This is a genomic window from Proteus sp. G2618, from assembly GCF_009915995.1.
Classification (GTDB): domain Bacteria; phylum Pseudomonadota; class Gammaproteobacteria; order Enterobacterales; family Enterobacteriaceae; genus Proteus; species Proteus terrae.
On the sequence record NZ_JAABNI010000023.1, the window covers coordinates 403,699 to 493,185 of the forward strand.

At 38.1% G+C, this 89,487-nt stretch carries 75 protein-coding genes, 1 tRNA gene and 1 pseudogene (1 of these 77 only partly in view); 34 read left to right on the top strand and 43 right to left on the bottom strand.

Annotation, left to right across the window (positions count from 1 at the left end; translation table 11 throughout):
• Together GWJ01_RS13865 and GWJ01_RS13870 are read left to right on the top strand one after the other, a co-directional pair.
• Positions 1 to 57, top strand: partial view of an MFS transporter gene (locus GWJ01_RS13865; protein ID WP_109393286.1) — the 3' portion only. 1,176 nt of this gene lie to the left of the window's left edge; only the last 57 of its 1,233 coding nucleotides appear in the window; the start codon falls outside the window, past its left edge; the stop codon is at positions 55 to 57.
• An 86-nt stretch (positions 58 to 143) separates the two neighbouring features.
• Positions 144 to 326, top strand: coding sequence for a DUF2526 family protein (locus tag GWJ01_RS13870; protein WP_161711209.1), 183 nt, complete (start codon positions 144 to 146; stop codon positions 324 to 326).
• A gap of 100 nt (positions 327 to 426) precedes the next feature.
• Here GWJ01_RS13870 and htpX read toward each other — a convergent pair whose 3' ends face one another.
• From htpX to GWJ01_RS13895, 5 genes are all read right to left on the bottom strand, one after another.
• Positions 427 to 1,392: a zinc metalloprotease HtpX gene (gene htpX, locus GWJ01_RS13875; protein ID WP_109401280.1), complete on the bottom strand. Its 966-nt coding sequence runs from the start codon at positions 1,390 to 1,392 to the stop codon at positions 427 to 429.
• A 76-nt stretch (positions 1,393 to 1,468) separates the two neighbouring features.
• Positions 1,469 to 2,029, bottom strand: coding sequence for a LemA family protein (locus GWJ01_RS13880; protein ID WP_109393288.1), 561 nt, complete (start codon positions 2,027 to 2,029; stop codon positions 1,469 to 1,471).
• Between the two features lie 287 nt (positions 2,030 to 2,316).
• A complete protein-coding gene (locus tag GWJ01_RS13885; RefSeq protein WP_161711210.1) occupies positions 2,317 to 3,135 on the bottom strand; it encodes a dimethyl sulfoxide reductase anchor subunit family protein in 819 nt (272 codons plus the stop codon).
• Between the two features lie 2 nt (positions 3,136 to 3,137).
• On the bottom strand, positions 3,138 to 3,689 hold the full coding sequence (locus tag GWJ01_RS13890; RefSeq protein WP_072070981.1) for a 4Fe-4S dicluster domain-containing protein: 552 nt from the start codon (positions 3,687 to 3,689) through the stop codon (positions 3,138 to 3,140).
• A gap of 2 nt (positions 3,690 to 3,691) precedes the next feature.
• Positions 3,692 to 6,028, bottom strand: coding sequence for a molybdopterin-containing oxidoreductase family protein (locus tag GWJ01_RS13895; RefSeq protein WP_161711211.1), 2,337 nt, complete (start codon positions 6,026 to 6,028; stop codon positions 3,692 to 3,694).
• Positions 6,029 to 6,259: 231 nt separating this feature from the next.
• Between GWJ01_RS13895 and GWJ01_RS13900 the strand changes: the two genes are divergently transcribed.
• A complete protein-coding gene (locus GWJ01_RS13900; protein WP_161711212.1) occupies positions 6,260 to 6,949 on the top strand; it encodes a helix-turn-helix domain-containing protein in 690 nt (229 codons plus the stop codon).
• A gap of 64 nt (positions 6,950 to 7,013) precedes the next feature.
• On the opposite strand, the gene efeB is transcribed toward GWJ01_RS13900, so the two are convergent.
• The 6 genes from efeB to GWJ01_RS13930 all read right to left on the bottom strand — a co-directional run bounded on the left by efeB (position 7,014) and on the right by GWJ01_RS13930 (position 11,585).
• Positions 7,014 to 8,279 (bottom strand): iron uptake transporter deferrochelatase/peroxidase subunit, encoded by a 1,266-nt coding sequence (efeB, locus tag GWJ01_RS13905; RefSeq protein WP_109401276.1) that lies wholly within the window; start codon positions 8,277 to 8,279, stop codon positions 7,014 to 7,016.
• Positions 8,269 to 9,192: an EfeM/EfeO family lipoprotein gene (locus tag GWJ01_RS13910; protein WP_109401275.1), complete on the bottom strand. Its 924-nt coding sequence runs from the start codon at positions 9,190 to 9,192 to the stop codon at positions 8,269 to 8,271. The genes efeB and GWJ01_RS13910 overlap by 11 nt, the downstream gene beginning before the upstream one ends.
• Positions 9,182 to 10,018, bottom strand: a complete 837-nt coding sequence (locus GWJ01_RS13915) for an FTR1 family iron permease (RefSeq protein ID WP_109401274.1) — start codon at positions 10,016 to 10,018, stop codon at positions 9,182 to 9,184. Before GWJ01_RS13915 ends, GWJ01_RS13910 begins: the two co-directional genes overlap by 11 nt.
• A gap of 2 nt (positions 10,019 to 10,020) precedes the next feature.
• On the bottom strand, positions 10,021 to 10,368 hold the full coding sequence (locus tag GWJ01_RS13920; RefSeq protein WP_088493623.1) for a cupredoxin domain-containing protein: 348 nt from the start codon (positions 10,366 to 10,368) through the stop codon (positions 10,021 to 10,023).
• Positions 10,369 to 10,436: 68 nt separating this feature from the next.
• Entirely contained in the window at positions 10,437 to 10,994 is a 558-nt protein-coding gene (locus GWJ01_RS13925; RefSeq protein WP_161711213.1) for an iron transporter, read from the bottom strand.
• A 303-nt stretch (positions 10,995 to 11,297) separates the two neighbouring features.
• Entirely contained in the window at positions 11,298 to 11,585 is a 288-nt protein-coding gene (locus GWJ01_RS13930) for a helix-turn-helix domain-containing protein (protein WP_072063612.1), read from the bottom strand.
• 602 nt (positions 11,586 to 12,187) lie between these two features.
• Between GWJ01_RS13930 and gss the strand changes: the two genes are divergently transcribed.
• Both gss and GWJ01_RS13940 read left to right on the top strand, forming a co-directional pair.
• Complete coding sequence (gss, locus tag GWJ01_RS13935; RefSeq protein ID WP_161711214.1) at positions 12,188 to 14,065, top strand: bifunctional glutathionylspermidine amidase/synthase; 1,878 nt, start codon at positions 12,188 to 12,190, stop codon at positions 14,063 to 14,065.
• 89 nt (positions 14,066 to 14,154) lie between these two features.
• Positions 14,155 to 14,508, top strand: a complete 354-nt coding sequence (locus GWJ01_RS13940; RefSeq protein ID WP_109393298.1) for a hypothetical protein — start codon at positions 14,155 to 14,157, stop codon at positions 14,506 to 14,508.
• Positions 14,509 to 14,581: 73 nt separating this feature from the next.
• On the opposite strand, the gene GWJ01_RS13945 is transcribed toward GWJ01_RS13940, so the two are convergent.
• Positions 14,582 to 15,238, bottom strand: a complete 657-nt coding sequence (locus GWJ01_RS13945; RefSeq protein WP_161711215.1) for a hypothetical protein — start codon at positions 15,236 to 15,238, stop codon at positions 14,582 to 14,584.
• A gap of 18 nt (positions 15,239 to 15,256) precedes the next feature.
• Positions 15,257 to 16,201, bottom strand: a complete 945-nt coding sequence (dsdC, locus tag GWJ01_RS13950; protein ID WP_109393300.1) for a DNA-binding transcriptional regulator DsdC — start codon at positions 16,199 to 16,201, stop codon at positions 15,257 to 15,259.
• 223 nt (positions 16,202 to 16,424) lie between these two features.
• Here dsdC and dsdX point away from each other — a divergent pair, with 223 nt between their 5' ends.
• Positions 16,425 to 17,762 (top strand): D-serine transporter DsdX, encoded by a 1,338-nt coding sequence (gene dsdX, locus GWJ01_RS13955; RefSeq protein ID WP_109393301.1) that lies wholly within the window; start codon positions 16,425 to 16,427, stop codon positions 17,760 to 17,762.
• Between the two features lie 12 nt (positions 17,763 to 17,774).
• Positions 17,775 to 19,103, top strand: coding sequence for a D-serine ammonia-lyase (locus GWJ01_RS13960; RefSeq protein WP_109401270.1), 1,329 nt, complete (start codon positions 17,775 to 17,777; stop codon positions 19,101 to 19,103).
• A 240-nt stretch (positions 19,104 to 19,343) separates the two neighbouring features.
• Here GWJ01_RS13960 and GWJ01_RS13965 read toward each other — a convergent pair whose 3' ends face one another.
• From GWJ01_RS13965 to sfsA, 16 genes are all read right to left on the bottom strand, one after another.
• Positions 19,344 to 21,713 (bottom strand): TonB-dependent receptor domain-containing protein, encoded by a 2,370-nt coding sequence (locus GWJ01_RS13965; RefSeq protein ID WP_161711216.1) that lies wholly within the window; start codon positions 21,711 to 21,713, stop codon positions 19,344 to 19,346.
• A 10-nt stretch (positions 21,714 to 21,723) separates the two neighbouring features.
• A complete protein-coding gene (locus GWJ01_RS13970) occupies positions 21,724 to 23,799 on the bottom strand; it encodes a TonB-dependent receptor (RefSeq protein WP_161711217.1) in 2,076 nt (691 codons plus the stop codon).
• A gap of 224 nt (positions 23,800 to 24,023) precedes the next feature.
• The gene (gene fbpC, locus GWJ01_RS13975; RefSeq protein WP_075673470.1) at positions 24,024 to 25,064 is read right to left on the bottom strand and encodes a ferric ABC transporter ATP-binding protein; all 1,041 of its coding nucleotides are present in this window, start codon (positions 25,062 to 25,064) and stop codon (positions 24,024 to 24,026) included.
• A gap of 15 nt (positions 25,065 to 25,079) precedes the next feature.
• Positions 25,080 to 27,158, bottom strand: a complete 2,079-nt coding sequence (locus tag GWJ01_RS13980; RefSeq protein WP_109393306.1) for an ABC transporter permease — start codon at positions 27,156 to 27,158, stop codon at positions 25,080 to 25,082.
• Positions 27,159 to 27,232: 74 nt separating this feature from the next.
• Entirely contained in the window at positions 27,233 to 28,264 is a 1,032-nt protein-coding gene (locus tag GWJ01_RS13985) for an ABC transporter substrate-binding protein (protein WP_069368510.1), read from the bottom strand.
• Between the two features lie 2 nt (positions 28,265 to 28,266).
• On the bottom strand, positions 28,267 to 29,619 hold the full coding sequence (gene uhpC, locus GWJ01_RS13990) for an MFS transporter family glucose-6-phosphate receptor UhpC (protein ID WP_083629108.1): 1,353 nt from the start codon (positions 29,617 to 29,619) through the stop codon (positions 28,267 to 28,269).
• 67 nt (positions 29,620 to 29,686) lie between these two features.
• Positions 29,687 to 31,243, bottom strand: a complete 1,557-nt coding sequence (locus tag GWJ01_RS13995; protein ID WP_109401266.1) for an MASE1 domain-containing sensor histidine kinase — start codon at positions 31,241 to 31,243, stop codon at positions 29,687 to 29,689.
• Position 31,244: 1 nt separating this feature from the next.
• Positions 31,245 to 31,877: a response regulator transcription factor gene (locus tag GWJ01_RS14000; protein ID WP_023580792.1), complete on the bottom strand. Its 633-nt coding sequence runs from the start codon at positions 31,875 to 31,877 to the stop codon at positions 31,245 to 31,247.
• Positions 31,878 to 32,109: 232 nt separating this feature from the next.
• Positions 32,110 to 32,490 (bottom strand): aspartate 1-decarboxylase, encoded by a 381-nt coding sequence (gene panD / locus GWJ01_RS14005; protein WP_064719124.1) that lies wholly within the window; start codon positions 32,488 to 32,490, stop codon positions 32,110 to 32,112.
• 25 nt (positions 32,491 to 32,515) lie between these two features.
• Complete coding sequence (gene panC / locus GWJ01_RS14010; RefSeq protein WP_109393310.1) at positions 32,516 to 33,370, bottom strand: pantoate--beta-alanine ligase; 855 nt, start codon at positions 33,368 to 33,370, stop codon at positions 32,516 to 32,518.
• Positions 33,371 to 33,412: 42 nt separating this feature from the next.
• Positions 33,413 to 34,204: a 3-methyl-2-oxobutanoate hydroxymethyltransferase gene (gene panB / locus GWJ01_RS14015; RefSeq protein ID WP_109401265.1), complete on the bottom strand. Its 792-nt coding sequence runs from the start codon at positions 34,202 to 34,204 to the stop codon at positions 33,413 to 33,415.
• Between the two features lie 360 nt (positions 34,205 to 34,564).
• Positions 34,565 to 35,059, bottom strand: a complete 495-nt coding sequence (gene folK / locus GWJ01_RS14020; protein ID WP_161711218.1) for a 2-amino-4-hydroxy-6-hydroxymethyldihydropteridine diphosphokinase — start codon at positions 35,057 to 35,059, stop codon at positions 34,565 to 34,567.
• Positions 35,052 to 36,605, bottom strand: coding sequence for a polynucleotide adenylyltransferase PcnB (gene pcnB, locus GWJ01_RS14025; RefSeq protein WP_411909536.1), 1,554 nt, complete (start codon positions 36,603 to 36,605; stop codon positions 35,052 to 35,054). Before pcnB ends, folK begins: the two co-directional genes overlap by 8 nt.
• 91 nt (positions 36,606 to 36,696) lie before the next feature.
• Entirely contained in the window at positions 36,697 to 37,608 is a 912-nt protein-coding gene (gene gluQRS / locus GWJ01_RS14030) for a tRNA glutamyl-Q(34) synthetase GluQRS (RefSeq protein ID WP_109401262.1), read from the bottom strand.
• Positions 37,609 to 37,661: 53 nt separating this feature from the next.
• Positions 37,662 to 38,117 carry an RNA polymerase-binding protein DksA gene (gene dksA / locus GWJ01_RS14035; RefSeq protein WP_023580786.1) on the bottom strand — a complete coding sequence of 152 codons (456 nt, stop codon included), beginning with the start codon at positions 38,115 to 38,117 and terminating at the stop codon, positions 37,662 to 37,664.
• Between the two features lie 196 nt (positions 38,118 to 38,313).
• A complete protein-coding gene (gene sfsA, locus GWJ01_RS14040; RefSeq protein WP_109393315.1) occupies positions 38,314 to 39,024 on the bottom strand; it encodes a DNA/RNA nuclease SfsA in 711 nt (236 codons plus the stop codon).
• A gap of 85 nt (positions 39,025 to 39,109) precedes the next feature.
• On the opposite strand from sfsA, the gene hrpB reads away from it, so the two are divergent.
• Positions 39,110 to 41,542, top strand: coding sequence for an ATP-dependent helicase HrpB (hrpB, locus tag GWJ01_RS14045; protein WP_161711227.1), 2,433 nt, complete (start codon positions 39,110 to 39,112; stop codon positions 41,540 to 41,542).
• A gap of 128 nt (positions 41,543 to 41,670) precedes the next feature.
• Positions 41,671 to 43,977, top strand: a pseudogene (mrcB, locus tag GWJ01_RS14050) (bifunctional glycosyl transferase/transpeptidase); the annotation flags it as partial.
• Between the two features lie 92 nt (positions 43,978 to 44,069).
• On the opposite strand, the gene hemL reads toward mrcB, so the two are convergent.
• Complete coding sequence (gene hemL, locus GWJ01_RS14055; protein ID WP_109401260.1) at positions 44,070 to 45,356, bottom strand: glutamate-1-semialdehyde 2,1-aminomutase; 1,287 nt, start codon at positions 45,354 to 45,356, stop codon at positions 44,070 to 44,072.
• A 275-nt stretch (positions 45,357 to 45,631) separates the two neighbouring features.
• Here hemL and erpA point away from each other — a divergent pair, with 275 nt between their 5' ends.
• Positions 45,632 to 45,976, top strand: a complete 345-nt coding sequence (erpA, locus tag GWJ01_RS14060; protein WP_006534944.1) for an iron-sulfur cluster insertion protein ErpA — start codon at positions 45,632 to 45,634, stop codon at positions 45,974 to 45,976.
• A gap of 216 nt (positions 45,977 to 46,192) precedes the next feature.
• Here the strand turns inward: erpA and btuF are convergent, their stop codons facing one another.
• Positions 46,193 to 47,020, bottom strand: coding sequence for a vitamin B12 ABC transporter substrate-binding protein BtuF (gene btuF / locus GWJ01_RS14065; protein ID WP_161711219.1), 828 nt, complete (start codon positions 47,018 to 47,020; stop codon positions 46,193 to 46,195).
• A 104-nt stretch (positions 47,021 to 47,124) separates the two neighbouring features.
• Entirely contained in the window at positions 47,125 to 47,820 is a 696-nt protein-coding gene (gene mtnN, locus GWJ01_RS14070) for a 5'-methylthioadenosine/S-adenosylhomocysteine nucleosidase (RefSeq protein ID WP_109393319.1), read from the bottom strand.
• Positions 47,821 to 47,947: 127 nt separating this feature from the next.
• Between mtnN and dgt the strand changes: the two genes are divergently transcribed.
• The 4 genes from dgt to GWJ01_RS14090 all read left to right on the top strand — a co-directional run bounded on the left by dgt (position 47,948) and on the right by GWJ01_RS14090 (position 53,974).
• Positions 47,948 to 49,456: a dGTPase gene (dgt, locus tag GWJ01_RS14075; protein ID WP_109393320.1), complete on the top strand. Its 1,509-nt coding sequence runs from the start codon at positions 47,948 to 47,950 to the stop codon at positions 49,454 to 49,456.
• A 389-nt stretch (positions 49,457 to 49,845) separates the two neighbouring features.
• Entirely contained in the window at positions 49,846 to 51,171 is a 1,326-nt protein-coding gene (rlmD, locus tag GWJ01_RS14080) for a 23S rRNA (uracil(1939)-C(5))-methyltransferase RlmD (RefSeq protein ID WP_109393321.1), read from the top strand.
• A 71-nt stretch (positions 51,172 to 51,242) separates the two neighbouring features.
• Complete coding sequence (gene relA, locus GWJ01_RS14085) at positions 51,243 to 53,480, top strand: GTP diphosphokinase (protein ID WP_098940995.1); 2,238 nt, start codon at positions 51,243 to 51,245, stop codon at positions 53,478 to 53,480.
• A gap of 182 nt (positions 53,481 to 53,662) precedes the next feature.
• Positions 53,663 to 53,974 (top strand): colicin E1 immunity protein, encoded by a 312-nt coding sequence (locus GWJ01_RS14090; RefSeq protein ID WP_227003104.1) that lies wholly within the window; start codon positions 53,663 to 53,665, stop codon positions 53,972 to 53,974.
• A gap of 17 nt (positions 53,975 to 53,991) precedes the next feature.
• On the opposite strand, the gene GWJ01_RS14095 is transcribed toward GWJ01_RS14090, so the two are convergent.
• The gene (locus tag GWJ01_RS14095) at positions 53,992 to 55,266 is read right to left on the bottom strand and encodes a colicin-like pore-forming protein (RefSeq protein ID WP_234566165.1); all 1,275 of its coding nucleotides are present in this window, start codon (positions 55,264 to 55,266) and stop codon (positions 53,992 to 53,994) included.
• A gap of 244 nt (positions 55,267 to 55,510) precedes the next feature.
• Here GWJ01_RS14095 and mazG point away from each other — a divergent pair, with 244 nt between their 5' ends.
• From mazG to GWJ01_RS14115, 4 genes are all read left to right on the top strand, one after another.
• Positions 55,511 to 56,308, top strand: a complete 798-nt coding sequence (gene mazG / locus GWJ01_RS14100; protein WP_161711220.1) for a nucleoside triphosphate pyrophosphohydrolase — start codon at positions 55,511 to 55,513, stop codon at positions 56,306 to 56,308.
• A gap of 511 nt (positions 56,309 to 56,819) precedes the next feature.
• On the top strand, positions 56,820 to 58,457 hold the full coding sequence (gene pyrG / locus GWJ01_RS14105) for a glutamine hydrolyzing CTP synthase (protein WP_109393325.1): 1,638 nt from the start codon (positions 56,820 to 56,822) through the stop codon (positions 58,455 to 58,457).
• Between the two features lie 62 nt (positions 58,458 to 58,519).
• On the top strand, positions 58,520 to 59,821 hold the full coding sequence (gene eno / locus GWJ01_RS14110; protein ID WP_075673392.1) for a phosphopyruvate hydratase: 1,302 nt from the start codon (positions 58,520 to 58,522) through the stop codon (positions 59,819 to 59,821).
• A 322-nt stretch (positions 59,822 to 60,143) separates the two neighbouring features.
• Positions 60,144 to 61,526, top strand: a complete 1,383-nt coding sequence (locus tag GWJ01_RS14115; protein ID WP_109393326.1) for an SLC13 family permease — start codon at positions 60,144 to 60,146, stop codon at positions 61,524 to 61,526.
• 259 nt (positions 61,527 to 61,785) lie between these two features.
• Here GWJ01_RS14115 and mltD read toward each other — a convergent pair whose 3' ends face one another.
• Positions 61,786 to 63,120, bottom strand: a complete 1,335-nt coding sequence (gene mltD / locus GWJ01_RS14120) for a murein transglycosylase D (RefSeq protein WP_109401257.1) — start codon at positions 63,118 to 63,120, stop codon at positions 61,786 to 61,788.
• Positions 63,121 to 63,195: 75 nt separating this feature from the next.
• Positions 63,196 to 63,951: a hydroxyacylglutathione hydrolase gene (gene gloB, locus GWJ01_RS14125; protein ID WP_109401256.1), complete on the bottom strand. Its 756-nt coding sequence runs from the start codon at positions 63,949 to 63,951 to the stop codon at positions 63,196 to 63,198.
• Positions 63,952 to 63,989: 38 nt separating this feature from the next.
• Between gloB and GWJ01_RS14130 the strand changes: the two genes are divergently transcribed.
• On the top strand, positions 63,990 to 64,706 hold the full coding sequence (locus tag GWJ01_RS14130; RefSeq protein ID WP_109393329.1) for a methyltransferase domain-containing protein: 717 nt from the start codon (positions 63,990 to 63,992) through the stop codon (positions 64,704 to 64,706).
• 4 nt (positions 64,707 to 64,710) lie between these two features.
• Here GWJ01_RS14130 and rnhA read toward each other — a convergent pair whose 3' ends face one another.
• Entirely contained in the window at positions 64,711 to 65,199 is a 489-nt protein-coding gene (gene rnhA / locus GWJ01_RS14135; RefSeq protein WP_075673396.1) for a ribonuclease HI, read from the bottom strand.
• 65 nt (positions 65,200 to 65,264) lie between these two features.
• Between rnhA and dnaQ the strand changes: the two genes are divergently transcribed.
• From dnaQ to fbaA, 11 genes are all read left to right on the top strand, one after another.
• Positions 65,265 to 66,017 (top strand): DNA polymerase III subunit epsilon, encoded by a 753-nt coding sequence (gene dnaQ, locus GWJ01_RS14140; protein WP_075673397.1) that lies wholly within the window; start codon positions 65,265 to 65,267, stop codon positions 66,015 to 66,017.
• 123 nt (positions 66,018 to 66,140) lie between these two features.
• Positions 66,141 to 66,217, top strand: a tRNA-Asp gene (locus GWJ01_RS14145).
• Positions 66,218 to 66,351: 134 nt separating this feature from the next.
• Positions 66,352 to 66,897: a nuclease gene (locus GWJ01_RS14150; RefSeq protein WP_109393332.1), complete on the top strand. Its 546-nt coding sequence runs from the start codon at positions 66,352 to 66,354 to the stop codon at positions 66,895 to 66,897.
• Position 66,898: 1 nt separating this feature from the next.
• The gene (locus tag GWJ01_RS14155; RefSeq protein WP_161711221.1) at positions 66,899 to 67,252 is read left to right on the top strand and encodes a hypothetical protein; all 354 of its coding nucleotides are present in this window, start codon (positions 66,899 to 66,901) and stop codon (positions 67,250 to 67,252) included.
• A gap of 136 nt (positions 67,253 to 67,388) precedes the next feature.
• Positions 67,389 to 67,577, top strand: coding sequence for a hypothetical protein (locus GWJ01_RS14160; RefSeq protein WP_161711222.1), 189 nt, complete (start codon positions 67,389 to 67,391; stop codon positions 67,575 to 67,577).
• Between the two features lie 14 nt (positions 67,578 to 67,591).
• On the top strand, positions 67,592 to 67,942 hold the full coding sequence (locus GWJ01_RS14165; RefSeq protein WP_109393335.1) for a hypothetical protein: 351 nt from the start codon (positions 67,592 to 67,594) through the stop codon (positions 67,940 to 67,942).
• Between the two features lie 222 nt (positions 67,943 to 68,164).
• Positions 68,165 to 68,557, top strand: a complete 393-nt coding sequence (locus tag GWJ01_RS14170) for a hypothetical protein (protein WP_231135781.1) — start codon at positions 68,165 to 68,167, stop codon at positions 68,555 to 68,557.
• 556 nt (positions 68,558 to 69,113) lie between these two features.
• Positions 69,114 to 71,108 carry a transketolase gene (gene tkt, locus GWJ01_RS14175; RefSeq protein ID WP_109393337.1) on the top strand — a complete coding sequence of 665 codons (1,995 nt, stop codon included), beginning with the start codon at positions 69,114 to 69,116 and terminating at the stop codon, positions 71,106 to 71,108.
• Between the two features lie 257 nt (positions 71,109 to 71,365).
• Complete coding sequence (epd, locus tag GWJ01_RS14180) at positions 71,366 to 72,385, top strand: erythrose-4-phosphate dehydrogenase (protein ID WP_075673402.1); 1,020 nt, start codon at positions 71,366 to 71,368, stop codon at positions 72,383 to 72,385.
• Between the two features lie 87 nt (positions 72,386 to 72,472).
• Positions 72,473 to 73,636, top strand: a complete 1,164-nt coding sequence (pgk, locus tag GWJ01_RS14185) for a phosphoglycerate kinase (protein ID WP_109393338.1) — start codon at positions 72,473 to 72,475, stop codon at positions 73,634 to 73,636.
• A gap of 63 nt (positions 73,637 to 73,699) precedes the next feature.
• The gene (gene fbaA, locus GWJ01_RS14190; RefSeq protein ID WP_109393339.1) at positions 73,700 to 74,779 is read left to right on the top strand and encodes a class II fructose-bisphosphate aldolase; all 1,080 of its coding nucleotides are present in this window, start codon (positions 73,700 to 73,702) and stop codon (positions 74,777 to 74,779) included.
• 251 nt (positions 74,780 to 75,030) lie between these two features.
• On the opposite strand, the gene dtpB is transcribed toward fbaA, so the two are convergent.
• A complete protein-coding gene (gene dtpB / locus GWJ01_RS14195; RefSeq protein ID WP_109393340.1) occupies positions 75,031 to 76,518 on the bottom strand; it encodes a dipeptide/tripeptide permease DtpB in 1,488 nt (495 codons plus the stop codon).
• A 597-nt stretch (positions 76,519 to 77,115) separates the two neighbouring features.
• Positions 77,116 to 77,634 (bottom strand): 4-hydroxyphenylacetate 3-monooxygenase, reductase component, encoded by a 519-nt coding sequence (gene hpaC, locus GWJ01_RS14200; protein ID WP_109401253.1) that lies wholly within the window; start codon positions 77,632 to 77,634, stop codon positions 77,116 to 77,118.
• A gap of 591 nt (positions 77,635 to 78,225) precedes the next feature.
• On the opposite strand from hpaC, the gene hpaR reads away from it, so the two are divergent.
• Positions 78,226 to 78,663 (top strand): homoprotocatechuate degradation operon regulator HpaR, encoded by a 438-nt coding sequence (hpaR, locus tag GWJ01_RS14205; RefSeq protein ID WP_098940981.1) that lies wholly within the window; start codon positions 78,226 to 78,228, stop codon positions 78,661 to 78,663.
• 67 nt (positions 78,664 to 78,730) lie between these two features.
• Here hpaR and betT read toward each other — a convergent pair whose 3' ends face one another.
• Positions 78,731 to 80,734 carry a choline BCCT transporter BetT gene (gene betT, locus GWJ01_RS14210; RefSeq protein ID WP_109393343.1) on the bottom strand — a complete coding sequence of 668 codons (2,004 nt, stop codon included), beginning with the start codon at positions 80,732 to 80,734 and terminating at the stop codon, positions 78,731 to 78,733.
• A 366-nt stretch (positions 80,735 to 81,100) separates the two neighbouring features.
• Positions 81,101 to 81,736 carry a hypothetical protein gene (locus GWJ01_RS14215; RefSeq protein WP_109401251.1) on the bottom strand — a complete coding sequence of 212 codons (636 nt, stop codon included), beginning with the start codon at positions 81,734 to 81,736 and terminating at the stop codon, positions 81,101 to 81,103.
• A gap of 265 nt (positions 81,737 to 82,001) precedes the next feature.
• On the opposite strand from GWJ01_RS14215, the gene GWJ01_RS14220 reads away from it, so the two are divergent.
• A complete protein-coding gene (locus tag GWJ01_RS14220; protein ID WP_109401250.1) occupies positions 82,002 to 82,664 on the top strand; it encodes a DUF421 domain-containing protein in 663 nt (220 codons plus the stop codon).
• Between the two features lie 89 nt (positions 82,665 to 82,753).
• Here the strand turns inward: GWJ01_RS14220 and rnz are convergent, their stop codons facing one another.
• Together rnz and rtcR are read right to left on the bottom strand one after the other, a co-directional pair.
• Positions 82,754 to 83,671 carry a ribonuclease Z gene (rnz, locus tag GWJ01_RS14225; protein WP_161711223.1) on the bottom strand — a complete coding sequence of 306 codons (918 nt, stop codon included), beginning with the start codon at positions 83,669 to 83,671 and terminating at the stop codon, positions 82,754 to 82,756.
• A gap of 9 nt (positions 83,672 to 83,680) precedes the next feature.
• Complete coding sequence (gene rtcR, locus GWJ01_RS14230) at positions 83,681 to 85,273, bottom strand: RNA repair transcriptional activator RtcR (protein ID WP_161711224.1); 1,593 nt, start codon at positions 85,271 to 85,273, stop codon at positions 83,681 to 83,683.
• Positions 85,274 to 85,833: 560 nt separating this feature from the next.
• Here rtcR and GWJ01_RS14235 point away from each other — a divergent pair.
• Complete coding sequence (locus GWJ01_RS14235) at positions 85,834 to 86,973, top strand: slipin family protein (RefSeq protein WP_161711229.1); 1,140 nt, start codon at positions 85,834 to 85,836, stop codon at positions 86,971 to 86,973.
• On the top strand, positions 86,970 to 88,193 hold the full coding sequence (locus GWJ01_RS14240; RefSeq protein WP_109401247.1) for an RtcB family protein: 1,224 nt from the start codon (positions 86,970 to 86,972) through the stop codon (positions 88,191 to 88,193). Before GWJ01_RS14235 ends, GWJ01_RS14240 begins: the two co-directional genes overlap by 4 nt.
• A gap of 437 nt (positions 88,194 to 88,630) precedes the next feature.
• Here the strand turns inward: GWJ01_RS14240 and mrpI are convergent, their stop codons facing one another.
• Positions 88,631 to 89,191 carry a phase variation DNA invertase MrpI gene (gene mrpI, locus GWJ01_RS14245; protein WP_161711225.1) on the bottom strand — a complete coding sequence of 187 codons (561 nt, stop codon included), beginning with the start codon at positions 89,189 to 89,191 and terminating at the stop codon, positions 88,631 to 88,633.
• Positions 89,192 to 89,487: the final 296 nt, after the last annotated feature.

Below are 89,487 nucleotides of genomic sequence, written 5' to 3' on the forward strand. Positions count from 1 at the left end.
TTAGCGGTGATGTTATTGGGACAAGAGACAAAAAATAAGCCGCTTAACTCAATTTAATCCTGCTTTGTGCGACTAAAAATATAGAATTTCTCTTTCTTGTAATATGATAGCAGTTAAGATTTTTATGAGAAAAGGAGATCACGATGTCTCATTATGATGAAATGGTGAAACAGGTTGATGATGCGATTACCACAACCAGTATTCAAACCATGAATGAACTTTTAGTGGAGTTAGGTAAAGATAAAACGATTGAATTTCCACTGCGTTATGAGCAACAAGAGCGTTTACGTACCGCTATTTTCCATCACGGTGAAAAACAGCGTTAATCGGATTGTTGCTAAGAAATAAGAATTAAAAAAGCGTTTGAACCATATTGATAAACAGGGGAAAACGCTTTTTTCTTTTGACTGCTTTGTATGATACGAATTAAAACGTCTTTCGACCTTCTAGCACTGCGATCCTATTTTCAATGGAAGGGTGTGTTGAAAAAAATGAGTCCCCTTTATTAAAAATAAAAGCAGCTTTACGATAAGCTCGTCCCGTCGAACCATCTTCAAAGTTTTCAGTGTCATGCTGTGCTGAAATTTTCTTTAATGCATTAATCATCGCTTGATTATCTTGGGTTAAATCAACCGCCACAGCGTCTGCCATATATTCGCGAGTTCGGGATAAATAGAAATAGAGTACCTGTGTAATGATCGGCAAAACAAAGTTTAGAATAATTAAAATTAGTCGAGCTTTACTTGCTGCGTCATTACTTTTACCACCTCGATTACCTGAGGCAATATATAAACGACTGCCAAAGATATTTGTTACCGTCAAAATAACGTTGGCTAATATGCCAACATATAATGTCAGTCGTGAATCACCATGAATAATATGTCCTGTTTCATGAGCTAATACAGCCTGTACTTCTTGGCGATTAAGACGACTTAATAAACCCGTTGTTACACCAATAAAGGCATTTTTCTCAGACCAACCGGCAGCAAAAGCATTGGCTTCAGGTGTATCAAGAAGATAGAGTTTAGGAATGTAGCCCAGAGTTGCACTTAAACTAAGCTCTTCAACAATATTGAGTAATTGGCGCTCTTGTGCATTTAAGGTGTCATCAGGGCTAATTAATCGAGCATTCATTCCTGTAAGCATGATTTTATGCCCTTTAAAATGAATAAAGATAAGCAATAAAATCGAAACAGCGAGAATAATTAATGTGGCAATGGGTAGAGATTGAAACGTCAGAAATGCCCACATATTATCGGTCAGATCTAAATAGGGATTTGCGCCAATAGCCGTATCCACCAGCAAACCGATCATAAGCATTAAGAGTAAATATGTTGCTATAACAAAACGAGTTCGAATAGCATTTTTTCGTAGAACATTTCTGAAATCCATTAGTGACTCCAAACAGCACCGTTAAGTACTGTTTTTATCAATTTAGAAGTAATAACTATCTCTTATTACTATAAAATTAATCGAAATTAATGCGACGCGCTTCTTCCGTTTTAATGGTTCCTTCATCAAGACGCCAGTACTCTTTATCAATAACAAGGCTTGGGAAAATCTTCACGATAAATACCGCAGGGATAGAAGCGATGAAAGCACGATATTGTTCTAAAGTGCGGTTGTAGCCACGTTTAGCAAAAGAGAGTTTATTTTCTGTTGAAACAATCTCTTCTTGTAAATTTGCCATGATGGTGTCGGATTTTAATTCAGGGTAATTTTCAACCGCAACATTAATGGCACCACTTGAGACGATTTTTGATAATTCATCTTCAGCCGCTTTGGCTTCTTTGGTATTTGCGCTTTGGGATTGTGTTCTTAATTCAGTGATTTTAGTAAAGACTTCAGACTCATGGCTGAGGTATTTTTTTACGGTGGCCAATAAGCTGTCAAACACTTTTCCACGACGATCTAATTGTACTGAAATTTCAGTTTCACTTGAGATAACCGCTTCACGCATAGAGATAATACGGTTGTAATAATAAAAAATAAGACCCAATAACGCGATGGTAATAATTAATCCAGTCATGAGAAGCGTTCTCTTTTCTAATAGTAAACAGGAAATTGTATTAAATCATTAAGATTAATTTTGCCTATTATTGATAAAGATAGCTAGATGATTATTTCATCAAAGATAAAAAGGGTGCCGATAAAGCCAAAGCAATAATATTGGGCGAGATAAAAAAATACCCCGAATAAATTCGGGGCAAAATTAAAGGTAATGTTAAGGTAAATAAAATTATCAAGTGAAACATCTGGGATGAAAACTAGGTTAAATAAACAAACGAAGCCATTTAACCTAGAGAAATAACAAATTTAGAACCAAGGTGCTTGCGCCATTACATTGCCATAAAACAGCATTCTTCCTGTGATTTCACCGCTAAAAAGCATCAAAATAGCGATAACAGAGAGCGATGTTTTGGTAAATGAAGCACTGTGAGATAACGTAATAATGCAAATACCCACAATCAAACTAGCAATGACTTGCCACCATAATAATAGACTTGCTACATCAGCACCGGGTACTTGCGCTCTCATAACTAATCCCACAAGTACAAATAATGCGCCGATAAACGCCCCTATTTTTAATGAATTGCTAATGACTTTACCTTGTAAACGTAACCAAGGGATCATCGAGCCAAAACCAAGTAGCAACGCTGTACCAATAAAGCTAATTTGTGTTGCAGGTGTATGCCATAACGGGTGTGTTTGCATTTGGTAATAGATTTGCGCTGTAACCAAGATAATAGGTAAACCAATTACACCACAAAACAATCCAATCAAACTATTACGGCGAATAGCATTAGGCTGTACCCAACTTGCTAATGCCCATAATGAAATCAATCCATTAAGCATAACGAAAGCAATTGCTTCACGACTTAACCAAGAGTGAGCAATACCTAAAACAGAACGATAAGCACCAAGTGGATCACCTAAATGTCCCATTGACATTGATGAGCCCACAACCTCAATCAGCCAAATCAGCGCAATGGTTGTTCGTAATGCTTTGTTACTTAGCATTGCAACGTTTTGCGTCTGGTTTTGCCATTGATACAGTGAAAGCGCTAATACCGCACCAATGCCCCATTGACTCATTACCGTAAACAGGACTAACGGCAGTTGGTAATCATGCATGATTAATCCTCCATACCAATAATGACAATATTAGGGTTGCTGATGGTGTGATCAGGAACACCATAGCGTTTTTCTAATAAAGCCCAATTTGTCGTATGTTTTTTACGTAAATCTTCAATTTCACCAAATTCAATGGCACCCGTAGGGCAAGATTCAACGCAACGTGGTTTCAAACCTTCATCCAGTCTATCTGCACACATATTGCACTTACTGGTTTTGCCTTCAACCGGATCATAAACTGGAGCGTTATAAGGGCATGCCATGATGCACATTTGACAACCGATACATTTGTCATGATCTTGCACGACAATACCGTCTTCACGTTTGGTATAAGTATCAGCAGGGCAAACTTTCAGGCATTGTGGATCATCACAATGGTTACAAGACATTGTTATAAATGCTTGTGCATTAGGTTGGTCTTCGTTGAATTCACGAACACGACGCCATAGCACACCGGGAGGTGTTACGTTTTCAGATTTACATGCCATAGAGCAGGTACGGCAACCGTAGCAATCTTTGGTATTTATCAGAAAACCATACTGTTTCTTCGCCATGATCATGCCTCCCGTCTTACGTTAACTAAGGTGCTATTACAGCAATGGCCATTACCTAAAGGCTCTACGTGATCACTGGTGACATGGCTACTACTTCCGCCTTGTTGCTCCCACCATCCATTATCCAATGAGATAACACCTTGCTTAATATGAGTGGTCACAACGGCAATAGCGCGGTGTTCACCTCGATCATTAAACGCGATAGCCCATTCACCATCTTTAATACCGCGAGCTAAGGCGTCATTAGGATGGATAAGAATATTAGGCTGATTACGCTGTACTTCTAAGATCCACTCATTCATACCGTGACTAGAGTGAACACTACGGGCGAGTTTGCGTTGTACTGCCATCAGAGGATACTTTTTGGCAAGTTCAGGTGAGCCTTTTGTCGATTCTTTTACTGGGTAATAGGTGACAATAGGGGAAAAATTTTTGCCCTGCCACTCTTCAATAAAGAAGTGCGCTTTTTTCGTTGAAGTACGGAAAATACCATCTTTAAATGGGATCCAATCACCTTCAACTGGGCGTACTGGGCCTTTTTCAAGCATTTCACGCGTAATGCCAGAACCTTTGAGACATGCATCAATATAATGTTCAATCGGCTGATTAAAGACTTCACCGAAGCCAAAACGTTCAGCAAGACGAGCAAATATCCAGTAATCAGGTTTTGCTTCTCCCGGTGGCTCAACGGCTTTTTCCATTAATTGTACATATTGGCTACGAACTCCGGCCATTAAGCTGGTATCTTCAAAAATAGTGGTAACTGGAAGTACGAGATCAGCATAAAGAGCGGTGGATGACATCAAGTTATCAGCGACAACAACAAAAGGAACTTTTTTCAGTGCATTACGCACCATATTAGTGTTAGGAAGTTGCGTCATTACACCCATAGTCATGATCCACCAAAAGTTAATTGGGTGTGGTCTTTCATTGACAATCCAATCACCGACTTTTGCAACAGGGATAGGTTTGATGGGTTTTGCATTCGGTGCTGGTGGAATAATTGGGCTAAATTTCGCCATTTGACGAGCACCACCTGCATCACAAATTCCAGCGCCTTTTTTACCGATATTGCCGGTTAATAAAGCGAGATAAAACTGGCTTGCAGCAACATAAGCACCGAACTCTGTTCGTTGAGCACCAGACATATTTTGTACAATCATTGCCGGTTTGGTGGTGGCATAATCGCGTGCTAAACGAATAATCGTTTCTTTGGGAATATCGGTTTCTTGGCTCGTTTTTTCGATAGTCCAAGGCTGGGCTTGTTGATAAATTTGCTCAAAGACAGTCACGTAATCAGCATTAGCTGGCAGTTCATCATGAGTTAACGCAGGAACAATATTGGGTGTTTCATGGTGAACAAGTTGCTGGCTCAGAGTATCAAAAACCAGATAGCTATCTTGGTCATTATCAGATTGGCGTAATAGTTTTTGCTGGGCGTTAACAAGATAAACAGCACCCGTATGTGCACGTAAAAAAGGTTTATCAGTGAGATTTTCTTCAATGATAATTTTGATCATACCTAATGCAAGAGCAGTATCTGTACCGGGTACAATTGGGATCCATTCATCGGCTTTAGCCGCAGTTTCATTAAAGCGAGGATCAATAACTACCATTCTGGCGCCGTTTCGACGAGCTTGATTGTAGTTTTTAAAATATGCTTGCATGGTGACAGCAGGGTTATTGCCCCAGCAAAGAATATAACGACTATCTTTTACAGTATCACGAGTATCGGCATAGCGCAGGCCTACCATGGGGATCATTGCTGCTGTTACAGCGGAGCAGCATAAAGAGCCTGCTTGTTTTGTTGAACCTCCCAAGTAATCGAAAAATGCTTTACCCATATCATTTTTAATCGAGTCCATATTGCCCGCATGAGTAGAGATAAATAGCCCCTCATTGCCAAACTTATCAATGGTTTCTCTGATATTTTTTTCAATAAGATCAAGCGCTTCATCCCAACTGATCGGTTTAAATTCTGCTTTCCCTTTTTCGCCAACACGTAATAAAGGTGTGGTGAGACGATCTTTATGATATACCCACTTAGTTCGGCTCATTCCACGCAAACAGCATTTCACATTAAAGCCTTCAGAGGCTTCAACTTTGATCAATTTCCCCTTATGTGTAAAAGCTGTTAGGTTACAGTGTAAACATTCCATCGCACAGGTTGAACGAAAGGTTTTATACTCGGATAATTTGATCCGTGGTTTCTGGTTAAATATGGGTTTATTTTCATTAACTAGACTGAACGCGTTAGGAGAAAGAGCTGCCACACCAATGGCACTCATTCCTTTTAACAACGTTCTTCTATTTAATTCCCATTTTTGATTTTTAGACATAGACATTCTCACGCACAAGAAAAGTTAACTATATATAAACCCAATTCATATATAGTTAACCTTGAGTTAGATCATCTAAAAATAGACAAAGAAAATAATCGATAGAAAATGATTAAAAAGCCCTATTTAAAATAAGGTTTCAGTGAAATAAACTAGTAAAAATGACAAAAAAAGAATAATGGGATATCGTCATAAAGCAAAGTAAATAACGAATAGGTGTGAAAAAAATAAATGCAGAATTCTCAAGGAGTTAACTCGGTTGATATCGCTATTACCATTCTTGAATTTATTGCTTCGAATGGAGGTATTGCCCGATCGTCAGATATTGCAAAAGCCTGTTCGCTTTCAAAAAGTCGCTTACATAAGTATTTAGTTTCACTTTGTCGCTCTGAAATGTTGTATCAAGAGAGTGAAGGAAGCCAGTATTGTTTGGGCAGTAAAATTCTTTTTTTAGCACAGGCAACGCCAAAGCCACAATCCTTTGTGGATGAGATTAATCAGTTATTATGTGAGTTTAGAGACGAAAATAATATGTCTACAGGACTGGTGGTTTCTCAAGGTAATCAACTGTTTTTAACTCGTTACAATCGTAGCTTTAAACATGTTGATATCGATTTTTTACCAGATACTCCTGTTCCTCATAAAATTAGTGCAGCGGGTGCTGTTTTTGCCACTTTTAGTGATTTAAAAATTGAAGCCGATTTATCACAAAAGCAACAAAATACTATTCGCCAACAAGGTTTTGCTATTCGTCATGAGCCGGCAGAAGGCATTCCAGGCGCACAATCTATTTCATGCCCTGTACTTAATAAAAAAGGGGAAATGGTGGCGGCAGTATTGACGATGGGATTTATTGAACCTGAAAAGCAAATAGAACTGGGCAATGCATTAAAAGCAAAAATGGCACATTTCTCCCGCTAATTTGCTAAAGGCGTTATTTAGGCACTTTTGCAGAAAAAGCTAAGTGCCTAAAATCGTGCATTGATTAATCAAATAGCCCTTTTGCCAGAATATCACCCTCTTGAGATATACCAGGTAACACGAAGTAATACCCGCCACCGAAAGGTTTGATATAACGCTCTAAAGGTTCACCATCTAAACGTTTTTGCGTATCAATAAAGCCCTTTTTAAGGTTATTTTGAAACGAGATAAAAATCAGCCCCATATCTAGTTGACCTGAAGGCGTTAATCCTAATGAGTAGCTATAACTACGTCGGCGTAGTTTGGCACTATAGCGTTCGGGATTTCTTGGTTCAGCTCGTCGCATATGAGAATCAAATAGCACTCTGTCACCATGAGGATCTTTTTCAAATTGAGGATCGTCCATCTCTTGCTTCATACCTATTGGCGCACCAGTTGAGCGATGGCGACCAAAGTTATTTTCTTGATCTTCAAGAGGCGTTCTATCCCAAAATTCCAAAGCAAAACGAATAAGGCGAACCGCTTGATAACTCCCACCTAGACACCACTGTGGCTCTTTTTGTTTTTCAGTGATCCATACAAGAGAGTCCATCAAACTATTATCTGAAGAAGGTGCGTTACCAGAGCCATCTTTAAAGCCAAAAAGATTAATCGGCGTTTGTCGATTATCGATATCACGAGCAGGAAGAAAACCATCGATTTTCCATACAGCATAAACCTTCCCGGACAGGTGTTTTAAAATATCCCTTAACGCATAAATCACGCTTTCTTGGCTATTCGCACAAAGTTGCAGTAATAGATCGCCACCGCACCATTTAGGATCGAGTCGGTCATTAGGAAAGGGTTTCATTGGCTCTAAGCGTTTAGGTTTTTTAGCTTGAAAACCAAAACGACTATCAAAAAAACTATCGCCTAAAGCGACGGTGACGGTTAATTCATCAGGGTGTAGTTGTGTGCCTAAAATACCAGACTCAGCAGGAGGAAGGTGTGGATTAGCCCTTTGTTGTAGTTCTCTTGGTTGAGTTAAAAACGCAATTCGTTGTGTCAGTATTGTGAATATTTTTTTCACATCATCGGCGCTTGTTACTGTCAGATTAAGTGCAATAAATGAGGCATTTTTTTGTTCTGGTGTAATAACGCCCGCTTGATGTTGACCTAAATAAGCAATAGCGCGTTGATAACGCGAGGTAGATGAAGTTTCTTGTTTTTCTATTGCTTTAGCTCCCATACTGGCGAGTAATAAGCTTCCTCCTAGCCACTTTAACGTTGTACGTTTATTGAGGTTAACAGGATTTTTTGATAGCGATTTAAAGAGAGTTTTATTTTTCATCACTTGCTTCTTTATAGTGATAGTAAACATCAATATTGAGCGTGCTACGTAAGTTTGCGACTTGCTCTGCTAATTGTGTCACTTGAGAAAAAAGCCAACTTTTTTCTGTTTCAGGAAGCGCCGTTAAAGGCTGGAATAGACCTTCATCGCGCTGATATTTTAAAAGTAGAGCACCAATATCGTCATATTGTTTGATAAGAGATTGATATTCAGCTGTTGGAATATGATGAGATAAGATCTCTACGATTAGGCGCGATCCAGATAAATTGGCATAGCTATCTCCCAGATCGCTGTTTGAATATTGATTTTCAATACCAGCGAGTTTGTCAGTCAAAATAAACTCTAGGTTATCACCCGCAGATTGAACCAATTTAGGAATAGGAATATCTTCAATTGCGACACGTTTTTTTAAGTCACTAATGTCTCTTAAAAGGGCTTTTGCCGACTCTGTCGCTTTTTGAGGATCTCTTAATTTAAACAGTTGATATTCAACTAAATGAAATCCTGAAAAACGAGGTGAATTTTCTCTTTCAAGAAAGAAATCAGCCCGATTATTTAATAAACGTTCGCTTGACCCAAAAAGAGCGATAATAGGGCGAATAACCTCATAATAATAATGCGCTTGTTGATAAGCATTTTGTGCATTAATAAGCTGATTTTTTTCACTATTCTTGATTAATTTATTGAGCGACTTTTCAACTAACGTTAATTGCCCAACCGCTTTTTCTCGATAATTTAAAATATCAGTTTCGAACTTTTTAGGAGTCGGGATATCCCCTTTGGCAATAACGATGTTTTCACTATCTTGAATAATGCCCTGAATAATTTTTTCGGCATAAACAGGAAAAGAAAATAATAAGATAAATAGAAAAGCGGTGAGCTTTTTACTTTTCGATTTTGCATTATTTAGCATGGCGAGAACCTCGCTTAAATAACAGTGCGACAACCGCCCAATAGGCAATAAATGTCACCACGCTTAAGCCAATAGGTTGAGAGCGATACGCAAAAAACGAAACTAAAAAATTACCAAAAATACTGGAATCATCAAGAATATGGCTAATATCCCAAAGTGGATAAATAAAGAAATCGGGTAATTCAAAATCCATTTCAATCAGTAGATTTGCAATTTCTTCTACGGCTTTTAATAACAGAGAAACGGCAAGGAATAGTAATAAAAAACCAGTTACGGTAAAGAAATAGCGCCATGAAATCACTTTTGAAGTCAGCAGAAATAGCCACAGTGTGAATACTGCGACAACTAGGCCAATAAAGACTTCAATAAAGAAAGGCAGTACTGTTTGTGTATTGAGGGCCATTATATGGCTAGAAAGGAATACCACCACTTCACTGCCTTCTCTAGCAATCGCAATGGCTACAATCAATAAAATACCCCACGCACTTTGTTGCTGTGTTTTTTGGGTGAGTTCATTTTCTATATTTGCTTTTAATGATTTTCCTTGTCCATTCATCCAATAGACCATCTGTACAATAAGCACACAGGCGAGAATTTCCATTGTGATCATAAATAGAGATTGCCACATGTCTTCTAGCGAGCTAAATACACCATAAATACTCAGCGCTAGAATAACGGCAAGAAATAGCCCAAATATCACACCACCCCACAAGTATTTCATACCTTGTTGTGGTGTTGGTGAACGTTTTATCCACGCATAAATAATACCTACTACTAATAGCGCTTCAAAACTTTCTCGCCAAACAACAAACAGAACTTGTCCCATATTTACTCTGCCTTTTCAGTTGCAACTATTTCACCTTGAGGATGAGAAAGGTGAAAATCATCAAAGAAGGTGTAACGGCCCGGTTTTAGTGGTGCGATTACAACGACAGAATTTGCGCCCGGCGCTAATACTTTTTCTTTTCGTAGCTGTGTACTTTCAAATTCAACAGGGCTAGTACCTGTATTACGAATTTTTATTCTAATGGGTGTTTTTGCTGGCACTTCAAGTACTTGTGGAATCAGTTCACCATCTTTCATTTCTAATTCAACAGTGTATTTCTCTGCTGCAAAAACAGAGGATGTCACCATGAGTAGTAGCAATAATGTGTATTTAGAGAGAGTTTTGATCATCAGCGTTTCACTTAAAAAAGAGAAAAAGGACAAATCCAAATGATTGGATTTATCCGTTATCAAGCTAATTAATAACTACCTTTACGGCCTGTACCGCTATAGGTGAAATCCCACGATACTTCAAAGGGTTCAAACCAAGGTGCAACGCCAGTTTCTTTATCGATATGCCGGCCAAAAGCGATATCTTTGTTGTATGAAGGTGGGTAAATCTTATAGGTCACGTTATATTGACCGTTTCCATCCAGCTTTAGGTTTTCACCATAGTGAGGGCCATCATTGGCAACCATTGCCATAAATGTGCCTTGCTGTTTTTTCGCTGGTGCATCAGATTTTGTTACGGTGTATTCAATGGTTAGGTAGGGGATCCAATCGCCTTCAGCAAATCCATTCGGATTATCTTCTGTGGCATGAATATCTGCTTCTAAATGGATATCTGCTTTATCAGCAGCTAAGTGATTCATCGCATGATGACCTTCTTCAGTATCCATGGTGATAGGTTGGAGATAAACCCCTTGAATTTCCATACCATTTTTAAGAATAGGGTGACCAACTGGATACTCAACAGCTAATGCAGATGCAGAAAGAAATGAGAGAGCAGTGAGAGAGAGCGCATAGCGATATTTCATGTTTAACCCTTATTGTTGAATGATAATTGTTATTATTCTTAATAAGGTTAACATGATTTGTATTAGAAATAGGAGATAATCTATACGAAAAATATCGCTTAAGTTGACAGGAAAATCAGTGAAAATAGCGCTAACATTTTATTTTATAAAAGAAAAAAATTTGTTGTCCAAAAAGAAATATATGAAGAGAATTAATAATTTCAGATGATAATGTCCAATAAAATCATCTAATTAAGAATGGTATATGGAAATCTTATTTATCTTAATGAAAAGATAAAACAGAAGATTTCCATACCAAGAATATTAAATTTGACTTTGAGCACTCCAAAACTGTTTGGATTGTGTCAATGCTACAGCAGAAACTTGTTCTTCATTTGGCGGTAGGAAAAATGCAGGAGTGACTTTTAGCTCTTGTGCAATATGAAAGAGCATATCAACATCAATCTTACATAGCCCATTCTCATAACGTGAAAATTGTTGCTGGCTAATACCGACTCGTTCAGCGACAACCTTTGCTGACAAGCGAAGTTGCTGGCGTTGTTTACGAATTTTATGCCCAATAATTTGAGAAATGGGATAAATCTTTGACATTAGTGACCTCATTCTTCCTATCAACCACCAATAATATCCAATAAATTGAATATCAAGTTTCCGTGATGGATCTTCAAAATAAACAAGCACTCCGGCTTGAATGAGTAAAATCCATACTAATGTGTTATCGGTTAATTGGATGAATTATTTATACCCGTCATGTTATAAGATGATATTAATTTTCATTAAACTATTTTGATATCCTTCTTTTTTCTAGCAGGATAGTCGAGAATTTTTTGATAAACAGTGCTATATATTGCCCAAACGCCATTTTATCTGTTATTTGTGCTAGCATTTATGATTAATAAAGAGTAAATAATGAAGCTATAACAAAAAAGATAAAGCCCTCTTTGACTGTGTTTATACTCGAAAATACCTTTTATGCCTTTTTATAATGGGTTATTTTTGAGTTTTTTTTTATATCGTCGAGATTTCCTTTCTTAAACCCATGTTAAATTCAAACAACGATCCTCACTTTATTGAAATTTATAAAATTACATTCACATCTAATAGGCTACGGCGTTAAGATTGTTAACTATAATACTTAGGTAAGATTATAAGTGTTGTAGGGTAATTATTTATTTATCGTCAAGGTCGAGATTATGAATGTAAAAGATATCATTCGTCATGAACCATTTGGAACATTGTTAGGCTATGCGCCTGGTGGTGTCGCGATTTACTCTTCAGATTACAGCAGTATTGATAAAGAAGACTATGCCGCTAATGATTCATTCCGTAGTTATATTGGTAATGAATATATGGGGCACAAGTGGCAGTGTGTTGAATTCGCTCGCCGTTTTCTCTATTTGCATTATGGGGCTGTATTTACTGATGTGGGAATGGCTTATGAGATCTTCTCACTGCGTTTTCTACGTAAAACCATAGATGACGATATATTGCCATTACAAGCCTTCGCGAATGGTAGCAAACAACCCCCAGCAGTGGGTGCTTTGCTGATTTGGCAAGAGGGTGGTGAGTTTAAAGTAACTGGACATGTCGCTGTTATTACTGAAGTGCTTGAAGATAAAATTCGTATTGCAGAACAAAATGTTATCCACACTCGGTTACCAGCAGGGCAACAGTGGACAAGAGAGTTACCTCTTAAAGTGACGGATAACGGCTACTTTATTCAAGATACTTTTGATAATACCACGCTATTAGGTTGGATGATCCAAACAGAGCCTAATGCTTATAGCCTTCCTCAACCTAAAATTGCGCCAGAGTTATTAAATATCCATGCCGAAAAGCTTGATAATAAAGGTCAATTAGATGGCAAGTGGTTAGATGAAAGTTCGCCTCTAGAAAAAGCCTATGTCCTTGCACAACACGGCCATATTATTAATCAAGATAGCTATGAATATTTCACCATCTCAGAAAGTGCAGAGCAGGAACTTATTCGCGCAAGTAATGAAATGCACTTGATGTATCTGCATGCAACAGAAAAAGTGTTAAAAGACGATAAGTTATTACGTTTATTCGATATCCCTGAAGTGTTGTGGCCTCGTATCCGTTTGTCATGGCAAAATAGGCGCCATCAAATGATCACGGGACGATTAGATTTTTGCATGGATGAACGCGGTGTCAAAGTTTATGAATATAATGCTGACTCTGCCTCTTGCCATACAGAAGCGGGTTTAATTATCGAGAAATGGGCACAGAAAGGTGGAATTAAAGACGGTTTTAACCCTGGTGAACGTTTACTTGATGCATTAGCCGATGCTTGGAAACACTGCGATGCGAAACCTTTTGTGCATATTCTTCAAGATGATGATAGCGAAGAAGATTATCATGCTCTCTTTATGCAACAATCGCTGACTCAAGCTGGTTATAGCAGTAAAATTCTACGAGGGTTAGATGAGCTTCATTGGAATAGTCGTGGTCAATTAATTGATGCAGACAAACGTGTCGTTGAATGTGTCTGGAAAACATGGGCTTGGGAAACGGCGTTAGACCAATTAAGAGAAGAGAGTGAGCAACAAGCACTGATCCCTATTCGTACAGGACATGCTGAAGATGAAGTACGTTTAGTTGATGTGCTTTTACGTCCTGAAATTACAGTTTTTGAGCCTCTTTGGACATTAATTCCTAGTAATAAAGCCATCTTACCGGTTTTATGGCAATTGTTCCCCGATAACCCTTATTTATTAGATACTGATTTCACGGTGACACCTCGTCTTGCACAAAGTGGTTATGCAATTAAACCTATTGCGGGACGTTGTGGTAGTAACATTGGTTTAGTGGATCATAAAGAGAATGTCTTAGATGAAACCAATGGTCAATTTGATCATCAAGAAAATATTTACCAAGAACTATGGTGCTTACCAAAAGTGGCAAATCGTTATATCCAAGTTTGCACCTTTACTGTTGGCGGACATTATGGTGGTTGTTGCTTACGTTCAGACCCAACTCTGGTGATTAAGAAAGAGAGTGATATTGAGCCTTTAATAGTGATTGAAGATAAACACTTTTTAGCTAAATAAGATCATAGACGTTTAGAATTAAGAAATAATAGACCCGCCTAATTGGCGGGTTTATTGTAAAAATAACTAGATCCTTAGTGAGAAATAGAATGATACAAAAATTTGAAACGCTTAGTGAGTTATTAGCATCGCTTTCAACACTTGAATCTAATGAGTGGATTTATACGGAAATTGCAAATTGGGATCGTGATCCTAATAAGGCGATTTTTTATTACATTCCTTGGGATTATCTTCAAGAATTACCTGATGATGAAATTTACCTTGATGATGAAGGTCTAGAAATGCCAAAAGTTGTTGAAGATAAAAACTTACGGGGCTGGATGGTCGTTTGTGATTTAGTGTTATTTTATCAAACCCAACAAGCTCAACAAAAAAACTTGCAGTGGGTCATTGAAGAAATTAACTATTATCGTGAGTATGATGCCTTTCGATGTTTGAGTTAGATTTTATTCGTAGTAATAAAATATCAAATCATTAACTGTAATAATTTGATAATTAATGCTTTTATTTGTTTTTTTAGTAAAGAATATTTTCAATATTAGGCCAATCATCGGCATAATGATCTGTCATTAATAAAAAACATTCAGCAATAGCACGGTTGAGTGATTTATGTTCAACAGTGTCTTTTTCTACTGAAGTGACAGACCATACTTTGTTTTCTTGATGATAAGAGCATGTCATTTCACAATCTTCTAATAAAGAAAGTGCATCATTGGCATTTTTGAGTAAATCGAATGACGCACCATCAGGATCTAAAGAGCTCCAAACTTTTTCGGTTTCTGCATCAAATTCGATTTCATAACCATAACGACGATAGATAGCGGTTAGGTTTATTTGAAAATCTGTATAGTGGCTATAACGATGAATGGAAGGTTGGTAAGTATCAGGCTCTTGAGTTTTTCGATTATTTTTATAGTCTTGAATTTGTGTCTCGCGAGCTTGTGCGCGTTGATAGCCCTTGTCGTCAAATTCTAAAATACGTGCTTTGCGATGAATGTTACTAAAATCCAGCACCGCAGCCCCGTAATAAAGTCCTTCTTCTGTTTTTACATCCAGTAAATCAACGAGGATATAGCGTTTATTTTCTGTGATATTTTTTTTATTCGTGATCGTTAGCCCTGCATATTCTGCAATAGCAATAATTTGTTGTGTTGAAAAGGTCATCTCTTTCATCGGATTTTCCTTAAAAAATTACATGCTTTCCTTGATTTGTTTTTTCAGCCATTGAATGAAAAGTTGTACTTTAGCATTATTTTTTTCATTTCGAGTGACAAGGTAATAACGCTGAGCACAAAAAAGCTCACTATTATCAAAAGGAATAATTAATTCTTTATTAGCCAATTGTTTTTGCACTAAACGCTTCCTTCCCATTGCCACCCCTGAATGGTTCACAGCAGCGATAACAGCAAGATCAGAACGGTCAAAACAGATATTGCTGCGATTAGGAAAAAGTGAAAGCCCCATATATTCACTCCAAGCTCGCCATTCATCAAAATCAGAGTTATTGCTCCACGCTTGTCTATCATGTAGCAAAGTGCAATTAGAAAGATGATGAATATTGCCGGCAAGCTCATGTCTTTTCGCGTATTCGGGACTGCATACAGGAATAATAGATTCTGAAATTAAATCTTCACAATAAAGGTTTTGTAGTTGCTTATCATCGAAATAGATTGCGAGATCAATACCATAACCTCGAAAGTTAATATCATCATTTCCTGTGAGTAGATTTAACTCAATGGATGGATAACGTTCAGTAAAATCTGAAATACGAGGGACTAACCAACATTGAGCAATAGAAGGGCGAGAATAAACAGTGAGAACACCGGAGACTTCTTGATTATGAATATCTAAAATCTCTTGGTTAATATCTTCTAGTGTTTTTTTAAGTGCCCAATAAATACGCTCTCCTTCTTCTGTTAACTCAATTCGGCGATGAAAGCGGTTAAATAGCTTAATTCCTAGCTCTTCTTCCAATGTATTAATACGGTGGCTAATGGCACTGGGGGTTAATGATAGCTCTTCTGCCGCTAAAGCGAATGAAAGATGACGACCTGTTGCTTCAAAAGTGTGAAGTCTTGCTAATTGATAACTGGATAATCGTTTATTTCTTAAAATCACGTTAGAAGATTCAAACATTCTTTTATTCTCGTTTTGTTATTAATAGTAACGTAAGTTAACAATCAAGGTAATGTTAAGATGAAATACCATGCTACCACTCGTCACAATGTGATTATTTGTGCTTTTGATCACTTATTTGAGTTAATTGAGTTCATCTTAGTGTAAGTTTTCATCATTTGTAAGTACCGAATGATTAATATTCAATATGATTAACAATAAATAAAATATTTGGGATGGATATATGGATTCAACGTTATGGGTGCTAGGTACTCTGATAATTAGTATCTTGCTCATTGTTTTTACTATAATAAAACTTAAGTTTCACCCGTTTTTAGCCTTACTATTGGCAAGCTTCTTTGTGGGTACTGCAATGAAGATGAATCCTTTAGAAATGGTAAATGCGATTGAAAATGGTATTGGTGGTACGTTAGGATTTTTAGCAGCAATTATCGGTTTAGGCACTATTCTTGGTAAGATGATGGAAATATCAGGTGCCGCAGAACGCATCGGTATTACATTACAAAAATGCCGTTGGTTATCTCCAGACGTTATTATGGTATTGGTTGGTCTTATTTGTGGTATTACACTTTTTGTTGAAGTGGGTGTGGTATTACTTATTCCTCTTGCTTTCTCAATTGCGAAAAAAACAAATACATCATTATTAAAATTAGCTATCCCATTATGTACAGCATTAATGGCTGTTCACTGCATTGTTCCTCCTCATCCAGCTGCTCTATTCGTAACAAATGAATTAGGAGCAGATATGGGAACCGTTATTGTTGCAGGTCTTGCGGTAGGCTTAGCTGCATCTTTAGTCGGTGGTCCTTTATTCTTAAAAATATTAGGTGAGCGCTTACCATTTAAAACCGTACCTGAAGAATTTTCTGATATGGAAATTCGTGAAGAAAAAGATTTGCCTTCATTAGGTGCCACTCTGTTTACTGTCTTATTACCTATTGTTCTGATGCTGATAAAAACAGCAGCCGAATTAAATATGACTAAAGGTACATCGATTTATACCGCATTAGAGTTTATTGGTAACCCAATTACTGCGATGTTTATTGCTGCCTTTGTTGCTTATTATGTGTTAGGTATTCGCCGTAATATGGGCATGAATACTTTATTAAAGAAAACAGAAGATAGCTTTAGCTCCATTGCCAACATCTTATTAATTATTGGTGCGGGGGGGGCTTTTAACGGCATTTTAAAAGGTAGTGGTTTAAGTGAATCTTTAGCGTTAATTCTTTCTAACTTGGATATGCATCCAATTTTATTGGCTTGGTTAGTCGCCATTATCCTTCATGCAGCTGTTGGCTCTGCAACTGTTGCAATGATGGGAGCTACTGCAATTGTTGCACCATTAATGCCTTTATACCCAGACATTAGCCCTGAAATTATTACATTAGCAATTGGTTCAGGTGCTATTGGTTGTACCATCGTCACAGACTCACTGTTTTGGTTAGTGAAACAGTATTGTAATGCAACTTTAAGTGAAACTTTTCGTTTTTACAGTGTCGCGACCTTTATTGCCTCCTTTGTCGCATTAGGCGGTACATTTATGCTTTCTTTTGTCATATAAAAGAGAACGACTATGAGCCATATAGATATAAATAAATTAAAAAGTAATTTTCCACTAGTTAATGACTTAGTGGACTTAAAAGAAGTGGTTTGGTTTAACCCAAAAGTGACCTCCACTGACCAGGGACTTCCATATGTTGGTTTAACGCAAGATGACGTAATTGACGCACAAGCGCGGTTACAACGTTTTGCACCTTATTTAGCTAAAGCATTTCCAGAAACAGCGGTTACTAAAGGGATCATCGAATCAGAAGTGGTTGATATTCCTAAGATGAAAGTTGCTCTTGAAAAGCGTTATAACACCTCTATTAGCGGTCAATTGCGTTTGAAAAAGGACAGTCACCTGCCTATTTCAGGTTCAATTAAAGCACGCGGTGGGATTTATGAAGTACTGACTCATGCTGAGAAATTGGCGATCAATGCGGGATTATTAAGTACAGATGATAATTATGAAAAGTTATTTTCTGATAAATTCCGTGAGTTTTTTAGCCAATATAGTATCGCGGTAGGTTCAACAGGCAACTTAGGTATGTCTATTGGGATCATGAGTGCGAAATTAGGCTTTAGTGTGAGTGTTCATATGTCTGCTGATGCACGTCAGTGGAAGAAAGATAAATTACGCTCTCATGGCGTGAATGTTGTTGAATATGAACAAGATTATAGTATTGCGGTAGAAGAGGGGCGTAAAGAAGCAGAGAAGGATCCTAACTGTTTCTTTATCGATGACGAAAACTCAAAAACATTATTCTTGGGTTATGCGGTAGCGGGATTACGTTTAAAACGCCAATTTGAAGAACAAGGTGTTCGTGTTGATAGTGAGCATCCTCTGTTTGTTTATCTGCCTTGTGGTGTTGGTGGTGGCCCTGGTGGTGTTGCTTTTGGGCTGAAATTGGCATTTGGTGATGCAGTACACTGCTTATTTGCCGAGCCAACGCACTCACCTTGTATGTTATTGGGCGTTTATACCCAATTACATGAAGGCATCTCAGTACAAGAGATTGGTATCGATAACGTCACTGCTGCTGATGGTCTTGCCGTTGGTCGTGCATCAGGCTTCGTAGGTCGTGCAATGGAGCGCTTAATTGATGGTTATTACACTATTGATGATCAAGAGCTTTATGATTTACTCAGTTTATTAAATAAAGAAGAAGGAATTAAGTTAGAACCTTCGGCTTTAGCTGGAATGGCTGGTGCTATACATGTCACTCAAGCTAGAGATTATCTGCAAGGCTTATCACTGGACAGTCAAAAAATGCAAAATGCAACGCATTTAGTGTGGGCGACTGGCGGTGGTATGGTTCCTGCGGATGAAATGCAAAAATATCTCGCTCAAGGAAAATAGAGTGTAGAACGGGTGCTATCAGCTTTTGTTCTGATAGCATCTTAAAAAATAAAGGGAGTAGTACAAGTATCTCTAATCATTATTTAAAACAATAATAGCGTAGCAATGTGTTACACCAAGTGTTACATCAAACATTCACACCAGGATGTCACACCAGGGGAAAATGTCGTAGTATTATTATAAAAAAGAGGCACCCATTGGGTGCCTCGCTTACTTTATATCTTGTTAAATCTGAATATATTAAAAATCAATTTTGACATTTACTCCATAATTTCGACCCGGTAATGGCGCTAAGTATTTCAATTGAGAAGATGCCGGTCTTGCTTCAGTATTGGTGAGATTATTAATAATAAAATCAACTGAAACGTCTAACTTATCAAGATGATATTTTTTACCAATACCCGCATCGACTAAAGTATAAGAAGGGAAAGTAATATCTCCACCATACATTAATCCACCACTTTCTTTCTGTTTTTTATTGTAAGTGGCGCTACTAAATGCCATTAATTCTCCATGCTGATAATTAATGCTAATACCATGTTTTTCATTAGGTAAGTTTGGCAAATAATTACCTGCAATAAATAGCTTTCTTTTGCTTTTATTTTCGACAAAATCCCCAAATAGTGTAAATGTGAGATTGTGCTCGTGAGGTAACTCGTATAAATACTTAAATTCGTATTCTAATCCTTTTGTTTCAAGATCTGTTTCATCCCATTCCATAACGGTAACGCCACCACGGCTAACTCCTGTTAATCTCCTAAATTTAAAGTCACTATAGTCTGTTTTATACAGATTAAGTTTATTAGAGAAATTACCAACCTCGATAACAGATGATAATTCAATACTTTTACTTTTCTCTGTATTAAATTTACTATTTCCTTGTTCCTCAATTAGATAAGCATAATGAGGACCATGTGTATAAAGTTCATTAATTTCTGGTGCCCGATAGGAAATATTTTGTTGTAGCTTTAATGTCCATTCATCAATTGGTGTAAAAGATAAGGCTAGTGTATTTGCACTTGTATCAAAATGACGGTTTTGTAAATTAGAACCTTGTCCTCTACCGCTATTATAATTAGCTGGAATATTGAGGTGATGTTGAGTGTAGCCTTTACGGTATCCAGCGGTAATTTCAAAAGGAGATAAATTGAGTGACTCAACCCAATATATCCCATACTCTTTGGTTAATACACTTGGTAAATAAGCATCATAACCAGACGTTTTCAGATCACGATAATTACCATTAACGCCAACAGCACCATTTAACCGATTAAATAGTGGAGCATGTGCAGTTTCTAATGCAAATTGGTGATTTTTTGTCTCAAATACTGATGATGCAATTTGTCCCACCAATTCTTCATCTTTAGATTCAGAATAAGAGTAATAAAAAGCACTGTCCCTTAAAAAAGGTGTTAAGTGATAATGTTTTCCCTGTATATCTATCCGCCGATTATGGTTTGAAACTGAAACCGGTTTATACATTTCTCGGCTTGTTTTTGTGGTGAGATAGGCATATCCTGGCACACCGTAAGAAGTCTGAAAATCAGTAACAGATAAACCTATATAGCCTTTATCTCTAATATAAGAAAGAGATGCATTGCCACTTTGGCTTTTTAAAAAGCTATTCGGGATCTCTTTATTGTTATTTTCAACATAATGTTTAGGTGGAGTTACATGTTCAATAGATGGAGGACTACCGGGTTTATATAGTGAATTTGGTTCGTTATTTACATAGCCAATGCCTGAAAAATAATCTTTATCTTTAAAGGTGTATTTATCACTTTCACTTAACTCATATTCAATCTGATACTTTTTCCAGAATTCACTAATATAAGGATAAGCTTCAGGATTACGACTGGTAAAAACTTTCATATCCACTTGGCATTGATCACGTAATGCAAAGTGCTCTTTAAGTTGCTGAAAGCTGTAGCAAGGACCTGCTTTAGAATTCGTAGGAATTTTATATCTAGAGACACGCTTCGTTGCTCCAGAAAGATTAAAAATCCAATTTTCTTCATCGCTGAGTTTAATATTTGCAGAGCCACCATTACCGTTATTGGTACTTCCATTAAAAGTCACTGCACCTGAAATGGCTTTTTCAGGTAATTGTGTCATTATCCTATCATCCCATAAATGAATGGCACCACCGCTTGTACTACCACCATAAAAGAGTGCTTCAGAATTCTTACTGATCGATATTTCATTAATTCGGTTCATATCAATGGGAATAGGCATATTTCCACTAATAAATGAAACATCATTAATTGGCAGATTATTGACTAAAATACCGACACGATTTCCTGATAAACTTCGAATAACAGGTCTTGCAGCATTAGGTCCAAAACCTTCGGCTTGTACACCCGCAACTTTTGCAACGGTATTACCAATAGTATTCGTTTTTATTTGTTCAAGTTGTTTATCTTTTATCTCTTCTCGGTTATTAAGTAATAAAGAGGAAAACGTCTCTTTATTTTTTATTAGTGTACCTTTAACTGTTATTGCATCGTTTTGATTTTCTTTTTCTTTGCCTTTATCATCATTACTCTCTTTTCCATATAAAGGAGATGACAAAAGCATAAGCAAAATAATAGAGAGTTTACTTTTTTTCATGATATTTATATTAGAATGTAAGAGTAGCGCCTAAGATAATATTACGACCTGGTAAATACATTTCATCTTTAATATAAGAGGTACTATCTTTCCCTTTTGCATCAAAAATATTATTAATCTTGGCATATAAGGTATAATCGGAGTTGTCTAAATAACCAATATATTCACTACCTAAACTAACCGTGTTATAAGAATCCGTAGGTGTTTCATACTCGGTTGTTTTATTCTGTTTCCCAAAATGATCAACACGGATTTGTCCAGTTAAGTTTTCTGCCAAACTATGTTTAATATAAGCACTTAATCGATAAGCCGGTATTCTTGGTATATTTCCCTTATTATTTAGTAAATTTGCTCTGATATAATCACCAGAAATACCAATTAAGTTATCTTGGTTATAGTAATAATCAATATTTCCTTCTACACCTTTAAATTGTGCATCATGTTGAACATATTGTAATGAACGATAACCATTATTTAATTCAGCACCAGTAAACTTGCCGTAAATATAATTATTGATACGATTGTAATAGGCACTCATATTAAATTGAATATCGCCTGTTACTTTAGTTACTCCAATATCAATATTATTTGCGGTTTCTGCAGTTAAATTAGGATCGCCTTTTTCAATGGTTCTACTTGCGGCATGAACACCATTCGCATAGAGCTCTTCTGCGACAGGTAATCTTTTTGTGTGTGATAGTGATAAATTTAAAAAATAGTCTTGTGTAAAATTCCACGCTAATCCAGTAGAAATAGAAGATGCACTCTGTTTATTAGTTTTTTGAGTTTCTCTATTTAACAGCGATTGCCACTCTTGGCGAAATCCTAATTCATAGCGAAAATCACCTAATTGGTATTCTTCTAATAAAAAGAGTGAGTGATTTTTTGTTTTTGTTGAAGGAACATAAGCCTCCTCTCCATAGGCACTAAAATCACGTTGATTAAATTGTCCGCCAATAACGCCATGCCAGCCTAAAATGGGTTGATGTGTGAAAGAAAATCTTAATTCATCTCCTTTGTTTTTAAATTGGGTACTGACTTCATGACCTTCTTTTTCGTCATGATGATAATTGGTTCTGGCTGCACTGAAACGTACAGATTCAATACCGACAAAAGGGTTACTTTTTTCACCACGAAGATCCCATCGTTTACTCTCCATAACAATATAAGGAATGCCATGTTCATGTTTTTCATCAGGGTATTCATGATTGTGATCATGATGATGACCAGCTAAAGGAGGGCTAATAGGGGTGTGGTGGTGGCCCTCATCATGATCGTGAAAATGAGTATGACTAGGCAATCCATATCGGCGATGCTGTTCACCATAGCCAATACCAATATAGCCATCATCAAAGATCCAAGATGTACCAATATTTGCAGATTGGTTATCTTGATAAGAGCCTGCTAAACGGCTAGGTTCTCCTTGATGCAAAGGCGCAGGTTGTTTGTAATCGCTTTGATAACGCTTAGTGCCTTCAATACGCAGAGCTAAATTATCTTGCCCTAATGTTAATCCGGCTGATCCTGTATTTCCCTTAGAAACGGAATCGTATTGATACTGTAATTCACCCTCGTAGCCTTTTTCAGGTACTGACATAGGAATTTTGCTATCAATAACATTTATTGCTCCACCTATCGTGCCTCCTCCATAAAGTAATGTTGCTGGTCCTTTTAATACTTCAATACGCTGGCTTAAAAAAGGTTCACTGGTGATGGCGTGATCAGCACCAATAGATGAAACATCCATAAGATCACTACCACTGTGCAATACCTTGACTCGATTTCCTGACATTCCCCGAATAACAGGGTGTACCGAACCCCCCCCAAAAAAGCTGGCATGAAAACCTGGCAAAGATGTCAATGTTTCTGCAATAGATGCACTACGATTAGTGCGTAGATCTTCTTGTATTAAAACTGCAACGGGTATTGCCATTTTCTCTTGTGACGTATGTAAAGGTGTTGAATAGACTTTTAATACCTCATTATTCTGATTTTCTTTTGACTTTATTGCAGGGATTGCATTTGCAAATAAAGAATAACTTATTGAAATAAAAAGTGTTGTATAGCTAAAAATAGATTTTTTCATATCACTTACCCTCCTTTGTTTATTATGTTATAACATAACATTTTGTAAATATTGTAAGTAAATATAATTATTATTAGCAAGTGATCATTTTTAAAAATAATAAAAATATTATAATTAATTGTAATTTAAGGATAAAAAATAAATTAAGAGTATCAAAAGTAAAGAGGCAAAAAAGGCGCCATAATGACGCCTTGAAGATAAATGATAAAATAGGGTGAAAATGTTTATTCTAAAATAAACATGCCATAAGGATGGATTTGTAGATAGTAGCTATCGCCTACATTAGGTTGAAGCTGTGTGGCATTGACTTGTAATAGCAAGGTTTGATTTTGCCATTCCACTGTCACTTCATATTGAGGCCCCATATAAGCGACATGGACAATTTTGCATTGCTGACAAGCATCACCTTGTTGAGATAAGGTGATCGCTTCAGGTCTAACGCCCACTCTCACTTCTGTTTTAGTCGTATTAAACGTATCTGGTTTTGGTAAACGATATTGGAAGATATCAACATAATCAGCGCCCAATGTCGCTGGGAATAAGTTGGCATCCCCCATAAAGCTTGCCATAAATTCAGAAGCGGGTTGGCGATAAAGAGTTTGCGGTGAACCTAATTGCATTATCTTGCCTTTATTCATCACCAATACCATATCAGAAACCGCAAATGCTTCACTTTGGTCATGAGTTACGTAAAGAGAGGTGATATTAAACTGTTGTTGTAATTCACGAATTTTCTCTCTCATACTACGGCGTAAGTTCGCATCAAGGTTACTCAGTGGTTCATCAAAAAGTAACACTTTAGGCTTTAAAATTAACGCACGCGCTAAGGCGACACGTTGCTGTTGTCCACCCGATATTTGGTCAACAAAGCGGTCTTCAAAACCGGCTAAATCCACCAGCTCTAAAGCTTCAGAGACACGTTGTTTAATTTCAGCTTTAGGTCGTCCTAGCATTTTTAAGCCATAGCCAATGTTTTCCCCCAAAGACATATGAGGGAAAAGGGCGTAAGACTGAAACACCATACAAATATCACGTTGCTGGATTGAGCGGTCAGTAACATCCTCACCATCAATAAAAATCTTACCTTCTGTCGGTTTTTCTAACCCTGCAACTAAACGTAACACCGTTGTTTTACCACAACCTGAAGGCCCCAATAATGAAACCATTTTGCCTTGTGGAATAGACAAACTGAGATCTTCAATTACCGTGTTAGAGCCAAAACGCTTAATTACATTTTTCAGTTCAACGAAATGTTGTTGTGTCATGATTTATACTCCGTATTACTGTGCATTTTTGGCTTTAGAGCGTGAAACACGGGCTTCGCCAATCAAATAGTCAAATAAGAAAATAATTGCCAACATCACAACGATTAAAATCGAGCCGTAGGCAATTGCGACGCCGTATTCACCATCTTCAACACGATTTAAAATATAAGCGGTGGCAACGCGTGTATCTGGTGTAACAAGGAAAACAATGGCACTGACTGTGGTAATGGCACGCACAAAGCTATAAATCAGCGCAGATAAAATAGCAGGGCGTAATAACGGTAATAGCACATAGAAAATGGTTCTCATTGAGTTCGCTCTTAAACTTAGAGAGGCTTCATCAAGAGATTTATCAATTTGTCCTAACCCCGCAATACCTGCACGTATTCCCACTGGTACGTTACGCATTGTCATAGAGATAATGACAATGGCAGCTGTTCCCGTTAAATAGAAAGGCGAGTCGTTAAACGCAAGAATATAAGAGACACCTGCAACGGTTCCCGGTACAGCGAAACAAAGCATTGTAGTGAACTCGATACTTTTCTTACCTTTAAAGTCTTGGCGTACTACGATATAGGCAATTAATAGTCCGAGAATGGCTGTAATCGGCGCCGCAATACCTGCATATAACAAGGTATCTAACAACGAAGGCCATGCACCGTCACTCATTCCTTGACCAAATAGTTTGATAAAGTTATCGAATGTTAAGGTGTAATCAACCCCCCAGTTAACAGTGAAACTGCCATAGAAAATACTGCCATAGAGCAGGATATTAAAGACAACCCAAATACCTAAAACGGTAGTCACAAAAGCAATCAGTGAAGACGGAAGAGGTTGAACATCACCGCGATAAGATTTACCTGATACCGTGACGTAAGAGCGTTTACCAATCCACATATACTGCACACAGAACACTAATAGTGAGAAAACTAGCAGTGATGCACCTAATGTACTGGCTGATTGATAATCCAGCTGAGAGCCTGTGATATAGAAGTAAATTTGTGTGGCGATAACGTCAAAGTTGCCCCCTAAAACCAGAGGGTTACTAAAGTCGGCCAGAGATTGCACAATCACAATTAAAAACGCATTGGCTAACGCGGGCTTAAGTAACGGCATAAAGACGTTAAAGAAGGTTTGATAGCGGTTAGCTCTTAAGGTGTAAGACGCTTCTTCCAATGAAGGATGAATGGTTTTTATAGCACCATCTAAAATCATAAATGACATTGGGGTAAAGGCGAGTACTTGAGCTAACCAAATCCCTGTAAAACCGTATAACCAGTTGGTATTTTCCAGTCCTGCGTAAGTCGCGAGAAACTCTGTCACATAGCCAGAGCGGCCCATCATTAATGTCACGCCTAAACCGACAACAAAAGGAGGTGTAACAATAGGTAAGATAGAAAATACACGACCAATAATGGCAGAACGTACCGCAATACGAGACGTATAAATTGCCAAAATTAAACCAAAGAAAGTACAACCGATACCCACTGCGATAGAGAGCACAATAGAGTTGAGCATCACTTGCACAATATGAGCTTGGCTTAAAATAGCGATAAACTCAAAAGGTGCAAAATTGCCCGCGCTATCTTTAAACATCGGAATAAAAATAGCGATACTTGGGAAGATGATAAAGGCGCCAATCAGCGCAACAACGGCGATTAAAGAGCCAATAACAAAACTGTCACCACCCAGCCATTCAAGGCGTGTTAAGGCGGTTTTCATGATCATTCCCAAAGAAATAAAGAGGATGATCGCAGAATAACCTAAGCCACGCCCTTCAAGAGTTGCACTAACGATTGCAATAAATGCACAAAATAGCGCAAAACTAGCATCAAAATAGTGGCGAGAGCGATTTTCACGCTTAGGAGCAGTTAATGGACGAAATAACAGTAAACTAGGTAATAAAAACCAGAGCCAACTGATATTGACGCTACTCCAGCCGTAAGAGGTGAGCAATTCATCTGCTGTAGAATCTAAAAGACCGTAATCAAGGCTCCATGACGGCAGTAAAGCAAATGCCATCCATGCAATTAGGATCCATAAAAATATGGGATCCCGCCTCTTTTTTTCAGGTAAAGCGAGTGTGTGAGACATAAATCCCCCGAGAGTAAATGTATTTATTATTATGAGAAAAAGAGAGCGAGAGGTTATCTCGCTCTATTAATGAGCTATTTACCCATTTTTACTTCGGTAACCCACTTATTAATCAGCTCTTTACGCACTTCGCTATCGCCATATTTATCCATGTCGTAGTTAATGAGTTTTAAGTCTGATAATTTCAGTGCCATTGGTGAAGATTCAGCCGAAGTATTAGTTAGAATTTGGTAAGATTTGCCTTCTTTCCAACTAATTTCCTGAGCTTCTTTTGAGAGTGTCCAATCTACGAATAATTTTGCGTTATCCATATTGCGGGCATTTTTAATGATACTCACACCACCGATTTCATAGCCTGTACCTTCACAAGGTGAAATCAATTCAAGTGGAGCGCCATTTTCAACTTCTAATGAGTAGTCATGTAAGAAACCAATACCAATGGCGGCTTCGCCACGCGCTGCATTTCGTGCCGGAGCAATACCTGATTTGGTATATTGAGAGATGTTTGTGTTGATTTTTTTCAGATAATCAAAGGCTTGTTCAGTGCCCCACAATTGGTCAAAGGTTGCCAGTGCAGTGTAAGCTGTACCTGAGCTTTGTGGATCAGCGATTTGAATTTCACCTTTATATTCAGGTTTAATTAAATCTTTCCAGCAAGTTGGGATCGCAATGCCTTTTTCTTTTAAGCGATCTTTATTCACGCCAAAACCTAAAATGCCGACATAAACCGCAGAAGAGTAGTTGCCTTTACGTTTAGCCGGATCACGAAACTGTGGCATTATCTGATCGAGGTTAGGTGAAACATAAGGCTCTAGTAGATCCATTTCACCAGCTTGTGAGTGAGGGTCCATTGTACCGCCATACCAAACGTCAGCTTGTGGATTACGTTTTTCAGCTTCAATTTTAGCTAAAGTACTTCCTGAACCATTACGAACGAAGGTTGTTTTAACATCATACTTTTCGGCAAAGGCTTTTGTTTCAGCTTCACACATGGCATTTGTCGCACTACAGTAAACCACTAAGCGACCAGCCGCATTTGTTGATAAGCTAACTGCAGAAAGAGCCAGACCAGCAGCAACGAGTGTAGAGAGGGTTTTCAATTTCATGTTCAGAACCTTTTAAATGTGTCGTCATCGGAAAATGAAAGAGGGCCAACTAAATGCTCTTGTTTGCTAACATCAGCAATCAACAATGGCATTAGTAAGAGTCCCATTAAGGCCGCAGCACTGGTTAATAATGCAAACATCCCAGTCCAACCATAATGCGCCATGACCTGACTTAATGGCCAACCTGCCATTGCCGCCCCTAAATAGGCAAACAATCCCAAGTAGCCAGTTACCGTGCCTGCTGCGTTTTTATGGCAATATTCTGTTGCAGCAAGCCCGATTAACATCTGTGGCCCGAACACAAAAAAACCGATACTAAAAAAACAGGCTGCGAGCAAAGCATAATGATGAATTGGAATTAACCAAAGTGCTGTTACTGCGGTAAAAAGTCCGAGTGAAAACAGCAATATCATTGGTGCTCGTTGACCGCGGAATAATAAATCCGAGCCCCAGCCTGAACATAACGCGCCGAGTAAGCCACCCACTTCAAATAAAGAGAGAATGGCATTAGCACTCAATAAGTTGGCGCCATGTGTTTCTGATAACCAGATATTTCCCCAATCGTTAATCGCCATACGTATGAGATAAACCAAAATATAGGAAAAACCCAGTAACCAAATCATTCGGTTAAATAAAATGCTCTCTTTCAAAATAGTTAGCATAGGTTTAGGGGGTGATGCCTGCTCTTGACGTAATTCAAAAACATCGCGCCGCCACACACCCACGGTAGGAAGCCCTTCCTCTGCAGGAGTACCTTTTAACCGTACACACAACCACAACCCGATGATGATACCGATAATACCGGGAACAAGCAGTGCGACTTGCCAACTATAATGCGTCGCTAGCCACGCAGTTAAAATGGGAAGACTCATCCCGCCAAGGTTGATTGAGATATTCCATAATCCCCACCAGAAACCGCGTTCATTACGTGAATACCAGTGTGTTAACAACCTTGCACAAGGAGGCCATCCAAAGCCTTGAAAGAAACCATTTAGTGCCCAGACCAAAAGCAGCGCGGGAAACGAAAGACAATAGGCAAAAATAATATTCATAATGCCTGTCATGACTAGTCCCACACCCATAAACCAGCGGTATCCCCATTTGTCATGGAAAATACCGGAAACAAATTTAGATAAACCATAAGTGAGATAAAAAAGGCTGGCTATCCAACCGATATCCCCTTTATCTAAATTCAATTCAACCTGCATAACGGGCATTACAAAGTTGACGCTTTTACGAGTGAGATAGAAAGTGGCATAACCGATAATCATCGACAGCATTAAATTTTTGCGCCAAAAGTTATAGGTCTTATTAATTGATGCCGAATTTTTACCTGACATAACATCCTCTTTGATGTTGCAAATGTAAAAAAAATGTCGCGAAAAAGAATGAGATAAGGTTGTAGATGACTAAGACTTATTCCTAGTTTTCACTGTTTTCTTTTGAATTTGTGGGTAAGTTAACAATTATTTTCGTACCGTGACGGTTAATCACTTCCCATTCTCCGCCTAAAGCGCGAATGCGTTCTTCTATTCCTCGTAATCCAAAGCCACTACTTTGCTGTGCTGATAATGATGTCGGTAACATACCAACGCCATTATCACTAATAATTAGCCGTAAACGGTTTTGATTTTGAGTCAGTGAGATTTGGATGTAGGTTGCGTTAGCATGTTTACTAATGTTGTTTAACAGCTCTTGCACCAAACGGTAGAGAGTAAAAATAATGGTTTCGTTTTCAGGCTCTTTATCTAATGAGTAATTAAAATTACAGGTAATGCCGTTGTCATCAAAAGCAAACTCATTGATTAAATGATGAAGGGCTTTTTCAAGCGACATCTCTTCTAAAACAGGAGGGCGTAATTGTCGGAGTAGTTGACGTGTAGATTGATGAATTTGTAGGGCGAGCCGTTCAATTTGCTCTCCGGTTTGGCGTGTTTTGTCGTTATCCGCCGTTCTTTTGATTAGCATTGATTGAATTTGGATAGCCGTAATATTCTGCCCAATTTCATCATGTAATTCGCGAGCAATGGCTTTTTTAACATCTTCTTCGGTATGAACCAGTTTTTCCATTAGATCGCGACGAGCTTGTAACTCTTGTTCTAGGCGTAAACGGTAATGACGTAAATTATGAGCAAGTTGCTGTTGGCGACTAATCGCAATCCCTAAGCCAATACCGATAATGGCTTGTGTGGTTAAGAACATTTCTAACTCACGCAAATCATTAAAAGCGCCATTGACTTGGCGAGCAAAAGTGATAATCAAACTACCTAACAGTGCGGATAAAACGCCACCTTGCCAGCCATAACGGTAAGCCATAAAAACATTAGGAATAAATACAAGGATAACTAATAAACGCTCTATCTCGGGTGTTAAAAAAAACTGAGCACTTAACCCGATAAGGCAAAATAGAAATCCCCACATCAGCAAGGAAGTTCTTAGAGGAGGATCGGGAGTACCATCAGAGACTAAGGCGCGACTTTGTAATTCACGAAGATATTCATAAAGTAAAAAGACAAAAGGCGCGAGCAATATACCCCCAGTTACTGATGTGAGGAAAATATCGCTGGTGGTATTAATAATAAACCCGAGAATAAAGGCTTGTAGCAGGCTATTAAAGCCCACAGCGCCAATTAATAGGGTTAAGCGTTGCCAATAAAGCGGATATCGCCACCAAATACGCTGAACTTCTAGTGCGACAACGAGGCTTAGTATCGGAGAAAGATAAATAATGGTGTGGGTAATTAATTGCTCTTGCGCTAACCAGTAATAAAGCCCCCATTCGGCAAATAGCATCGGAAGCCAAAAGCGACGCCAGAGTAAAATTATCAGGGCTAATCGTAGACCTTGGGGTAAGAAAAGGGCGGCTTGTTGCCCATTTTTACTTAAATAGAAGCCAATCACCCAAAGTGATAGCCAAAGTAAAGAGTAGGTAAGCAATAAAAAAAGGGATTGAAGAAGAAAACGCAGTCCCCTTTTCATATTACAGCGAGCCTGTGATCAACTGATTCTTTAAGGCGAAATGAACTAAATCGATGGTGGTTTCACAGCCTAATTTACCCAGTACATTGGCTCGATGAACGTGTACGGTCTTATGGCTAAGATTAAGTTGTACAGCAATGGTTTTGACATTAACACCTTGAACTAACAGATTAAAAATCTCTCTTTCACGAGGAGTTAAAGTGTGGAGTGCATCTTCTTTTTCAGGTGTTTGTCGCAATGCTTTCATTGCATCAGAACAGAGATAACAACCACCTTGATGTACAGCACGTACTGCTTGTACTAACTCTTCAGGACCACAACGTTTTGTTAAATAACCGCGAGCACCAGAGTCTAGTGCACTCTGAACAAAGGCAGGGGTGTCATAGATACTTAAAATAATAGTTCGAAAATCAGGGCGCTTTTGTTTTAAACGGCTTTGGAGTTGTAGACCACTTTCGCCAGGCATAGAGAGATCCATAACGGCAACATCAATATCGTCATGAGCTAAATAAGGCCATGCTTCTTGCCCATTAGAATACTCACCCACGATGTGAATATCGGGTTCTAGCATTAGGAGTTGTGCAAAACCAGAACGCACAACAATGTGATCATCTACTAAAGCAACTTTTATCATAATTTTTTATTAGTCAGAGAGTAGTCAGACAATACTTATATGATTTATAACAAGCTACAGAAAGATAAGCGAGGAAAAACGGAGAAGAAAACTGGTTTTGAACCTTATATCTCGTTTTTATCAAGGTGAATCGTGACAAGCAAATAATAATAATGGGTTATTTATTGGTCTTGTTATTATTTCCCATAAGCAGGGAACCTCTGCCTATGGGAAGTGAGCAATATTTTATGAATTAGGCAACTTGAACGGGCACAGCTTTAGCAATGCGCTTCATTTCATTGTTGTCTTCAAAATATGCAATGTTTGGCTTATGGCTACGCGCATCGCTATCAGGAATTTGTACATAAGAGCAAATAATTAAGCGATCGCCAACAGCGGCACGACGAGCGGCGGCACCATTGACAGAAATAATTCGTGAACCTCTTTCTGCACAAATGGCGTAAGTTGAAAAACGTTCGCCATTATCAACGTTATAAATATCGATCGCTTCATTTTCAAGAATACCTGCGGCATCCATAAAATCCTGATCAATCGCGCAAGAGCCTTCATAATGCAGATCGGCTTGTGTCACTTTTACGCGATGAAGTTTGCCTTGTAACATAGTGCGTAGCATTGTTGTGTTTCCTATATTCTAATAATTAATCTACAAGATTAACTTGCTGGTTATCGATAAGGCGAGTATTACCCAGCCATGCAGCCATTAAAATAACAGCTCGACGGCTCTCTTCATTTAATGGTGTGAGTGTATCTGCATCACAAATAAAACACTCATCTGTACGAAAACCTTGTTGCTCTAAGGTGTTTTTTGCATTTTGTAGTAACTGATTAACATCACGATCCCCAGACTTTAATTGCTCTGCGATTTCTTGCATCGCTTGATAAAGTGCGGGAGCTTGTTGTTTTTCGTTATCAGATAATAGGCGATTACGCGAACTGAGCGCTAAACCATTTTTGTCACGGACGATAGCAACAGGAACGATACTGATATCCATACATAAATCACTTACCATCTTTTTGATAATTTGCAGTTGTTGAAAATCTTTTTCACCAAACATTGCAACATCAGGTTGTACAAGATTAAAAAGCTTACTGACAACGGTTGTGACACCACGGAAATGACCAGGGCGACTTGCTCCTTCTAATACGCTAGATAATACCGGTACATCAACGGTAGTTTGGTTTTCCATACCGTGTGGATACATCTCTTTCGCTGAAGGAGCAAAGATAATATCAACATGTTTATCACGCAGTAACTCGCAGTCTTCTTGCAAAGTTCGAGGGTAGTTTGCTAAATCCGCCTCTCTATCAAATTGAAGTGGATTCACAAATATAGAAGCTATCACGACATCTGCGTGAATGCGGGCTTCTTCAATTAATTTTAGGTGACCTTCATGAAGATTACCCATGGTTGGAACCAATGCAATGCGTTTACCTTCTTGCTTTAATCGCTTGATTTCTCTGCGTAAGATAAGCGTAGTTTCAATAATTAGCATGGCGTGACTCCTTTAAACGATATTGATAATTAAGATAATAAATCAGTTAAATGAATGTTTTTCTTCGGGAAACAGACCTTGTTCAACTTGTTGAACATAAAGGCTGACAGCACCTTTTAATGATCCTGCTTCTTGTAAAAAATCTTTTGAGAACTTAGGTGCTTGAGGGGTTAAGCCTAATAAGTCATGCATCACAAGAATTTGCCCATCAGTGACATTACCAGCACCAATACCAATAACAGGCATCGTTAACGCGTCTGTAATTGCTTTAGCTAGAGTAACAGGAACACATTCCAATACCGCTAATTGAGCACCTGCATCTTCAAGGACGATAGCATCTTGCTTTAATTGCTCTGCTTCATCTTGTTCTCTACCTTGGACTTTGTAACCCCCGAAAACATTGACTGACTGTGGTGTTAATCCTAAATGGATACAGACAGGAACTGCACGCTCAGCCAGCATTTTAACGGTAGGAATTAACCAACTTCCACCTTCAATCTTCACCATGTTGGCACCTGCTTGCATCAAAATGCCGGCGTTAAGGCAAGCCTGTTCAGGTGTTGAATAAGACATAAAGGGCATATCAGCAATTAAGAAGGCATTAGGAGCGCCAGCTCTTACACAGCGGGTGTGATAGGCAATTTGCTCAACAGTAACGGGGAGCGTGCTGTTATGGCCTTGTAATGTCATTCCTAGTGAATCACCAATCAGCATGGCTTGAATACCTTCTTGTGCAAAAAGGCGGGCAAAACTTGAATCATAAGCGGTGATTGTGGCGAATTTTTTCTTTTCTTGCTTATAGCGATTTAACGTAGAAAGCGTAGTGGGTTTCATTGTAACAAACTCCATCATTGTCGTTTTTTTGTGTGTAGATAAAATTAATTACTTCACATAATTGTTTGTTTATTAAGGAAAATATTGAATTGTCAAAATAAAGCCGCTTTCGATTGTAGCATTTAAGGACTAAAAACGAAGAAAAAGTAACTAAATGAGTAATAAAAAATAACAAATGATAATTTTTATTTATATTCATCAATTGGTTATATGTGAAAAATAAATACAAAAGAGTTTAAAGATTGAGGCGATGAGGGGAGTTTGAAAAATTGAGGGAAAGCAAAGGAGAGGAGATAGGCTGATACTGTTTATGTTTTTTACAGTATCAACCTTTAGCATTAAGGGCGTATTAGTGTGAAGTTACCACTTTTCCATGCCATTTTCAGGCACTAACGCCAATCTGTCTGCTAATAATTCACCATCAGGAAAGCGAAGATCTGGTGCTAATTCAGCTAATGGATAAAGCATAAATTCACGTACTTTAAGCCCGTAATGAGGTACGGTTAATCGTTCTGTTTGGATTACGTCATTACCAAATAACATAATATCAAGATCAAGCGTTCTTGGCCCCCAACGATTACCTTCTTTTCTAACACGACCTTGCGCCAATTCAATAGCTTGAGTGTTATCAAGTAACTCTTCTGGTGCTAATGTTGTATCAACCGCAACAGCGACATTTAGGTAATCAGGTTGATCTTGAGGCCCCATTGGACGTGTACGATACCAAGATGACTGTGCAATCAATGTTGTTTGTGGGATCTCACTGATTGCCTTAATCGCTGAATTCACCTGATCGTCAGGTGAATTCAAGTTACTTCCCAGAATGATATAAACACGTTTTTTCTGTTTACTCATTGGTACTCTCTTGTCTAGATGCAGGCTTTGCACTTGGATGACGAGGGCGTTTACGTGGACGTGGACGTCTGCGAACCGGTGCTTGACCTAATTCAGATACCATTGAGCGCTGTTGCGTATTATTAGACGCTTGGAAATCAGCCCACCAACTTGCTAACGCTTCAAGCTCTGGGTTGCGTTGTACATTGGCACGTAATTCCAGTAAATCAAACGCTGCTCGGAATTTAGGGTGTTCAAGTAATTTATTTGCACGACGGCCTTGGCGTTTAGGTAAACGCTGCTGTAATTGCCAGATATCACGCATTGTTGTGGTAATACGTTTTGGTATCGCAATAGTACGGCATTGCTCATCTAAAATATCGTTCATTGCCATAGAGAAAGAGTCATAGTAAGAAAGACCACTTTCTTGGACTAGTTTTTCAGCATGTTCAATTAATGGATACCATAACATTGCTGCAAATAAGAACGCCGGATTGACTCGCATCTCTTTATTAATGCGATAGTCTGTATTTTTGAGAACTTGATCTAACATTCTCTCCATCGGCGTATCATGTTGCTCTGTCATTTTAGAAGCAATCAATGGAAACAGTGGCTCAAGTAATTGATGGCGACACATTAATTTGTAAGTTTTGTAGCCTTGCCCTGTTTGTAATAATTTTAGTGACTCTTCAAAAAGGCGAGCAGATGGAATATTACGTAATAAAGGGGCGAGTCTGCTAATTGGCTCTGCGGTTTCAGGCGCAATTTGCATATCCAATTTGCTGGCAAAGCGAATGGCTCTAAGCATTCTGACGGGATCTTCGCGATAACGCGTTTCAGGATCGCCAATTAAGCGAATAATACCTGCTTTTAGATCCGCTAAACCGCCAACGTAATCACGTACAGCAAAATCATCAACACCGTAATAAAGACTGTTTAATGTAAAGTCACGACGAATGGCATCTTCTTCAATTGAGCCGAAAATATTATCGCGTAGTAACATGCCGCTTTGTGCTTGCTGAGATTGGTTATTGTCTGAAACCTCATGATCTTCATGAGAACCGCGGAAAGTCGCAACCTCAATCACTTCAGGGCCAAACATAATATGAGCAAGACGGAAACGACGACCGACTAAACGGCTGTTGCGGAATAATCGACGTACATCTTCAGGTGTTGCATTAGTGGCAATATCAAAATCTTTTGGTTTTTTTCCCAGTAATAAGTCACGGACACCACCACCAACTAAATAAGCCTGAAAGCCTGAGTTGTTAAGGCGATAAAGCACTTTTAATGCATTATCGCTGATATCTTTACGTGAAATTGGGTGTTGATCTCTTGGGATCACAGTCATTGGCAAATCACTCCCGTTCGCCTTTTCTTTATTACTCTTTTTTTTACGGGGACGGTCTGCGGATATAGCAGGACGCCGACGCACAGGTTTCTGTGTTTCTTGTATTGGTCGGTCAGATGCAGTGACTGGCCTTTCACTTGCTACCGGTTGTGTGTCTGATGACGTTGTTTGTCGCCCTAGCAGATTACGGCAGAAATGTGCTACTCGATTAAAAATATGACACCTCGAATAATAAATTCTAATAATTAAAAAAATTAAGCGGCTAATCATAGCCTACTGAACATTTTTTGAGAATGCTTTGTGTGGTTTATTCATACCCTTGTTGCTGATGATTTTGTTTTAAAATCTCAGAAGGTGACCACTGCGCAGTCGCAATCTCTAATAATGATGCTAATGAATAATCTTGCCAACCCTCAATAATAGGCTGATTAAGAAACCGCAAAGCATCGATAATGACGGGTCTTGGATCAGTATCTGGCAACGCATGCGCGTGATTTTGTTTTGATAATTTATTACCGTCATGATTTATTGCTAAAGGTAAATGAGCATAACGCGGAATAGGTAAATTCAGTTGTTTATGTAAACTGATTTGTCGCAATGTGGGATCAAGTAGATCGGCACCTCTAACAACTTCGGTTACACCCTGATAATTATCATCAATCACCGTCACTAGATTATACGCAAATAAGTTATCTTTTCTGTGAATAATCATATCTTCTAACACGATAGATGTACTCTTTGCATAATATGTACCTTGAATGACATCTTCAAAATGATAAACAGGATGCTGTTGGATCAACCTCCATGCACTCTCTTTATCAAAAGGTATCACATTATCTGTGAGTGACTCTCGGTGACGACAGTGGTTATCATACACGCCCCCTAAGTCATGTAAACGATGACGGCTACAATGACAGTGGTAGCAAACACCCTCTTTCCAAAGAGTGTGTAAAGTTTCACGGTAAGCATCATGGCGTTGCGATTGATAGAGGATCTCTTCATCCCAGAACAAACCATAATGTTCTAATGTGCGAATAATTTGGGATGCAGTGCCGGGAGGTTCTCTAAGAGGGTCTATATCATCGATGCGCAGAAGCCAACGCCCATGGTGTGCGCGAGCTTGAAGATAACTGCCAAGTGCAGTAACCAATGAGCCAAAATGAAGTTGACCCGTTGGCGATGGCGCAAAGCGCCCAATATAGTCTGTAATCTCGTGCATCGAAAGATTCAGATTAACGCCTCAACGTATTAGGTTGAGGCGTTTGCTCATTATTAGCCAGCCATCTGCTTTTCACGGATTTCAGCTAATGTCTTACAGTCGATACATAAATCAGCTGTAGGGCGAGCTTCTAAACGGCGAATACCGATTTCCACTCCACAAGATTCACAGAAACCAAAGTCATCATCTTCGACTTTTTTCAGTGTTTTCTCGATTTTCTTAATGAGTTTACGTTCACGATCACGGTTACGCAGCTCAAGACTGAATTCTTCTTCTTGTGCAGCACGGTCAACGGGATCGGGGAAGTTTGCCGCCTCATCTTGCATATGAGTAACGGTGCGGTTGACTTCATCCCTGAGCTGATTGCGCCAAGATTCAAGTATTAGCTTAAAATGCGCTAATTGGGCTTCGTTCATGTACTCTTCGCCCGCTTTTTCCTGATATGGCTCAACGCCAGCAATAGCGAGAATGCTCATGGACGATGTTTTACGCTTTTGCCCTTCTTGCATAATGCTTCTCCTACATACGCATTTCTGAATAATCCCCACCTTCAAAATAGGAAGGGGAAAAAATAGGGCGCTATAAATAGCAGATGCCCGCGAGGATAGCAATTATTCCTTCAATAAGTTTTCTCATGGTGTGAAGGCACGCAAGTAAATGTCCTTTTTTAGTTAAAAAATGCTTAACTAACACCATAAGAATCAATTAACCATTTGAAATAAAAGGTAATTGCTGTCCAATTGTTAAATTGTATTCACTAATATTGATGCGATAACACAAGATTTCAACCCCTGCATCACTCGCTTCTTTTAGCAGTGAAGCATAGGCAGGGTCAATCTCTTTAGCAACAGTCACTTCCGTAATCCCAGTATGGGGAACTGCGTAGAATAAGACAGCCCTTAAGCCCAATTTTGCGATAGCCGTCAACTCTCGAAGATGTTTCTGCCCACGTTCTGTCTTTGCATCAGGGAAATAGCCCATACTGTTGTCTAGCAAGGTGACTGACTTCACTTCAATATAACAGTCAACTTTATGATTTGATTTAAGTAAAATGTCAATACGGCTGTTCTCACTGCCGTATTTCACCTCTCGTTTTATCTCGTCATACTCAGATAATTCTGGAATGTTACCCGCCTCAATAGCATCAGCAATAATTCCATTTGCTCTTAAGGTATTTACACAAATCCAATCATCGGTTTGAGTTTGAGTTAGTTCCCAGCTATGCGGATATTTTCTTTTTGCATTTGAAGAGGTGGAGTACCAAACGGTATCACCGGGGGTTGCACATCCCGTCATTGCACCGGTGTTGGCGCAATGGAGCGTGAATTCTTCCCCATTAGGGGTAACAACGTCTGCTAAAAAACGTTTATATCGTTTTAGTAAAGTGGCAGATTTTAGTGGTTGCTCAAATTTCATGACAACTCCGATGAAAATACGACCTTTAATAAAGCGCTAATGCTACAATGCCTAGCCAAGAAAGTTAATGAGCCATGGAGCCTGTGTGCATTTATTGCCAATCTTTGATGTAACAGAAAAAATTGTTACTGCCTTAAAACAATCCCCACAAGTTTTGCTTCATGCACCTACTGGTGCTGGTAAATCCACGGCGCTTCCTCTCTATTTGCTGGAACAAAATTACTTTGATGGCAAAATCATTTTATTAGAGCCAAGACGAATAGCGGCTAAAAGCATTGCTTATCGCTTAGCCAGCCAGCTAAATGAAGAAGTTGGAAATACGGTAGGTTATCGTATGAAGGCGGAAAGCAATGTCAGCTCACAAACTCGGCTTGAAGTGGTAACAGAAGGGGTATTAAACCGGATGTTACAGCAAGATCCAGAGTTGACAGGCGTGAGCCTAGTGATTTTAGATGAATTTCATGAACGCAGTTTACAGGCAGATTTAGCACTGGCTCTATTGCTTGATGTGCAGATGGGGTTACGTGATGATTTACGTGTTTTGATTATGTCCGCAACCTTAGATAATCAAAAACTCACCTCTCTATTACCAGATGCTCCCATGATTAGTGCACAAGGGCGCAGTTACCCCGTCGAAAGAGTGTATTCTCCTATCAATACGCATCAACCCTTTGAACAAGAAATTGCCACAATGGCGTTGCGATTATTGGCACAAGAAACTGGTTCTATGCTGATATTCTTGCCAGGTAGTGCAGAGATAGTGCGTGTTGTAGATATTCTAAAAGATAAAGTGGATGGCAATATTTTGCTATTTCCACTTTATGGTGCGCTTTCATTAGCAGACCAACAAAAAGCGATTGAGCCAACTAAAAAAGGTTATCGAAAAGTCGTACTTGCCACCAATATTGCAGAAACCAGTCTGACAATTGAAGGTATTCGCTTGGTTCTTGATAGCACTATTGAAAAACGCGCTCAATTTGATTTGAAAAGCGGTGTGACTAGCTTACTGCGTCAAAGAATTAGTCAATCATCACAGACCCAAAGAGCAGGGCGAGCAGGACGTCTTGAAGTGGGTATTTGCTGGCATTTAATCAGCCAAGAACAGGCAGAGCGTGTTGCTTCTCATCATACACCTGAAATTTTAAGTAGTGACTTATCGTCGTTATGGCTTTCTGTCTTGCAGTGGGGCTGTCGTGACATTAATCAGTTGAATTGGTTAGATACGCCAACACCTCAAGCATTACATTCCGCAAAAGATTTATTGTATCGTTTAGGTGCAATAGATAAACAAGGTGGATTAACCGCACGAGGCTCACGCATGGCTCGATGGGGCATAGAGCCTCGATTAGCAGCAATCTTAGATTATGCGAGTGAGCAAAGTGACAATCATCTTGCGACGGCAGCACGCTTATGTGCAATCTTAGAAGAGCCACCCCGAGGACAAGAAATTAATTTAGAGTGGATTGCTCAACAAAAAAACACCTTCTGGACACGACGTGAAAAACAGCTTTCTCAACATCGGAAAGGGATGTTTTGTCCTGAATTGTTAGGTTTATTATTAGCGGTTGGATTTCCTGATAGGATTGCTAAAAATCGTGATAATCAAGGTCGTTTTCGCCTGGCAAATGGGCAAGGTGCTATGATGGAGCACTCGCACTCAATAAGTGATTCAGCGTGGATCTTAGCACCATTATTACTACAAAATGCGCATTATGCTGATGTCCGCATTTTATTAGCGCTACCGATTGATATCGATGAAATATCAGCAACTTTTCCAGAGCTTATTGAAAATAATACAACTGTTGAATGGGATGAAAAACGCGGTACGTTGGTTGCATGGCAACAACGCCAATTAGGGCGATTAACCTTAAGCCAGCGCCAATTAGACAAACCCAATAAACAGCAAATGCAACAAGCATTATTGAATTGGTTGAGAGATAACGGTTTAAATACTCTCGCGCTTAGTGAAGAGACTCAACAATTGTTTATACGCCTTTCTTTGGCGAAAAAATGGTGCCCAGAAGTTTTATTACCTGATTTAGAAGAAACCATGTTGCTTGAAACGTTAGAAACATGGCTATTGCCTGAGCTGGGAGATGTTCAGACATTAAAGGCATTACAACAAATTGATATCAATACGATTATTAAAAATCAATTAACATGGCATGAAAATCAGTTGCTTCAAAGCTTATTTCCGACGCATTATTTGGCGCCAACAGGCACAAAAGTGATTATCAACTATGATTTGGAGTTACCTCCTGTGATCGCGATCCGCATTCAAGAGGTTTATGGCGAACAGCAAAGTCCTATTGTAGCGAATGGTCAATTACCCGTTGTGATGGAATTATTATCACCTGCTCATCGACCTATTCAGAAAACACAAGATTTAGCGACATTTTGGGCAGGAAGTTATAAAGAGGTGCAAAAAGAGATGAAAGGGCGTTATCCCAAGCATTTATGGCCTGATTCACCCGCAGATACCGCACCCACACGACGAGTAAAAAAATATAGCCAATAAATGAATATCAGTTTTACCCTAGTTTTATTCGTATTTGAGAGCTTTCTTGTGGGATCACACAGAAAAATAGCGACAATGTTAGGCTTCTTTATCCCGTGATAAAGGGGTTTTAATGAGAGATACAGTTCATGAGTAGAAAGAAAAGACCAGTGAAACAAACCAAAAGAGGTCGTTCTTGGTTTTGGTTATTTGTCAAAATCGCCATTGTGGTTGCGGTTTTAATGGGCATTTATGGTGTTTATTTACATTCTCAAATTAAAGAGCGTCTTGATGGCAATGTTTGGGAATTACCAGCCGCGGTTTACGGACGTACCGTTAACTTAGAACCGGGCATGAATTATAGCCAAAAAGAGATGGTGAGCTTACTTGAGGGGATGCAATACCGCAATGTTAACAAAATCACTCGTCCTGGCGAATTTGTGGTAAGAGGCAACACGATTGAAATGTTGCGCCGACCTTTCGATTTTCCTGATGGTCGTGAAGAACAAATTTTAGCTAAATTAGCCTTTGAGCAGAATTCCTTGGTTAGTATTACTAACATGGATAATCAGCGGCAGTTTGGTTTTTTCCGTCTTGATCCTAAATTAATTACCATGATGCAATCTGCAAATGGTGAACAACGCTTATTCTTAGCAAGAGATAAATTCCCACAATTATTAGTGGATACATTAATTGCAACAGAAGATCGACGCTTCTATGAACACGACGGGATCAGCTTTTATTCTATTGGTCGTGCTGTATTAGCGAATTTTACTGCGGGCAAAGCAGTTCAAGGCGGGAGTACCTTAACGCAACAGTTAGTAAAAAACCTGTTTTTAACTAACGAAAGAACATTAAAAAGAAAGCTTAATGAAGCCTATATGGCGATCATTATGGATGCGAGTTATAGCAAAGATCGCATTTTAGAGTTGTATCTTAATGAGGTTTTTTTAGGGCAAAGTGGCGATGAACAAATTCGAGGCTTCCCTTTAGCTAGCCTTTACTACTTTGGTCGTCCTGTTGATGAATTAAGCCTTGATCAGCAAGCGCTTTTAGTGGGTATGGTTAAAGGTGCCTCTGCTTATAATCCTTGGCGTAACCCTAAAGCGGCGTTAGAACGTCGTAATATAGTATTAAAACTACTGCAAACCCAAGAGATAATCGACCAAGAGCTTTATAATGTGCTTAGTGCGCGTCCTTTAGGTGTGAAGCCACGTAGCGAAGCGTTAACGCCTCAACCTGCGTTTATGCAACTGGTTCGTCAAGAGTTACAAACAACCTTGGGCGATAAAGTTAAAGATTTATCGGGTACGAAAATTTTCACCACATTAGATCCTGTCTCACAAGATGCGGCTGAAAAAGCGGTTGAGGTGGGGGTCGCAGATATCCGTAAAGTTCGTAAAATTGACGATCTTGAAGGAGCGATGGTTGTTGTGGATCGCTTAAGTGGTGAAGTGAGAGCCTTAGTGGGGGGATCTCAACCACAATATGCAGGTTTTAACCGTGCATTATCGGCTCGTCGCTCTATTGGCTCTTTAGCAAAACCAGCGACCTATTTAACCGCATTAAGTGAACCTGATCGTTTTCGTTTAAATACATGGCTTGCTGATGAACCGATTTCTGTACCTATTCCCGGGGGGAAACCTTGGCAACCTCGTAACTACGATCGTGGTTATAAAGGTAAATTAATGCTGGTGGATGCGTTAGCAACATCACGTAACATACCTACAGTAAATCTTGGTTTAGAAGTGGGATTAGACCAAGTGATCAAAACATGGATTAACTTAGGCGCACCAGCGGAAAATCTGGAAAAAGTGCCCGCGATGTTATTAGGTGCATTAAACTTAACACCGATGGAAGTGGCTCAAACCTTCCAAACAATTGGTAGTTTAGGCAATCGCGCAAAATTATCATCATTGCGTTCTGTTATTGCCCAAGATGGTACAGTGCTTTACCAAAGTTATCCTCAAGCTGAAACGACTGTTTCACCTCAAGCGGCTTATATGACGCTATTTGGTATGCAACAAGTGGTGAATTCGGGAACAGCATGGCGCGTATTAAAACCAAAATTTGGCAATTACAACCTTGCGGGTAAAACTGGTACAACTAACGATCTTCGTGATAGTTGGTTTGCGGGAATAGATGGCAAGGAAGTGACGGTTTCATGGATGGGACGCGATAATAATGGTCCAACGAACTTAACGGGTTCAACAGGGGCATTGTTGCTATATCGCAACTATTTAGAAAATCAAGCACCGCTGAAATTAAATCCACCAGTACCAGAAGATATCGCAGAAATGTCTGTCGATGCTCAAGGTAACTTTGCTTGTTATGGCGGAGGTGTTCGTACTCTACCTGTATGGACAGCAAATCCAGATGGATTGTGCACACCTATTCAGCAAGATACTGATGAAAGTGGCGCACCAAAATGGTTACAAGATCTATTTTCTGAGTAGGTAATCACGTAGATTAGCTAAAATAAAAACGGCACATAAGTGCCGTTTTTTGTTTATTTATATCTTATTTTTATCAAAAAACTAATCGGTTCTTAGCCTTTCATCTGAGCAAAAGCATATTCCGCTGCATCAATAGTGCGTTGAATATCTTCTTTGGTATGAGCGATAGACATAAAGCCAGCTTCAAATGCAGAAGGTGCAAGGTAAACGCGTTTTTCTAGCATTAAATGGAAGAACTGTTTGAAGCGTTCAACATCGCAGTTCATCACATCTTGGTAGCAAGTGACTTCTTTTGCATCCGTAAAGAATAGACCAAACATACCGCCAACATGGTTGATAACCATTGGAATACCCGCTTGTTGTGCTTTTTCAAGTAAACCATCAGCCAGCATTGTTGTTAGTTCATTTAATGTTTGATGAACACCCGGTTGTGATACTTCGTGTAAACAGGCGAGACCTGCTGCCATTGCAATGGGGTTGCCTGATAAAGTACCCGCTTGATAAACAGGACCAATTGGTGCGAGTTTAGACATCACTTCCATATGTCCACCAAATGCCCCCACTGGCATACCGCCACCAATGATTTTACCTAAGCATGTTAAGTCAGGATCAACATCGTAGTAAGCTTGTGCGCCACCTAATGCCACGCGAAAGCCGGTCATAACTTCATCAATAATCAGCAATGCACCAAACTCATCACATAATGCACGCAAGCCCGGTAAGAAGTCTGCTTTTGGTGGTACACAGTTCATATTGCCTGCGACAGGTTCAACAATGATACAAGCGACTTCTTCAGGGTAGTTTTCAAATGCTTGGCGTACAGAATTCAAATCATTGTAAGTACAGGTTAAGGTGTGTTTTACAAAATCAGCCGGTACACCCGGTGAATTTGGCTGCCCCATAGTTAATGCGCCAGAGCCCGCTTTTACTAATAGGCAATCGGCATGACCGTGGTAGCAACCTTCAAACTTAATGATTTTGTCACGACCAGTGTAACCTCGAGCAAGGCGAATAGCGCTCATTGTCGCTTCTGTCCCTGAGTTCACCATGCGAACCATGTCCATGGAAGGTACAAGTTCAGTGACTAGATTTGCCATTTCAACTTCAGCAGCTGTTGGTGCACCAAAGCTTAGACCTTTTTGTACAGCGTCAGCAACAGCATGACGAATGGAAGGGTGGTTGTGACCTAAAACCATCGGTCCCCATGAGCCGACATAGTCAAGGTAAGCTCGTCCATCAACATCATAAATATACGCACCATTAGCACGTTCAATAAAAAGAGGGGTTCCACCTACACCGTTAAATGCTCTAACAGGTGAGTTGACACCGCCGGGGATCACTTGTTGTGCGAGATTATAAAGCGTTTCAGACTTGCTCATGTCAGACTCCTAATGATGGGTGAGCGTAAGATTAAGGCGTATTCTAAAGCACCATGCAGATGAAGCCAAATATACGACAACAACATTTTGATTTATCACTGTTATTGTGGGTATGTGGTTTATCGTAAAAAGTGATAGGTAGCAAAAAGTGTATTTTGTCCACAACAAACTTGAAGGTTATGAGCAGGTATTAGATAATCATCACATTATATCAGCAAGAATATTAAATTTTTGCTGGCTGTTTTTTTGCTGGAATACCCAGTCTGGAGTGAACAATGAGTGATGATATGGCTCTGCCGTTACAATTTACTGACGCGGCTGCAAATAAAGTAAAAGATTTGATTGCGGATGAAGAAAATCCAAATCTGCGTTTACGTGTTTATATCACGGGTGGCGGTTGTAGCGGATTCCAGTATGGTTTTACCTTTGATGATGCAATGAATGAAGGTGATATGACCATAGAAAAACAAGGCGTTGCCTTAGTGGTTGATCCGATGAGCTTGCAGTATTTAGTGGGCGGTTGTGTGGATTATACCGAGGGATTGGAGGGGTCGCGTTTTATTGTGACGAATCCTAATGCTAAGAGCACGTGTGGTTGCGGTTCCTCCTTTAGTATTTGATCCTTCTTTGGCGTCGTGGCTGTGCAGTAGTGCCACGGCGTTAGGGCTGCGCTCGTAATGCTCACATACTAATGTATGCTCCGCTTACTGTGCTATCTCTGCCTTGTTGCACTACTTGCTCGCTCACGACTTTTGTCTGCGGTTACTCTTCTCTTCGTTATTTTTGGTTGTTTAAAAGGCTGTGTATTAATGGCTATTGAATAACTGATTATTTTACTAATGGTTCGTTGCTATTGCCTTACAAACTTGCTGTGCTGCGTTAATAATACGCGGTGCAGGTCGGCTAAAACTATCTTCATCAATAGCAATAACCGGTACAGTAAGCTGAGGTTGCCAAAATGCTTGTACTGTAGGTATTTGATCTGCTTTACCACTGAATATAATTAAATCGGGTTGCCTTGTAAGTACTTGCTCACGGCTTACTTGAGGCCATGACACTGAGCTATTAGCGAAGATATTTTCACCGCCACAAAGTTCAGTAATATGGCTTTGTAATGAGCTATTTGATGTAGTAAATAACGGCTGCATCCCAAATTGAATAAACACTTTTTTCTTGGAGTGATTCGATATAGTTGATGCGTATTGCTGCTGCAACGCTTGATATTGCTGGCGTAATTGTTGGGCATTTTTTAATGCAATATCAGGATGATGGCTATAATTGGAAAGAGTAATGAGATCGTCTGCGATTTCTTCAATACTTTGTGGATCAGAATAGATGATAGAAATACCCAAAGCTTTTAACTGATCTAACGAACGTTGTGGATTACCGCCTTGCCATGCAATCACTAAATCAGGTTTTAATAATAGAATGCGTTCGATATTAATACCCTGCCAATTGGCAACTTGTTCAATACTTTTAGCTTCCGCTGGATAATCAGAGTAAGCACTAACTCCTACTATATTATCACCCATACCCGCGGCGTAAGCTATTTCAGTGGCTGATGGCGATAGCGTAATAATACGATCAGCAGGCGTGATAGCAATGGCAAAGCTTAGCCAAAATAATGAACAGAATAATAATCCAAAATTGATAAATAAACGCATTACTTTTCCAATAATAAAAAATACCCACCTATTTTTTATCTTAGAATAAATAAGAAATAAAGGTGGGGTATTGATAAAACGATATTAGGATTATCTCGGCTTAATTAGTCTTTTAATTTATCCAACATCGCTGTCACCATTAAACTTGATTGTTCTGCTGCTACAGATAAAAATTCATCAAAGCTTAAATGCGATTCTTTATCAGCCACATCAGAAATAGCGCGAACCACAACAAATGGTGTGTTGAATTGATGGCAAACATGACCAATCGCGGTGGATTCCATTTCTACGGCAGCAACATCTGGGAATGTACGACGAATGCGCGCTAAAGGCTCTGCACCATTAATAAAGGCATCACCGCTACAAATTAAACCACGAACAGCATTTAATTTTAGCGATTCAATACACTCTTCTGCGATGCTAACAAGTTTAGGATCTGCAATAAAAGCAGGAGGGCATTGTGCCATTTGACCAGGTTCATAACCAAACGCAGTAACATCTGCATCGTGATAGCGAACTTCTGTTGAAACAACGATATCACCGACATTTAATCTTGAGTCTAAGCCACCCGCAGAACCAGTATTGATAACAACATCAGGGCGAAAATGCTCAAGCAATAAGGTTGTGCCAATTGCAGCCGCAACTTTACCAATACCTGATTTCAATAATGCAACATCAACACCGTTGATTGTGCCTGTATAGATTTCACAACCGCCACGAGATAAGATTTGGCAATCTTCAATTTTCTCACGCAGAAGTGTGATTTCTTGCTCCATTGCACCTATTACGCCAACTCTCATTGTGTCATACTCACTTGTAGGTTAATAATAAATAGAAATTTAAATAGAGTTTAACATCTATCGGAAAAACACGATATAACACAAAGAATAGAGAATTCGTTTCATCGAAACCAGAATGAGGACAGAAATGATCGATTTTAAGCTGAAGTTAAATTATCAACGCAAATATAACAGCAGTGATATCGATATTAACGATGAAATACAGGTGTCTCGTCAATTTGAAAGTGATCGTGGCCGTATTATTAACTCAGCAGCCATTCGACGTTTACAACAAAAAACACAAGTCTTTCCTTTAGAGCAAAATTCTGCAGTACGTAGCCGTCTTACACATTCTCTTGAAGTTCAGCAAATTGGTCGTTATATCGCTAAACAAATTATCGGTGAATTAAAAAAACAAAATAAGCTTGAAGCTTATGGCTTAATTGATCGCATCGATAGTCTTGAAAGTTTAATTGAGATGGCGTGTTTAATGCACGATATTGGCAATCCACCTTTTGGTCATTTTGGTGAGGCCGCGATTAAGCATTGGTTTCAAAAAGTATTATCACCAGAGGCGACCGCCGAATTCGATAGTTGCCCGTTTATGCCTATGCAGTATTCAGCTAAAGTGCAATTAAATGAATTGCGGCAAACTTTACGCCAAGATTTATGCCAATTTGAAGGCAATGCTCAAGCTATTCGAATGGCGCATCATCTTCTTAAATTGAATTTAACCTATGCTCAAATTGGCTGTGTATTAAAATATACCCGTCCTGCTTATTGGCAAGGTGAAATCCCCAAAGAATATAGCTATTTAATGAAGAAACCGGGGTATTACTGGTCTGAATTAGCATTCGTAAAAGAAGTACAAGAAAAATTAGATATGGGGGAATTTTGTCGCTTTCCTCTCACATATATTATGGAAGCTGCCGACGATATCTCGTATTGCATTGCGGATTTAGATGATGCGGTAGAAAAGGGGATTTTTGATATCAACCGCCTTGTTCAACTTTTACGAGATGCATGGCGTGAAAATGGTGATGTGACCGAAGGTGATTTATTCGATATTACTGTGAATCGGGCTTATAAAAAAGTTGATCAAAATGAAGCCAAACGTAGTATGCAAGATCAGTTTTTTATGTATTTACGAGTTTATATTACAGGAAAATTAGTCCCTTATACGGCGTACCGTTTTATAAAAAATCTCCCCCAAGTTTATGAAGGGAGTTTTAATCACGCCTTATTGGAGGGGAATAGTGCTGAGCATCGTTTATTAACAACATTAAAAAGTGTCGCTAAAAAATGGGTGTTTAGCCATCCTGAAGTTGAAGAACTTGAAATGAAAGGATATCGCGTGATCAGTGGATTACTGGATATCTATAAGCCCTTGCTTTTATTATCAACTGAAGATTTTTTAAGATTGCATAAATATAACGAACATCCTAAATATGTAATTGAGACGCGTTTATATCATAAGCTTTCTGTTAAACATAAACTGGCTTATAACGAAATGTTAGAAAAGCTAAATGATATAAATACTGAAAGAGGAAAAATTTTAGAGTTTTATTATCGTACCAGATTAATTCAAGATTATATCAGTGGAATGACTGATCATTATGCTTATGAAGAATATAGAAAATTAATGGTTTGTGATTAATTTGTAATCATTAAGAGAAATGCTATCTAATTGATTGGTGATAATTTTTAGACTTTTCTTAGTGATAATAAATGTTTATTAAAATAACAGAAAATAGATGTTATTAATTGTAAATATATTCAATATAAAAGTTATATATAATATTTGTTAGTTATAGAACAATATAAAATTCATAAAGCGAGTGCCTTAGGTTGTTATCATTAAAAGTTTTCTCAATTTAACAAAAATATTGCTTATATCAGTTAAGTAAATAACTTGTTCGATGTTATACTCTTCCCATGTTTTCTTCTGAAATGCATAGTCATTCATGTAACGCTGAAAAACATACAGCGTATTCTAAAACGATGTCATTTCACTGTTAATCCGTCATTGATACTTAATTTAATACTATGGTGCAGTTTTATTCTCCTAAAAAACGTCCTGTGAAAAAACAGGCGACAATTCTGGAAGTGACCGCCAGTGCATTGGATGCAAATGGTCAAGGTATTGCTCATGCTGAGGGCAAAACGATTTTTGTAAAAGGATTACTCCCACAAGAAACTGCTCGTATTCGTTTAACAGAAGAAAAGCGCCAGTTTGCTAAAGGCGAGGTTATTAAACGTTTAACTACCAGTGAGCAGCGTATAACGCCTCATTGTGAATATTATGAGCGTTGTGGTGGTTGTCAGCAGCAACATGTGCCGATTGCGTTACAACGTACAACAAAAGCGGGTGTGTTATCACATCTTATTAAACGTGAAACGGGAGTGGTGATTTCAGCGGAACCTGTTATTGCCGGCGCTGAATATGGTTATCGTCGTAGAGCAAGATTGGGATTGCGTTATCAACCTGAAAAAGGGTTGGTGATGGGATTTCGCCAAGAGCGCTCTAATGATTTGGTCATGATAAAAAAATGCCCAGTATTAAAACCACAGTTAAATGATTTATTGTCTCCTCTTTGGGCATGTCTTAAACAATTAACATCAGTACGTGATTTAGGGCATGTTGAAATGGTGCTCGCCGATAATGGGCCGTTGGTGATTTTACGTCATTTATCACCATTACCTGAGAGTGATAAACAGAGTTTGCGTGATTTCTCTCAAACTCATCAAGTTACGATGTATCTTGCAGGTGATAATAGCGAGATAGCTCGATTAACTTCAATTGAGAAGGAACCCTTCTATCAAATAGAAGGTCTAAATTTACGTTTTGCACCTACTGATTTTATTCAAGTAAACGATGAAATAAATCCTAAGATGGTTGCTCAAGCTATTGAATGGCTTGATTTATCGCCAGAAGATCGCGTGTTAGATCTGTTTTGTGGTATGGGAAACTTTACTTTACCTATCGCAAAACGTGTTAGTGAAGTGGTGGGGATCGAAGGTGTACCTGCGCTGGTTGAAATGGCGAAAAAGAATGCAGAACTAAACCAACTGGGTAATGCGCATTTTTGGCATGCAGATTTATCAGCTGATTTCTCTGCGATGTCGTGGTCGAAAGAAGGATTTAATAAAGTGTTGTTAGATCCCGCAAGAGCAGGCGCTTCGGAGGTAATGTCACATATTGTGAAGTTATCCGCAGAAAAAATCGTGTATGTCTCCTGTAATCCGACCACGTTAGCCAGAGATAGTAAGATATTATTAGATTCTGGATATCAGTTAACCGGTTTAAAAATGTTGGATATGTTTCCACAAACGGGTCATCTGGAATCAATGGCACTGTTTAGTCGAAAGTAAATTTACTTGAAAATAAACAGTTAGCCAGTAAATAAGTCGCAAATAAGATTTATACCGTGTAGGGAGAGAATATGGTTGCAGTAAGAAGTGCTCACTTAACACCTGCAGGAGAGTTTGCTGTTGATAAATGGGTCAATAGCTTGAACTTAACCCATGTCAATGCGGGTAGTGAAATCATGCAAACCTGGGAATACTGCCATCGTACTGTTCAAGGGCGTGAAGATGCCGAACTGTTATTGTGGCGTGGTGTTGAAATGGTTGAGCTTCTTTCGACACTAAGCATGGATAAAGACAGCATGAGGGCAGCGCTTCTTTTCCCTCTTGCTGAAGAAAATCTTATTGATCAGGAAATTGTTACTGAACACTTTGGTGATGCTATTTGGAGCTTAGTGCGCGGTGTTATGGAAATGGATGCCATACGCCAATTAAAAGCGACACACACTAATGAAACAAGTTCGGTTCAGGTAGATAACGTGCGCCGCATGCTGTTATCTATGGTGGAAGATTTCCGTTGTGTGGTCATTAAACTTTCAGAACGTATTGCCCATTTACGTGAAGTGAAAGATGCCACAGAAGATGAGCGCGTACTGGCTGCTAAAGAGTGTTTTAATATTTATGCACCATTAGCCAACCGATTGGGTATTGGTCAATTAAAATGGGAATTAGAAGATTTTTGTTTCCGCTATCTTCATCCTGATGAATACAAAAAAATAGCAAGTTTGCTTCATGAGCGTCGTATCGATCGCGAACAGTACATTGATAATTTTGTCAGTACAGTACGTGGTTATATGAAAGAAGAAAATGTCGATGTAGATATCTATGGACGTCCCAAACACATCTATAGTATTTGGCGCAAAATGAAGAAAAAAAATCTCGCATTCGATGAGTTATTTGATGTGAGAGCGGTACGTATTGTTGTTGAACGCCTTCAAGATTGCTATGCGGCATTAGGGATTGTGCATACTCATTTCCGTCATTTACCTGATGAATTCGATGATTATGTCGCAAATCCAAAACCGAATGGCTATCAATCTATTCATACAGTTGTATTAGGGCCCGAAGGCAAAACGGTTGAGATCCAAATTCGTACTCGCCAAATGCATGAAGATGCAGAATTGGGTGTGGCAGCGCACTGGAAATATAAAGAAGGGGCAACTGGAGCTGCAACGAAAGGCGGTACAGGCAGTTATGAAAACCGCATTGCATGGTTACGTAAACTGATTGCATGGCAAGAAGAGATGGCGGATTCTGGCGAAATGCTGGATGAAGTCCGTAGCCAAGTCTTTGATGATCGAGTTTATGTCTTTACACCAAAAGGTGATGTGGTTGATTTACCAGCGGGATCAACACCACTTGATTTTGCTTATCATATTCATAGTGATGTGGGACACCGCTGTATTGGGGCGAAAATTGGCGGGCGTATTGTACCGTTTAGCTATCAATTACAGATGGGTGACCAAATTGAAATTATCACGCAAAAACATCCTAATCCAAGTCGTGATTGGTTAAATCCTAACTTAGGTTATGTCACCACAAGTCGTGGGCGTGCGAAAATTCATAACTGGTTCCGTAAGCAAGATCGCGATAAAAATATTCTTGCTGGGCGCCAGATTTTAGATAACGAATTGGCGCATATGGATATCAACATGAAAGAAGCAGAAAAACTGCTGATTGCACGTTATAACGTGCATAGTGTTGATGAAGTATTAGCAGGTATTGGTGTTGGCGATATTCGAATCAACCAGTTGGTGAATTTTATTCAAAGTAGATTGAATAAAGCCACTGCGGAAGATGAAGATAAAGAAGCTCTGCGGACACTAGAAAACAAAACGCCAGCACCAAGAGCTACTGGATCAGGTGGAAGCATTGTTGTCGAAGGCGTAGGTAACTTAATGCATCATATTGCACGTTGTTGCCAGCCTATTCCAGGTGACAATATCGTCGGCTTTATCACTAAAGGTCGTGGTATTTCGATTCACCGTGCAGACTGTGAGCAACTAGCTGAACTGCTTTCTCATGCACCAGAACGTATCGTTGATGCGGTATGGGGAGAGAATTACTCTAGTGGCTATTCATTAGTTGTTCGCGTTGTTGCCAATGATCGTAGTGGATTATTACGTGATATCACCACTATTTTAGCGAATGAAAAAGTGAATGTACTAGGCGTCAGTAGCCGTAGTGATGTGAAGCAACAAATTGCGACAATTGACATGAATATTGAGATTTATAATCTCCAAGTATTAGGTCGTATTTTGGCAAAACTTAATCAGTTGCCTGATGTGATAGAGGCGAAACGCTTTTCTCACTAAAACATTAAAATGATAAGATGCCGAGACAACTGTTCTCGGCATTTTTTTATCTAAAAATCAGAAAAACTGTATATTTAGTTAGTAATTAAATTGTTATGGTTTATTTAAAATAAATATGGTTTTAAATAAAAGGGATCTAGTAGATAAATATGAAGATAACTAAACAATATTATATTAAAAATATGTGTTGGGGGTGGTTTATTGGTTTTTGTTTTTTATATCTTTCTTGGAATGATGAATTTAGATATAAAACTATTTATTTAATTATTAATATTTATGGAACTATATTCTTCCCTGTATCTAAATGGATAATTGAGATTTTCTTTCTAAGATTCACTACAAGAGAGTTTTGGAATAAGGGATTGTTTATGGATACACCAGGGAAAATGGGAGGGTTAGCGATATATCATGGCGTCATTTTTTTATTGACGATCCCAATTACAATTATTCATATTATAGTTGTATTGATAAGAGGCCACTTATTAAATAAGTAACCACTTATTTAATAGAATTAAATTCCTAAAAATTGGTTGGCTTTTTCAACTAAATCATCATTTATTAATGCACCAACACCAGCCATGATTAATCCATAGCCTAATATGCCTATAGGCCCTCCTAGGAGTACACTAAATGTAAACCCAGTAATTGCTGTACCCGCCATTCCTACGATAATCGTTTCTGTTTTGACAAAAAAAGGACGCCAATTATCGGTCTGTATTGCTTTATGTAATTCAGTAGCCCAATCTGCAAAGTTAATAGCGTAACTCGTGTAGGCCATACCTTTACTAAATTTTTTTAATTTTTGAGTTATATCATCGAGTTTGATCGATTCCAATGCGGTTGCAATAGCTTTACGATCTTTGGCATTAATTTTTCTATTGATATCCGCTTTGTATTTTTCGTAAGCTTTTAGCGCATCATCAACGTTACGGATGGTTTTTCCTCTGGTTTGTTGTGCTAAAGATTCCGCTAATTTCTTTGCTTTATCACCATAAGCATTAAACACTTCTTTATAAAAATCAGCCGTAAACTTTATTGAATCATGCAACAGCTTAAATTCATCGTTTGTTTGTTCTTTTTTATTTGTTTGTTGAGCTAGAATATCAGCAATTTGGAAATTGCGATGTGTAAACGTCATATTATTATGGAAATCTTGGCATGCGGATTTAAAATCTTGTTCTCTAATATATTTTTGCATCTCAGGAAAATTATTTATATTGTCTGCGCCTTTATCTGCATATAAGGCATGTAAGGCTAATCGTACTGAGGGTAGCCAGCGGGAATATTCCCCAAATTTTTCACCTATATTTTGTAACATAGGGTCTGGATGAGGACTAAAATGAATATCAAAGAGAAAACCATTTATATAGTTCATTTTTTGGTAAAACATTCTACTTAGATTCAGATCTGCTTCGAATATATGACTTATATTTTCATTATTTAATGGAATATTGTTTTCTTTCATATTCAATAATAGTAATGGAGAGCTTTCATTAAACTCGTTTGATCTGTGCATTAAAGCACGGCCATAAGGTCGCATTCTTAATGTTTTTTTTAATGCTAATTCGGTTTTTTGTTTTAAGTAAGATTTACATTCATTTTTAAATGCTGGGCAATTTTTCTTTCCACAAACTGGGCATTCTTGGTTTTTATTCTGCATAAAAGCATTGCAAATAATATTTGTAGCTTGATTAAATGAAAAATTATTATTAAAAGCATACTCTGGAATATAAGCACTATGTGGCGTTACAGTTAATGAACTAAATTGAATTACATTTTCACTCATTTTATTAATCCTTTGATAAAAATGACGTATTTATATGATGTTGAAAAGTGGATTTATAGCGAGGAGTATATTTGTAAATAACAAATTCATAGTTCAATTTAAAATGTCATTATTCTTTCAAAAAAGTTATTTTTAAGATCTTGAGCTTGAAATGATAAGATGCCGAGACAACTGTTCTCGGCATTTTTTTATCTAAAAATGTGTTAAACAGGATAAAGCTCACTCTTATTTAAAAGGCAATATGATGTCAGAAAATCGTGAAATTTTTCGTTTATTAGAAATTATGGCGCAGCTACGTGATCCTAATACTGGATGCGAATGGGATAAAGTGCAGACTTTTGACACTATTGCACCTTATACATTAGAAGAAACGTATGAGGTGTTAGATGCTATTACTCGTAAAGATTTTACAGATTTAAAAGAAGAGTTAGGCGACTTACTTTATCAAGTTGTTTTTTATTCACGCATGGCGCAAGAGCAAAAGTTATTTGATTTTAATGATGTTTGTGACGCCATTAGTAATAAGCTAGAACGTCGTCATCCTCATATTTTTGCCTCTGAAAGCGAAAACAATTTATCAACAGAAAAATATCGCTGGGAAAAACTTAAAGCGCAAGAGCGTGAGGCTAAAGCACAATTTTCATTATTAGATGATATTCCTGCCACATTACCCGCTTTGATGAAAGCAGAAAAAATTCAGAAACGATGTGCTTCTGTCGGATTTGATTGGAATGAACTTGAACCAGTATTAGGTAAAGTGTTTGAGGAAATTGATGAAGTGATGGCTGAAGTGAAAAAAACACCTCAAGATGCGTCTAAAATTGAAGATGAATTGGGTGATTTATTATTTTCAGTTGTAAATTTATCTCGGCATTTAAAACAAAAACCAGAACAAGCATTAAATCGAGCATGCCGTAAATTTGAACAACGCTTTCGCTTTGTTGAAAAAACGCTCTCGGAAGATGGCATAGGCATAGAAAATGCTTCATTGGAAGAGATGGAGATCTGTTGGCAGAAAGCAAAGAAACAACAGATTGAGTGAATTGTGACACGCAAATTAACGCCAGCGTGACATAAAATGCGATAAAAATAGTCTATAACATCTCGTTTTTTCAGCCATTTTTATAAAAATTTTTAAAAAGCGAAATTATAAAAGGTAATTTCGTTTTTTTGTTTTTGGGTAATTTTAAATATTGCCGTTACATTTCATTGCATTGAAAATGTGATTAACCTCAAAAAAATTAAAAGCATGATCATAAGCAAAAGATCTCGCTATAAACCTGCTACACTTAATATCGTGAAAAAAATAAAGCATCTCTTTTCTAAAAGTGGTATCTTAGCTGAAAGGATTAAGCTAAAATGCTTGAGAAATATTTTCACGGGTTTAGTTTATTGAATTTTTACTGTTTTTTCGTGTTTAAACGGATAAGTGGCGTGATGAAAAAGAACTTTATACTACTAAGAATGTTTGTAGCGAAAATAAGGTTCGGGTATACTGTGTTCCCGTCCAGTTATATCCATCATCCTAATACACCTAAACTTTCAGGTTCAGCATGAAAACGAATTATATTTTTGTGACCGGCGGGGTCGTATCCTCTCTGGGTAAAGGCATTGCCGCAGCCTCTCTGGCGGCTATACTCGAAGCCCGTGGACTCAATGTCACCATGATGAAGTTGGATCCGTATATCAACGTCGATCCTGGTACTATGAGCCCAATTCAGCACGGGGAAGTCTTCGTCACTGACGATGGTGCTGAAACTGATCTCGACTTAGGACACTATGAGCGCTTTATTCGCACGAAAATGACTCGTCGTAATAACTTCACGACAGGTCGCGTATACTCTGAAGTATTACGCAAAGAGCGCCGTGGTGACTATCTTGGGGCTACAATTCAAGTTATTCCTCATATCACTAATGAAATTAAAGAACGCATCATCCGTGGCGGTGAAGGCCATGATGTCGTTTTAGTTGAAGTCGGTGGGACAGTTGGTGATATCGAATCTTTACCATTCTTAGAAGCGATTCGCCAAATGGCAGCAGAAGTGGGTCGTGAGCACACATTCTACCTGCATTTAACATTAGTACCTTATTTAGCCGCTTCTGGTGAAGTGAAAACCAAACCAACTCAGCATTCTGTAAAAGAATTACTGTCGATCGGTATTCAGCCTGATGCGTTGATTTGCCGTTCAGACCGCGTTATTCCTGCAAACGAACGTGCCAAAATTGCACTGTTCTGTAATGTGCCAGAGAAGGCGGTTATTTCATTAAAAGACGTCGATTCCATTTATAAAATCCCTGCACTATTGAAATCACAGGGATTAGATGATTATATCTGTAAACGATTCAGCTTAGATTGCCCAGTTGCAAATCTTGCAGAGTGGGAACAAGTTATTTACGAAGAAGCTAATCCTGAAGGCGAAGTAACCATTGGTATGGTTGGTAAATATGTTGAATTACCAGATGCCTATAAATCAGTGATTGAAGCATTAAAACATGGTGGCTTCAAAAGCCGTGTTACTGTAAATATCAAATTAATTGATTCACAAGACGTTGAAACCCGTGGCGTAGAAATGCTTAAAGGGTTAGACGCAATCTTAGTACCAGGTGGTTTTGGTGAACGTGGTGTTGAGGGCAAGATTATGGCTGCTCAATATGCGCGTGAAAATAAAATCCCTTACTTAGGCATTTGCTTAGGTATGCAGGTTGCTATGATTGAGTTTGCACGTAATGTCGCTGGTATGGAAGGCGCAAATTCCACTGAATTTGCACCAGATTGTAAATATCCAGTTATCGCATTAATTACTGAATGGCGCGATGAAAATGGCAACATTGAAGTGCGTTCAGGTGAAAGTGATTTAGGTGGCACGATGCGCCTTGGTGCTCAGCCTTGCCATTTAAGTGGTGATAGCTTAGTCCGTACACTGTATGGCAAAAACACCATTACAGAGCGCCATCGTCACCGTTATGAAGTAAATAATCTACTATTAAAACGTATCGAAGATGCGGGTTTACGTATTGCAGGTCGTTCAGTAGATAACAAACTGGTGGAAATTATTGAAAATCCAAACCATCCTTGGTTTGTTGCTTGTCAGTTCCACCCAGAGTTTACCTCAACGCCGCGTGACGGCCATCCGTTATTTGCAGGCTTTGTGAAAGCAGCCTTTGATAACCAAAAAGGCCTGCTGAAATAGGATATATGAGAAGAGATAGGGTATCTCTTCTCGGAAATTTAACTTGTACAGAGGAAAACCGAATGTCCAAAATCGTTAAAGTACTTGGTCGTGAAATTATTGATTCTCGTGGCAACCCAACAGTTGAAGCAGAAGTTCACTTAGAAGGTGGTTTTGTTGGTATGGCGGCTGCTCCATCAGGCGCATCAACAGGTTCTCGCGAAGCTTTAGAATTACGTGATGGTGATAAATCACGTTTCTTAGGTAAAGGTGTTCTGAAAGCGGTTTCAGCTGTTAATGGTCCAATCGCTAAAGCGATCCTTGGCCAGGATGCAAAAGACCAAGCTAACATCGATAAAATCATGATCGATTTAGACGGTACTGAAAACAAATCAAACTTTGGTGCAAACGCAATCCTAGCGGTTTCTTTAGCAAACGCAAAAGCAGCAGCTGCTGCGAAAGGTATGCCTTTGTATGAGCACATTTCTGATCTGAACGGTACTCACGGTCAATATTCTATGCCTCTGCCAATGATGAACATCATCAATGGTGGTGAGCACGCAGATAACAACGTTGATATCCAAGAATTCATGATCCAACCAGTTGGTGCGCCTACTCTGAAAGAAGCAGTGCGTATGGGTTCAGAAATCTTCCATCACTTAGCAAAAGTGCTGAAAGCAAAAGGTATGAACACTGCAGTTGGTGACGAAGGTGGTTATGCACCAAACTTAGAATCTAACGCTGCTGCATTAGCTGCTATCAAAGAAGCAGTTGAGAAAGCAGGTTACGTTTTAGGTAAAGACGTTACTCTGGCTATGGACTGTGCAGCTTCTGAGTTCTACAACAATGAAACTGGTAACTACGAACTGAAAGGCGAAGGCAAAACCTTCACTTCACAAGAGTTCACTCATTATTTAGAAGAACTGACTAAACAATATCCAATCGTTTCTATCGAAGATGGTTTAAACGAATCTGACTGGGATGGTTTCGCATACCAAACTAAAGTTCTTGGTGACAAAATCCAACTGGTTGGTGATGACCTGTTTGTAACTAACACTAAGATCCTGAAAGAAGGTATCGACAAAGGCATCGCTAACTCAATTCTGATCAAATTCAACCAAATCGGTTCACTGACAGAAACTTTAGCTGCAATCAAAATGGCGAAAGATGCAGGCTACACAGCTGTTATCTCTCACCGTTCTGGTGAAACAGAAGATGCAACTATCGCTGACTTAGCAGTTGGTACAGCAGCTGGCCAAATCAAAACAGGTTCTATGAGCCGTTCTGACCGTGTTGCTAAATACAACCAACTGATCCGTATCGAAGAAGCATTAGGTAACAAAGCACCTTTCAACGGTCTGAAAGAAGTTAAAGGCCAAGCATAATCTTGCTTATTTGATTAAAAAATCTTATTAATCTGAAAGGGGAGAACCTTAAGTTCTCCCCTTTTTTTTGATTTTTTTTCAGAAAAAAAAGAATATTTATTCTTAACATCTTTGAAAAAGTGTGATGTGTAAGAGGAAATAGTGTTCAATTATTACTCTTTTATTAATAAATTGGTTAATTCTCGTGGATGAGATCCCAATTATACGTTTTGCACATTTTCAATGGTGCGAAATGTTTTTATATTTCACATATAACCTATTTCGTTAACAATTATGGCTTAGTGAACCTAATGTTCATATCAGCTAATGTGGAGTATTATCAATGGACGCGTCCAATTTAGCCCCATCGGCGAAATCAAGCCCGATAAACAAACGAGGGTTAATTATTCTGGCAATCGATGTCGTTTTATTATTACTTTTGCTTGAATTTTTACCTTATGATCCAAAGGCCAATGCAGGTTTAGCATTAATGGTGTTTGTGGGAGTGTTATGGCTAACGGAAGCTATTCACGTTACGATCACAGCATTATTTATACCTATTTTAGCCGTCGTACTTGGGCTAATGAATACCAATGAGTCATTAAAATCATTTGCGAATCCCATCATTTTCTTATTCTTCGGTGGCTTTGCGTTAGCGACAGCGCTTCATATTCAAGGGTTAGACCGCTTAATTGCTAATCGCTTGCTGATGATTGCAAAAGGTAAACTCTCAATTGCGGTATTGTTGTTATTTGGTGTCACTGCATTATTGTCAATGTGGATCAGTAACACTGCAACAGCAGCAATGATGTTACCTTTAGTGTTAGGTATCTTATCTAACTTAGATATTCGTTCAGAGCGTAATACTTTCGTATTCGTATTATTAGGTGTTGCTTACAGTGCGAGCATTGGTGGCTTAGGTACGCTAGTGGGAAGCCCGCCAAATGCGATTGCAGCAGCTCAATTAAACTTAGATTTCATTACGTGGATGAAGTACGGTGTCCCAATCATGCTGGTATTATTACCTATCATGTTTATCGTGATGTATCTAATGCTACGTCCTAACTTAAAACATAAGTTTGATCTGAAATTAGAAGTATTAGAGTGGAATAACAAACGTGTTATTACCATGATCATCTTCTTAATTACTGTCGTATGCTGGATCTTCAGCTCTTTTATCAGCAGTGCTTTTGGTGGTGTAAAAGATTTGGATACCGTTATTGCGGTCAGTGCTGCAATTGTTATCGGTGTTACAGGCGTAGCCAGTTGGAGCCAAATCCAAGAGAACACAGAGTGGGGAGTATTAATGCTGTTTGGTGGTGGTTTAACACTAAGCGCAATTTTACAATCATCTGGTGCAAGTTTGGTTATGGCTGACTTTATGAAAGATACCTTTGGTAATAGCCATTGGTTCGTGATTATCCTTGCAGTAACAACCTTCATCATCGTATTAACTGAATTTACCAGTAATACAGCGAGTGCGGCGTTATTAGTACCAATCTTTGCAACTGTTGCACAAGCATTAGGTATGCCAGTAATGGCGTTAACTATGATTATCGGTATCGGTGCATCTTGTGCGTTCATGCTACCTGTTGCAACCCCACCAAATGCGATTGTCTTTGGTTCTGGTTACATCAAACAGACAGAGATGGTACGTGTTGGTGGTGTACTGAACTTAGTGTGTATCTTAGTTATCTCTCTGTTTGCTTGGTTCTTCTGGCTATAAGTTAGAACGCTAAATTAATCAAATAGAGATAAAAATGAAGCGCTTGATAATTAAATATCAGGCGCTTTTTTATTGCCTATTATGTTGAATAATAAAGGGGGGGGATTCAAACGAAATTAAATAGAAAAAAGGAAGAATAAAAGATGCGATTTTCTTGAAAGGGATTACTCATTGAGAAGAAAGAAAAAAGCCATCTCTATTTATCACCTCTAAGGCATTAAATATATTGATGGCTTTGAAGAAACTAAAGTGCAGAAAACTATTTTATATACAGTGTTAATTGAGTACCCGGTTTTAACATTTTAATGTCAGCGTTCCAGCCCATTAACTGTTTTAGGTTAATGCCGTGACGACGGGCAATACTGTAATAAGAATCACCTTGGCGTACTTTATAGTAGCTTGGTGAAGGTTTTGTTGGTTTCGTTGTTGTGGTGCTACTGACACTACCCGCATTATGAATTTTTAATGTCTGACCAACCAGTAATGTGCTCTTTGCATTTAACCCATTAATACGCTGTAAATCTTTGATACTCATATTATAGCGACGAGCAATAGCGTAAAACGAATCTCCTGAACGAACCTTATAAACGCCTTCTTGCTTAATAGATTGATTCGTTTTGGCGACAGCCAAGCGAATAGTTTCTAATACAGCTTCATCTTCAAAAGCGTTACGGAATTGGTCAAGCTTATTGCGAGGCAACATAATGACATGAGGGCCATTCGGTGCAGTTATTCCACGTTTATAGCCGGGGTTATAGTCTTTCACGGTATTAATAGGTAACTGACTTAATTCAGCGACTTTATTTAACGTGATTTGCTCACCGACATCAAATGAGGCTAATGCTTTATCGCGATAGTTACTTTTTGGAAAAGTAATATCTTGTTCGTTTTCACGAATAACCTTACTTAAAGCGAGGATTTTCGGCACGTAATTCATCGTTTCTTTAGGTAAAGAAAGCGACCAATAGTCTGTTGGTAAGTTTTGACTTTCATTTGCCTTTATTGCTTGCATAACACGGCCTTCACCAGCGTTATAAGCAGCAAGGGCAAGTGCCCAATCACTATCAAACATCACATATAAACGCTCTAGTAAATCAAGAGCCGCTTTAGTTGATGCCATAACATCACGACGACCGTCATACCATTGATTTTGTGTCAAACCATAGTAATTACCAGTTATTGGTACAAATTGCCATAAACCCGCTGCATTTGCTGAAGAGGTAACATGAGGATTAAACGCACTTTCAACGACAGGAACAAGTGCAAGTTCCATCGGTAATTCACGTTTTTCAATTTCATCAATAATCGAATACATATAAGGCTCAGCACGAGCAGCAACGCTCTGTATATGTTTGGGATTATTTAAAAAATATAATTCTTGCTGCGAGATCCTTTCATTTTCAGGGAGATCCATTTTCAATTCACTTACCACATAACCCCATAAATTGGTTTTTACATCATATTGAGGTTGGTGAGAAGTTGAAGTCCCTTTCGTTGATATTGGTGCGTTCGCAGACAAATTAGGTTTAATGTTCTCAGATTGCTGGCAGCCCGCCAGTAGCAATATGGAGAACAAAATCGCTTTTGTCTTCATAATAGAAAAATTCATCCTGTGTGTTTTTTGAACCAAATGATACTTAGTGTGCCAAAATAAAACAACCAATAGGAATTAAAAGTTGTCTTTTAATTCTCTTAATTTTGTAAATGTCTTAATTGGAGCATAAGTATTAGTGGTTATACCTAAAATCCTTTGCAAATCAATATCGTCAGATTTCAAAAAAAGATTAATATTCTTTTCGTTTTTCAGTGTTATTGGCACAGTAGGTTGCAAATTTTTACGCATTTCACTAACTTGGGCTAAATAATCGGTAATAAGTGCATTTTCTGGCATGATATGATGTGCAAAGGTCATATTTGATAGGGTGTATTCATGAGCACAACAAATTAATGTGTTATCAGGTAAAGCACTTAATCTTTGTAATGAACTGAACATTTGTTGTGCGGTGCCTTCGAATAAACGGCCACAACCACCAGAAAAAAGTGTATCGCCACAAAATAGATAGGGCTCGCAATAATAAGCAACATGACCCAATGTATGGCCCGGCGTGCCAATCACATTAAAAGTAAAAGAGCCAACAATAATGCGCTCTTGATTATGAATAATATTTTCAGCCCCTTTACTTTGTGTTTCTTGTGGGCCAAAAATGTCGATGTTAGGATATTTTTTTACAAGTTCAGCAACACCACCAACATGATCATCATGATGATGGGTTAATAAAATCGCGATAGGTGTTAGTGAGCGTTGTGAGAGTATTTCAATAACAGGTTTGGCCTGTGACGGGTCCACAATCACACATTCACTATTTTCATTACTTAATAGCCAAATGTAGTTATCGGATAAAGCAGGAATTCTGATAAGCTCCATATAAGTTACCTTACTTATAAAATATAAAGGGTTAAACGATGAAAGCAGCGCGTTCAGTAAAACCAATTACAATGCCGGATTCTTGGCGTGATATTCCTTGGGGAGAATATTATCGCATGGCGATTGAATTGCGTTTACAAAACTGGTGGCCGAAAATGTATGGCTTTCATTTGCTGAAACTCGGTCAACTCAGTGCCGAACTGGATACCAAATTAAGTATCGTTTCACATCAAGTCAATGTGACATCGAATGCAATAAATGCGAATGTTATGGCGTCTTTGGATTATCTACCCTTTGAAAATAAATCGGTTGATGTTTGCCTTATGGCTCATGTGCTTGATTATAGTGCAGATCCCCATTGGCTATTAAGAGAAGCTGATCGTGTTCTAATTGATGATGGCTGGATAGTATTAACGAGCTTCAACCCTATTAGTTTATTAGGACTGGGTAAATGCACGCCTCTTTTGCGACAAAAACAGCCTTATTCAAGTCGTATGTTTTCACTTCGACGCCAAATTGATTGGCTTAGTGTGCTAAATTACGAAGTGATGACACAACAGAATTTTCAGATTATGCCATTTTCAAGACCAATAAAACGTGATGGTAGCCGCTATCACACCGGAGGATGTTTAAATTTAATTATTGCTCGTAAAAGAACGCTTCCTTTAACACCCACCGCGTTGAAATTTGCATTGCCTCGTATGAGTGTAAAAGGTCGAGTTTTAGGGGCTACACGCAATCATTCAGAGCCATAAAATATTACTCGTTGGCTGTCTTATCTTTCTGGCTTTCAATATAGCCAGTGTCTTCTTGTGTAGGTGATTGAGCCGCCGTTTTTGCTAATTCATCACAACGTTCATTTTCATCATGACCTGCATGGCCTTTTACCCAATGCCATTCGATTTCATGACGAGTAATAGCACTATCTAAGCGTTTCCATAAATCGACATTAAGCACTGGGCTTTTGTCTGCTTTACGCCACTGGCGCTTTTTCCAGCTATGGATCCACTGTGTGATACCCTGTCTGACATATTGGCTATCTGTTGTCAGTGTAATTTTACAAGGGAATTTTAATGTTTCTAATGCTACGATAGCGGCAAGAAGTTCCATTCGGTTATTGGTGGTCATAAAAAAACCTTCACTTAGGGTTTTTTCATGTTGTTGATAGCGTAAAATAGCGCCATAACCGCCGGGACCTGGGTTGCCTAAGCATGAACCATCGGTGAATATTTCTACCTGCTTGTGCATAAAGGCGACTTATCCTTTTTGATTAATACGAAAAACTAACCCTAAGTCTGACATAAAAACGGATTATGAGCACTCCAATCACACGACAAATTGTACTTGATACCGAAACCACCGGTATGAATAAGCTGGGCGTTCATTATGAAGGTCATAATATCATTGAAATTGGTGCCGTAGAGGTTATCAATCGTCGATTAACAGGGCGAAATTTCCATGTTTATATTAAGCCTGAAAGATTAGTTGATCCTGAAGCATTTGAAGTTCACGGTATTAGTGATGAGTTTTTAGAGGATTGTCCTTCTTTTGCCGATATTGCCGACGAGTTTTTAGAATATATTCGTGGCGCAGAGCTGATCATTCATAACGCATCGTTCGATATCGGCTTTATGGACTATGAGTTTAGAAAGCTTAATCGCGATATTCCGCCTACTGAAACGTTCTGCCAAATTACTGATAGCCTTGCAATGGCAAGGGCATTATTCCCTGGCAAACGAAATAATCTTGATGCCTTATGTGATAGATACTTTATAGATAATTCTAAACGTACTCTTCACGGCGCGTTATTGGATGCTGAAATACTTTCTGATGTTTACTTGGCGATGACCGGTGGACAAACAGCACTAGCATTTTCAATGGATGGCGAATCAAGTAACGAACAAGAGCAAAATGATATTCAGCGTATCGAGCGCCCAGTTTCAGGATTAAGAGTAATAAGAGCTACCGCAGAAGAACTTGCTGAGCATGAGTCTCGATTAGACTTAGTTGAGAAGAAAGGTGGGCATTGTTTATGGCGTCCTGCATCAAATGATGAGGCGGTTTGAATATAAAAAAAGCAGAATTGTTTAGTTGAGATTAAAAACTATCCAAATGCATCTTTTTGTTAGAAAAACAGTTGACGACAAGGCAAGAGATTCGTAATATTTACCTCGTCCGAAAGGATACGCGGAGCGGTAGTTCAGTTGGTTAGAATACCTGCCTGTCACGCAGGGGGTCGCGGGTTCGAGTCCCGTCCGTTCCGCCAACATTCTAAACCCCAGCATTTATGCTGGGGTTTTTGCTTTATTAGCCTAAAAAACTTTAAATCTTAATTATTCCAATCCCCAGTTAATACGTTATCTTATCTTAATAGTTAACACTATTCTTGAGGCAGTTCTTATGTTATTAACTCTCGACCAAATCACAAAAGAGCTAGAAGATAAATTTTCTCCTTTAGGTGAGGATTTTAATGATTTAATTCTTTTTAAAAGAGCAACACCTCTTACTGGTTTAGGTTTGCTAGAACAGACGCTAACACTCTCCCTTCCTGATGATTTTACTTCTTTTATTTCTCTCTATAATTTAGATAATTTCTCATTATTTAATATTAGTTTTGGTTGCGGTGAAGATTATCTTGAAAGACTTTTCATGCTAAATAGCCCCAATGAGTTTACTCAATGGTGGATTGGTGATAAACGACCTGAAAACATCATTGTTATTGCATTGTCAGATCCTTATACCATTTTATTAAATACTCAAACAGGGAATGTTTTTGCAATGACGAGTGAGTCATCTATGGATAGTTTTGAACATATTGCAGCGAATTTTTTTGTTTTTTTTAGTGCAGTTGCCACACTGTTTTTAACGGATATTTCGCCAGATAGAATTATTAAATTAACATCATCTCAAACAACTTCATTTTGGCATCAATTAAAACCTGAATAAGATGAAAAATATAAAGAAAAAAGAGCTAGTTTATGATGGTTTTGAAGATAATTTTTATCAGCTAAATCATCTTATTCAATGCCCTTATTACGATGAAAATATGTTAGTTAGCGTAAAGCAATTAAGAGACTTAAACGGCTTAGATGAAGAGGTAAAACAGCAGGTAATAAATAAGATTAAAGGACTCACCTTAAATTTAGGAACGAGCTATACCTATGATGGTTTATCAGTAATGTATGATATCCAAGGATCAAAAAAAGAAAATATGCAGTTGCTTGGTTTATTTGCTATAGGTGAAAGACAACCTGCACGCTATCAAATCATAGTGTTAGGGATATTTAGGATTAATTTATGAATACGGAATTTTATTTACGTTTAAGTATGCTATCTAAAATGCTCGACCATTTTTATTATCAAGAATTTGAAACTGAACAAGCCGATACAATAAAAATAAAGAGATAAAACAAGCCATTGTTCAATTTATTCTTGAAATGAAGGAACATGGTGAATACACATTAATTGATGAGGCTTTAAACCTTATATTTCATAATACTGGTTGTCATATTGATTGTGAAATTCTAGATGAAATCATGCCTCCTGTTATTGAGCAAAATATCATTACGCCAGAATTGATTGATAAAAATCTGAGAGAAAATTCACCTATGGGGCGTTGGTTTTAATACAAAGGAAAATAATGGAAAAAGATAAACTTGTTATTAATGAAATATACAAAGAGTTATTTGGAGATAATCTTAAGCAATATAGTGAAAGATTAAATAGACAAGATCCAGAAAGTTACCATGAAGGTGCTTTCTCTCAAGTGAATAAGATTTTTGTTAATTTATCAGAAAAAGAAAAGCAATCAGTGATTGATATGATGAAAATTGTGATGACAGATACAGCATCAACAATATTCGGAACACTAGACGGTACTCATTTCGTTAATAATATCGATGAAGATTTTCAGCTTATTTATGACAATGAAGAAATTCAAGGCGATCTTCAAGATCATTTTTTAGCGTTAGTGGAAGATAATAATAGTTAAACTAAAATGGAATGGACCTGAATAATAAATAAGGTATTTTGCCAGCGTTACAGCCTTTAACTATTATATAGAAGAAGAGGTTATCCTTACTTTGGGTAATATAAAGTTTGTTGAAATCAGACAGAGTTAACGTAAAAATAATTGAGCCTATTAGCCATGAGCTTTTTTAACGAAATCCAACAAAAAGTCAGCATTACATCTTTTTTTTCTAATATGGGGAAGATGAGCGTTGATGATAATAAAATTATCTATTTTCAAAGTATCCAAGCTTGTTTTGAATCGCCTTTAAATGTCGAATGGTTGCCAACTTCTCCCACACAAGATGATCCTTTCTATATAAAACAAGAATACCCCAAAGATTTGGTCGAGATGCGATTAGTCGTCAGTAAAGCCGTGATAGAGAGTCTAAAAGCGTTTCCTGTACCAGATAGTCAATTTCAATACGATGCACATAACTTTAAAATTGCAGCAAGAAATGCGATATGTTACGCATTTAGGCAGTATCTTACTGAAAAATATTTCAATTATGGTGACAACTGGGAAAGGATCATTCAGATTTACTACCAAGGTCATTTTCCGATAGGTTTTTATAAAAAGAAATTAGTGGTGATTTAACTGCTAGCTATTTAAAAAGAGTTTTCAGTTAGAGTGACAACTAGAATTAAATTTGTTTTATCCTTTTTTATTAATATTAAAAGTAACATTTACGTTACGCTGATTTTCCCTTTTAGTTATATATGATGTAAATAAAATTTTTATTACTGAATCAGTGGATTATCTGCTTTTTATCTTTTTTAAGCTCTTATAATTCTACGTCCTTGTAACAAGTTTAGTCAGTTATTAGGTTATAATTAAAACAAACACGGTATTTATTTGATTTGATGGATAATTCAGCAATGAAATTTTATCTTGATTAGTCATATCAAGCTAAGGTTTAATAGCACGCTTCTCAATTGCGCAAATTGTTGTCTTTTTTGCTTTTTGTTGCGCAACAATGCAGTGGTGTAATGTTATTTTCCGCTTTGATCGTAAAAAATGCCGTGCAAATCAAAGAATTATTGCTTTATGCTAATTACGATATCCACCTTTGTGGATTTTTTATATTGCGGTTTTTTGCCCGCATTGAGAGAATCAGCTATCTAGATGCTTTTTATCCGACTTGGAGTAGAAAATGACCACTCGTAAAACCCTTGCTAATGCGATCCGTTTTTTAAGTATGGATGCTGTGCAAAAAGCTAAATCAGGACACCCTGGCGCCCCTATGGGTATGGCTGATATTGCAGAAGTATTATGGCGTGATTTTTTAAATCATAACCCAACTAACCCTAACTGGGCTGATCGTGACCGTTTCGTTTTATCTAATGGTCATGCTTCAATGCTGATTTACAGCTTACTGCACCTGTCTGGTTATGATCTTTCTTTAGATGATCTGAAAAACTTCCGTCAATTGCATTCTAAAACACCTGGTCACCCAGAATATGGTTACACCGCTGGTGTTGAAACAACAACAGGTCCTTTAGGTCAAGGTATTGCAAACGCAGTGGGTTTTGCAATTGCAGAACGTACATTAGCGGCTCAATTTAACCGTCCTGGTCATGATATCGTTGACCACTACACCTACGCCTTTATGGGTGATGGTTGTATGATGGAAGGTATCTCTCATGAAGTGTGTTCTTTAGCGGGAACATTACAGTTAGGTAAACTGATTGCATTTTATGATGACAATGGCATCTCTATTGATGGTCAAGTGCATGGTTGGTTTACTGATAACACAGCAGAACGTTTCGACGCTTATGGCTGGCATGTAATTAGTGGCATTGATGGTCACGATGCAGCAAGCATTAAAGCAGCTGTTGAAGAAGCAAAACAAATCACAGACAAACCTTCACTGTTGATTTGTAAAACTACTATCGGTTTTGGTTCTCCTCATAAAGCAGGTACTGCTGATTCCCACGGCTCTCCATTAGGTGATGCAGAAATCGCTGAAACACGTAAAGCGTTAGGTTGGGAATACGGCGCATTTGAAATTCCACAAGAAATCTATAAAGAGTGGGATGCAAAAGAAGCGGGTAAAGCAAAAGAAGCTGCATGGGATGCTAAATTTGCTGCATACGCAGCACAGTTCCCTGAATTAGCGGCTGAATTTAAACGTCGTATTTCTGGTGAATTACCAGCAAACTGGGAAAAAGATTCCAAAGCATTTATTGAAAATCTGCAACAAAACCCTTCAAGCATTGCAAGCCGTAAAGCATCTCAAAATGCATTAGAAGCATTCGGTAAAGTATTACCAGAATTCATGGGTGGTTCTGCGGACTTAGCACCAAGTAACCTAACTATGTGGTCTGGTTCTAAAGCGCTGAATGAAGACAAAGCGGGTAACTACATCCATTACGGTGTACGTGAATTCGGTATGTCTGCAATCATGAATGGTATTGCATTACACGGCGGTTTTGTTCCTTACGGCGCTACCTTCCTGATGTTTATGGAATATGCACGTAATGCTGTACGTATGGCTGCACTGATGAAGATCCGCAGTATCTTTGTTTATACTCATGACTCTATCGGTCTGGGTGAAGATGGCCCAACTCACCAACCTGTTGAGCAAATGGCAAGCTTACGTGTAACTCCAAACGTGAGCACATGGCGTCCATGTGACCAAGTTGAATCAGCTGTTGCATGGAAATATGCAATTGATCGTAAAGATGGCCCAACAGCTCTGATCTTCTCTCGTCAAAATCTTGCACAACAACCACGTACTCCAGAGCAACTGGCAAATATCGAGAAGGGTGGTTACATCCTGAAAGATTGCGCCGGTACTCCAGAATTAATCTTTATCGCAACAGGCTCTGAAGTTGAATTAGCGGTTAGCGCTTATGAACAACTGACAGCGGAAGGCCGTAAAGTACGTGTTGTTTCTATGCCAGCAACAGATGCATTTGATAAACAAGATGCAGATTACCGTGAAGCAGTATTACCAGCATCAGTGAAAGCTCGTGTTGCTATCGAAGCAGGTATTGCTGACTACTGGTTCAAGTATGTTGGTTTAGATGGTGCGATTGTAGGTATGCATAGCTTCGGTGAATCTGCACCTGCAAACGAACTGTTTGAAGAGTTTGGTTTTACTGTTGAAAATGTAGTTACACAGGCAAAATCTTTACTTAAATAATCAATAAGTGTTAACAAGAGCACATTTTTGGGAAGAATTTCTCAGATGTGCTCTTTTTTTATCCTTCCATCTTTGTTTACTATTGCGATTTTCTCTCATTTCTCGTAATCTGATTATTAGTAAGCTGAACCGTTTCAGTTAATCCTAAAGTGTCGGTGACTGCACAATTTCTAGATTTACTTGATTTATCGTTGTTGATTAGTATCTTGCTCTATTATTCTAAGCGGTTGCAAATCACAAGTTATCAAGGGAGTCACATGACAATCAGAGTCGCTATTAACGGTTTTGGCCGTATAGGGCGTAATGTGTTAAGAGCGCTTTATGAATCAGGTAAACGAGCTGAAATAACGGTTGTTGCAATAAATGAATTGGCTGATGCGCAAGGTATTGGGCATCTTCTCAAGTATGACTCCAGTCACGGACGTTTTGCTTGGGATGTACGAATTAATAACGATTTATTGCAAGTGGGTGATGATACTATTCGACTTTTTCACCACGCTGATATTACTGATTTACCTTGGGGTGAACTTGGTATCGATGTTGTACTTGATTGTAGTGGTGCTTATGGCTCCCGTGCTGATGGTGAAGCGCATATTGCACAAGGCGCAAAGAAAGTGCTTTTTTCTCATCCTGGTACAACCGATTTAGATGCAACAGTCGTTTTTGGTGTCAATCAACACGAACTAAAAAAAGAGCACCGAATTGTTTCAAATGCATCTTGTACAACGAATTGCATTATTCCCATTATAAAAATGATGGATGACGCGTTTAATATAGAATCAGGAACAGTAACAACAATCCATGCAGCCATGAACGATCAACCCGTGATTGATGCATACCATAAGGATTTACGCCGTACTCGTGCAGCAGGACAATCTATTATTCCAGTTGATACGAAGTTGGCAGCAGGAATTACTCGAATTTTCCCGAAATTTAAGGATCATTTTGAGGCAATTTCTGTACGAGTTCCTACAATTAATGTGACGGCAATTGATTTAAGTGTCACTGTAAAAACTGCTGTAAATGTGTTAGATGTCAATCGGTTAATTCAAAAATCAGCAACTGGCGCATTTCGTGGTATAGTGGATTACACAGAATTGCCATTAGTCTCAACTGATTTTAACCACGACCCTCATAGTGCAATCGTTGATGGCACACAAACAAGAGTCAGTGGGCAACACCTGATCAAGACTTTAGTCTGGTGTGATAATGAATGGGGCTTTGCTAACAGAATGCTTGATACAACGTTAGCAATGGCTGCAACTGGTTTTAAATAATCATGTTTTAATGATGGTGTCGCGTAATAATACGACGCACTGAACAGAAGATTACTAAATTTTAGAGAATCAATGAGAGGATTCATCATGTCTGTAATTAAGATGACCGATTTAGACCTAGCGGGTAAACGAGTTCTTATCCGTGCTGACCTGAACGTTCCAGTTAAAGATGGTAAAGTGACTTCAGATGCGCGTATCCGTGCTTCTTTACCAACAATTGAAGCCGCGTTAAAACAAGGCGCTAAAGTGATGGTAACTTCTCACTTAGGTCGTCCTACCGAAGGTGAGTACAACGAAGAGTTCTCTTTAAAACCAGTTGTTGACTATCTGAAAGACAAATTAACTGCACCAGTTAGTCTTGCTAAAGACTATTTAAATGGTGTTGAAGTCAATGCAGGCGAATTAGTTGTTCTTGAAAACGTTCGTTTTAACAAAGGCGAAAAGAAAGACGACGAAACTCTGTCTAAACAATACGCTGCATTATGTGATGTATTCGTAATGGATGCATTTGGTACTGCTCACCGTGCTCAAGCGTCAACTCATGGCGTTGCTAAATTTGCACAAGTTGCTTGTGCGGGTCCACTGTTATCAGCAGAACTTGAAGCATTAGGTAAAGCATTAGATAAACCAGCTCGCCCAATGGTTGCGATTGTTGGTGGTTCTAAAGTTTCAACTAAACTGACTGTATTAGATTCTTTATCAAAAATTGCTGATCAATTAATCGTTGGTGGTGGTATTGCAAATACCTTTATCGCAGCAGAAGGTCATCCAGTAGGTCGTTCTTTATATGAAGCAGACCTTGTTGATGATGCTAAAAAGCTGATGGAAAAATGTGATATTCCAGTACCAAGTGATGTTCGCGTTGCGACTGAATTCTCTGAAACAGCAGAAGCTGTTTTAAAATCAGCAAACGACATCAAAGATGATGAACAAGTACTGGATATCGGTGATGTGACTGCGGAGCGTTTAGCAGAAATCCTGAAAAATGCGAAAACTATCCTGTGGAATGGCCCTGTAGGCGTGTTTGAATTCCCTAACTTCCGTAAAGGTACAGAAATCATCGCTAATGCAATCGCAGATAGCGAGGCATTCTCTATCGCAGGTGGTGGTGATACGCTGGCTGCTATTGATTTATTTGATATCGCAGACAAAATCTCTTACATTTCAACCGGTGGTGGTGCTTTCTTAGAATTCGTTGAAGGCAAAAAACTTCCTGCTGTTGCAATGTTAGAAGAACGCGCTAAACAGTAATTAAGTCAGCTCATACAGGTAGAAAGTTATTTTCTACCTGTTCCAAATATAGGATCTTATTACATGTCTAAAGTTTTTGATTTCGTGAAACCGGGTGTCATCACTGGTGATGATGTACAAAAAGTATTTGCAGTAGCAAAAGAAAATAAATTTGCTCTGCCTGCGGTTAACTGTGTAGGTACTGACTCAATCAATGCTGTGTTAGAAGCTGCTGCGAAAGTTCGTTCTCCTGTGATTGTACAGTTCTCTAACGGTGGCGCTGCATTTATCGCAGGTAAAGGTCTTAAATCTGATGTACCACAGCAAGCTGCTATTTTAGGCGCAATTTCTGGTGCTCATCATGTACATCAAATGGCTGAATACTACGGTGTTCCTGTTATTCTGCATACTGACCACTGTGCGAAAAAATTATTACCATGGATTGATGGTCTGTTAGATGCAGGTGAAAAACACTACGCTAAAACAGGTAAACCACTGTTCTCTTCTCACATGATTGACTTATCTGAAGAGTCATTAGAAGAAAATATCGAAATCTGTGCTAAATATTTAGCGCGTATGGCTAAAATCGATATGACTTTAGAAATCGAATTAGGCTGTACTGGTGGTGAAGAAGACGGTGTTGATAACACTGGTATGGATAGCTCTGCGCTTTATACTCAACCAGAAGATGTTGCCTACGCATACGAAAAACTGAGTGCGGTAAGCCCTCGTTTCACTATCGCAGCATCTTTCGGTAACGTTCATGGTGTTTATAAACCAGGTAACGTTCAGTTAACGCCAAAAATTCTACGTAACTCACAAGACTACGTGTCACAGAAATTCAATCTGCCACACAATAGCTTAGATTTCGTTTTCCACGGTGGTTCTGGTTCTTCTGCTGAAGAAATCAAAGAAGCAGTTGATTATGGCGTTATCAAAATGAATATCGATACCGATACTCAGTGGGCAACTTGGGATGGTATCTTACAGTTCTACAAAAAGAACGAAGGCTACCTGCAAGGCCAATTAGGTAACCCAGAAGGTGCTGATAAACCTAACAAAAAATACTACGATCCACGTAATTGGTTACGTCAAGCACAAGCATCAATGGTTGTTCGTTTAGAACAAGCATTTAAAGAACTGAATTCAGTTGACGTTCTGTAATTGAGTCATTCTTAATGATTAAACTAAACCCGCTTATTTAGCGGGTTTTTTTATGCCTGATAAAAAGCGATTAGGTAGTTTGGTTATGATGATATTTATTATTAAAGTTGGGTGTGAGGGGGATGTAGGTTAGTCTCTATTAGGGATATCTAGCCAATACGAAATGAAATCTAACGTTGAGATAAAGCAGATATAAAAAAGCGCCTATTCATAAATAGACGCTTAAATCGAGCAATATATTATTTGGAAGATCAGCCAGTGACTTTAGCGCCTTTGCTTTCTTCTTTCATCATACGATTTAATAAAGGTACGGTTGCCCACATAACGATACCTACAATTAAGGTCACAATACCGATTTTACCAAACACATCAGTGTAAATAGGTAATGTCTGTAGTGGATCAGTAATTCCTTCTGGTGCTGCGGTGAAGGTTGCTACATAACCGCCTAACAGATAAGCCGTTGCTTGTGTTAAGAACCACATACCTAAAATAAAACCCATCATGTATTGCGGTACGAACGCTGCAACCATTGCTAAACCTAACGCACTGATCATCAGTTCACCTAAGCTCTGGAATAAATAAACCAAAACGATAAACCAAGGTGAAGTTAAGCCTTGAGCATCGGCAAACCACATGCCTGATGCAGCCGCTGTAAGGAATCCTAACGAGCACAGAAGCATACCCGCAGTAAACTTCGCTGGCATTGATAAGTCTTTGCCTTTTGCGCCAAAATGGCTGTATGCGATAGCAAGGATTGGGCTAGCAACAATGATCCAGAATGGATTTAGTGCTTGGAAACTTACAGGGTTAATATCAAAGCCTAAAAGTGTGTGATGAACGTTATGAATAGCAAAGAAGTTCAGTGAAGTTGGCATCTGTGCATACAGAATGTAGAAAACAACAGCTTCTAACATCAGAACAAATGCAACATACATTTTATTACGAGCAACTCTGTCTTTTTGCTTAAAAGCTTCACGGAAATAAATGAAGACAACAATAACAGACAGACTGACTAAAACGATATTCGCAATCATCACGTTGTGCAGTAACCATGCACAAGCAAATACCATCGCAATTGAGCCAGCAATAACTAATAACAGTTTGCTAAAGCTCATTGGTAAATGGTCTGGTTCAGAACCAATATTAGCAACCATTTTACGACAGAAGAAATAAACTAATAACGCCATGATCAAGCCAACACCACAGATATTATAAGTTAGTGCATATCCGTAACGTTCTGCAAGTACAGGGGCGATAGATAAAGAAATTAATGAGCCGATATTAATCGACATATAAAATAGCGTAAATGCACCATCAAGGCGTGGATCTTTAGGTGGATAACATTTTGCTAATAGGCTGGCAGGGTTGGCTTTAAATAAACCATTACCTACTGCGATAGTTCCTAATGCATAGAAAATTAAATTAGGATACATAATTGACATACCAGTCATGAAATAACCGATAGCCAAGACAATAGCACCTAAAACAATTGTTCGTTTTGTTCCTAATAAGTGGTCACCAACATAACCACCAATAGAAATAAGCCCATAAACCAGTGCGGAGAATGCACCAAAAGTAATGAAAGCCTGTTCTTGAGAGAAACCGAGTTTACTAACAAAATAAACGGCAAGAATACCTTGTACGCCGTAGTAACCAAAACGTTCCCATAATTCTACAAAGAAAATCATAAAGAATGGTTTAGGCTGTTGTAATAAACCGACTTGAGCGGGTTTATCCATATCTGTAATGCCCCTAATTATTATTTATTTTCAACAACGATGTTATTTACTCACATTCACGAGGAATGTTACACAACGGTAACATTATCTATCGCATTTAGAGTGATGTTTGCAAATTTAAGAAGGTAATCAGCAAGTCGAGTAGACTAATATATTGATAGAATGACTTCTCAAAGGTTGATCACACTGTAGGTAAGATTAATACCAGATTGAAAAAAATATTCATTAGTTTATTTTCAAATAAAGTCATTTAATTGATGTTTGGTATGAAATATAACCAGTAAGATTATTATTTGTTTATATTTTAATCTGAGTAAATTAAATAAAGATAAAGGGAAAAAGTGGAGGGGAAATATTCTTGATTATGTGACTGATTGATTCTAGAAAGAATTTTTTCACTATAATTAAAAAATATTCTTTTATAACAAACAGATGTTAATAAATTTTTAATAAACATCTAAAAGTCAGCTAATATCATTTAATTAAATAAGTATTCACTTAATATAAATAAATATTTAATTTTATATTGTGATTATAATCAATAAAAAACGCCCTTATTAAAAGTGCGTTTTTATCTTGAGACAAAATAAGCGAAAGTTAAACAGAGATTGGTACTTGTTCATTTTTAACAGAATGGAAACGACGTTTGAAATAAATAAGTCCATCACCATCTTCACGTACTGAAATATTCTTAATTTCGGTCATATAAACAAAATGTGTGCCGACTTGGCGCACATCATAAATATCACCTTCAAGGCAGGCAAGCGCATTAGTTAATACGGGTTGTTGTAATTGTCCGTTTTGCCATCCTGGTTGGGTAAAGCGATCTGCCATCGCGAGCCCTGTCATTCCGGCGAAATGACATGCCATTTCTTCTTGCTCATGATTCAATATATTGATACTCAATTTTCCATTCTCTTGAAAAATAGAGTTCATCTGACTTTTACTGTTGATGCAAACCATCACGGTAGGTGGATTATCAGTAACGGAACATACTGCTGTTGCTGTTAAGCCACAACATCCCGCATCGCCATTTGTTGCCACGATATTGACCGCAGCGCCTAAGTTTGCCATTGCATCCCGAAAAAGTGGGTTAGCCTGTTTTTCCTCAGACATTATTTACTCCTACTGCCAGACTTCTCGTCTGTGGGCGTCTTCACTTAAAATAATTATTAGTCAGATAACTAAAAAATCACCTAACTACTCCGCTAACAAAGTTGTAATGGTATTGCCGGTTTCTTTGTTGCGTTGTTTTAAAGCCGTAACGCTACCGCGCATAAACAAAGATAGCAATCTTTCTTTGTTACAACCTGTTAACTTTATCTCAAAAAACTGTGAGACAACCTTATCGCTAAGCGTCATTATTCCTAATTTAGAGGTAGGATAATAGGCAAATCAGGCTACTTTTTGGGGTTGGCTGAGGGATAACACAAATTGCCAATTGATGAAAATTGTGTATAGGTCAAGATGTTGCAGAATATGAAATAAACACTAAAAAGAAGCATGGGTGATAAATTGCACAAAGGGAATAAAATTGCAAAAATTGAGTCAACTTTATTTATTTGTTAATATGAATAATTGTAACAATTAGTCTATTCTTAGAATATAGTCATTTTATAAACCGTAAGCAGCGGTACTTTTTCACTGTCTATATTGAGTGATATTTTGTCATTTCACCTATAACACCATATAAAGAGCTTCTTGATTATGCATGAATCATTAACTATCGCGCTATTACAAGCACGGGAATCTGCGATGGGTTTTTTTCGACCTGTTCTCAAAGAGCATAATCTGACAGAACAGCAGTGGCGGATCATTCGCGTACTTGCGGATAAACGCTCTATTGATTTCCACGAATTAGCACAAAAATCGTGCATTCTCCGACCAAGTCTAACGGGTATTCTTATTAGAATGGAAAGAGACGAGCTAATTTGTCGTTTAAAACCTGTGAGTGACCAACGTAAACTTTTCGTTTCACTGTCTGCCAATGGGCAAAGTTTATACGATAAAATTCAGCCTAAAATTGAAGAAGGCTATCAATTACTTGAGCAAAAATTTTCGACTGAGAAGTTACAACGCCTATCTGGGTTATTAAAAGAGCTGATTGCATTAAATCCAGATGATATAGAACAATCAGAGAAATAATTTATTTTGATAATAAAAAAGGAGATGCAAGGGCATCTCCTTTTTGTTTGTTATGACTTAGATAATATTACTGTTTACCCAATACATGTAAGAAGTGAATGTGTTTTTCATACTGATCGAGAATATCGTGAATGATTTGTTCTTTCGTCCAACCCATTACATCATAGTCTTGCCCACCTTCTTTTAAATGAATTTCAGCACGATAATATTTATGTTCTTCGTCTCTTTCTTCATCACTTAATCCAGCTAAAGCAAAAGCGGGTTGAGTATAAAAACGCAGACGAACTTCATAGAAGAAATTCATGTCATCGCCTAAATCGACTTCGAAGCCAATGCGATCATCTTCTTCATTATGGATATAGCATTGAGTTGCTTGTTTGCTTAATTCAGCAGAGACCATTTCCATTGAAGGTTGAATAACTTCATCCATAAAACGTTTTACATGGGAACGTTTTGGAAAATAAGCAATATTTCTTAAACGACGTTGCCAAGGAATTGGATTACGGCTTGCTGGTGGTGCAATCGTAGTTAACTGTTGGCTGTCACGTTTATATACATCCACTCGCAATGCTTTTATCAGTCCATAAATAGAAGCGAGTAATACAATAGAGAAAGGTAATGCACTTGCAATCGTAACAGTTTGAAGTGCCGTTAATCCACCCGCTAATAATAAAGTGATGGCAGAAATACCCATTAAGGCAGCCCAGAAAATACGTTGCCATACAGGTGTTTCACTATCTCCCCCTGATGCTAAGGTGTCCACTACCATAGCTCCAGAGTCCGCAGATGTGACAAAAAACACAATGACCATCAGCATCGCAACAAAGGATAATACGGTTGAGAATGGAAAATAGTTTAAGAACTCAAATAAAGCCAAGGAAACATCTTGTTGCACAATATTGGCGAGTGCCTCGGCACCTTTATCTTTGATTAAATGGATTGCTGTGTTACCAAACACTGTCATCCAAAGTAAAGTAAAGCCAGCAGGAACAAACAGAACACCGACAACAAATTCGCGGATAGTACGACCACGAGAAATGCGGGCAATAAACATCCCTACAAATGGAGACCATGAAAGCCACCAGCCCCAATAAAGCAGAGTCCATCCCCCTAACCAGTCACTCGATTTTGGTTCGTATGCGTAAAGATTAAAGGTTTTACTCACAATTTCGGATAGATATCCCCCGGTATTCTCAACAAATGATTTTAATATCAATACGGTTGGGCCGAGAATAATGACTAATAAAAGAAGAATTACCGCTAATCCTAAGTTAAGTTCAGATAAAAAGCGGATCCCTTTTTCTAATCCAGAAACAACTGAAATAGTTGCAAGTCCTGTTATCACAACAATCAATATAACTTGCACGGTTGGATTAATGGGTACATTAAAAAGATGGTTTAAACCTGCATTAACTTGCAGAACACCAAATCCTAGAGAAGTTGCAACACCAAAAACTGTTCCCATAACAGCAAAAATATCGACGGCATGACCAATAGGTCCATGTATGCGATCACCAATAATAGGATAAAGTGCAGAACGCAATGTTAATGGCAAACCATGGCGATAAGAGAAAAAAGCCAAGATTAAAGCGACAATGGCATAAATAGCCCACGCATGTAATCCCCAGTGGAAAAAAGTTAATCGCATAGCTTCTTTGGCTGCTTCTATGGTTTGAGCATCACCGGTCGGGGGCATTAAATAATGCATGACAGGTTCAGCAACGCCAAAGAACATTAACCCAATTCCCATTCCCGCAGAAAAGAGCATGGCAAACCAGGCAAAATAGCTAAAATGTGGGCGTGCATGGTCGGGTCCCAGTTTTATTTGACCAAAACGGGAAAGACCTAAATAAGTCACACTCAGCAAAACCAATGCTACGGCTAGAATGTAGAACCAACTCGCATTTGTGAAGAGGTTTTCCTGAAGATGACCTAATTTATCATTAGCCAGCTCTGGAAATAATGCAGAGAAGCCAACGACCAATAAAATTAACAACGCTGATGTATAAAAAACGGGAGGATTAATTTTCATCCTAACTTTTTGAGGGGTTATATCGTTTTGTTGACTCATAGTTAACCTATTTTTTGTTATTTTCCTAGAAAGAGACTTTTCGCTATTCACTATCTGATATTCTTCATTACCAGAAAAGAAAAGTTCATAAGAAAATTTGAATAAATCATCAAACCAATGTGATGTTTTATAAAAGAACGGAAATAAATTACTTTTTCCGTAATATGAAGAAAACTACAATTAAATCAATTTTTTACCATTTGTTTATAGTATAGGTATTCACTCTTTAATAGGTTTCTCCTGTTAAAAAAAGGAGAACATGGTTACATTTTTTGCTTAATCGATCAACCCTTGTCTTTTTTTTGCACAAAAAAAAGCCAGCGAAAATCCACTGGCTTTTGATTCATCAAAAATTCTGAAATCAAATTATTTGTTCTCAGCTTTTAAATCATCAATTTTTTGTTTTGCCTGATCGGTTAATTGATCTGCTTTATCAAGTGCTTTATTTTCAGTCTCTTGAGCTTGTTGTTTTATATCACCACTTGTTTTTGAAGCATCACCTTTTAGCTGATCAACTTTTGTGTCAGCTTCTTGCATCAGGTTATCTGCTGTTTTACTGGCATCTTGTTTTAATTCTGCCGCTTTTTCAGAGAGTTTATTGCTTTCAGCTTCTAGGCTTTGTTTAATTTCTTCTGCTTTTGCAGCACTCGCATCTTTTAGCTCATCGGTTTTTTGTGAAACACTCTCTTTTAGAGTATCTGTTTTTTCATCAGCTTGCGCTTTTAGCTCAGCCGCTTTTTGTTCAGCTTTATCTTTTAGCTCTTGAGCTTGTTGTGTTAATTCATCTGCTTTTGCGGATGCATCTTCTTTCAAGTCAGCTGCTTTATCTTTGGCTTGTTCTGTCAACTCATTGGCTTTATCTTGTGCTGTTTCAGTTACTTGAGTTGCTGTTTCTTTTGCCTTATCAATACTTTCATCAACTTTTTTAGATGAATCATCACAACCTGCTGTAATAGTAACAAGACCCGCTAGAACCAATGAAGTAAGTAGTTTTTTATTCATTTTTTTCTCCAAAATGTGTGTTCAAAAACAATTCAGTGATATCCCGCGTAAGAACTAGAAAAAGCGAGAAGTTATTGAGTTGGTAGTAAGAGATTACGAATAAATCATCATAATAAGTATAGTATGAGTCTTAAAATCAACAAACCTAAGTATATTAAGTGTTTTTTCTTAGTCAAATATCATTAAAAATAATTTAGATTTTTATCTGGGAGAGATTTTCTGCTTTATAATAAGTATAGAAATTATTGGAAATATGAGACGGCAAATGGAATATTACTTTCTGGTTATTATCAAATTTATTATTGGTTTTACTATCATATTAGTCCATATGAATTTATCGGGTAAAACACAACTCTCTCAATTAACACCTATTGATTTTATTGGTAATTTTGTACTCGGTGGCATTATGGGGGGAGTGATTTACACTGATGCGATCCCTCTTTATCAATATATTATCGTCTTCTTAATTGGTGTCTGTTTTATATCTTTGCTTAATTATATCAGTAAGCGATTCAATTTTTTCCGTGCAGTAACTATTGGTAATCCTATTCCCATTATAAAGAAGGGCGAATTTATAATGGAAAACATCATGGAGAAAAAGAACAAAATAGATATTTTAAACATAACGTCTCGTCTTCATGCTCAAGGCATTCACTCATTTCAAGAGGTCAATTACGCACAAATTGAACCTGATGGACAAATCACTGTGGTATGTGACGGTGCAAAAATGCCTTCGATTATTGTTATGAAAGATGGTGTTATTCGAACATCAGAATTAGAGCAAATAGAAAAAGATGAAATATGGCTTCAAGATGAGATGAAAAATCAGCATATTGAGAAACCAGAAGATATTTTCTTAGCTGAATTCTGGGATGGAAAAGTTAATTTTATTTTGCAAGATGGGAAGATAAAACGCACAAAATTATAGATAACTAACTAAAATATATGTCGATGAGTGAAGTATGAGCCATAACAGTGGCGACATAATATCGCCACTGTTATTTAGTGAAAGCGTAATTACAACTTAAATACCTCAAAATCAGAAGCCATTTCAGTATGGCTAAAGATCTGTTGGCTTTCATTGAGTAATCCAGCACAGTCTTCGGGGGAATAGCGACTACTAATATGTGTGATAATCAGCTTTTTGGCATTAGCGTCTTTGGCTAACTGTGCTGCTTGTACCGTTGTTGAGTGTCCACGGCTATTTGCTTGCTCTGCCATTTCATGTTTAAACGTCGCTTCATGAACAATAATATCTGCATTATTAGCCAGTTTTAATGCATCCGGCGTGGGTTGTGTATCACCAAAAATAGCAATACAGCGTCCTTTTATTTCAGGGCCAATATACTCTTTGCCGTCAATAACTCTTCCATCTGGCAAGGTAATGGTTTTACCTTGTTTTAATTCTTGTAACCAAGCGCCCGCAGGAATATTGTCAACCTTCAGTTTTTCTGCATTTAATTTACCCGGGCTGTTTTCTTCTTCTAAGCGATAACCAAAACAAGGTACAGGATGAGAAAGTGCTTCACAACTCACTTTCATACCTTCCTCTTCAAACAGAAAGCCCGCTTTGTCAATTTCAACAATATTAATAGGGTAAGTTAAATAGGATTGGCTTAATGTCAACGCCGTTTCTATAAAGGCTTTGATACCCGTAGGGCCATACACTGTTAAAAGTGTTTCGGTTCCTCCCATTGAGCGACTACAAAGTAATCCTGGTAAACCAAAAATATGATCGCCATGTAAGTGGGTAATAAAAATTTTATTTAAACGCGGTAATTTTACGCGGGTATGCAATATTTGATGTTGTGTCGCTTCACCACAATCAAACATCCACATACTTTTTTGTTTATTTTGTAAATCAAGCACCATACTGGTGACATTGCGATCTTTAGAAGGGACGCCTGCGTTAGTGCCTAAAAAAGTGAGCTCCATAATGAAATATTATTCTCCGTGTCGAATTTGTTCCCAACTTAAATCGAATTTCGCAAGATACTTACGTAGACGATCGGCATCGTTGGGTTGTTTTTTATTTTGTCTTGATACTGCGAAAAGTTTTCTACCAGCTTCTGAGAGCGTTGATGATTGCTGACATGTTTTGATAACTGTATTGAGTTGGCTAAGATCGAAAAGATCAATATCAGAACTATTAAATAAAGAAGAGGAAGTAACACCCCAATTTTGTTTTAAACGATTAATTTCTTCATCAACAAGAGGAAGGGTAATACGACCATTTTCGGCAAGTGTTGCCATTCGCGTTATACTAGCACTAAGTTCACGGAAGTTACCACGCCATAATGCCTGTTCAGATGTTGCAAATCGAATATAGTGTGATTTCGCATCAGAATTAAAGCGAATTGCCTTTTGATAAAGCTTTGCAAAGTGATGTAATTCATAATCGATGTTAGGCTCAATATCCTCTTTGCGATCGGCTAAACCCGGCAGAGAAAAAGACCATAAGTTGATCCTTGCATAGAGATCTTCACGAAAAAGCCCTTTCGCAATTTGTTTGTCCATATCCCGATGCGTTCCCGCAATTAGCTGAAAATCGCTTTGAACTTCAGTATCGGAACCATAAGGATAAAAAGATTTTTCTTCTATTGCTTTCAGTAACATTGCTTGTTCATCAAGTCCTAATTCCGCAATTTCATCAAGAAATAAAATTCCTTTATCGGCCTCCCTTAATAAGCCTTGCCTAGCTTGTAATGCACCTGTAAATGCCCCTTTTACGTGGCCAAATAAAGTAGACATGGCGTTATCACCGCGCAAAGTGGCGCAGTTAACAGCAATAAAACGACCTTTTACAAAATGGCGAGACTGCCGTAATTCATAAATACGCTGAGCAAGGAATGATTTCCCGGCTCCTGTGGGACCTGTTAATAAAATGGGTGCAACAGAGCGTAATGCCACTCGCTCAATCTGAGCAATTAAAGCATTAAAACGTTCGTTGCGTGTGGCTATCCCTGATTTTAAGAAAGAGAGTGATTCATTATGGTAGTGCTCGAATCGGCTTGTTAGTTTTGTATAACGGCTTAAATCGAGATCAATAACAGAATAACTCCCCGTGGCTGATTGTACTGTTTTGATACCATCTTCATTTTCGATTTTAGAAGAGGGGGAAGTTTGTAATAGTTTTGCAGGTAAGTAGTGGGCTTCAGTCAGTAAAAACCAGCAAATCTGAGCGATGTGCGTACCCGTTGTGATATGGACATAATATTCTTCATTTTCAGTATCAAATGGATAGCTCACTGCAAAATCAAGAAAGTGGCTGTAAACCTCTTCTAGATCCCAAGGATCACAAATATCAATTTCGTAAGGTAATACTTCTGTATCTGGGGAGACAGTATGGATATCTTCAATGATTTTTGACGCTAATATTGAATCATTGGGTTGATGGATCATGACCAATCGACTAACGGGGAAATCTTTTTGATGGCAAATAGAAATTGTTGGACGCCATGAGTTCCATCTTTTATGGCTTTTTCCCCGTTTATCTAATGTTGTGCCTAAAACACCAATCACCACTTTGCGTTTCATTAAGTTATCTCTACTTATCTTTTTATCTATATTTATAAATCTATAGATAAAAAGATAAGTTTTTATCGATTTTAATTCAATGGCTAAATATTTAAAAATTACATTGAAAATATTTTTATTAATTAAAACATATGGTTAAAAATGATTTTGGTGATATTTAAAAACTTGGCACGAGACTCGCAATATTATTAATGTCTTGAGCAGATTTTAAATCTGGTAGGCACATAAAGAACACTCTGTGGTGTTATCAAAATGTGTTCCTCCACATCGAGACTCTGTAGGTGAAGAGGGTTATTTTCAGGTTCGATTCCTGACACCAAAACCATTACAAATCCAAATGTAAAATTAAATATAAAAAATCGTTGTGACAGCAGTATCGTCACCTTGCTTATCCACCAGCAACTACGCTGGATTGAAGGCAGAATAAGAGACAAACAGAGTATCGTTCCTCTCTTGTTTTCCCTTCGATTTCGCCAAGTTTGTTCGTGGAGAGCAAGTCACGATAAAAATGGTAATAAAAGAAAGCCAATAATAAAGAAGAGAAAAGGGAAACAATGATGATAAGAACAACAATAAAAGTGAAACAGGGACAACTGGGTTTATTAAAGAAGGACGATGAATATATTGATGTCCTTGCTGTGGGTGAACATAAATTTTTCGATCTTCGCCGCCAATTAAGTGTTGAGCTGGTGGAATTAAACGGCCCTGCAATTGAAAGAGAGAAAGCCGAATTTTTACGTCAATATCATCCAGAATGGGTGAGTGAATATTGTTTTGATATTGTGCTATCTGATGAAGAGATTGGCTTACTCTATGAAAATGGTTCACTCAAAGAGATCTTAGCGCCGAGCACTCGCCGTCTCTATTGGAATTATGCACAGCGCTCAATGGAAGTATTGTCAGCAAATGAATTGGAAGTTTCACCAGCTTTGGTTAAAAAATTGCAGCATCCAAAATTACGTAACCAGACGATAAAAGGCAGTGAAGGTGTATTAAGTGTGGATATTCCGACATGGCATGCCGGCATTATCCGTGTTAATGGTGAAACTCAATCACTATTACCACCAGGATTAAAAGGCTATTGGCGTTATCAGCACAAAATTGATGTTGAAGTCGTTGATATGCGCTTACAAACACTCGATATAAGTGGTCAAGAGATTTTAACGAAAGATAAAGTGACCTTACGCATTAATCTGTCAGCGAGTTGGCGTTATCGCGACGTGCTTTCAGCGTACCAACTACTGAGTTCACCTCTTGAGTTCTTATACAAAGAGTTGCAGTTTGCGTTACGTGAAGCCGTAGGAACAAGAACATTGGATGAATTATTAGAAAATAAAACACTGATTGACAGTTTAGTAAGTGAAAAAATCAGGGAAGTGACTAAAGGATATGGCATTGAAGTAGCTTCATTAGGGGTAAAAGACATTGTTTTACCGGGTGAAATGAAAACGATTTTAGCGCAGGTGGTTGAGGCTGAAAAATCAGCTCAGGCTAATGTTATACGTCGAAGAGAAGAAACATCCGCAACACGTTCTTTATTAAATACGGCAAAAGTGATGGAAAACAATCCAGTAGCTCTACGATTAAAAGAGCTAGAAACCGTAGAACGTATTGCAGAACGTATTGATAAGATTTCCGTTTATGGTGGTTTAGACCAAGTATTAAACGGGCTAGTACAAATTAAAGGAGCACAAGAATGATATTGGATCATCAAATAGTAAAAGAAGCAGGGACTGCTGAAATCAAAATGTGGACAAATGGTGTACCTGTTGAAGCAGATGCTCTAAAGCAACTTATCAATACTGCAAAGATGCCTTTTATTTTTAAACATATGGCAGTAATGCCCGATGTTCACTTAGGGAAAGGTTCAACAATAGGAAGTGTTATCCCAACAAAAGGTGCGATTATTCCGGCTGCTGTTGGTGTAGATATTGGATGTGGAATGATTGCGGTAAAAACATCGTTACACGCAAATGATTTGCCAGATAATTTATTTGCCATAAGAACGGCAATAGAAAGAGCAGTACCTCATGGACGAACAAGTTATCAGTCAGGGAACGATCGTGGTTCATGGAAGAACCCACCTAAACTTGTTGATCAACATTGGCAACAACTTGAAGGGCGTTTTAAGGTTTTAACTGATAAGTATCCACGTTTACGAAATACAAATAACTATCGTCACCTAGGTACATTAGGAACAGGAAACCACTTTATCGAGTTGTGCCTTGATGAAGCAGATAATGTTTGGGTAATGCTACATAGTGGATCTCGTGGTGTGGGTAATGCTATTGGTACTTTATTTATACAAATGGCACAAGAAGACATGAGAGAACATATCGCTAACTTGCCAGATAAAAATTTAGCGTACTTAAAAGAAGGAACGCTTTTCTATGATGACTATATAGAAGCCGTAGAATGGGCACAGGATTTTGCCCGACATAATCGTGAAATTATGATGGAACGCGTGTTGGCGGCATTATCAACAGAAATAACTAAACCTTTTACAACTCAACAACAGGCAGTGAACTGCCACCATAACTATGTGCAAAAAGAAATGCACTTTGGTGAAGAGGTACTGGTGACTAGAAAAGGGGCTGTTTCTGCTCAAAAAGGTGAAATGGGGATCATTCCGGGTTCAATGGGAGCGAAGAGCTTTATTGTTAGAGGTAAGGGAAATGCCGAAAGTTTCTGTTCATGTAGCCATGGCGCAGGACGCGTAATGAGCCGAACAGCAGCGAAAAAAGCCTTTAGTATTGAAGACCAAATTCGAGCTACAGCGCATGTGGAATGTCGAAAAGATGAAGATGTGATTGATGAAATTCCAATGGCTTATAAGGATATTGATGCTGTAATGAAGGCTCAGTTATCGCTTGTTGAGGTTGTTCATACACTACGACAGGTTGTTTGTGTAAAAGGTTAATCGTGCTTTTTACGGTAATTCATAACTATCCCCTAACAGTAACGTAGGGGATAGTGAGATATGACAGCGTGTGCATGGAATGCAAATGAATAAAAAGTTTTAAAAATGGAAATTTTCTTTAAATAAAACCCTTATTTCCTCGGTTAAAAATTAAACAAAAAATGTTTAGTATTATTAATAAATAAAGATTGATATTAAAATTATCTCCCTCCAATAAAGATAATCAAAAAGAGAGTGCTAGTATTGAATTATTCTTTAATTAGAAAATGATTATTAATAAATTATTAATACCAGTAATCGTAATTATGTATTTAGTCTAAAACAAATCCTAAATTTCTTAATTATATTAAAAATTAACTTTATTCTTATTGAAAAAATATAGCCTGCTATATTTAGTGTATTAATCTTCATAGAGCGTATTAATAAAATAATAATTGTTAATTTCTTATATCCCAAATGTGAATAAATCGTTTTGAATTACTTGCGGTATAGATAACAGTATGTGAAATATTACGGTGTCCCAAGTAATCCTGAATTAAACGGGTATCTCTACCTAAATCTGCTAGTGCATAGCCACATGCATGGCGTAGCATATGGGGATGAGGAGAAACGGATACATTAGCATCTTTACCTAAACGACGTAGTAATCCATACACCTGCTGACGTGAAATAGGTCCTGTTTTTTGGGATAAAAAGACCCATTCTGAATCAGATTCTCGCCATGTTTCCCGTTTTTTCAACCAGTTAACTAACGCTTCGTACTCCTCTTCAATAATTGGTTGCGTTGTAGATAACCCCCCCTTCAAACGCCTGACATAGAGTATCCGACTTTCCAAATCAATATCACTGAGGGTTAATCTGCATAGTTCACTAACGCGAAACCCATGTAAAAAACACATTAAAAACATACAGTAATCTCTTTCTGGATACCGTCCTTCCTTTGCTTGTTTCAAAATAGAATTGATCTCAAAACGTGTAAGAAACTTACGTTGCTTCATTTTTTATAACCTTTTCAATGAGATAACAAGGAACAAAAGTCAATTGTTGCATCACTATAACAAGTAATATGCATCAATAAAGAGTTGTGTTTTTTTTATGCTTTCACTTTTACTTGTTAATTTTAAACAAGTTTATTGAAAGTTTATTTATTTTGGGAAAATGAAAGTTATTGATTGGAAAAGTGAAAAACGAACAGAGATAGGAATTCAGGCATCTTTAGAGAAATAAACAGAATACACCAAATTGTTTTGTTAAAAATTTTCATCTCGAAATCGAATGTATTTAGATAATCAAT

Coding starts and splice junctions, on each gene's coding strand:
- GWJ01_RS13870 (WP_161711209.1), top strand. CDS start 144: ATGTCTCATTATGATGAAATGGTGAAACAGGTTGATGATGCGATTACC.
- htpX (WP_109401280.1), bottom strand. CDS start 1,392: ATGGATTTCAGAAATGTTCTACGAAAAAATGCTATTCGAACTCGTTTT.
- GWJ01_RS13880 (WP_109393288.1), bottom strand. CDS start 2,029: ATGACTGGATTAATTATTACCATCGCGTTATTGGGTCTTATTTTTTAT.
- GWJ01_RS13885 (WP_161711210.1), bottom strand. CDS start 3,135: ATGCATGATTACCAACTGCCGTTAGTCCTGTTTACGGTAATGAGTCAA.
- GWJ01_RS13890 (WP_072070981.1), bottom strand. CDS start 3,689: ATGGCGAAGAAACAGTATGGTTTTCTGATAAATACCAAAGATTGCTAC.
- GWJ01_RS13895 (WP_161711211.1), bottom strand. CDS start 6,028: ATGTCTAAAAATCAAAAATGGGAATTAAATAGAAGAACGTTGTTAAAA.
- GWJ01_RS13900 (WP_161711212.1), top strand. CDS start 6,260: ATGCAGAATTCTCAAGGAGTTAACTCGGTTGATATCGCTATTACCATT.
- efeB (WP_109401276.1), bottom strand. CDS start 8,279: ATGAAAAATAAAACTCTCTTTAAATCGCTATCAAAAAATCCTGTTAAC.
- GWJ01_RS13910 (WP_109401275.1), bottom strand. CDS start 9,192: ATGCTAAATAATGCAAAATCGAAAAGTAAAAAGCTCACCGCTTTTCTA.
- GWJ01_RS13915 (WP_109401274.1), bottom strand. CDS start 10,018: ATGGGACAAGTTCTGTTTGTTGTTTGGCGAGAAAGTTTTGAAGCGCTA.
- GWJ01_RS13920 (WP_088493623.1), bottom strand. CDS start 10,368: ATGATCAAAACTCTCTCTAAATACACATTATTGCTACTACTCATGGTG.
- GWJ01_RS13925 (WP_161711213.1), bottom strand. CDS start 10,994: ATGAAATATCGCTATGCGCTCTCTCTCACTGCTCTCTCATTTCTTTCT.
- GWJ01_RS13930 (WP_072063612.1), bottom strand. CDS start 11,585: ATGTCAAAGATTTATCCCATTTCTCAAATTATTGGGCATAAAATTCGT.
- gss (WP_161711214.1), top strand. CDS start 12,188: ATGAATGTAAAAGATATCATTCGTCATGAACCATTTGGAACATTGTTA.
- GWJ01_RS13940 (WP_109393298.1), top strand. CDS start 14,155: ATGATACAAAAATTTGAAACGCTTAGTGAGTTATTAGCATCGCTTTCA.
- GWJ01_RS13945 (WP_161711215.1), bottom strand. CDS start 15,238: ATGAAAGAGATGACCTTTTCAACACAACAAATTATTGCTATTGCAGAA.
- dsdC (WP_109393300.1), bottom strand. CDS start 16,201: ATGTTTGAATCTTCTAACGTGATTTTAAGAAATAAACGATTATCCAGT.
- dsdX (WP_109393301.1), top strand. CDS start 16,425: ATGGATTCAACGTTATGGGTGCTAGGTACTCTGATAATTAGTATCTTG.
- GWJ01_RS13960 (WP_109401270.1), top strand. CDS start 17,775: ATGAGCCATATAGATATAAATAAATTAAAAAGTAATTTTCCACTAGTT.
- GWJ01_RS13965 (WP_161711216.1), bottom strand. CDS start 21,713: ATGAAAAAAAGTAAACTCTCTATTATTTTGCTTATGCTTTTGTCATCT.
- GWJ01_RS13970 (WP_161711217.1), bottom strand. CDS start 23,799: ATGAAAAAATCTATTTTTAGCTATACAACACTTTTTATTTCAATAAGT.
- fbpC (WP_075673470.1), bottom strand. CDS start 25,064: ATGACACAACAACATTTCGTTGAACTGAAAAATGTAATTAAGCGTTTT.
- GWJ01_RS13980 (WP_109393306.1), bottom strand. CDS start 27,158: ATGTCTCACACACTCGCTTTACCTGAAAAAAAGAGGCGGGATCCCATA.
- GWJ01_RS13985 (WP_069368510.1), bottom strand. CDS start 28,264: ATGAAATTGAAAACCCTCTCTACACTCGTTGCTGCTGGTCTGGCTCTT.
- GWJ01_RS13995 (WP_109401266.1), bottom strand. CDS start 31,243: ATGAAAAGGGGACTGCGTTTTCTTCTTCAATCCCTTTTTTTATTGCTT.
- GWJ01_RS14000 (WP_023580792.1), bottom strand. CDS start 31,877: ATGATAAAAGTTGCTTTAGTAGATGATCACATTGTTGTGCGTTCTGGT.
- panD (WP_064719124.1), bottom strand. CDS start 32,490: ATGCTACGCACTATGTTACAAGGCAAACTTCATCGCGTAAAAGTGACA.
- panC (WP_109393310.1), bottom strand. CDS start 33,370: ATGCTAATTATTGAAACTACGCTTATCTTACGCAGAGAAATCAAGCGA.
- panB (WP_109401265.1), bottom strand. CDS start 34,204: ATGAAACCCACTACGCTTTCTACGTTAAATCGCTATAAGCAAGAAAAG.
- folK (WP_161711218.1), bottom strand. CDS start 35,059: ATGAGTAAACAGAAAAAACGTGTTTATATCATTCTGGGAAGTAACTTG.
- gluQRS (WP_109401262.1), bottom strand. CDS start 37,608: ATGCACGAGATTACAGACTATATTGGGCGCTTTGCGCCATCGCCAACG.
- dksA (WP_023580786.1), bottom strand. CDS start 38,117: ATGCAAGAAGGGCAAAAGCGTAAAACATCGTCCATGAGCATTCTCGCT.
- sfsA (WP_109393315.1), bottom strand. CDS start 39,024: ATGAAATTTGAGCAACCACTAAAATCTGCCACTTTACTAAAACGATAT.
- hemL (WP_109401260.1), bottom strand. CDS start 45,356: ATGAGCAAGTCTGAAACGCTTTATAATCTCGCACAACAAGTGATCCCC.
- erpA (WP_006534944.1), top strand. CDS start 45,632: ATGAGTGATGATATGGCTCTGCCGTTACAATTTACTGACGCGGCTGCA.
- btuF (WP_161711219.1), bottom strand. CDS start 47,020: ATGCGTTTATTTATCAATTTTGGATTATTATTCTGTTCATTATTTTGG.
- mtnN (WP_109393319.1), bottom strand. CDS start 47,820: ATGAGAGTTGGCGTAATAGGTGCAATGGAGCAAGAAATCACACTTCTG.
- dgt (WP_109393320.1), top strand. CDS start 47,948: ATGATCGATTTTAAGCTGAAGTTAAATTATCAACGCAAATATAACAGC.
- rlmD (WP_109393321.1), top strand. CDS start 49,846: ATGGTGCAGTTTTATTCTCCTAAAAAACGTCCTGTGAAAAAACAGGCG.
- relA (WP_098940995.1), top strand. CDS start 51,243: ATGGTTGCAGTAAGAAGTGCTCACTTAACACCTGCAGGAGAGTTTGCT.
- GWJ01_RS14090 (WP_227003104.1), top strand. CDS start 53,663: ATGTGTTGGGGGTGGTTTATTGGTTTTTGTTTTTTATATCTTTCTTGG.
- GWJ01_RS14095 (WP_234566165.1), bottom strand. CDS start 55,266: ATGAGTGAAAATGTAATTCAATTTAGTTCATTAACTGTAACGCCACAT.
- mazG (WP_161711220.1), top strand. CDS start 55,511: ATGTCAGAAAATCGTGAAATTTTTCGTTTATTAGAAATTATGGCGCAG.
- pyrG (WP_109393325.1), top strand. CDS start 56,820: ATGAAAACGAATTATATTTTTGTGACCGGCGGGGTCGTATCCTCTCTG.
- eno (WP_075673392.1), top strand. CDS start 58,520: ATGTCCAAAATCGTTAAAGTACTTGGTCGTGAAATTATTGATTCTCGT.
- GWJ01_RS14115 (WP_109393326.1), top strand. CDS start 60,144: ATGGACGCGTCCAATTTAGCCCCATCGGCGAAATCAAGCCCGATAAAC.
- mltD (WP_109401257.1), bottom strand. CDS start 63,120: ATGAAGACAAAAGCGATTTTGTTCTCCATATTGCTACTGGCGGGCTGC.
- gloB (WP_109401256.1), bottom strand. CDS start 63,951: ATGGAGCTTATCAGAATTCCTGCTTTATCCGATAACTACATTTGGCTA.
- GWJ01_RS14130 (WP_109393329.1), top strand. CDS start 63,990: ATGAAAGCAGCGCGTTCAGTAAAACCAATTACAATGCCGGATTCTTGG.
- rnhA (WP_075673396.1), bottom strand. CDS start 65,199: ATGCACAAGCAGGTAGAAATATTCACCGATGGTTCATGCTTAGGCAAC.
- dnaQ (WP_075673397.1), top strand. CDS start 65,265: ATGAGCACTCCAATCACACGACAAATTGTACTTGATACCGAAACCACC.
- GWJ01_RS14150 (WP_109393332.1), top strand. CDS start 66,352: ATGTTATTAACTCTCGACCAAATCACAAAAGAGCTAGAAGATAAATTT.
- GWJ01_RS14155 (WP_161711221.1), top strand. CDS start 66,899: ATGAAAAATATAAAGAAAAAAGAGCTAGTTTATGATGGTTTTGAAGAT.
- GWJ01_RS14160 (WP_161711222.1), top strand. CDS start 67,389: ATGAAGGAACATGGTGAATACACATTAATTGATGAGGCTTTAAACCTT.
- GWJ01_RS14165 (WP_109393335.1), top strand. CDS start 67,592: ATGGAAAAAGATAAACTTGTTATTAATGAAATATACAAAGAGTTATTT.
- GWJ01_RS14170 (WP_231135781.1), top strand. CDS start 68,165: ATGAGCGTTGATGATAATAAAATTATCTATTTTCAAAGTATCCAAGCT.
- tkt (WP_109393337.1), top strand. CDS start 69,114: ATGACCACTCGTAAAACCCTTGCTAATGCGATCCGTTTTTTAAGTATG.
- epd (WP_075673402.1), top strand. CDS start 71,366: ATGACAATCAGAGTCGCTATTAACGGTTTTGGCCGTATAGGGCGTAAT.
- pgk (WP_109393338.1), top strand. CDS start 72,473: ATGTCTGTAATTAAGATGACCGATTTAGACCTAGCGGGTAAACGAGTT.
- fbaA (WP_109393339.1), top strand. CDS start 73,700: ATGTCTAAAGTTTTTGATTTCGTGAAACCGGGTGTCATCACTGGTGAT.
- dtpB (WP_109393340.1), bottom strand. CDS start 76,518: ATGGATAAACCCGCTCAAGTCGGTTTATTACAACAGCCTAAACCATTC.
- hpaC (WP_109401253.1), bottom strand. CDS start 77,634: ATGTCTGAGGAAAAACAGGCTAACCCACTTTTTCGGGATGCAATGGCA.
- hpaR (WP_098940981.1), top strand. CDS start 78,226: ATGCATGAATCATTAACTATCGCGCTATTACAAGCACGGGAATCTGCG.
- betT (WP_109393343.1), bottom strand. CDS start 80,734: ATGAGTCAACAAAACGATATAACCCCTCAAAAAGTTAGGATGAAAATT.
- GWJ01_RS14215 (WP_109401251.1), bottom strand. CDS start 81,736: ATGAATAAAAAACTACTTACTTCATTGGTTCTAGCGGGTCTTGTTACT.
- GWJ01_RS14220 (WP_109401250.1), top strand. CDS start 82,002: ATGGAATATTACTTTCTGGTTATTATCAAATTTATTATTGGTTTTACT.
- rnz (WP_161711223.1), bottom strand. CDS start 83,671: ATGGAGCTCACTTTTTTAGGCACTAACGCAGGCGTCCCTTCTAAAGAT.
- rtcR (WP_161711224.1), bottom strand. CDS start 85,273: ATGAAACGCAAAGTGGTGATTGGTGTTTTAGGCACAACATTAGATAAA.
- GWJ01_RS14240 (WP_109401247.1), top strand. CDS start 86,970: ATGATATTGGATCATCAAATAGTAAAAGAAGCAGGGACTGCTGAAATC.
- mrpI (WP_161711225.1), bottom strand. CDS start 89,191: ATGAAGCAACGTAAGTTTCTTACACGTTTTGAGATCAATTCTATTTTG.